112 protein-coding genes, 1 tRNA gene and 1 pseudogene (1 of these 114 cut by a window edge) are annotated in these 110,569 nt (G+C 67.0%); 67 read left to right on the forward strand and 47 right to left on the reverse strand.

Annotated elements, in window-relative coordinates; all coding sequences use genetic code 11:
- Positions 1 to 110: pseudogene (locus IL252_RS14750) on the reverse strand (IS5/IS1182 family transposase); the annotation flags it as partial.
- A gap of 87 nt (positions 111 to 197) precedes the next feature.
- Here IL252_RS14750 and IL252_RS14755 point away from each other — a divergent pair.
- Positions 198 to 386, forward strand: a complete 189-nt coding sequence (locus IL252_RS14755; RefSeq protein ID WP_208628631.1) for an antitoxin VapB family protein — start codon at positions 198 to 200, stop codon at positions 384 to 386.
- Positions 387 to 432: 46 nt separating this feature from the next.
- On the opposite strand, the gene IL252_RS14760 is transcribed toward IL252_RS14755, so the two are convergent.
- Both IL252_RS14760 and IL252_RS14765 read right to left on the reverse strand, forming a co-directional pair.
- Positions 433 to 1,008, reverse strand: a complete 576-nt coding sequence (locus tag IL252_RS14760) for a SprT-like domain-containing protein (protein WP_208628632.1) — start codon at positions 1,006 to 1,008, stop codon at positions 433 to 435.
- Between the two features lie 52 nt (positions 1,009 to 1,060).
- Entirely contained in the window at positions 1,061 to 1,828 is a 768-nt protein-coding gene (locus tag IL252_RS14765; protein WP_208628633.1) for a Nif3-like dinuclear metal center hexameric protein, read from the reverse strand.
- A gap of 178 nt (positions 1,829 to 2,006) precedes the next feature.
- Here IL252_RS14765 and IL252_RS14770 point away from each other — a divergent pair, with 178 nt between their 5' ends.
- Entirely contained in the window at positions 2,007 to 2,474 is a 468-nt protein-coding gene (locus IL252_RS14770; RefSeq protein WP_208628634.1) for a GNAT family N-acetyltransferase, read from the forward strand.
- A gap of 6 nt (positions 2,475 to 2,480) precedes the next feature.
- On the opposite strand, the gene IL252_RS14775 is transcribed toward IL252_RS14770, so the two are convergent.
- Complete coding sequence (locus IL252_RS14775) at positions 2,481 to 3,320, reverse strand: hypothetical protein (protein ID WP_208628635.1); 840 nt, start codon at positions 3,318 to 3,320, stop codon at positions 2,481 to 2,483.
- A 391-nt stretch (positions 3,321 to 3,711) separates the two neighbouring features.
- On the opposite strand from IL252_RS14775, the gene IL252_RS14780 reads away from it, so the two are divergent.
- Both IL252_RS14780 and IL252_RS14785 read left to right on the forward strand, forming a co-directional pair.
- Positions 3,712 to 4,353: a helix-turn-helix domain-containing protein gene (locus IL252_RS14780; protein ID WP_208628636.1), complete on the forward strand. Its 642-nt coding sequence runs from the start codon at positions 3,712 to 3,714 to the stop codon at positions 4,351 to 4,353.
- A gap of 117 nt (positions 4,354 to 4,470) precedes the next feature.
- Complete coding sequence (locus IL252_RS14785; RefSeq protein WP_208628637.1) at positions 4,471 to 6,060, forward strand: oleate hydratase; 1,590 nt, start codon at positions 4,471 to 4,473, stop codon at positions 6,058 to 6,060.
- Positions 6,061 to 6,101: 41 nt separating this feature from the next.
- On the opposite strand, the gene IL252_RS14790 is transcribed toward IL252_RS14785, so the two are convergent.
- The gene (locus tag IL252_RS14790; protein WP_208628638.1) at positions 6,102 to 7,817 is read right to left on the reverse strand and encodes an ATP-binding protein; all 1,716 of its coding nucleotides are present in this window, start codon (positions 7,815 to 7,817) and stop codon (positions 6,102 to 6,104) included.
- Between the two features lie 272 nt (positions 7,818 to 8,089).
- Here IL252_RS14790 and IL252_RS14795 point away from each other — a divergent pair, with 272 nt between their 5' ends.
- The 7 genes from IL252_RS14795 (at position 8,090) to IL252_RS14825 (ending at position 14,757) form a co-directional block, all read left to right on the forward strand.
- Positions 8,090 to 8,866: a basic amino acid ABC transporter substrate-binding protein gene (locus IL252_RS14795; protein ID WP_208628639.1), complete on the forward strand. Its 777-nt coding sequence runs from the start codon at positions 8,090 to 8,092 to the stop codon at positions 8,864 to 8,866.
- Between the two features lie 5 nt (positions 8,867 to 8,871).
- A complete protein-coding gene (locus IL252_RS14800) occupies positions 8,872 to 9,588 on the forward strand; it encodes an amino acid ABC transporter permease (RefSeq protein ID WP_208628640.1) in 717 nt (238 codons plus the stop codon).
- Positions 9,585 to 10,316 (forward strand): amino acid ABC transporter ATP-binding protein, encoded by a 732-nt coding sequence (locus tag IL252_RS14805; protein ID WP_208628641.1) that lies wholly within the window; start codon positions 9,585 to 9,587, stop codon positions 10,314 to 10,316. Before IL252_RS14800 ends, IL252_RS14805 begins: the two co-directional genes overlap by 4 nt.
- Positions 10,316 to 11,332, forward strand: coding sequence for an amino acid ABC transporter permease (locus IL252_RS14810; protein ID WP_208628642.1), 1,017 nt, complete (start codon positions 10,316 to 10,318; stop codon positions 11,330 to 11,332). The genes IL252_RS14805 and IL252_RS14810 overlap by 1 nt, the downstream gene beginning before the upstream one ends.
- A gap of 160 nt (positions 11,333 to 11,492) precedes the next feature.
- Positions 11,493 to 13,094 (forward strand): hypothetical protein, encoded by a 1,602-nt coding sequence (locus tag IL252_RS14815; RefSeq protein WP_208628643.1) that lies wholly within the window; start codon positions 11,493 to 11,495, stop codon positions 13,092 to 13,094.
- Positions 13,095 to 13,168: 74 nt separating this feature from the next.
- Positions 13,169 to 14,089 (forward strand): GAF domain-containing protein, encoded by a 921-nt coding sequence (locus tag IL252_RS14820; protein WP_208628644.1) that lies wholly within the window; start codon positions 13,169 to 13,171, stop codon positions 14,087 to 14,089.
- Positions 14,086 to 14,757 carry a hypothetical protein gene (locus tag IL252_RS14825; protein WP_208628645.1) on the forward strand — a complete coding sequence of 224 codons (672 nt, stop codon included), beginning with the start codon at positions 14,086 to 14,088 and terminating at the stop codon, positions 14,755 to 14,757. The genes IL252_RS14820 and IL252_RS14825 overlap by 4 nt, the downstream gene beginning before the upstream one ends.
- Here the strand turns inward: IL252_RS14825 and IL252_RS14830 are convergent, their stop codons facing one another.
- Positions 14,758 to 15,822, reverse strand: coding sequence for a Brp/Blh family beta-carotene 15,15'-dioxygenase (locus tag IL252_RS14830; RefSeq protein ID WP_208628646.1), 1,065 nt, complete (start codon positions 15,820 to 15,822; stop codon positions 14,758 to 14,760).
- Between the two features lie 101 nt (positions 15,823 to 15,923).
- On the opposite strand from IL252_RS14830, the gene IL252_RS14835 reads away from it, so the two are divergent.
- The 4 genes from IL252_RS14835 to IL252_RS14850 are packed head-to-tail and all read left to right on the forward strand — an operon-like array spanning position 15,924 to position 19,705.
- Positions 15,924 to 17,444: an NAD(P)/FAD-dependent oxidoreductase gene (locus IL252_RS14835; protein WP_208628647.1), complete on the forward strand. Its 1,521-nt coding sequence runs from the start codon at positions 15,924 to 15,926 to the stop codon at positions 17,442 to 17,444.
- A gap of 53 nt (positions 17,445 to 17,497) precedes the next feature.
- Complete coding sequence (locus IL252_RS14840) at positions 17,498 to 17,998, forward strand: DapH/DapD/GlmU-related protein (protein WP_208628648.1); 501 nt, start codon at positions 17,498 to 17,500, stop codon at positions 17,996 to 17,998.
- A gap of 43 nt (positions 17,999 to 18,041) precedes the next feature.
- The gene (locus tag IL252_RS14845) at positions 18,042 to 18,470 is read left to right on the forward strand and encodes an SHOCT domain-containing protein (RefSeq protein ID WP_208628649.1); all 429 of its coding nucleotides are present in this window, start codon (positions 18,042 to 18,044) and stop codon (positions 18,468 to 18,470) included.
- 59 nt (positions 18,471 to 18,529) lie between these two features.
- Positions 18,530 to 19,705 carry a hypothetical protein gene (locus IL252_RS14850; protein WP_208628650.1) on the forward strand — a complete coding sequence of 392 codons (1,176 nt, stop codon included), beginning with the start codon at positions 18,530 to 18,532 and terminating at the stop codon, positions 19,703 to 19,705.
- 17 nt (positions 19,706 to 19,722) lie between these two features.
- On the opposite strand, the gene IL252_RS14855 is transcribed toward IL252_RS14850, so the two are convergent.
- From IL252_RS14855 to IL252_RS14870, 4 genes are all read right to left on the reverse strand, one after another.
- A complete protein-coding gene (locus IL252_RS14855; RefSeq protein WP_208628651.1) occupies positions 19,723 to 20,349 on the reverse strand; it encodes a helix-turn-helix domain-containing protein in 627 nt (208 codons plus the stop codon).
- A gap of 45 nt (positions 20,350 to 20,394) precedes the next feature.
- Positions 20,395 to 21,489, reverse strand: coding sequence for a radical SAM protein (locus tag IL252_RS14860; protein ID WP_208628652.1), 1,095 nt, complete (start codon positions 21,487 to 21,489; stop codon positions 20,395 to 20,397).
- On the reverse strand, positions 21,486 to 21,782 hold the full coding sequence (locus IL252_RS14865; RefSeq protein ID WP_206039146.1) for a CGCGG family rSAM-modified RiPP protein: 297 nt from the start codon (positions 21,780 to 21,782) through the stop codon (positions 21,486 to 21,488). The genes IL252_RS14860 and IL252_RS14865 overlap by 4 nt, the downstream gene beginning before the upstream one ends.
- Before the next feature lie 78 nt (positions 21,783 to 21,860).
- Positions 21,861 to 22,277: an SRPBCC family protein gene (locus IL252_RS14870; RefSeq protein WP_208628653.1), complete on the reverse strand. Its 417-nt coding sequence runs from the start codon at positions 22,275 to 22,277 to the stop codon at positions 21,861 to 21,863.
- A 147-nt stretch (positions 22,278 to 22,424) separates the two neighbouring features.
- Between IL252_RS14870 and IL252_RS14875 the strand changes: the two genes are divergently transcribed.
- The gene (locus IL252_RS14875) at positions 22,425 to 23,054 is read left to right on the forward strand and encodes a helix-turn-helix domain-containing protein (protein WP_208628654.1); all 630 of its coding nucleotides are present in this window, start codon (positions 22,425 to 22,427) and stop codon (positions 23,052 to 23,054) included.
- 22 nt (positions 23,055 to 23,076) lie between these two features.
- Here IL252_RS14875 and IL252_RS14880 read toward each other — a convergent pair whose 3' ends face one another.
- Both IL252_RS14880 and IL252_RS14885 read right to left on the reverse strand, forming a co-directional pair.
- Positions 23,077 to 25,437 (reverse strand): DEAD/DEAH box helicase, encoded by a 2,361-nt coding sequence (locus IL252_RS14880; protein WP_208628655.1) that lies wholly within the window; start codon positions 25,435 to 25,437, stop codon positions 23,077 to 23,079.
- Positions 25,438 to 25,487: 50 nt separating this feature from the next.
- Positions 25,488 to 27,302, reverse strand: a complete 1,815-nt coding sequence (locus IL252_RS14885; protein ID WP_208628656.1) for a formate/nitrite transporter family protein — start codon at positions 27,300 to 27,302, stop codon at positions 25,488 to 25,490.
- Positions 27,303 to 27,389: 87 nt separating this feature from the next.
- Between IL252_RS14885 and IL252_RS14890 the strand changes: the two genes are divergently transcribed.
- Positions 27,390 to 28,091, forward strand: a complete 702-nt coding sequence (locus IL252_RS14890) for a 5-formyltetrahydrofolate cyclo-ligase (RefSeq protein ID WP_208628657.1) — start codon at positions 27,390 to 27,392, stop codon at positions 28,089 to 28,091.
- Between the two features lie 5 nt (positions 28,092 to 28,096).
- Here IL252_RS14890 and IL252_RS14895 read toward each other — a convergent pair whose 3' ends face one another.
- The gene (locus IL252_RS14895) at positions 28,097 to 28,510 is read right to left on the reverse strand and encodes a universal stress protein (RefSeq protein ID WP_208628658.1); all 414 of its coding nucleotides are present in this window, start codon (positions 28,508 to 28,510) and stop codon (positions 28,097 to 28,099) included.
- A gap of 144 nt (positions 28,511 to 28,654) precedes the next feature.
- Between IL252_RS14895 and IL252_RS14900 the strand changes: the two genes are divergently transcribed.
- Entirely contained in the window at positions 28,655 to 30,553 is a 1,899-nt protein-coding gene (locus IL252_RS14900; protein WP_208628659.1) for an ATP-binding protein, read from the forward strand.
- 12 nt (positions 30,554 to 30,565) lie between these two features.
- Here IL252_RS14900 and IL252_RS14905 read toward each other — a convergent pair whose 3' ends face one another.
- The 3 genes from IL252_RS14905 to IL252_RS14915 form a co-directional block, all read right to left on the reverse strand.
- Positions 30,566 to 31,987, reverse strand: coding sequence for an NAD(P)/FAD-dependent oxidoreductase (locus IL252_RS14905; protein WP_208628660.1), 1,422 nt, complete (start codon positions 31,985 to 31,987; stop codon positions 30,566 to 30,568).
- Positions 31,988 to 32,055: 68 nt separating this feature from the next.
- A complete protein-coding gene (locus IL252_RS14910) occupies positions 32,056 to 34,590 on the reverse strand; it encodes an RND family transporter (protein ID WP_208628661.1) in 2,535 nt (844 codons plus the stop codon).
- A 3-nt stretch (positions 34,591 to 34,593) separates the two neighbouring features.
- The gene (locus IL252_RS14915) at positions 34,594 to 36,522 is read right to left on the reverse strand and encodes a COG1361 S-layer family protein (RefSeq protein ID WP_208628662.1); all 1,929 of its coding nucleotides are present in this window, start codon (positions 36,520 to 36,522) and stop codon (positions 34,594 to 34,596) included.
- Positions 36,523 to 36,742: 220 nt separating this feature from the next.
- Here IL252_RS14915 and IL252_RS14920 point away from each other — a divergent pair, with 220 nt between their 5' ends.
- The gene (locus IL252_RS14920) at positions 36,743 to 37,372 is read left to right on the forward strand and encodes a TetR/AcrR family transcriptional regulator (RefSeq protein WP_208628663.1); all 630 of its coding nucleotides are present in this window, start codon (positions 36,743 to 36,745) and stop codon (positions 37,370 to 37,372) included.
- A gap of 52 nt (positions 37,373 to 37,424) precedes the next feature.
- Positions 37,425 to 38,132: a hypothetical protein gene (locus IL252_RS14925; RefSeq protein WP_208628664.1), complete on the forward strand. Its 708-nt coding sequence runs from the start codon at positions 37,425 to 37,427 to the stop codon at positions 38,130 to 38,132.
- On the opposite strand, the gene IL252_RS14930 is transcribed toward IL252_RS14925, so the two are convergent.
- The gene (locus tag IL252_RS14930) at positions 38,120 to 38,701 is read right to left on the reverse strand and encodes a response regulator (protein ID WP_170093725.1); all 582 of its coding nucleotides are present in this window, start codon (positions 38,699 to 38,701) and stop codon (positions 38,120 to 38,122) included. The two genes, IL252_RS14925 and IL252_RS14930, sit on opposite strands and share 13 nt — an antisense overlap.
- A gap of 172 nt (positions 38,702 to 38,873) precedes the next feature.
- Between IL252_RS14930 and IL252_RS14935 the strand changes: the two genes are divergently transcribed.
- Complete coding sequence (locus tag IL252_RS14935; RefSeq protein ID WP_153552605.1) at positions 38,874 to 39,158, forward strand: hypothetical protein; 285 nt, start codon at positions 38,874 to 38,876, stop codon at positions 39,156 to 39,158.
- On the opposite strand, the gene IL252_RS14940 is transcribed toward IL252_RS14935, so the two are convergent.
- A complete protein-coding gene (locus tag IL252_RS14940; protein ID WP_208628665.1) occupies positions 39,155 to 40,018 on the reverse strand; it encodes an NAD(+)/NADH kinase in 864 nt (287 codons plus the stop codon). The two genes, IL252_RS14935 and IL252_RS14940, sit on opposite strands and share 4 nt — an antisense overlap.
- A gap of 134 nt (positions 40,019 to 40,152) precedes the next feature.
- Between IL252_RS14940 and IL252_RS14945 the strand changes: the two genes are divergently transcribed.
- Positions 40,153 to 41,187: a KaiC domain-containing protein gene (locus IL252_RS14945; RefSeq protein ID WP_208628666.1), complete on the forward strand. Its 1,035-nt coding sequence runs from the start codon at positions 40,153 to 40,155 to the stop codon at positions 41,185 to 41,187.
- Positions 41,188 to 41,576: 389 nt separating this feature from the next.
- Here the strand turns inward: IL252_RS14945 and IL252_RS17835 are convergent, their stop codons facing one another.
- Positions 41,577 to 41,951, reverse strand: a complete 375-nt coding sequence (locus IL252_RS17835; protein WP_369334731.1) for a VOC family protein — start codon at positions 41,949 to 41,951, stop codon at positions 41,577 to 41,579.
- Between the two features lie 229 nt (positions 41,952 to 42,180).
- On the opposite strand from IL252_RS17835, the gene IL252_RS14955 reads away from it, so the two are divergent.
- Positions 42,181 to 42,627, forward strand: a complete 447-nt coding sequence (locus IL252_RS14955; protein WP_153552602.1) for a universal stress protein — start codon at positions 42,181 to 42,183, stop codon at positions 42,625 to 42,627.
- 31 nt (positions 42,628 to 42,658) lie between these two features.
- Here the strand turns inward: IL252_RS14955 and IL252_RS14960 are convergent, their stop codons facing one another.
- Complete coding sequence (locus tag IL252_RS14960; RefSeq protein WP_208628668.1) at positions 42,659 to 43,087, reverse strand: universal stress protein; 429 nt, start codon at positions 43,085 to 43,087, stop codon at positions 42,659 to 42,661.
- A gap of 92 nt (positions 43,088 to 43,179) precedes the next feature.
- Positions 43,180 to 44,994: an ATP-binding protein gene (locus IL252_RS14965; protein WP_208628669.1), complete on the reverse strand. Its 1,815-nt coding sequence runs from the start codon at positions 44,992 to 44,994 to the stop codon at positions 43,180 to 43,182.
- A 96-nt stretch (positions 44,995 to 45,090) separates the two neighbouring features.
- On the opposite strand from IL252_RS14965, the gene IL252_RS14970 reads away from it, so the two are divergent.
- From IL252_RS14970 to IL252_RS14980, 3 genes are all read left to right on the forward strand, one after another.
- Complete coding sequence (locus IL252_RS14970; RefSeq protein WP_153552599.1) at positions 45,091 to 45,438, forward strand: hypothetical protein; 348 nt, start codon at positions 45,091 to 45,093, stop codon at positions 45,436 to 45,438.
- Between the two features lie 78 nt (positions 45,439 to 45,516).
- Complete coding sequence (locus IL252_RS14975; RefSeq protein WP_208628670.1) at positions 45,517 to 47,598, forward strand: S9 family peptidase; 2,082 nt, start codon at positions 45,517 to 45,519, stop codon at positions 47,596 to 47,598.
- A gap of 284 nt (positions 47,599 to 47,882) precedes the next feature.
- The gene (locus IL252_RS14980) at positions 47,883 to 49,196 is read left to right on the forward strand and encodes a methyl-accepting chemotaxis protein (protein WP_208628671.1); all 1,314 of its coding nucleotides are present in this window, start codon (positions 47,883 to 47,885) and stop codon (positions 49,194 to 49,196) included.
- Positions 49,197 to 49,257: 61 nt separating this feature from the next.
- Here the strand turns inward: IL252_RS14980 and IL252_RS14985 are convergent, their stop codons facing one another.
- Positions 49,258 to 50,511: a DNA double-strand break repair nuclease NurA gene (locus tag IL252_RS14985; protein ID WP_208628672.1), complete on the reverse strand. Its 1,254-nt coding sequence runs from the start codon at positions 50,509 to 50,511 to the stop codon at positions 49,258 to 49,260.
- Positions 50,512 to 50,586: 75 nt separating this feature from the next.
- Positions 50,587 to 50,976, reverse strand: a complete 390-nt coding sequence (locus IL252_RS14990) for a hypothetical protein (RefSeq protein ID WP_208628673.1) — start codon at positions 50,974 to 50,976, stop codon at positions 50,587 to 50,589.
- A gap of 149 nt (positions 50,977 to 51,125) precedes the next feature.
- Between IL252_RS14990 and gatD the strand changes: the two genes are divergently transcribed.
- Both gatD and IL252_RS15000 read left to right on the forward strand, forming a co-directional pair.
- A complete protein-coding gene (gene gatD / locus IL252_RS14995; RefSeq protein ID WP_208628674.1) occupies positions 51,126 to 52,397 on the forward strand; it encodes a Glu-tRNA(Gln) amidotransferase subunit GatD in 1,272 nt (423 codons plus the stop codon).
- 30 nt (positions 52,398 to 52,427) lie between these two features.
- Positions 52,428 to 53,318, forward strand: coding sequence for a GNAT family N-acetyltransferase (locus IL252_RS15000; protein ID WP_208628675.1), 891 nt, complete (start codon positions 52,428 to 52,430; stop codon positions 53,316 to 53,318).
- Between the two features lie 4 nt (positions 53,319 to 53,322).
- Here IL252_RS15000 and IL252_RS15005 read toward each other — a convergent pair whose 3' ends face one another.
- Positions 53,323 to 53,595: a ubiquitin-like small modifier protein 1 gene (locus IL252_RS15005; protein ID WP_170093713.1), complete on the reverse strand. Its 273-nt coding sequence runs from the start codon at positions 53,593 to 53,595 to the stop codon at positions 53,323 to 53,325.
- A 155-nt stretch (positions 53,596 to 53,750) separates the two neighbouring features.
- Between IL252_RS15005 and pdxS the strand changes: the two genes are divergently transcribed.
- The 3 genes from pdxS (at position 53,751) to IL252_RS15020 (ending at position 56,574) form a co-directional block, all read left to right on the forward strand.
- Positions 53,751 to 54,656, forward strand: a complete 906-nt coding sequence (gene pdxS / locus IL252_RS15010) for a pyridoxal 5'-phosphate synthase lyase subunit PdxS (RefSeq protein WP_153552592.1) — start codon at positions 53,751 to 53,753, stop codon at positions 54,654 to 54,656.
- 96 nt (positions 54,657 to 54,752) lie between these two features.
- A complete protein-coding gene (locus tag IL252_RS15015; RefSeq protein ID WP_369334732.1) occupies positions 54,753 to 55,184 on the forward strand; it encodes a thiol-disulfide oxidoreductase DCC family protein in 432 nt (143 codons plus the stop codon).
- A 106-nt stretch (positions 55,185 to 55,290) separates the two neighbouring features.
- Positions 55,291 to 56,574 (forward strand): mechanosensitive ion channel family protein, encoded by a 1,284-nt coding sequence (locus IL252_RS15020; RefSeq protein WP_208628677.1) that lies wholly within the window; start codon positions 55,291 to 55,293, stop codon positions 56,572 to 56,574.
- A gap of 79 nt (positions 56,575 to 56,653) precedes the next feature.
- On the opposite strand, the gene IL252_RS15025 is transcribed toward IL252_RS15020, so the two are convergent.
- From IL252_RS15025 to IL252_RS15035, 3 genes are read right to left on the reverse strand one after another with little or no spacing between them, the layout of a single operon-like run.
- Positions 56,654 to 56,962 (reverse strand): hypothetical protein, encoded by a 309-nt coding sequence (locus IL252_RS15025; RefSeq protein ID WP_208628678.1) that lies wholly within the window; start codon positions 56,960 to 56,962, stop codon positions 56,654 to 56,656.
- A gap of 51 nt (positions 56,963 to 57,013) precedes the next feature.
- A complete protein-coding gene (locus tag IL252_RS15030; protein ID WP_208628679.1) occupies positions 57,014 to 57,337 on the reverse strand; it encodes a hypothetical protein in 324 nt (107 codons plus the stop codon).
- A gap of 49 nt (positions 57,338 to 57,386) precedes the next feature.
- Positions 57,387 to 58,262 (reverse strand): homoserine kinase, encoded by an 876-nt coding sequence (locus IL252_RS15035; RefSeq protein ID WP_170093708.1) that lies wholly within the window; start codon positions 58,260 to 58,262, stop codon positions 57,387 to 57,389.
- Positions 58,263 to 58,446: 184 nt separating this feature from the next.
- On the opposite strand from IL252_RS15035, the gene IL252_RS15040 reads away from it, so the two are divergent.
- Both IL252_RS15040 and IL252_RS15045 read left to right on the forward strand, forming a co-directional pair.
- Complete coding sequence (locus IL252_RS15040) at positions 58,447 to 60,666, forward strand: histidine kinase N-terminal 7TM domain-containing protein (RefSeq protein ID WP_208628680.1); 2,220 nt, start codon at positions 58,447 to 58,449, stop codon at positions 60,664 to 60,666.
- The gene (locus IL252_RS15045) at positions 60,663 to 61,976 is read left to right on the forward strand and encodes an NAD(P)/FAD-dependent oxidoreductase (RefSeq protein WP_208628681.1); all 1,314 of its coding nucleotides are present in this window, start codon (positions 60,663 to 60,665) and stop codon (positions 61,974 to 61,976) included. Before IL252_RS15040 ends, IL252_RS15045 begins: the two co-directional genes overlap by 4 nt.
- A 114-nt stretch (positions 61,977 to 62,090) precedes the next feature.
- On the opposite strand, the gene IL252_RS15050 is transcribed toward IL252_RS15045, so the two are convergent.
- On the reverse strand, positions 62,091 to 62,669 hold the full coding sequence (locus IL252_RS15050) for a DUF6149 family protein (RefSeq protein ID WP_208628682.1): 579 nt from the start codon (positions 62,667 to 62,669) through the stop codon (positions 62,091 to 62,093).
- Positions 62,670 to 62,797: 128 nt separating this feature from the next.
- Between IL252_RS15050 and IL252_RS15055 the strand changes: the two genes are divergently transcribed.
- The 7 genes from IL252_RS15055 (at position 62,798) to carB (ending at position 70,010) form a co-directional block, all read left to right on the forward strand.
- Entirely contained in the window at positions 62,798 to 64,048 is a 1,251-nt protein-coding gene (locus IL252_RS15055) for an NAD(P)/FAD-dependent oxidoreductase (protein WP_153552584.1), read from the forward strand.
- A gap of 67 nt (positions 64,049 to 64,115) precedes the next feature.
- Positions 64,116 to 64,325 carry a hypothetical protein gene (locus tag IL252_RS15060; RefSeq protein ID WP_208628683.1) on the forward strand — a complete coding sequence of 70 codons (210 nt, stop codon included), beginning with the start codon at positions 64,116 to 64,118 and terminating at the stop codon, positions 64,323 to 64,325.
- A 40-nt stretch (positions 64,326 to 64,365) separates the two neighbouring features.
- Positions 64,366 to 64,779 carry a hypothetical protein gene (locus tag IL252_RS15065; RefSeq protein ID WP_153552582.1) on the forward strand — a complete coding sequence of 138 codons (414 nt, stop codon included), beginning with the start codon at positions 64,366 to 64,368 and terminating at the stop codon, positions 64,777 to 64,779.
- A 93-nt stretch (positions 64,780 to 64,872) separates the two neighbouring features.
- Positions 64,873 to 65,295, forward strand: a complete 423-nt coding sequence (locus IL252_RS15070; protein WP_208628684.1) for a hypothetical protein — start codon at positions 64,873 to 64,875, stop codon at positions 65,293 to 65,295.
- Positions 65,296 to 65,373: 78 nt separating this feature from the next.
- Positions 65,374 to 65,910, forward strand: coding sequence for a DUF5815 family protein (locus IL252_RS15075; protein ID WP_153552581.1), 537 nt, complete (start codon positions 65,374 to 65,376; stop codon positions 65,908 to 65,910).
- A 387-nt stretch (positions 65,911 to 66,297) separates the two neighbouring features.
- Complete coding sequence (locus tag IL252_RS15080) at positions 66,298 to 66,528, forward strand: hypothetical protein (RefSeq protein ID WP_018257712.1); 231 nt, start codon at positions 66,298 to 66,300, stop codon at positions 66,526 to 66,528.
- Between the two features lie 239 nt (positions 66,529 to 66,767).
- Entirely contained in the window at positions 66,768 to 70,010 is a 3,243-nt protein-coding gene (gene carB / locus IL252_RS15085; RefSeq protein WP_208628685.1) for a carbamoyl-phosphate synthase large subunit, read from the forward strand.
- A 21-nt stretch (positions 70,011 to 70,031) separates the two neighbouring features.
- On the opposite strand, the gene glmS is transcribed toward carB, so the two are convergent.
- From glmS to IL252_RS15110, 5 genes are all read right to left on the reverse strand, one after another.
- On the reverse strand, positions 70,032 to 71,867 hold the full coding sequence (glmS, locus tag IL252_RS15090; protein WP_208628686.1) for a glutamine--fructose-6-phosphate transaminase (isomerizing): 1,836 nt from the start codon (positions 71,865 to 71,867) through the stop codon (positions 70,032 to 70,034).
- Positions 71,867 to 73,060: a sugar phosphate nucleotidyltransferase gene (locus IL252_RS15095; protein WP_208628687.1), complete on the reverse strand. Its 1,194-nt coding sequence runs from the start codon at positions 73,058 to 73,060 to the stop codon at positions 71,867 to 71,869. The genes glmS and IL252_RS15095 overlap by 1 nt, the downstream gene beginning before the upstream one ends.
- A gap of 105 nt (positions 73,061 to 73,165) precedes the next feature.
- Positions 73,166 to 74,026: a CheF family chemotaxis protein gene (locus tag IL252_RS15100; protein WP_208628688.1), complete on the reverse strand. Its 861-nt coding sequence runs from the start codon at positions 74,024 to 74,026 to the stop codon at positions 73,166 to 73,168.
- Between the two features lie 95 nt (positions 74,027 to 74,121).
- Entirely contained in the window at positions 74,122 to 74,985 is an 864-nt protein-coding gene (locus IL252_RS15105; protein ID WP_208628689.1) for a CheF family chemotaxis protein, read from the reverse strand.
- An 82-nt stretch (positions 74,986 to 75,067) separates the two neighbouring features.
- Positions 75,068 to 75,889, reverse strand: a complete 822-nt coding sequence (locus IL252_RS15110) for an undecaprenyl-diphosphate phosphatase (protein WP_208628690.1) — start codon at positions 75,887 to 75,889, stop codon at positions 75,068 to 75,070.
- A 249-nt stretch (positions 75,890 to 76,138) separates the two neighbouring features.
- Between IL252_RS15110 and IL252_RS15115 the strand changes: the two genes are divergently transcribed.
- Genes IL252_RS15115 through IL252_RS15125 form a run of 3 tightly spaced genes read left to right on the forward strand, consistent with a single transcriptional unit; the run spans position 76,139 to position 79,360 of the window.
- Complete coding sequence (locus IL252_RS15115; RefSeq protein WP_208628691.1) at positions 76,139 to 77,569, forward strand: sulfatase; 1,431 nt, start codon at positions 76,139 to 76,141, stop codon at positions 77,567 to 77,569.
- On the forward strand, positions 77,570 to 77,998 hold the full coding sequence (locus tag IL252_RS15120; protein ID WP_208628692.1) for a GtrA family protein: 429 nt from the start codon (positions 77,570 to 77,572) through the stop codon (positions 77,996 to 77,998).
- 45 nt (positions 77,999 to 78,043) lie between these two features.
- Positions 78,044 to 79,360, forward strand: a complete 1,317-nt coding sequence (locus IL252_RS15125) for a tRNA pseudouridine(54/55) synthase Pus10 (RefSeq protein ID WP_208628693.1) — start codon at positions 78,044 to 78,046, stop codon at positions 79,358 to 79,360.
- 15 nt (positions 79,361 to 79,375) lie between these two features.
- On the opposite strand, the gene IL252_RS15130 is transcribed toward IL252_RS15125, so the two are convergent.
- Complete coding sequence (locus IL252_RS15130) at positions 79,376 to 80,050, reverse strand: helix-turn-helix domain-containing protein (RefSeq protein ID WP_170093693.1); 675 nt, start codon at positions 80,048 to 80,050, stop codon at positions 79,376 to 79,378.
- A 263-nt stretch (positions 80,051 to 80,313) separates the two neighbouring features.
- Between IL252_RS15130 and IL252_RS15135 the strand changes: the two genes are divergently transcribed.
- The 4 genes from IL252_RS15135 to IL252_RS15145 all read left to right on the forward strand — a co-directional run bounded on the left by IL252_RS15135 (position 80,314) and on the right by IL252_RS15145 (position 85,704).
- Positions 80,314 to 82,950 carry an RND family transporter gene (locus tag IL252_RS15135; protein WP_208628694.1) on the forward strand — a complete coding sequence of 879 codons (2,637 nt, stop codon included), beginning with the start codon at positions 80,314 to 80,316 and terminating at the stop codon, positions 82,948 to 82,950.
- Between the two features lie 289 nt (positions 82,951 to 83,239).
- On the forward strand, positions 83,240 to 83,371 hold the full coding sequence (locus tag IL252_RS17770; protein ID WP_279634293.1) for a hypothetical protein: 132 nt from the start codon (positions 83,240 to 83,242) through the stop codon (positions 83,369 to 83,371).
- 97 nt (positions 83,372 to 83,468) lie between these two features.
- Positions 83,469 to 84,458 (forward strand): ring-cleaving dioxygenase, encoded by a 990-nt coding sequence (locus IL252_RS15140; protein ID WP_208628695.1) that lies wholly within the window; start codon positions 83,469 to 83,471, stop codon positions 84,456 to 84,458.
- A 151-nt stretch (positions 84,459 to 84,609) separates the two neighbouring features.
- Positions 84,610 to 85,704 carry an NADH:flavin oxidoreductase/NADH oxidase gene (locus tag IL252_RS15145; protein WP_208628696.1) on the forward strand — a complete coding sequence of 365 codons (1,095 nt, stop codon included), beginning with the start codon at positions 84,610 to 84,612 and terminating at the stop codon, positions 85,702 to 85,704.
- 10 nt (positions 85,705 to 85,714) lie between these two features.
- On the opposite strand, the gene IL252_RS15150 is transcribed toward IL252_RS15145, so the two are convergent.
- Complete coding sequence (locus IL252_RS15150) at positions 85,715 to 87,007, reverse strand: MFS transporter (RefSeq protein ID WP_208628697.1); 1,293 nt, start codon at positions 87,005 to 87,007, stop codon at positions 85,715 to 85,717.
- 220 nt (positions 87,008 to 87,227) lie between these two features.
- Here IL252_RS15150 and IL252_RS15155 point away from each other — a divergent pair, with 220 nt between their 5' ends.
- The 3 genes from IL252_RS15155 to IL252_RS15165 all read left to right on the forward strand — a co-directional run bounded on the left by IL252_RS15155 (position 87,228) and on the right by IL252_RS15165 (position 88,428).
- Complete coding sequence (locus IL252_RS15155) at positions 87,228 to 87,383, forward strand: hypothetical protein (RefSeq protein WP_170093688.1); 156 nt, start codon at positions 87,228 to 87,230, stop codon at positions 87,381 to 87,383.
- 142 nt (positions 87,384 to 87,525) lie between these two features.
- Positions 87,526 to 87,891 carry a hypothetical protein gene (locus tag IL252_RS15160; RefSeq protein ID WP_244257243.1) on the forward strand — a complete coding sequence of 122 codons (366 nt, stop codon included), beginning with the start codon at positions 87,526 to 87,528 and terminating at the stop codon, positions 87,889 to 87,891.
- Positions 87,892 to 88,002: 111 nt separating this feature from the next.
- Positions 88,003 to 88,428, forward strand: a complete 426-nt coding sequence (locus tag IL252_RS15165; RefSeq protein WP_208628699.1) for a hypothetical protein — start codon at positions 88,003 to 88,005, stop codon at positions 88,426 to 88,428.
- A gap of 125 nt (positions 88,429 to 88,553) precedes the next feature.
- On the opposite strand, the gene IL252_RS15170 is transcribed toward IL252_RS15165, so the two are convergent.
- On the reverse strand, positions 88,554 to 88,838 hold the full coding sequence (locus tag IL252_RS15170) for a zinc ribbon domain-containing protein (protein ID WP_153552566.1): 285 nt from the start codon (positions 88,836 to 88,838) through the stop codon (positions 88,554 to 88,556).
- Positions 88,839 to 88,980: 142 nt separating this feature from the next.
- On the opposite strand from IL252_RS15170, the gene IL252_RS15175 reads away from it, so the two are divergent.
- Genes IL252_RS15175 through IL252_RS15190 form a run of 4 tightly spaced genes read left to right on the forward strand, consistent with a single transcriptional unit; the run spans position 88,981 to position 92,370 of the window.
- A complete protein-coding gene (locus IL252_RS15175) occupies positions 88,981 to 90,060 on the forward strand; it encodes an Lrp/AsnC family transcriptional regulator (protein ID WP_208628700.1) in 1,080 nt (359 codons plus the stop codon).
- A 3-nt stretch (positions 90,061 to 90,063) separates the two neighbouring features.
- Positions 90,064 to 90,711: a bifunctional precorrin-2 dehydrogenase/sirohydrochlorin ferrochelatase gene (locus tag IL252_RS15180; RefSeq protein WP_208628701.1), complete on the forward strand. Its 648-nt coding sequence runs from the start codon at positions 90,064 to 90,066 to the stop codon at positions 90,709 to 90,711.
- Positions 90,708 to 92,051, forward strand: a complete 1,344-nt coding sequence (gene hemA, locus IL252_RS15185; RefSeq protein ID WP_208628702.1) for a glutamyl-tRNA reductase — start codon at positions 90,708 to 90,710, stop codon at positions 92,049 to 92,051. Before IL252_RS15180 ends, hemA begins: the two co-directional genes overlap by 4 nt.
- 40 nt (positions 92,052 to 92,091) lie before the next feature.
- Entirely contained in the window at positions 92,092 to 92,370 is a 279-nt protein-coding gene (locus IL252_RS15190) for a 4a-hydroxytetrahydrobiopterin dehydratase (RefSeq protein ID WP_208628703.1), read from the forward strand.
- A gap of 81 nt (positions 92,371 to 92,451) precedes the next feature.
- Here the strand turns inward: IL252_RS15190 and IL252_RS15195 are convergent, their stop codons facing one another.
- Positions 92,452 to 93,297, reverse strand: coding sequence for a US12 family protein (locus IL252_RS15195; RefSeq protein WP_208628704.1), 846 nt, complete (start codon positions 93,295 to 93,297; stop codon positions 92,452 to 92,454).
- Positions 93,298 to 93,384: 87 nt separating this feature from the next.
- Here IL252_RS15195 and lwrS point away from each other — a divergent pair, with 87 nt between their 5' ends.
- Entirely contained in the window at positions 93,385 to 93,789 is a 405-nt protein-coding gene (gene lwrS / locus IL252_RS15200) for an LWR-salt protein (RefSeq protein WP_208628705.1), read from the forward strand.
- Between the two features lie 88 nt (positions 93,790 to 93,877).
- Complete coding sequence (locus tag IL252_RS15205) at positions 93,878 to 94,513, forward strand: HAD family hydrolase (RefSeq protein WP_208628706.1); 636 nt, start codon at positions 93,878 to 93,880, stop codon at positions 94,511 to 94,513.
- Between the two features lie 48 nt (positions 94,514 to 94,561).
- On the opposite strand, the gene IL252_RS15210 is transcribed toward IL252_RS15205, so the two are convergent.
- Positions 94,562 to 95,485 (reverse strand): molybdopterin-binding protein, encoded by a 924-nt coding sequence (locus tag IL252_RS15210; protein ID WP_208628707.1) that lies wholly within the window; start codon positions 95,483 to 95,485, stop codon positions 94,562 to 94,564.
- 153 nt (positions 95,486 to 95,638) lie between these two features.
- Here IL252_RS15210 and IL252_RS15215 point away from each other — a divergent pair, with 153 nt between their 5' ends.
- From IL252_RS15215 to IL252_RS15250, 8 genes are all read left to right on the forward strand, one after another.
- Complete coding sequence (locus IL252_RS15215) at positions 95,639 to 95,995, forward strand: Hsp20/alpha crystallin family protein (RefSeq protein ID WP_153552557.1); 357 nt, start codon at positions 95,639 to 95,641, stop codon at positions 95,993 to 95,995.
- 18 nt (positions 95,996 to 96,013) lie between these two features.
- On the forward strand, positions 96,014 to 97,714 hold the full coding sequence (locus tag IL252_RS15220) for an AarF/ABC1/UbiB kinase family protein (RefSeq protein WP_170093677.1): 1,701 nt from the start codon (positions 96,014 to 96,016) through the stop codon (positions 97,712 to 97,714).
- 173 nt (positions 97,715 to 97,887) lie between these two features.
- Positions 97,888 to 98,421, forward strand: coding sequence for a DoxX family protein (locus IL252_RS15225; RefSeq protein ID WP_153552555.1), 534 nt, complete (start codon positions 97,888 to 97,890; stop codon positions 98,419 to 98,421).
- A gap of 14 nt (positions 98,422 to 98,435) precedes the next feature.
- The gene (locus IL252_RS15230) at positions 98,436 to 98,699 is read left to right on the forward strand and encodes a hypothetical protein (RefSeq protein ID WP_208628708.1); all 264 of its coding nucleotides are present in this window, start codon (positions 98,436 to 98,438) and stop codon (positions 98,697 to 98,699) included.
- A gap of 93 nt (positions 98,700 to 98,792) precedes the next feature.
- Positions 98,793 to 99,167 carry a translation initiation factor IF-5A gene (locus IL252_RS15235; RefSeq protein WP_015762562.1) on the forward strand — a complete coding sequence of 125 codons (375 nt, stop codon included), beginning with the start codon at positions 98,793 to 98,795 and terminating at the stop codon, positions 99,165 to 99,167.
- Between the two features lies 1 nt (position 99,168).
- Positions 99,169 to 99,969, forward strand: coding sequence for an arginase family protein (locus tag IL252_RS15240; RefSeq protein ID WP_208628709.1), 801 nt, complete (start codon positions 99,169 to 99,171; stop codon positions 99,967 to 99,969).
- A 159-nt stretch (positions 99,970 to 100,128) separates the two neighbouring features.
- Positions 100,129 to 100,815: a TrkA family potassium uptake protein gene (locus IL252_RS15245; RefSeq protein ID WP_208628710.1), complete on the forward strand. Its 687-nt coding sequence runs from the start codon at positions 100,129 to 100,131 to the stop codon at positions 100,813 to 100,815.
- A 1-nt stretch (position 100,816) separates the two neighbouring features.
- Entirely contained in the window at positions 100,817 to 101,047 is a 231-nt protein-coding gene (locus tag IL252_RS15250; protein ID WP_170093673.1) for an Lrp/AsnC family transcriptional regulator, read from the forward strand.
- A 209-nt stretch (positions 101,048 to 101,256) separates the two neighbouring features.
- Here IL252_RS15250 and IL252_RS15255 read toward each other — a convergent pair whose 3' ends face one another.
- On the reverse strand, positions 101,257 to 101,769 hold the full coding sequence (locus tag IL252_RS15255) for a DUF5813 family protein (protein ID WP_208628711.1): 513 nt from the start codon (positions 101,767 to 101,769) through the stop codon (positions 101,257 to 101,259).
- An 82-nt stretch (positions 101,770 to 101,851) separates the two neighbouring features.
- On the opposite strand from IL252_RS15255, the gene IL252_RS15260 reads away from it, so the two are divergent.
- The gene (locus IL252_RS15260) at positions 101,852 to 102,370 is read left to right on the forward strand and encodes a hypothetical protein (RefSeq protein WP_208628712.1); all 519 of its coding nucleotides are present in this window, start codon (positions 101,852 to 101,854) and stop codon (positions 102,368 to 102,370) included.
- A 59-nt stretch (positions 102,371 to 102,429) separates the two neighbouring features.
- Here IL252_RS15260 and IL252_RS15265 read toward each other — a convergent pair.
- The 6 genes from IL252_RS15265 to IL252_RS15290 all read right to left on the reverse strand — a co-directional run bounded on the left by IL252_RS15265 (position 102,430) and on the right by IL252_RS15290 (position 106,682).
- Positions 102,430 to 102,514: transfer RNA gene (locus IL252_RS15265), tRNA-Leu, on the reverse strand.
- 246 nt (positions 102,515 to 102,760) lie between these two features.
- The gene (locus IL252_RS15270; protein ID WP_153552631.1) at positions 102,761 to 103,102 is read right to left on the reverse strand and encodes a ferredoxin; all 342 of its coding nucleotides are present in this window, start codon (positions 103,100 to 103,102) and stop codon (positions 102,761 to 102,763) included.
- A gap of 50 nt (positions 103,103 to 103,152) precedes the next feature.
- Positions 103,153 to 104,316 carry an MFS transporter gene (locus IL252_RS15275; RefSeq protein ID WP_208628713.1) on the reverse strand — a complete coding sequence of 388 codons (1,164 nt, stop codon included), beginning with the start codon at positions 104,314 to 104,316 and terminating at the stop codon, positions 103,153 to 103,155.
- A 212-nt stretch (positions 104,317 to 104,528) separates the two neighbouring features.
- On the reverse strand, positions 104,529 to 105,068 hold the full coding sequence (locus IL252_RS15280) for a peptidylprolyl isomerase (RefSeq protein WP_208628714.1): 540 nt from the start codon (positions 105,066 to 105,068) through the stop codon (positions 104,529 to 104,531).
- Positions 105,069 to 105,135: 67 nt separating this feature from the next.
- Positions 105,136 to 105,834, reverse strand: a complete 699-nt coding sequence (locus IL252_RS15285; protein ID WP_208628733.1) for an NAD(P)-binding protein — start codon at positions 105,832 to 105,834, stop codon at positions 105,136 to 105,138.
- 254 nt (positions 105,835 to 106,088) lie between these two features.
- Entirely contained in the window at positions 106,089 to 106,682 is a 594-nt protein-coding gene (locus tag IL252_RS15290; RefSeq protein ID WP_208628715.1) for a class I SAM-dependent methyltransferase, read from the reverse strand.
- Positions 106,683 to 106,766: 84 nt separating this feature from the next.
- On the opposite strand from IL252_RS15290, the gene IL252_RS15295 reads away from it, so the two are divergent.
- Entirely contained in the window at positions 106,767 to 107,534 is a 768-nt protein-coding gene (locus IL252_RS15295; protein WP_208628716.1) for a hypothetical protein, read from the forward strand.
- Here the strand turns inward: IL252_RS15295 and IL252_RS15300 are convergent.
- Complete coding sequence (locus tag IL252_RS15300) at positions 107,524 to 108,429, reverse strand: alpha/beta fold hydrolase (RefSeq protein ID WP_208628717.1); 906 nt, start codon at positions 108,427 to 108,429, stop codon at positions 107,524 to 107,526. The genes IL252_RS15295 and IL252_RS15300 overlap by 11 nt on opposite strands.
- 26 nt (positions 108,430 to 108,455) lie before the next feature.
- Entirely contained in the window at positions 108,456 to 109,541 is a 1,086-nt protein-coding gene (locus IL252_RS15305; protein ID WP_208628718.1) for an anthranilate phosphoribosyltransferase, read from the reverse strand.
- Between the two features lie 136 nt (positions 109,542 to 109,677).
- On the opposite strand from IL252_RS15305, the gene IL252_RS15310 reads away from it, so the two are divergent.
- Positions 109,678 to 110,569 carry the 5' portion of an Lrp/AsnC family transcriptional regulator gene (locus tag IL252_RS15310; RefSeq protein WP_208628719.1) on the forward strand. Its footprint extends 146 nt past the window's final position, so 892 of the gene's 1,038 nt are visible here — the first part of the coding sequence; it begins with the start codon at positions 109,678 to 109,680; the stop codon falls past the right edge of the window.

The following is a 110,569-nucleotide window of genomic DNA, read 5'->3' on the forward strand; positions in this document are numbered from 1 at the left end:
TAGTCGGCGAATCCGCCGCCACCTTCCGGGGCGGCGGATTCGTCTCCATCACCGGTAACAACTTGAGCAACCGGAACAACTTCGCTAATGAAGCGGGAGATTTGAGTCATGATCAACTGGAGTCTCCCGCTTCAACTCCTTTGATTTAGCGACCCATCCCGACGCCGCCTAGTGATTCAACACAGCCATGTACACACATGGGCACGATTCGAGTCAGCGAAGACGTGAAGGAGCGACTCCGAGACATGAAGCGGGACGACGAGAGCTTCAACGACCTGCTGGACCGCCTCAGTCGAAGCGCGAAGGACGTGGAGGCGATCGGCGAATCACTCCCGCCGCTCGGCGAGGAGGTGATCGAGCAGATGGACAACGGAGAGAGCGGCTGAACGATTCGCCGGAGCAACGCCGGTAGCTGATCGTCCCCGACAGGGTTCACGTCGTCCGTTCGACGCGTCGGAGTCGGTCGCCACAGCAGTCCGAGCGGTAGCGGTCGTACTCGCGGACGAACGGGCAGTCTCGGTAGCGTCGGGCGACGACGGTGCCACAGGTTCGACACTGGAAGGTCCAGCGCGCGTCGGCGAACGTCCGGCAGTGGACCTCGGTGTCGAGTGTCTCGGCGCGACGCCGGAACGCCGTGCCGTGGCCGGTCGTGCCGCAGTGTTGGTACTGTTCGACGTGGATCAGTTCGTGGCGCAGCGTCGACGCCCACTCCGCCTGCGAGAACTCGCGGAACGCGTCCCAGGTCAGTGACAGCGTACAGGCGAGTGGTCTGCCGTCGGCACCGGGGACGGCGTCCCAGTCCAGGGCCTCGTCGACGGTGGCGTCGTCGATCTGGGGGTGTCTGACCGCGGCGGCACGGCGGCGGGCTCGCGTCGAGACCGTCCACTCGACGAGGTCGAGGCGCACGTCCACGAGCCACTCGCGACGGGCGTGCTTGCAGTAGGCACGGGACCACGCGATCAGGTCGTCGTGCTCGTCGATCGCGTCGAACTCGACCGGCGCGTCCATCGGCGAACAGTGGCGGCCGAGGGCGCTTGAGCGATACGGTCCGTCGTGGTCGCTACAGTCCGGTCGGGTGATCCACGTAGGTCGTGGTCAGGCCCCACTCTTCGAGCAGCGTAGCAAGGGACTGGACGCCGACGGTCTCCGTGGCGTAGTGGCCGGCGAGGACGACCGTCAGCCCCGCCTCGCGGGCCTCGTGGTAGGCTTTCTGTTTGCCTTCGCCGGTCACGAGCGCGTCCACGCCAGCCTCGGCGGCTTCGCCGATCCAGTCGCTGCCGCTTCCGGTGACGATCGCGATGTCCTCGATCTCGTCGGGGCCGAAGTCGAGCACCTGCACGGGGTGGCCGGCGGTGTCGAGTTCGTCGGCCAGCGACGATCGGAGGGCCTCGGCGGTGAAGCTGCTGGCTGCCCGTCCGCGCTGGCCGATGTACTCCGGCCCGACCTCGCCGAAGGGAGTCCGATCGTCCAGTTCGAGCAGGTCTGCGAGTCCGGCCGCATTGCCCAGTTCCGGATGGCCGTCGAGCGGGAGGTGAGAGACGTACAGCCCCATGCCGTGCTCGATCAGGGGAGCCATCCGACGGTAGTGGGTCCCGGTCAGTCGCTCCATCCCGCCCCAGACGATGCCGTGGTGTGTGACCAGGAGATCGGCCCCGGCGTCGGCGGCCGCCTCGACGGTCGCCTCGGCGGCGTCGACGGCGACGGCGACGTGCTCGATCTCGGTCGAGCGGGTCTCGACCTGGAGCCCGTTCGGGCTCGCGTCCAGATCGGCGTAGGCCGCCGTGTCGAGTCGCTCGTCCAGTCGATCCGTGAGTGTCTGCAGTTCCATAGCCGGCCCTTCGGCGGCCCCGTCCGTATGCCTTCGGGGAGTCGTTCGGGCAGTGTTTCGTTAACAGATTTTGGGTAGCAACGCCCGCATTCGCTTCACTAAAGACGACCATCGGCTGGCGTGCGATCGGTTCCCAGACCACCAGAACAGCTATCGACGAGGGGTCTGTGACCGGCGTATGGATCTCGTCGAGGCGACGCGAGACGACGCCGAACTGCTCGCCGAGTACTGGTTCCAGCTGGCCAGCGAGATGGAGCCGTACTCGGAACTGAACGAGCTGGCTCACGACGATCCGGAAGACGTCGTCGAGGGTATCACACGGCACCACATCGACGGTGACGACACCACGGCCTTCCTGCTGGAAGTCGACGGCCGAACGGTCGGCTCGGTGCTCGTCCGCGAAGGGGAACACCCCTCACGGGCACTGGACAGGTACCTCCAGATCGTCGATCTGTTCGTCGAGCAGGGCCACAGAAGTCAGGGCCACGGCACCGCGGCCATCGAGTGCGTCGAGCGACTCGCGCGCGAACGCGGCGTCGACTACCTGAAAGTCTCCTGTGAGTGGGCCAACGAGGGAGCGCGCAACTTCTACGAGGACAGCGGCTTCACCGAAAAACAGGTGACCTACACGCAACGAGTCGAGTGAGCGCGATCAGTCGCCGCTCACGAGCGTCCCGTTCTCCTCGTCGATGAGCCCGCGCTTGATCGCGGCGTCGATGATCGCGTCGAACTCCCGGTCGCTGATCTCGTAGGCGCTCGTCGCGATGTCGTGGATCTCCGCGCGTTCGACCGGGAACTCGCGGTTCTGGAGGAGTCGCATCACCTTGTTGTACTCCAGTGCCGTCAGGGACGGTCCGTCGTCCTCCTCGCCCGTGTCGCCGGCACTGTGCGTCTGCTGGGTCCGGTCGGCCTCGGCGTCGTCGCTCGCGTCCCGGCCGTCCCGTCGCGGACGGGCATCGTCGCGTCGTTCGGCGCTCTCTGTTCGGCGTTCGTCCGAAGCACGGTCCGTTCGTGTCTCGCCGTCGCGACGGCGGTCGGCACCGTGATCGTCGCCCGTGCCGTTGTGCGAGTAACTCGACCCGGTTCGCTGGGTCTGGCCGTCGGCGTCGGACTGGGACGACTCGCTGCCGTCGTCGGATCGCCCCTCGCGTGTGGGTTCCGGTTCCGGCTTCGTGTCGTTGCTCGCGTCCGTCGGCTGGCCGTCGGCCACGGCGTCGTCGGCTCCGGTCGCGGTGCCTGGCTCGTCGTCGAGGAGCGCGCCCTCGGGGTCGAGATCCGGCACGTCGTCTACGGCAGCGGTGGCGTCCCCGTCGTCGCTGGCTTCGACGACCGTCTCGACGACGTGTGCGAGCTTCTGGCGACAGCTCGGACACAGTGAGACGGCTCGCTGCTGGTCGTCGGTCGGGTCCAGCGACGCCGGCACGACCTGGTACGGCTCGATCTGGGCGTCGAGGGCGGCACCACAGAAGTAACACGAGGATAGCTGTTCCATGCTCACCCGTGTGGTACGCGCGCACATAAATGGTCGCGCCACGGAGGCAGCGGTATTCGGATGAGAGATCGAAACTGGCGAGAAAGCACCGAAAGCCCTCGCGGTGCTTGCCCTTCGGTGTCGCCACTCCAGCACTCCTGCTTAGCTGAACGCTATCGAGCAGAGACACCAAAACCAACGAACTGCTCACTCCTCATACTACCGGCTGTACATCTGTGAACGATTTCGCCACCCCGGGGTGGCGAAGATCCTCACGAAGTGACAGCCGGCAGTATCACACTGGCCCAGTTAGAGAGGGGGACTACTTCAGCTTCGACGGTCGTCGTTCGGTCGTCCGGGCGCTCGAACGGCTCACCCACAGTCTTACGGTGCCCTGCCGGGAGGCCACAGTATGGGCGTCATCTGTGAATTCGAGTTGCACTCGGCGGCGCTCCCGCTCTGTGGCGTCGCGGCGGCGGTCGAGACGACATTGACGGTCGACAACACCGTCCTGGGGACGGACGGAGAGCCGGCGCTGGTGTTCTCGACGACTGGCGTCGATCCGGACGACATCGAGGCCGCCCTCACAGCAGCAGACTCCGTGGTCGACTTCGTCGCCATCGAGTCGGCGCTCGTCGAGTCGCGGTACCGGGTCGTGCTGGATACGGCACACGTCGGGATTTACGGCGAACTCGTCGATCGCCAGACGTATCCAAGCGGTGCGCTCGTGACCCAGCACGGGTGGCAAGTCAGTGCCCACTTTGCAGACAGGAACGCGCTCGAAGCGTTCAGTGATACCTGTCGTGAGGCGGGGATCGACTTCCAGCCACGGCGGCTCTTCGAGGCCGAGGGGAGTACCGAGAGCTACGGGCTGACCGAACCACAGCGGGAGGCACTGCGGGTGGCCTATCGCATGGGCTACTTCGAGGTACCCCGCGAAACCGACCTCGCGACACTCGCGGACGAACTCGACACGACGACGTCTGCACTCTCGGAACGGCTTCGGCGCGGCCACGAGCAACTCGTCGCCGAGACGATCGCGAGCGTGGAGTAGTCGTTTTATAAAAAGCAGGAATTATCCTGCAAATCGTTACTGCCGACACCCTCGTATTCCGACACGTAACGAGCCGACGAACCACACCGTGGCCCGATCCGAACGGAGAGATCCCCAATGACCATTCACCAGCAACCTCACGTCACCGATCGCGAAGCACACTTCACCGGCAGTGGTATCGCGTCACTGGCCGGCGCAGCCTTCCTCATTAGAGACGGGAACATGCCCGGCGAGAACATCCACATCTACGAGAAACTGGACGTCGTCGGCGGGGCGATGGACGGCGCGGGCGACCCCGACGAGGGATACGTCATCCGTGGCGGCAGGATGTTCAACTTCCCCGCCTACGAGTGTACGTGGGATCTGTTCCGGACCATTCCGTCTCTCGAAGATCCCGCCCGCTCGGTCAAAGCCGAGATGAACGAGTTCAACGAGATCCACGAGTCCTACGCCGAGACGCGTCTGATGGACGGAGCGACGCGGATCGACGCCTCGAACTACGGTCTCACCGGGCGACACCGGCGCTCGCTGCTCCGACTGCTGCTGACCTCCGAAGAGCGACTCGGCGACACGCGGATCGAAGAGTGGTTCGACGACGACTTCTTCGAGACGAACTTCTGGTACGTCTGGGCGACGATCTTCGCCTTCCAGCCCTGGCACAGCGTCGCCGAAGTCCGGCGGTACATGTACCGGTTCCTCCACGAGTTCCCCCGGCTCCACACGATGGAGGGCGTCGACCGGACCAAGTACAACCAGTACGACTCGATGATCCTCCCGCTGCGACGCTGGCTCGAAAACCGGGGGGTCTCCTTCGAGTACGGCCACGAGGTGACCGACATGGACATCGTCACCTCGCGGGCGGGCCGGACGGTCACGCAGATCCACTGTGAGACCGACAGCGGGACCGAGGCGATCCCGGTCGAGCCGACCGACCTGGTGTTCGTGACCAACGGCTCGATGACCGACGGGACGTCGCTCGGCGGGATGGACGAGGCTCCGGAACTGAACGAAACCGGCGCGTCCTGGGAGCTGTGGAAGTCCATCGCAGACGGGAATCCGCAGTTCGGGAATCCGTCGGTGTTCGCGGACAACGTCACGGAGACGAAGTGGGAGTCGTTCACCGTCACGCTGCACAACACCGACCTGTTCGACCACATCGTGGAGTTCACGGACGAAGACCCCGGCAACGGGCTCGTGACCTACCTCGGGTCGAACTGGCTGCTCTCGACGGTCGTCGCCGCTCAGCCCCACTTCGCGAACCAGCCAGACGACGTGAAAATCTTCTGGGGGTACGCGCTGTTCCCCGACCGGGAGGGGAACTACGTGGAGAAGCCGATGTCCGAGTGTACCGGCCGAGAGATCCTCCAGGAGCTGTGTTACCACCTGGAGTGTGAGGACCGACTGCCGGAGCTGTTGGAGGGCGTCGAGTGCATTCCCGCGATGATGCCGTTCATCACGGCACACTTCCAGCCCCGCGAGCCCGGCGACCGACCGGCCGTCGTCCCCGACGGATCGAACAACCTCGCCTTCCTCGGCCAGTACGCCGAACTCGACAGAGACGTCGTGTTCACCGTCGAGTACTCCGTCCGGTCGGCGATGGTGGCGGTCTACGAGCTGCTGGACCTCGACGAGACGGTCCCGCCGGTGAGCAAGCACTACCGCGAGCCCAGTGTCCTGGCCGACGCCGTCGGTGCGGCTTACCGCTGACACTGTCGGCGAGACCGCTTCCGGAGCTGCGACCGGCAGTCTCACTCCGTGAAAGCGTCGTTCGCACGCTGGAGCGTCATCTCGACGTGCGTGCCACCGCCCGTATCGGTGATCGACAGCGTCCCGTCCGAGCGTTGAACGTACCAGTTCAGGACCCACAGCCCGACGCCGGAGCCGTGATTGAGCACCGTCTCTTCGCCCTCGGTGAGGAAGGCGATCTCGTTGTCTGGAATCCCCCCGCCGTCGTCTTCGATACAGAGTGTCACTGTGTCTTGTGCCACCCGAGACGTGATCCCGACGTGCAGCGGCGTCGGGTTGTGTTCGATCGCGTTCTCGACCGCGTTGGCGACGGCAGCCTCGAAGCGCTCGATCACGTCGACGGGGACGTCGTCGACCGCGACCTCGATCGTCACCTCTGCCGTGTCGTCCCTGTAGGGATCGATAGCCGTCGCGACCAGCGTCTCCAGTGAGACGACCGTCGAGTCCGGGTCGCTGTCGACGATCTGCTGGATCTCTCTGGTCTTCTCGGCGTGTCCGAGCAGCCGCTCGGTCGCGTCGATCGCAGTCTGGACGCTCTCCTCGACCGTCTCGTCGTCGGTCCGGTGTCCGACACGGTCCATGTGGCCACGGGCAACGAGGAGCTCGTTCCGGATGTTGTGTCGGAAGACGCGAGAGAATACCTGGTTGAGCATCTGCAGCTCCTGCTCGCGCTGTCTGAGGGTCTCCTCTCGTCGTTTGACCGGCGTGATGTCACGTAACACCAGCACCGCCTCCGAGCCACCGTCACGGATCCGCTCGCACGTCACCGAGAACTGCCGACACTGGCCGTCGCGGGTGAGTTCGAACGCCACGTCGCTGCTGCCCCGACGGTAGTACTCGACGAGCGACGGGTAGTCGGCGAACAGCTCCTCGATGGGGAGGCCGGCGACATCGTCTGGCGTCCCGAACAGCCGCTTGCCGGCGGGGTTGACGTCGATTACGAGGCCGTTCTCGTCGATGGCGACGACGGGGTCGGGGATCGTCTCGACGACGGTCCGGCGGCTCACGGGGACCATCATGAACAGCTGGTAGCGAAAGAGCGACACGCCCCAGAGCCCGGCCGTGACGAGAAAGGCGAGCGGCGTCAGGTCGACGTAGAGTGGGATCGCGTCGATCGTCCGAAAGAGGTGCGTCTGTAACGCGCCGGGAAAGCCGATCGCCCACCCCGTCAACACCAGCAACAGGTGCTTTCGGTGGGCTCCGTGAGCCGTCTGTAGCTCCCGGAGGAGGAGTCCGACGGGCAGGATGACCAGCGCGACGGCGAACCCAATGTGGACGATGTACCAGGGACCGAGCGCCAGCTCGCTGATTCCGGCGGGATTCGCGGGGGTTTCTGGTGCTAACACGAGGTGGTGTAACGGGTTCGTCGCCGTCAGGACGATCGTGAGCGCAGGGATCACCGCGAGGACGGCTCCGGCGATCCACGACAGGTCGACCCGGTCGCGTTCGATGTACTCTCGGACGAACAGCGGCCAGCCGAAGACGACGAGGATCTGGAAAAAATGGCGGACAGTGGTGTTTATCCACACCGGCAACAGCTGTGTCGGCCACGTGATCAGCGCGAGCATGACTGACCATCCGGCCATCCCCACGAGACAGAGCACCAGCCCGTTCGCACCGGGCCGGTCCCGCCGTCGAACGGTGTAGACGGCCAGCCCGACGATCGGCACAGCACAGATGAGCATGAAGAAGCTCATCGACTGTGCTGGGCTGGTCATACTACCGTGGTAGGTAAGGGCACAGATAAACTCGGTCCCTACGTATCCAGACCTGATACTGGCGCGCTCGGGAGAGTGTGACCGTTCGTCGGCGGCGCGGTACAGGCCGGCCTCGAACGCGGTAGCGACGGCCGGACGGCGACGCCGGCCAGTGGCGGTTCGGATCTTACGGCCTCGCCCGGCTTCGAAAAATCCCGATCCCCGCCGTCGGCATGATAGACCATCCAGAACAGGCCCGAAACGTTCAACAGTGGCTCTACCGATCAATCGGTATGGCTCGTACGTACAGTATGGATCGGCGGGCGTACATGAAGACTGTCGGGGCCCTCGGGGCCACGACAGCGATCGCCGGCTGTTCGAGTAGCGAAGAGAACACGGAGACGATCGTCCCCGGAACGAACTCCGGGTTCCCGCCGTTCGAGTACACCGAGGACGGCGAACTGGTCGGCTTCGACATCGAACTGGCCGAGACGGTCATCGACCGGGCCGGCTACGAGGTCGGCGAGTGGCAGGACATCGCCTTCGAGTCGCTGATCCCGTCGGTGCTGGACGGCGACATCGACCTGATCGCCGCCGGCATGACGATCGGCCCGGACCGCCAGGAGCAGATCGCCTTCACCGACCCCTACTGGGAGTCCAGCCAGGCCGTCCTCGTCCAGGAAGGCGGCGAGTTCCAGCCGGCGTCTGTCGAGGATCTCGAAGGCGTCCGCGTCGGTGCCCAGGGCGGCACCACGGGCGAGGGCGAAGCCGAGGCACTCGTCGAGGAGGGACTCGTCGCCGAAGACGACCTCCGGCGCTACGACAACTACACGCTGGCCGCCCAGGACCTCGAAAACGGCAACGTCGACGCCGTGATCGTCGACGAGCCCGTGGCCGGGAGCTTCGCGGGCGACCGTGCGGTCGCGATCGCGTTCGTCATCGACACCGGCGAGCAGTTCGGTATGGGGATGCGCCCCGACGACGAGCGCCTGAGCGATCTGAACGACGCGCTCGCGGAACTGCGCGACGACGGCACCTACGACGAGCTCGTCGGCGAGTGGTTCGAGTGAGATAGATGGCGGGGCTCGTGTTGCAAAGCAGCGATTGGCTCTTCGTCGCCAGCAACGCGGACTTCCTGCTGCTGGGAACGATCGTCACGGTGCTGTTGACGATCACCAGTCTCTCGCTTGGGTTCCTGGCCGGCTTCCCGATGGGAGCGATCGAGGTGTACGGGCCGGACTCGCTGCGGTCGGTGGTCGGCACCGTCGGCGTCGTCCTCCGTGGCACGCCGATCGTCGTGCTCGTCGTGTTGCTGTACTTCGGGCTCCCGATCCCACAGCTGGGTACCGTGCCGGCGCTCGACATCCAGGTGACGCCGTTTCTCGCGGCGACGCTGGCGCTGGGGCTCCGCAGCGGGGCCTACCAGAGCCAGGTGTTTCGGGGCGCGATCCAGTCGATCAGAGAGGGCCAGATGGAGGGGGCCCGCTCGATCGGTATGAGCAAGCTCCAGGCCATCCGCCACGTGATCTTCCCGCAGGCGATCCGGCGCTCGATTCCGGGCTTTCAAAACGAGTTCACGATCGTGCTGAAAGACACGAGCGTCGCCTTCGCGATCGGGCTGGCGGAGCTGCTGACCCGGGCCGAGAACCTCTATCTCCAGCCGGGCCGGGGCACCGCCGTGATGGAGGTCATCCTCACGATCACCGCGATCTACTTCGTATTGACCGTCGCGACGAACCGGACGCTCGATCGACTACACGACCGCTACGCGATCCCAGGAGGCAACGAATGAGCCTACTTCGACTCGAAGAGGTCGAGAAATCGTACGGGAACGAGGAGGTACTGCACGGCGTCGGGTTCGAGATGGACACACAGGACGTGGAGGTGATCGTCGGCCCGAGCGGGTCGGGCAAGTCCACCCTGTTGCGCTGTGTCAACCGTCTCACCGAGATCGACGGCGGGTCGATCTTCCTCGACGGCGAGGACATCCACGCGATGGACGAGAACGACCTCCGGCGACGGGTCGGGATGGTGTTTCAGGACTTCAATCTCTTCGCGCACCGTACCGCGGTGGGCAACGTCACGCTGGGGCTGACCGAGGTGCTCGATCTCCCGAGCGCCGAGGCCCACCACCGCGCGATGGAGTACCTCGATCGCGTCGGGCTGGCCGAGCAGGCAGACTCCTACCCGGCGGAGCTGTCGGGCGGCCAGAAACAGCGGGTCGGGATCGCTCGCTCGCTGGCGATGGACCCCGAACTCATCCTGTTCGACGAGCCCACCAGCGCGCTGGACCCGGAGCTCATCGGCGAGGTGCTTGGCGTGATGGACGACCTGGCCGACGAGGGGATGACGATGCTGTGTGTCACCCACGAGATGGGCTTCGCCCGCTCTGCGGCCACCACGCTCACCTTCCTCGACGACGGGCAGATCGTCGAGCGGGGGCCGCCCGAACAGCTGTTCGACGACCCCGAACACGACCGCACACGCGAGTTCCTGGGCGATCTCACAGAGATCCACTGATGAGCACGGACCAGACCCAACCCGCCGCCGTCGGCGATCTGCCGGGCCGGCGACGCCTCGCCGTCGTGACCGTCGGCGTCGTCTTCTGGACGTGGCTGTCGCTGCGCTGGGCCTACCACAACACGGTCCTCGACGCCGTCGCGACGGCGCTTGGCTTCCCAGACCTGCTCCGCTCGGAGACGGCGGTGCTCGCTCGCGAGCCGTGGCTCCCGACGGCACCGTTCGAGAACGCCGCCGAGACCCTGACCGCCGTCGGTGCCGATCTGGGGCCGCTCGGACTCCTCGCGGAGTGGCTCGCCTGGCCGTTCGAACTGACGGCCTTCGCCATCGAGGGCGGGCCGGCGATGGCCGCCGGTGCCTTCATCACGGTGTACCTGACGCTCGCGTCGATGGTGCTGGGACTGGCGATCGCCGTCCCGCTCTCCGTCGCGCGGGTCTACGGCGGGCGGATCGTCGGCACCGTCTCGCTCGCGTACACGGAGCTCATCCGCGGGACGCCGCTGCTCGCCCAACTGTTCTTGCTGTACTACGGGCTCCCCCTGGCAGCGGAGATCGAGGGGCTCGGGTTCGTCGGCGAGGGGGCCGTGCCACGGGCGGCCGTCTTCGTGGCGATCGTCGGCTTCACGATCAACTCCTCGGCCTACCAGGCCGAGTACATCCGGGGGGCGCTCCAGTCGGTCGACAGCGGACAGCTCGTGGCCGCCCGGTCGATCGGCCTCTCGAAGGCGGCGGGGATCCGCCACGTCGTCCTGCCACAGGGACTGCGCTACGCGATCCCCGGCTGGACCAACGAGTTCGTCTATCTCATCAAGTACTCCTCGCTGGCCGCGTTCATCACCGTGCCCGAACTGTTCCGGCAGGCACGGATCATCGCCGCCGATAGCTTCCGTGTCACGGACACCTACGCCGTCGTGGCAGTGCTGTATCTCGCGCTGGTGTTGACGACCGCGCTGGCGATGGATCGACTCGAAGCGGCCGTCGCGATCCCCGGCCTCGGGCCCGCCGACGAGCGGTGAGGGCGGCTGCCTCTCGCCACCTCGGGACGGCGACGGTCCCGCGCCACCTCGGGACGGCGACGGTCCCGCGCCACCTCGGGACGGCGACGGTCCCGCGACAGCACCAATCGGTGTTTCGAGCATCCAAAAGTTAAGACAGTGAAGCGTGAACGACTGCACTATGGCAAGTAGTGCAGGAGACGGCGTCGAGGATCGGTTGCTCCGCGTCTGCGAGCAACTCCAGATACCGAAAGAGACGTTACAGATCACCCAGGTCCGGCTGGGACAGCTGCGCAACAAGCCCGAGATCGACGAGGAGAACATCGACGACTTCCTGGCGGCGGCACTGGTCCTGTCGGCTCGCGAGGACGGGCTCCCGGTCGACGAGGACACGGTCGCGAGCGCGTGGTCCGAGCTGCTCGACGACCGGGAGATCACGATCACGGAGCAGCGACTCGACACCGCGAGCGTCTACCTCGACGTCGACGAGGTCCCGCCCAAGCCCCAGGCGCTCGCCGACCGCCTGGGCCTGGCCGTCGAGATGCCCGACTCGCTGGTCGACGTGGCACACCGGATTCTGCTCGACGCCTTCGAGCTGAATCCGGAGGTGATCGCGAACGGGCGCTCGCCGGGGGCGACCGCCGGGGGTGCGCTGTCGCTGGCGGCGCTGGTCAACGGCCACGACGCGGAGGACGTACAGAACGTCCTCAGCGGGGCCTCGAAGACCAGCCGCGTGGCGATCGAGAACCGCGCGGAGGCGCTCAAACGCCTGCTCGGCGATCGACTGCAAGACGAGCGCTACCAGATGAACGCCGAGACGGAGGGAGAGGTGGCCCAGCCGGTCGAAACGGCGACGGCCACCGACGGCGCTGGCGAAGCCGAGGAGCAGTCGGCTTCGGAGCCCGACGAGGTCGGCGAGCCCGAAACTCCGTCTGGGCCGACGGGGGGAGACACGGACGGCGAGACTCCCGCTACGCCGACACCGGAAGACACGGACAGCGAGTCCGAGACCCCAGAGACAGAGGCGGAGCCCGAGGTGACCGTCCAGGCGGTCGAAGACGAGATCGACGCGCTGGTCGAGGAGCTCGGCGTCGACGCGCCGACGCGCCTGCTCGCACGCGGGATGGTGGGCGACGCCGTCGGCGAGGTCGACGTGTCGAACGCGACCGAGCTGGCGGGGGCGACACTCGTCGCGGGGCTGCGGCTGAACGAGGCCGACACCGACGTCGGGGACGTGGCCGCTCGCCGGCCCGTCGAGGCCCGCGCCGTCGTGCAGACGCTGGGCGCGCTGGACGAGGCGATCGACGCGGACATCCCCAGCCCCAGCCCGGAGGAGATCGTCGCCGATCTCGTCGCCGAACTCGACCTCTCCGACGCCGTCGCCGAGGAGAGTCGGCGGACGCTCGAACGGTACGCGGCCGACGAACCCGACAGCGACTACACGGCCGCCGAGTTGGCCGCCGGCTCGGTCGTGTTCGCTGCGACGGTCAACGGGACACAGGTCGACGTAGAGCAACTGGGGGCGATCAGCGGAGCGACCCCCGCGTTCGTCACCGACGCGATGAACGACATCGTCGTCTCGCTGTGTCTGGGCCTCGTCGCCGGTGAGATCGACTACGAGGAGTGCTCGTGGACGACCGACCTGCTGGAGTCGGAGCTCTCACCGGATCTGGGCGACTCCCGGACCGGCCGGGCCATCGCCGTCGCCAAGACCTACACGGCGGGCCGGGAAGGCCGCCACGTCGACGACGCGACGCTCGACGCGGTGCTTGGCACGGAGTAGCACTCGCAGTTTTCGCTGCTGATACTTCGGCCAGTACGTACATACCGCTCGTGGCAGACGGTGTAGCCAACAGCATGCCGTCTCATCGCATCCTCTGTGTCGATCCCGACGAGGACGCCCGCGAGGACACGGTCGAACAGCTCCGGACCGAGCTCACGGAGTTCGATCCGGTCTTCGAGACCGCGGCGACCCTCGACGACGCGAAAGCAGTCGTCTCGACCGATCTGGCCGCCGTCGTCACGGAGTACGACCTGGCCGACGGCACGGGTCTGGAACTGGTCACCGCGGTCCGTGACACCGCACCCGACGCGGGGTGTATCCTCTACACCGACGCATCCCCGGACGCCATCGGCACCGACGAACTGCGCGGGACCATCACCGAGTACGTCGGCAAGGGCTCGGTGTTCGGGACCGAGCGCCTGGCCAGACTGCTCCAGACGACTGTGGAGGGCAAGTCACAGGCCTCCTACCCGCTGCCACAGAACGAGCGCGAGCGGCTGGCGGCCCTCCAGTCGTACGATCTCGACGACCGGGCACTGCTTGACTCCCTGGACCGGATCACCGACCTGGCGGCCACGCACTTCTCGGTCGATCGCGCTTCGATCAACATCATCAGCGAGCACAGCCAGGACTTTCTGGCCTGCTACGGCGGGGCCAACGAGTGGGACACGATGGACCGGCAGGACTCTATCTGTACGTTCACGATCGTCGAAGACGACGACGTGCTCGCCGTCGAGGACGTGACCGAGGACCCGCGCTTCGAGTCCCGCAGCGACACGCTCCTGGACATGGGAATTCGGGCGTATCTGGGCGCGAACCTCGTGACCAGGAGCGGGCTCGTGATCGGGCCGCTGTGTATCTACGACGACGAGCCGCGTTCGTTCTCGGCGGCCGACGAAGCGTACCTCCGCGACCTGGCGGCCGTCGCCATGGACGTGATCGAACTCCACGCTCGACTGGACGACGGCGTCGAGACGGACGGAGGAGACCCATGAGCGGCGGCTACGAGTTCGGCGACGGCGTCCCGATCGAACCGATCGAGGCGGGTTCGACCGTGCTGGTCGCCGGGCCGGCGCTGAGCCGCGCCGAGGATCTCGTCCGCTCGATGGTCGCCGACGGGACGGAGACGGGCGACGGCATGCTGTTCGTCTCGACCAACCAGAGCTGCGAGAAGCTGCTCGACAGCTGCCGTCGACTCCACCCGTCGTTCGACACCGACCGGGCGGGCGTCATCGACTGTACCGGCCAGGACCTCGCAGAGTCACAGTTTGATCTCAGGGTCCGGTCGATCTCGACCCAGAGCGACCTCACCGGCATCGGGATGCGCTTCTCGGCGCTGTACGAGTCGCTGTACGCCGACGCCGTCGACGGCCGCGTCCGGACCGGGCTGGTCAGCCTCTCGTCGCTGTCGATGTACGTCGACATGCGGGCGCTGTTCCGGTTCGTCCAGACGCTCTCTGGTCGAATCGACAGCGCCGACGGACTGGGGCTGTTCTCGATCGATCCGACGACCCACGACACGAAGACGGTCAACACGATCAGCCAGGTGGCCGACGGGCGGATCGAAGTCCGGGAACCGGAGTCGAGCGACGCCGATGGCGAGGTGCGCGTGCGCGGCCTGCGCGGTCAGCCGGACGGCTGGCAGCCGTTCACGCTGCCGTAGTCACGGGACGTACCAGATGCCCCGGTCGCGGTCCAGTAGCGAGCCAACGAGGACGTGTGGGAGCGCGACGATACTGATGAAGACGCTCCAGAACGCGACTGCACCGGGGAGTGCGGCGGTCCCGGCGAGGGGATTGGGGAACAGCCAGTAGACGACCGCGAGGACGGCGAACGTCGCCAGCGCACCGGCGATCAGGATGCCCCACGCGCGCAGCGCCACCGTCGACGCCGAGGTGCCCCCGACCAGGTCCCACTCGTCGTCTCCGACCGGTTCGGCCTCGACGGTCGCCGTCCGAGCGACCTGGCGGGCCGAGTACCAGAACGGGAAGTACAGACCGACCGCGACCAGCACGGGCACGACGGCGAAGTACGCGGCCAGCAGGACGGACTCGCCAGCGTCGACGAGCCAGGCGCGGCCGCCGCCCCGGACGTAGCCCAGTCCGACGTGCGTGCCCAGCGCGAGCGCGTAGCCGACGGCGATCACCCGCCGTGTCAGGTCGAACTGGCCGCTGTAGGCCGCAAGCGCGCCGGGTTCGACGAGCCCGACCATCAGCGAGCTGAAGCTGTGGAACGTCGTCGGGTGGAAGACGATGGGGACGAGCATGACCGCACCGCCTCGAACGGCGACCGCGAGCGCACGCTGTGGACGGGTCTGTAGGTGCTCGGTGCCACTCGTCGCCGCCAGTACGTGGAGCCCACCGAGCCCGCCTTTCGCCATCGCGACCACCAGGGCGAGCGCGAGCCCCGCGACCGGCGCGAGCAAGAAGAGTCCCACGAAGGCACCGATCGCCAGCAGGTACGCTCCGACGTACCGCCACCGGACCGTCGGCCGTCGCCGCCGGAGGTTCTCGAAGTGCTCGTACCCGCCGTGTGGGAGGTTCAGCGCGACCATCCCGACGAGGTAGACGACCATCTGGGCCCGGAGCGGGACCTCGATCCCGGCGAGGGCGAGCCCGCCGAACCCGACGACCAAGACCAGCAGCGCGGCCCGCGAGAGTCCGAGCGACGGGTGTGTGTCCGCGTCCCGGTGCAGCCGCCACGGCGAGGAAGTCTCTGTCGGGCGCATCGTCGGACGCTAGCGTCGTTCGTGGAAAAAGTGGGATACCTAACTCCCAGTGTGTGAGAACGCGAGGTGCCCTCAAAACGACGGGATCACTAGCAGCGGCCATGCGAGATCCGCTCTCGGGCGATCCGACGGTGACGGTGATCGGCGGCGGGTTCGGCGGCCTCTCGGCGGCCGCGTACCTCGGACGGGCGGGCCTGGACGTCCGACTGCTCGAACGCCACGACCGGGTCGGGGGCCACGCCGGTGTGCTCGAACGCGACGGGTTCCGGTTCGACACGGGACCGTCCTGGTACCTGATGCCAGACGTGTTCGAGCGGTTCTTCGCTCACTTCGACCGCGAGCCGGGCGACTACTACGAACTGGAGCGACTCGATCCACAGTACCGGGTGTGCTGGAAGGACGGCGACAGCGTGACGGTCCCGCCCGACCGCGACCGCGTCGAGGCGATCTTCGAGTCCTACGAGACGGGGGCCGGCGAGGCACTCGCCGCGTACCTCGACGACGCCGAGCGCAACTACGAGCTGGCGATGGATCGCGTCGTCTACGAGGGCCGTGAGCGACTCCGAGAATTCGTCGACACCGACCTGCTCCCGATGGCACCGCGCTATCGCCTGTTCGGGAACATGGACGACTACGTGAGCCGCTACGTCGAACACCCGAAGCTCCGCCAGCTCCTGGAGTACACCCTCGTCTTCCTCGGTGGCTCGCCGTACAACACCCCGGCGCTGTACTCGATCATGAGTCACGTCGACCTGAACCTGAACGTCTTCTACCCCGAGGGGGGTATCGCCAGTGTCGTCGACGCGCTGGCGGAGCTGGCCCGCGAGCACGGCGTCACCATCCGGACCGGCGTCGAGGTCCAGCACGTCGGCGGCGCGGTCGGTCAGTTCGAACTGGCGACCGACGACGGCCTCGTCGAGAGCGATCTCGTCGTCAGCAACGCCAACCCGGCCGACACCGAACGAGCGCTGCTCGACGACCGGGACCGCGCACACGAGCCCGGATACTGGGACGACCAGACCTACGCGCCGTCGGCGTTCATGCTGTATCTCGGAGTCGAGGGCGACGTGGACCCGCTCGAACACCACACGCTCGTCTTGCCGACGGACTGGTCGGACCACTTCGAGGCGATCTTCGACGAGCCGCGCTGGCCCGACGATCCGGCCTACTACCTCTCGGTGACATCGAAGACCGACGACACCGTCGCCCCCGACGGCCACCACGCGGTCGTCGCGCTCGTCCCGATCGCTCCGGGCCTCGACGACGGTCCGGACGTACGCGAGCGGTACCGCGAGCAGGTCCTCACGGATCTGGCCGAACACACCGGCGTGGATCTCCGCGACCGGATCGTCTCGGAGACGACGGCCTGCGTCAGCGAGTTCGCCGAGCGCTACGGCGACCCCGATGGGACGGCGCTGGGTCTCGCCCACACCCTGTTCCAGACCGGCCCCTTCCGACCGAGTCACCGCGGTCCGCTGGAGGGCTTCTACTACACTGGGGCCTACACGACCCCGGGGATCGGGATGCCGATGTGTCTCATCAGCGGCGAACACACCGCCTCCGCGATCTTCGAGGACTATCCGGCCCTCGGCGACGCCGAGGCCCTCGCGTCGATCGAGTGACGCTGCGGCGTCGCCGGAGGAACCGACTTGTCGACGGCGCACCTACGGCAGGTATGGACGGACGCGAAGCGAAGCGGTCGACCGTCGACGACAGCGTCGAAGTCCGCGACGTACCGGCCGCCGGCTGGTACCAGATACGGAACCCGATCCGATTCGGCCTGACGTACTACGTCTTCGAACTGTGTAAACACCTGCCGCCGATCGTCAAGAACCCGGTCTATCGTGCCTTCGGCGTCGAGATCGGGGCGGACTCCGTTCTCGCGCCGGCCGTCGTCGTCGACCCGTTCTTTCCGGAACAGATCACGATCGGCGAGGGGTCGCTGATCGGCTGGGGCACGAAACTGCTCACCCACGAGGGCTACACCGACGAGTGGCACGTCGGGCCCGTCGAGATCGGCGACGACGTGACCCTGGGTCACGGCTCCTCGACGCGGCCGGGCGTGACGATCGGCGACGGTGCGACGGTCGCCGCCCACTCGTTCGTCAACCGCGACGTAGCGCCGGGCGAGCGCGTCGGTGGGGTCCCGATCGAGCCGCTGTCCAGCGACGAGTGACGCTCTCGCCACCATTATAACCGTCTCCCGAGAACCACGACCAATGAGCGAGGAGACCCCGATCGATCGCGCCCGCGAGAACGCCACCGGGATCGTCTCCATGCTGGTGACCGGGATCTGGATGTTCGGTCTGTTCACCGGCCAGGAGTGGTGGCTCCCGGCGCTGATCGTCGGATACGCCGTGTTTATTCCACTGACCGCGACTCTGTTCGGCGACAAAGACGAACGCGAAACGTGGGCCGGTGACTTGACCGACAGTTCGTCGCGCGAGACGACGGACGAGCGAACGCGAGAGCCGGAAAGTGACGACGAGACGGCCCTGGAGGCGCTTCGCCGTCGCTACGCCGAAGGCGAACTCACCGACGAGCAGTTCGAGCGCAAGCTCGACCGGCTGCTTGAGACCGAGACGCTCGAAGACGTCGAAGAGTACCGCGAACGGGCAAGCCAGGAGCGCGAGCGAGAACTGGAGTAGTCTCTGTCCCCAAGTCGTTCGCCCGTAGCTTTAGGCCGACGGCGGGCGTCCCTTCGACGATGTCGCCACCACGGGTCTCGCGGTGGTCGCGGCGGTTCGTCGGGGCAGGCGCGGCCGCTTTTGTCGCCTGGGCAGTCCTCGCGCCCCTCGGTGTCGGACGACGGCTGGCGGTCGTCCTGTTGCTGTACGGCTTCGTCTTGCACACCGTCTTCGGGAAGTCCTACGCGCTGATCCCGTCGTACTTCGACCGGACGCTGGCGACGCCGCGAGCGCCGGCCGTCCAGTTTCCCCTGTCCGTCGTCGGCGTCGTCGCGCTGGCAGCCGGAACACGGCCGGGCGTCCCCGGCGTCGTGTCGACAGTCGGCGCGGTGGCGTGGTTCGCCGGTGTTCTCGTCTGGCTCGGCGCACTCGGGTGGACCGTCCGGGACAACCGCTCGGGCGCAGCGACCGCCACCGGCGACCACCAGTCCGACCGGCGACCGATCGATCGCGTCAGCAACGCGGCCGTCCCGCTCGTCGCTGGCTATCTGTCGGTCGGGAGCTACGCGCTGTGTGCGGGTGCGGTCGGGCTCCCAGCGCCGCTTGGCGGTGTCCCGGTGCGGATCTCTCACCTGCTGGGGGCGGGCGGGGCCACGCTGCTGGTGCTTGCTGTCGGCTTCCGACTGTTCCCGCGGTTTCTGGTCGCACACCCCCCGCGTGTGCTCGTGTTCGTCGTTCTCGGTGCCGGCAGCGTCGGCCCCGCACTCCTCGCGGCGGGGCTGGACGGCGGGTCGGTCCTGGTGGCCGGCGCTGTCGTCGAGGCGGTCGCGATCCTCGGCTTCGCGCTCGCCTACGGACTGCTGTACCGCCGCTCCGACCGCACGCGGGTCGGGCTGCGGGCCGTCCTCGCGGCCGCCGCCGCTGGCGTCGTCACGGTCGGTCTGGCGACGCACCTCGTCTTCGCCGGGCGAGCCCCCGCCGTGGTGACCCTGCACTATCAGTTCGCGCTCGTGGGCTTTCTGGGCCTGACGATCGTCGGTGCGGCCCTGCAGTTCTACCCCCCGTCGGTGGGCGTCTGGCCGGGCTCGAACGATCGGACGGCGCTGGCCAGCGTCTCGCTTCTCGCCGTCGGACTGCTGTGCCAGCTCGCGGGGCTGGTCGTGCCGGGCGCGACCGCGGTCGGACAGCTGGCCGTGCTCGGGGGGGCAGTCGGCTACGCCTACCTGCTCGCGAGTGCGTTCGTCGCCCGCGGGTGAAGAGCAGCGAAAAGGCTCTACGCCAGTACGTCGTCGAGCAGCTTGGTCTGGGCGGCCGCGAGGTGCTCGGCCAGCGTCGAGACGGAGATGTCGAGCGCCTCGGCGACCTCACCGGCGTTCGCGCCTTTCGGATAGTCGAAGTACCCCATCTCGTGGGCGGTCTCCAGCACTTCGTGCTGTCGATCGGTCAGCTGTCCGCGGTCGACGACGACGGCGTCCCCCAGCGTCCCCTCGCCGTGCTGGTGGAGCGAGCGCAGGGCCACGTCGCCGAACACGTCCCGGAGTTCCTCGACGACGGCACGCACCTGGGCCGCGTCGTCGACGTGGGCCGTGGCGATGACCTGCCCGTCCTCTGCCTGGATGTCGCTGACCGCACAGTCGAACGTCTCGACGGCGTCACAGAAACAGTCCTGGTCGGGATCGCGCCGGAAGCGATAGCGCGCCTCTGATCCGTTCTCGAAGAGCGGTTCGACGGACTCGCCCACCTCGGTCCCGGCGGGCGCGGAGAACTCTTCGACGACTGCGTCGCCCCCGGTCGAACGCGTGACGTTCGTGACCGACCCGTCGACCTGCTCGGACACGTCGGCGACGGGGCAGGCCTCGGGCGAGTCGATCGCCAGCTCGACGCGAAGTCCCTCGGACATAGCCGCTACTTGGCGTTCCCACAGTAAAACGGGAAACGCGTGTTCTCAGTCTGTGGGAACGCGTTCCTCGTGGGTCGCGGGCAGCGGGCCGTCGTACTCGTCGGGCACGAACGAGCACAGCGGATCGCTGCCCATCGGGTCGCCGGTCGCCGCGTACGCTCGCGAGCGGCTCCCGCCACAGACCCCGCGGTAGGGGCAGGCACCGCACTTTCCTTCCAGGGCACTGTCGTCCCGGAGGCGCTGAAACAGCGCTGAGTCCCGATAGAGGTCGACGACGCTCTCCGAGCGGACGTTGCCGGCCGACTCCGGGAGGAACCCCGAGGGGTACATCTCGCCGGTGTGACTGACGAAGGCAAAGCCCTGGCCCGCGCGGATGCCGGTGCGACGCTGGAGCCCGTCGTTGTCTCCCGAGTCGCCGTCGCGCTCTCGCTCGATGGTCACCCGTCGGTAGTGGGGTGCTTCCGTCGTCTTGAGGCCGAACGGCTCCGACTCGGAGACCTCGTGGAGCCACTCCATCACCCGCTCGGCCCGGTCGGGGCTAATCTGGGTCAGCACCCGGCCCCGACCGACCGGGACGAGGAAGAACACCGACCACATGACCGCACCGAGGTCGGCCACGAGTTCCCGGATCGCCGGCAGCTGGTCGACCGTCTCGGCACACACCGTCGTGTTGATCTGCAAGGGGAGCCCGGTCTCGCGGGCGGCCTCGGCGGCCGCGAGCGTCGCCTCGAAGCTCCCGGACTCGCCGCGAAAGGCGTCGTGGGAGTCGGCGTCGCCCCCGTCCAGAGAGAGGGCCATCCGGCGGAGCCCGGCGTCCTGCAGGGCTTCGATGCGCTCCGGAGTCAGCGACTCGGTGCCGCTGGGGGTCAGTGTCATCCCCAGTCCCTGCCGGGTACCGTACGCGACGAGTTCGGTCACGTCGTCGCGCACGAGCGGATCGCCCCCCGAGAGCACGACCAGCTGGCCGTCGCCGAAGTCGGCGGCCTGATCGAGCAACCGCTTGCCCTCGGCGGTCGTGAGCTCGTCGGGGTGGCGCTCGGGCTGGGCGTCGGCTCGGCAGTGCTTGCAGGTCAGGCCACAGGCCTGGGTCAGCTCCCAGATCAGCACCAGCGGCCGTTCCTCGACGTCGACGCCCCTCATTGGACCTGGACGCGGACCACGTGGCCGCCACAGCCACACTGTTCGACGTAGTCGTAGGTCACGTCCTCGCGCGCTTCGAGGGCGTCGTAGAGGTACGTCTCCGGGTGGCCGTGCTCGCCGTGCGTGACGAGGTTGACGTGGTTGCCCGAGGCGGTGTGTTCGATCGCGTCGATCGCCTGGGCCACGACGAGGTCGCGGTCGTCGCCGTGTTCTGGCTGTTCGAGGTTCACCGACCAGGAGTTCTCGTGGACGTGGTCGGTCACGGGCTCGACGTCGTCGTGTGAGACGCTCATGCGAACAGCTTGGAGCGCCACGACCGACTGCACCGTCCCGAACATGTGGGGGACACTTTCCAGGGGGCGAGAACCGGACTACGAGAGTTCCGCTTCGAGCCAGTCGAACTGCGCGTTCAGCTCGGAACTGCGCTGGCGCTTGACGACGGTCGCGTCCAGCACCTGGCCGACGATCGGCAGGTCGACGGCCTCGAACGTGGTCGTCGCCGAGATCGTCGTGCCGTCGTCGGTCTCTTCGAGGTGGTAGGCCGTGTGCATGTCCTCGAAGATCCCCTCTTCCTGTTCGTAGGCGAGCACGGCGTCGTCGTCCGCGACGATGCCGGCGATGAGTTCGACGTCGAACAGCCCCACGCGGTTCTGGATCCGGATGGTCTCGCCCTCCACGCGGACGGCGTCGAACCCGGCGGCGCTCATGAACGACTCGGTCTCTTCGACCAGCGGGAGGACCGCCTCGGGTGCGGCCGGCAGGTCCCGTGTCACCGTGACTTCTTCCATGGGTGCTGGCGCGTCGCCCGTCCGTTTAAGCCTTCTGCGGTCGCTGTGCGACAGCGCGGCGCTCTCCCCAAGAGTTTTGCACGCCACGGCCGTAACCGAACATATTCGGGACAGGGCCCGTCGCCCCGGACGAACATATTCGCACACATGCCACGAGCCGAACTGACGCTGACGATTCCAGAGGAGGTGTGGATCGGTTCACTCTCGCGGTCGTTTCCGGACGCGGAGTTTCGCATCCTGGCGGCGGTCCCCGGCGAGGAGTCGGGCGTCGGGCTCACGGAGATCACCGCCGACGAACTGGTCGCCATCCTGGGCGAGATGGACGAGACCGAGGCCGTCACCAGCCTGGAGATCCTCCAGCGCTGGGAGGACACGGCGCTGGTCCAGTTCGAGACCAGCGATCCGCTCCTGTTGTTCCCGGTCCAGGGCTCCGGAATCCCCCTGGAGATGCCGTTCACACTCAGCGACGGCGAGGCCCGCTGGGAGATCACCGCGCCCCAGGAGCGACTGTCCGCGCTGGGCCAGCAACTCGAAGAGTTCGGCATTCCGTTCCACGTCGAGCGGGTCAGCCAGCACGTCGAGACCGAGCAGTTGCTCACGGGGAGCCAACTGGAGTTGATCCAGGCCGCCGTCGAGAACGGCTACTACGACACGCCGCGGGACTGCTCGCTGACCGAACTCGCCTCGGAGGTCGGCATCGCCAAGTCGACCTGCAGCGAGACGCTCCACCGCGCCGAGGAGAAGATCGTCAAGGAGTTCGTCGAGGAACTGAGCTGATCTCTCTCTAAACTGAACGCGGTCACTCCGTCAGCTCGTCCAGCAAGTACGTCGCCAGCCCCTTGTCCAGCGGGTCGTTGGCGTTGCCACAGTGGGGCGACTGCACGCAGGCCGGGCAGCCGTCGGCACAGTCACAGGACCGCAGCATCGAGAGCGTCGTCGCCAGCAGCCCCTCGATGTCGTCGTAGGCGCTCCGGACGATGCCGACGCCGCCGGGGTGGCCGTCGTACACGAAGATCGTCGGCTCGTCGGTGTGGGGATGGAGCGGCGTCGAGAGCCCGCCGACGTCACGGCGATCACAGAGGTACTCGAAGGGGAGCATCGAAATCGCGGCGTGTTCGGCGGCGTGGATGCCGCCGGGGAAGTCGCCGGGATCGTCGGGCGCTGGCGGACGGTCGCGGCCGCAGTCGGTCGCCGGGACCGCCTCGCCCAGCATCGCCCGCTCCAGATCCGTGGGGACGGTGACGTACAGCGCCTTGGTCCTGAGAGTGGTCTCGGGGAGATCGAGACTGCGCCGGCCGATCACCTCGCCGTTCTGGCCGTCGCGGCGCTCGTAGCCGGTGATCTGCTTGCGTACGGTCACGTCCGCGAAGCGCACGGGCACGTCGGGCCGGGCGTCGAGCGTGTCCGCCCGCAGGTCGGCCTCGACGGTGATCTCTTTGTCGTGGCGCACCCGCGTGAAGTAGTCCGCCCACGTCCGGTCGAGTTCGGCGATGCCGTGATCGAGGTCGAGGTCGGTCACCTCGTAGGTCGTCCCCTGGTGGTGGTAGATCGCGCCGGGGTGTGCGTCTCGCAGCGCGTCGCCGAGGGGCAGCGTCGCGATCGTGTCCGCCCCGTGGCGCAGCTGGATCGACTGGTCGTCGACGGTCCGGAGACTCGTCTCGTGCTGGGGGCTGCCCTCGCCGCTGTACACCCAGCGGGTCCCCGCCTCGGTCGTCCGGCGCGTGAGGCGGCCGTCCCGCTCCAGGTCGGCCACCAGCGCGGGAAACGTCTCGCCGAAGTACCGGTCGTCGTCGGGTTTCAACCACGTCTCTCGGGCGGCCGAACAGGCGTGTGCAGGCATGAGCTGTTCGTTCTCCGGGTTCGTCACCGCGCGCTCGGGCGGGTGCTCGAACAGCGTGTCCGGGTTGTCGACGACGTACTGGTCGAGCTGGTCCTCCCCGCCGACCAGCACGACGAGGGCGGGATCGCGCCCGCGTCCGGCCCGCCCCGCCTGCTGGAAGGTCTGCATCCGGGTGCCGGGGTAGCCATCGAGCACGACGGCGTCGAGACCGCCCACGTCGACGCCGAGTTCCAGCGCGTTCGTGCTCCAGACGCCACGCAGCGCGCCGGACTTGAGCTCTCGCTCCAGCCGACGGCGACGGTCGTCGGTCAGTGCGGCCTGGTACGCACCGACGGCGTCCGCGAGGTCGTGGGCTCCCCGGTCGCGCAGTGCCTCGGCGCTGTCCGTCGCGTAGCGCTCTGCGGTCTGGCGCGAGCCGGTGAACACCACCGTCTGGAGGCCTCGCTGGACCAGATCGACGAACAGCCGTTTGGTCTCGACGTGACTGGACGTCCGGCGGCCGCTCCCCCAGCCGTCGCCGCTGTACTCGGGCGGGTTCCACACCAGCCAGTGGCGGGGGCCGCTGGCGCTGGCGTCGTCGTCGACGAGTCGGTACGAGAATGGGGCGGTGCCAGTCACCGTGGCGGCGTGTTCGACGGGATTGCCGATCGTCGCCGAGCAACAGAGCCACTCCGGATCGGCGTCGAACCGCGCTGCGACGCGCTGGAGGCGTCGAAACACGAGCGCGACGTGGCTGCCGAACACGCCTCGGTAGCTGTGGACCTCGTCGACCACGACGGTGTCGAGCCGCTGGAAGAACCACTTCCAGAGGCGGTGTGCGTGGGGCAAGATGCCGTAGTGGAGCATGTCCGGCGTCGTCAGGAGGACGGTGGGCTGGCGCTCGCGGATCTGCTCTTTCTCGGTCTGGGACTGGCGGCCGGTGTACTGGGCGACCGACACGCCGGAGGCAAAGCCCAGTCGCTCCGCCAGCGCCGAGAGCGTCTCCGTCTGGTCGTTGATCAGCGCGACCTGCGGGGCGACGTAGAGTGTCGTCCGGCGATCTTCGAGGGCGCGCTCGAAGGCCGGGACCGTGTAGGCGAGACTCTTGCCGCTTGCCGTCGCGGTCGAAAGCACCACGTTGTCGCCGTCACGGACGGCCTCGACGGCCTCGGCCTGGTGAGCGTAGAGCTGTTCGATGCCGTCCTCGGCCAGCGCGTCGGCCAGCCGGTCGTGTACGTCGAGGTCGGCGACGGTCGCGTCCCGTCCCGGCACCGTCCGCTGGTCGACGATCTGCCCCTCGTAGAAGGGTCGTTCGCGGAGCCACGCGATAGTCTCGTCCACGACCGCTCAGTGGGTCGCCGCCGTCTTCGGGCTGTCGTTTCCCGCGCCGATCAGTTCCCGAACAGCCGCTGGAGCAGCCCGCGCTCGGTCGCTCGCTCGGCGAGCAACACCGAGCAGTCCACGTCCGACAGCACGTCGAGGTGCAGCGAGTCGCTGCCGACCCGCGAGAGGAGGCCGTCTCTGGTCGCCCCGATGATGATGAGGCCGTGTTCCGGCGCGGCCCGCGCGATGGCACCCTCGACGTCGCCGCCGTCGTCGACGATGCGGGCTGCCGATTCGAGGTCGTTGTTCTTCGCCCACTGGGCGAGGAAATCCTCGTTTTCCGTTCGCTGGCCCGGCCCGTCGGCGACTCGCAGCAGCGAGATCGCAGAGCCGACGGTCTGGCGGAGCGCACTGGCGACCTCGCCGCTCAGCACGGAGTGTTCGTTGCCGGCGACCGGGATCAAGATCTCCTCGGGATCGAACCCGCGGTCGGCAAGCACCAGGAAGTCCGCCGGGAGCGAACTCGTCAGCTCGTCGAGCGGGCGTTCGGCCCGGCCGGCCTTCCAGAGCGCGTCCTCGTCCCAGCCCATCACGACCGTGTCCGCGCCCTTCCGGTCTGCGAGCTGGAACACCTCCTCGATGGAGCGATGCGAGACGATCGTCGAGGTCTCTGAGTCGACCTCGTAGGCCGACGCGATCTCGCGGACGCGCTCCATCTGGGCGTCGGATTCGGTGACGATCTGGTCGGTCTGGTCGCCGCCGTACCCGCCAGCCAGCCGGTCGGGCAGACGGACGATGTGGACGAACTCCACGTAGGCCGCCTCCTTGCCGGCGGCGTACGAACACGCGAGCTCGGCGAGGGTCCCCTCGGTCCGCGGGTTCGAGATCGGGACCAGGATCCGCTCGGAGCCGGACCCGTGTCCGGCCGCCCGCTCGCTCGTGTCGATCAGGGGGACGTACGACCGGCCGACGAGACCGCCGAAGATCCACTCACGCCAGGAGAGCTGTCGGTTGGCACCGTCGAAGCGGGCCGACTCCAGGCGTTCCTCGGTCGTCTGGAAGTAGTTGACGACGGTGACCAGCAGGATGCCACCGACGGTGTTGCCGAGCAACACGGGGAGCACGAACTCGACCATCCCGACGACGATCCCGAGATCCCCGACCAGCACCAGATACACCATCTCGGTAAAGGAGACCACGACGTGGTAGAGCCCGCCCAGCGGGATCGCGAGGAACGCCAGGTAGACGACGGCGATCCGCGAGATCGTGTCTCGCGAGGCGTACTCGACCCAGACGACTCCGGCGACGATCAGCCCGGCAAACGCGGCTTTCACGAACAGTTCGCCCTGGCTCGCCTTGATGCCTTTTTCGGCGATCGAGAACGCCGCGGCCGTCCCGTCGGCCGACAGCACCCCACCCCAGGCCAGCGCCATCGCGCCGATCGCGCCGCCGGTGAAGTTCCCGGCGAGCACGACGACCCAGTTGCGCAGGAGCGCCGGAACGCTGGCGATGCGTTCCAGCGTCAGCGCGACTGGCGGCAGCGTGTTCTCCGTGTACAGCTGGTAGCCGCCGATGATGATGTAGATGAACCCCAGCGGGTACAGGAGCTTGCTCAGGATCGGATCGCCGCCGGTCGAGGCCGTCAGCGACACCAGCATCAGGAACGTGATCGTGATCGCGAACCCGGCTGCGAGACCGCTGAAGTACAGCTCGCGACTGCCCGACGTGATCTCCTCGTCGGCCGCGGCGACGATGCGCTGGAACACCTCGTCGGTCGAGAACCGGTCGCGAACGACCCGCCCCACTGCCGGAGCCCCACTGCGAGACCGCTCGACGGCCTCTCTCACGCTCTCCTCGGGATCTGGTGGATCCTGCTCGTCCATCGTCGTGCTTCTCTGCCGGCCCCGAGGAAAGGGTTTGGTTTCCGGCGTGACGCCAGTGCTTTTGTGCGAGCGGCCGTCGCCCTCGACATGGACAAGCAGACGCTCCGCCAGCGCGTGTGGGACGACCTCGAAGAGAGCGGCGACGCTCGGTTTCCGTTCCCGCCCCACGGTCGCATCCCGAACTTCGCCGACGCGGACGCCGCTGCCGACCGACTGGCCGAGACGGCGGTCTGGGACGCCGCCGACGCCGTAAAGGCCAACCCCGACGCCCCGCAGCTCCCGGTCCGGCGGGCGGCGATGCGGGCCGGCAAGACCGTCTACATGGCCGTTCCGCGCTTGCGCGACGAGGAGTGCTTTCTCCGCCTCGACCCGGCGGCAGTCGACGACATCGACGACGCCACGACCGTCAGCGGCTCCAGCGAGGCGGGCGTGCAGGTCGGCCCCGACGAGATGCCCGAGATCGACCTGATCGTCTCCGGCAGCGTCGCCGTCAGCGAACGCGGCGCGCGGATCGGCAAGGGCGAGGGGTACAGCGACCTCGAATACGTCCTCCTCCGCGAACTCGATCTGGTCGACGACGAGACGCCCGTGGCGACGACGGTCCATGAGCGCCAGCTCCGAGACCACGACCTCGTCGACGAACACGACGTGGCGATGGACCTGGTGGTGACGCCCGAACGGACCATCGAGACGGCGACGCCGTACGACCGCCCGGACGGCATCGACTGGGCGGCCCTCGACGAGGACCGCATCGAGGAGATGCCGGTGCTCGAAGCCCGCCGTCCCTGACCGCGCTACACCAGCAACACGGGCCGCTCACACGCCTTGACGACCTGTGTCGTCACGGTGCCGAGCGTGCGGTCGTGGTCCCGGCCCTGATAGCCCATGACGACGAGGTCGGCCTCGATCTCGTCGGCGTAGCTCCGGATCTCCCGGCTCGGCTCGCCGTGGCAGTTGTGCAGGTGGGTGCTGATGCCGCGGTCGCGAGCGCGCTGGGCCAGGCGCTTCAACAGCGCGGTGCCGTCGTCCTCGCGCTGCCCGACGGCGAGTTCGGTCGTCGACAGCGCCGGTTCGCCGATGGTCCCGGTGTCGACGACGTGCAACAGGGCGAGCGAACTGTCCGATCGGTCGGCCAGCGCCACTGCACTGTCGAACGCTCGGTCGGCGTGGTCGCTCCCGTCGGTCGGAACGAGGATCGTCTCGTACATACGTCGTGGTACGGCAACACTAGCCAAGACGGTTGTTACCATCCCAGTTCCCGATAGCCACACCGTACGTGTCGGGAACGCAGCCAGAACGGAGCAACTACTCACGGACACCACATCTATGTCGCTGGCTCGTCAATCCCATGTATGGATCGGGCGAACAGTGTCGATCGAACACGAGCGCCGCGAGAGGACACCGTCGACGTCCTCTACGTCGATCCCGACACGGACTCGACGGTTCGAGAGTGGTTCGGCGACAGCGGACCGTTTCGCGTCACACACGTCGCCGACGCGGCGGCGGCACTCGCCCACGTGACGGACGGATCGACAGACTGTGTCGTCAGCGAACAGGACCTCCCCGACGGCAGTGGGCTGTCGCTGTTGCGATCGATACGGCGTCGGGCCCCGTCGCTCCCGTTCGTGCTGTTCACCGACGACGGCAGCGAGACGGTCGCCAGCGAGGCGATCGACGCCGACGTGACCGGCTATCTCCGGCGGACGCCACTCGAAGAACAACTCCCCGCGCTCGTCACGACCGTCACCGAGGCGGTGAGCCGCCCACACGAACAGTCGGCGATCCTCGATCGCATGACCGACGCGTTCTTCGCGCTGGACGTTGAGTGGCAGTTCACCTACCTCAACGAACGGGCGCGAGAGATCGTGTGTGACGCCGCCGACGTGGATCGGTCGATCGACGACCTCGTCGGGACCCGGCTCTGGGATCTGTTACCGGGTGCCGTCGACACGGAGTTCTACGACCAGTACACCGAAGCGATGGACGAGCAGCGGGTGACGACCTTCGAGGCCGAGTACGAGCCGCTCGGGACGTGGTTCGAGGTGCGAGCCTACCCCTCGCTCGACGGACTTTCGGTGTACTTCCAGGACGTGACGGATCGAAAGCACCGGATCGAGCGACTCCAGGAGCGCGAGCGCATCCTCAAGGAGATGTACCGCGTCGTCTCCGAGAAGACGCTCAGCTTCGAGGAGCAAGTCGACCGGCTGCTCTCGATCGGTCAGTCGGTGCTCGGAACCGACTACGGGGCGCTCTCCTCCAGAGCGGGCGACGAGTACGTCTTCGAGGTCGTCCGCGATCCGACTGGCGACACCCAGCCCGGCGACCGGGTCTCGCTCGACGAGACCAACTGCGAACGGGCGATCGTCACCGAAGAGACCCTCGTCCTCGAAGACATCGCGCGGGACGCGCCGGAACTGGCCGAACGCGCCGGATACACCGACGATGGCATCGCCTGCTATCTCGGCACGCCCGTCGTGGTCGAGGGCGAGGTGTACGGCACGTTCTGCTTCTACGACCGAGAGCCACGGGCCGAGCCGTTCTCGGACTGGGAGATCGCTCTCGTCGAACTGCTGGGCAACTGGGTGAGCTACGAGCAGGAGCGCCGCCGCCACCAGAGCGAGATCGCTCGCGAGCGAAACCGGCTCGAAGAGTTCGCAAGCGTCGTCAGCCACGATCTGCGCAACCCGCTCAGCGTCGCACTCGGACGGCTCGACGTCGCACGCGAAACCGGTGACGAGGAGCACTTCGACGCGATCGAGCGGTCGCTCCAGCGGATGGACACGCTGATCGAGGACATCCTGTCGGTGGCACGCGACGGCAGGACCGTCGCGGAACCGACGCCGGTCGACATCGGGACCGTCGCCGAAGACGCCTGGGCGGTCGTCGAAAGCGACGAGGCGACACTGCGAGTCGACGTGGAGGACCGCTTTCTCGGCGACGCGACGCGCCTCCAGCAGCTCCTGGAGAACCTCTTTCGAAACGCGGTCCAGCACGCCGGTCGAGAAGTCGTCATCACCGTCGGGCCCCTCGACGAGGGGACCGGCTTCTACGTCGCCGACGACGGCCCCGGCATCCCCGAGGACGAGCGCGACGACGTCTTCCAGTCTGCCTACACGACCACCGAGGAGGGCACCGGTTTCGGCCTCAAGATCGTCTCCGAGATCGCCGAGGCCCACGGCGGGTCCGTCACCGTCACCGACAGCGACGACGGCGGTGCGCGCTTCGAGATCCGCGACCTGACGGTCGCCTAACGTCGCAGTCTCTCACTGCTCGACGGCGTCGGCAGCGTCACGGAACAGTCCGTCGAGGTTCTCGGGCAGGGTCGGGTGGTAGGAGCGATCCGGGAGTTCGCGAACGTCCAGCCCCATCTCGACGACGATCTGCATCGTCTTCGCGAAGCTGTCGGCGTGATAGTGCAGGCCCTGCCAGCCGAGCACGGTGCCGTCGGTGCGGTCGACGACGAGCTTCGCGAGCCCCTCCGGGACGTACTTGGACTTGAAGACGCCGTCGTCGCTCGCCTGCCGGGTCGCGACGGCGATGTCGTGACCTGCCTCGCTGGCGGTCTGCTCGTTGTGACCGACGCGGGCGAACGGATAGACGCCGAGTCCGGAGAAGATCACGTGGTGGTGGACGTTCTCGTAGGGCTGGGGCGTGTTCCCGGCTTCCTGTCGGCGGATGTTCTCTGCGGCGGTAAAGCCCTGCTCCTTGGCGACGTGGAGGATCGGCTCCTTGCCGTTGACGTCGCCGACGGCGTACACGTGGTCGTGGGCTGTCGTCTGCATCGTCTCGCGGACCCACTCGCCCTCGACGGCGATCTCCGTGTTGTCCAGTCCGAGCCCCTCGACGGTCGGGCGGCGGCCGGTGAAGCAAAACAGCTGGTCGGCCTCGTAGGTCTCCCGAGTGGGACCCTCGGCCCCGTCGTCCTCGAACTCGACAGTGAGCCGGACGCCGCCGTCGTCGGTCGCTTCGAGACGCCGCTCGTGGCAGTTGGTCGGAATCTCCAGGTCCCAGTGGTCCCGGTACAGCGCCAGTGCGGCGTCCCCGAACTCGGGGTCGGCCTCGTCGATCGGTCGGTCGTCGTGCTCGACGACGGTCAGCTCCATCCCGCCGGCCTCGGCGAGGTACGGGACCATCTCCATGCCGATGTAGCCAAAGCCCATCACGATCCCGGAGTCGGGGAAGTCGGTGGCGTCGAGTACGTCGGCGCTGGTCATGAAATCGACCTCGTCGATCCCCGGAACGTCGGGGACGTTGACGCTGGAGCCGGTGGCGACGACCACGTAGTCGGCGTCGAACTCCTCGCCGCCCGCGCGGACGGTGTGGGGATCGACGAACCGGGCGGTGTCGTGGACGAAGCGCACGTCGTCGCGCTCGGCCAACTCCTCGATGCCGGCGCGGCGGTGGCCCGCCCACCCGAGGGTGTGGTCGTCCTTGCGCTCGACGGTCCGTTCGAGGTCCACTTCGGGCACGTCGCCGACCAGTCGGTCGTCGTGACGTGCCTGGAAGCGGTGGGCACCCGCCGAGAGGACTTCCTTCGAGGGCATACAGCCCCGCAGGATACAGAGTCCGCCGCCGGGCTCGCCGTCGTCGATCAGCGTCAGTTCGATACCCTGTTCCTCTGCCAGCTCGCCAGCGACGGCGGCTCCGGCGCTGCCGTAGGCTCCGATGATGACGACGTGGGTCATACCGTCACTAAACGGACGCCCACCCAAAAGCGTTCAGTAACGTGGCGCTCACCGGCGTCGCCGTCGGGCTACTCGTCGGGTTCGCCGCCGACGGTCGGGGCCTGCGTGGTCGGCTTCTGTTTCGGCCCGATCCCGAACAGCGACAGGAGACGGCGGTCCTCGTTGATCAGCGCGTCCCACAGCACCAGCGCCGGTGGGAGGACGAGCAGCGACGCCAGGAAGGCGAAGGTGATCGACAGCCCGGTCAGGACGCCGAACTGGCCCAGCGCGGGGAACAGTGCGAGCGCGAGCACGCCGATCCCCGAGACGGTGGTGAGCATGCTGCCCAGCAGCGCCCCACCGGTACCACGGACCGTCCGGTCGAGTGCCGTCCGGAGGTCGTGCTCCGCGCGCTCGTCGGCGAAGCGGTGGGTCACGTGGACCGAGTAGTCGACGCCCAGCCCGATCGTGATCGCCAGGATCGTCGCAGTGATCGCGTTGAACGGGATGGCGAGGAACCGCATCGACGCGGCCACCATCGTCACCGTCACCGCGACTGGGAGGACGTTGACGATCCCCAGCGTGGCGTACCCTTCGAACACCCGGTAGATGAGCATCAGGAAGATCGCCGAGCCGATCAGCGCGACCGCGAGGCTGGTGATCGCGGATTCGAGGATGAGGTCCGAGACGGCCTTGAACACGACGGTGTTGCCGGTCGCGGTCGCGGTCATGCGGAAGCGATCGGCGACCGTTCGGGTGTCCTCGGTGATCTCGCTCTGTTCGGCGTCGGCCTCGACCGTGTAGACGACGCGGGCGCTCCGCCGCTCCTCGGTCATGTAGTTCTCGGCGCGGTCGCCGGCCGGCGAGGCGAACAGTTCGTCGTAGATCAGTTCGAGGTTCTGGTCCGGAACGCCGTTGTCGTTCTGGTCGTTGCGATCGACGAGCCGGCGGAACTCGGGATCTTGCTGGGCGTAGCTCTGGATGACGGTGACGATCGAGGTCGACTCCGCGCGGCCGTCGCTCTCGGCGAAGGAGCTGGGCGGGTCGTCTCCGGCCCGATAGATCTCTTCGAGCGCCGTGTCCCGTTGCATCGGCCCTTCGACGTACACCGTCGTCTCACTCGATTGCGTGGTCGCGAACTTGTCTTCGAGGTAGTTCAGCTGTGCGGAGACGGTGTACTCGCCCGGCGCGAACGGTTCCGGTAGCTCTTCGAGGAACGCCGGGGTGTCCTCTGGCGGGAGGAAGTCCTCCTGGCTGAACGTCGTGTCGATGTCCTGAGCGTAGACGCCAGCGCCGGCACTGCCGACGAGCAAGACGATCAGGACGAGCGCCGGTGCGGCGTCGCCGATTGTCACCCCGACTCGCAGCACCGAGCCAAGCGCCGAATCCTCGGAGCCAAGCGGCGTCTCGCTCAGCGTCGGGATCGGGTAGCGCTCGCGGAGCCGGTCGATCTCGACTTTCGCGGCCGGGAGGAAGATCCCGAAGATGAGGAACGTAAAGACGATCCCGACCCCGGCGACGACGCCGAACTCGCGGATGGGCTGGAGCGCGCTCGTGAAGTTCGCCAGGAAGCCGATGACCGTCGTCCCGGTGACGATGAAGAACGCCACCAGCAGCTGATCGGTCGTGGTCCGCATCGACTCGTCGACGCCCCTGTCGAGGACCAGCTCCTCGCGATAGCGGTTGATGGCGTGGATCCCGAAGTCGATCCCGACCGCGAGCAACAGCGGCGGCACCGCGATCAGCAACTGGCTGAAGGGGATGTTGGCGATGCCGGTGAACCCGAACGTCCAGACGATCGCCAGCAACAGGGCGAACAGGCCCAGCGCGAGGTCGACCGGATCGCGGTAGGCGATCGAAAGGAACAGGAAGATGAAGATGACGGCGGCTGGGACGACGATCAGCAGGGAGTCGGTGATGACGCTCCCGAACTCGTCGGCGACGATCCCGCTACCGAAGACGGTGATCGAACCGCCCGCGGCGGAGTCGACCTGGAACTCCGCCTGCTTCTGGATCGCCGTCAGGGGGCTGGAGCCACCCTGCCCCGACCCCGACGAGAGTCCGGCGGGCACTTCGTGGCTGATGACGCCGATCGACGCCGAGGCGCTGGCGTCCCCGCGGTTGAAGTCCTGGCTGACGATCGAGCGGAACTGCGGGCTCGATTCGTCGGCCCGGCGCACCGCACGGTCGATCTCGGATGCGGGGGCGCGCTCGATCGCGTCGATCTGCTGGTCGAGCGTCGTCGCCGACGGATCGAGCGTCTGTGCGACGATCGCGGCGGCACTGCTCGTCGACGTGACTCGCATGTCCGGGTGGTCCTGCACCCGCTTCTGGGCTTCGAGCATCCGCAGCATGGCGGGCTTCGAGAGGACGTTGTTCTCCTTTTGAATGAGCTGCGTACTCCCGGTGTCGGTCTCGAAGGTCGGAGAGAACTCCCGGTTGATGTCTTCGAGGGCCTGTTCCTCTTCGAGGCCGGTGGCGAACTGCGAGGTCCCGGCGGACGTGGAGATGTTGCTGAGCCCGGCCCCGAAGACGAGTGTCAGGACCAGGAACGCCAGGATGACGCGCCTGGAGTCGTAGATGATCTTGTCGTCGATCCAGTCGATGTAGCGTTGGTACTCCATGTGCTATCGGAACCGAACGTAGCCGCCCACGGCAGCGACGATCAGGACGACCGCGACACCGATCAACACGAGCGGTGAACCGCCGCCGCCGGATTCTTCGACTTCGACCGGGATGTTGTACGTGTCCGAGGTGACGGTGTCACCGTCGGCCTCGTCGTACTGGAAGTCCATCGAGACGGGATAGGGCTTCGAGAGCGCACTGCCGCCCGCGCTGATCGAGAAGATGAGCTCTCGGGACTCGCCCGGTGGGAGTTCGTCCACGAACGCCTCGTCGTCGTTGGCGGAGATCGGCGAGTCCGCGAAGATCTTGGCATTGATGTCGCTGAGCGTCTGGTTCTTTGCGTTCGTGATCTCGACGACGATCTCCGTGCCCTCGCCGGCAGAGACGTTGGCACTCCGGATGGCCACGTCGAACTCGTCGCGCTCGGGCGCGACCTCGGCACGGACGTTCATCGAGTCGCCGGTGCGCTGCTCGTCGTCGTCGTTATTGTAGCGCGTCTGGAGCGTGAACTGTCGGGGGCCGCTGCGGGCGCTGTCACTGATGTCCACGTCGAAGTCGAACGACGCGGACTCGCCCGCGCCGAGGTTCCCGATCGAGTACTCCGTTTCGATCGGATCGACGTTGCGCTGCTCGCTGGCCCACACAACGACGACGTCTTCGGCGGTCCGGGGGCCGGTGTTGGTCAACTCGGCCGACAGCGTCCCGTCGTCACCGACTTCCAGGTCCGCGTCGACGCTGTCGACGGCGAAGGTCTGCTCGGCGACCGGCCGCAGCGACAGCGACACGTCCTGTCGATGGGTGGCGGAGTCGTCCGGTCGATCGTACTCGACCGTCGCGTCGACCGTGTAGTTACGCCGCTCGGCACCGTCTCCGGCCCGAGCGTCGAAGGTGAGGGTCCGTTCTTCGCCCGATTCCCACTCGTCGACGTACTGGCTGGCGCTGTTCGACTGGCCGAACGTGATGTCGGCGTTCTTCGAGGTCACCTGAACCGAGGCGTCAGTGAGCGTCTCCGACCCGTCGTTGCGAAGCGTGACGGTGTAGTCACCGCTGTCGCCGACGGGGACGCTGCTGTCGATCGAGCTGACGGTAAACTCCTGTTCTGGCTCCGGCGTCACTTCGACGGTGACCGGCTGGGTCGTGCGTGACTCGCCGTTCCCGAGTTCGTAATCCGCCGTCAGCGTGAACGGGTACGGCTCGGACTCGGCGGTTCGGGCGGCGCTCAGGCGGTAGGTGAAGGTTCGTTCCTCGTCTGGCTCCCACTGTTCGACGTATCGTTCCGCGCTCGCGGACTGACCGAGCGTCAGGTCGGCGCTGGGCGAGGCCAGCGTGAGGGTCGTGTCTCGGGCCGCCACCGAACCGTTGTTCTCGACGGTGAGTTCGACGGTTCCGGTCCCGTCGACTCGCGTCGTCGTGTCCACGTCAGTGACGTCGAGCTGGGCCGACTCCTCGATGTTCACCTGCACGTCGTAGGTCCGGGTCTCGGACTCGCGGTCTCGCGAGCCCGACGCCTCCGAGACGTAGCTGTAGTAGTCGTACTCGACGGTGACCTGCACGTCGTAGGTGCCGGGCTCGGCGTCGTCCGGAACGGAGACCGCGAAGGGGAGCGGCTCGCGCGTCGATCCTTCGGGGAGCGACCCGACGGCTCGCTCGTCTGTCTTGACTGTCAGCGGCGCGTTCCCTTTGTCGACACTGACGGTCGTTCCACGAGCGGTCGTTACCTCGCCGTTGAGTGCGGGGTTTCGCGCCGACCCCGAGTCGAGGTCGCCGCTGTTGACGAGGACGACGTCGAGGGTCGACTCCTCGCCGGGTGCGAGGGTGTCGTCGGCCACGTGAACGCTGATATCGGGACTGCCGGTGACCGCCGCGGTGGCGAGTCCCGACGTGACGAGCAATACAACGACGGCTATCGGAAGAAGGGTGCGTCCGTTCATGAGTCTCTGGCCTTCCAGACCGTTCGAGATGCCGTGTCGCGGCGGGCCGATGAGCGCCACAGAGCACAGAAGAGAGCGTGGCGGCCGGCCGACGCTCGCCGTCGAGCGCTCTCGAACGATCGTTCGGGCATTCGTGTCGAACGAACGTTCGGTAGCATATCAATCTATCGCTGTTACACTCACCGAAACCCTTACCAAGCCGACCGAATATTCGTTCGGTATGGCTCCGGAGACGCCCTTTCCGGGCGACCCCGACGACTCGCGGGAGGCGATCATGCGTGCGACGTACTGCGCGCTCAAGCAGTACGGCTACGCCGGTCTCTCGATCCAGCGGATCGCCGACGAGGCGGATCTGAGCAAGTCGACGTTCTACCACCACTACGACGACAAACACGACTTGCTGACCTCGTTCGTCGATTTCATCCTCGAAGAGTTCACCCGCGTGTTCTCGCTGGAAGCCGGCGACGACCCCGAGACGAACCTCCGAACGTTCGTCCGACTCATTCTCGATCCGACGACTGCCCAGAAAGTCTCCGAGGACTCACCCACGACGACGGTACTGGGGACCTACGTCGAGTTGCGAGCACAGGCCGTCCAGGACGAGGCGATCCGCGAGAAATTCACCGAGGTCGACCGCAGTTTCGAGCAGCAGATCGCCGATATCGTGGCGGAAGGCGTCGACGCCGGTGTCTTCAGGGACGTCGATCCCGAACAGACCGCGACGTTCGTCTCAACGCTCGTCGCCGGCCAGACGTTCCGACAGTCGACCAGAGACGACGATCCCTCGGCCGCAGTGCTGGCTGCCTTCGACGACTACGTACAGGAGTCGCTGCTCCGGACCGACGCCTGACCGCGTCGCCGATGAGACACTGTTTTACCGTCTGCCGAGTAGTGACGAAACGATGACGGGGGTAGGTGTACGCGGTCAGCGTCTGGTGGTGAGCGCCGTCGCACTCGTCTGTGTCGGCCTCGCGGCCACCGGTGTGGTCACAGAGGACATCGCCGTCGCGACACTGCTGGTCGCCGCCGGGACACGGCGGCTCCGTGGCGTCGGCGGACTCCTCGTCGGCATCGTCGTCGGCGCTCTCTCCGGGGCGGCGATCGGCTACGTCGCGGTCGCGTTCCTGGGCGTCCCGCTCGCGATGTCTGGCGCGGTGGGCCTGGGGACCGCACTCGGGGGCGGCATCGGCGTCGTGACCAACTACGCCGCGACGGGCGACGGAGAGCCAGTCGACGAGACGATGACCGTCGAACGGGAAACGCGACGGCCCACCCCGACGCCCGCGGACCTGTTCGACGACCATCCCGACCCAGTTCTGTACGTCGTCGACGACGGGCACGGGCCGGTCGTCCGCGCCGCTAATGGGGCCTACGTCGAGACGTTCGACGTGCCGGCCGACGCCGTCGCCGACGCACCGCTGGCCGAGGCAGTACTGGCCGGCGGGGACACCGACGAGATCGTCGCGGCGGTCGCCGACGGCACGGGACTGGATACGGTCGTGACCTGCGAGGCGGCCGACGGCGCGCGACCGTTCAGAGTCCGGACGGTCGGGAGCGGCGACGACGGCTATCTCGTGTACACGCCCCACGCGAGCGATCAGCCCGGATGACGGCCGATCTCTTTGAACGCCCGCTCGATGTCGTCGAACTCGCCGAGCGTGTCGTCCATCTCGTCTTTCAGCGCTTCGATGCGCTCTCGTAGCTGAGCCACGTCTTCGTTGCCGTCGAGCGTCTGTGCCGTCTTCTCGGCTTCGAGCAGCGCGAGCTTCGAGGTCGCTTCGAGGTACTGGGTCAGCTGGTCGTCGTACCGTCGCGCCGTGAGCTGCTGTTCGATCGCGGCGACGAGATCGTCTTTCTCGATCGGCTTACAGAGGTAGTCGTCGAAGGCCATGTCGATGATCTCGAAGTCCGGATCGACCGCCGTGATCATGATCACTCGGCAGTCGACGCCGCGTTCTCTGATGGTCTGGAGCACCTCGTCACCAGAGACTCCCGGCATCCGCCGGTCGAGCAACACCACGTCGATGCCGTCACCATCCCCAATGGCGTCCAGTGCCGCCTCGCCGCCGTAAGCCGTCTCGGTGTCGAACTCGTCACGCAACCGCAGCGCGTACACGTCGGCGACTTCTTTCTCGTCGTCGACGACGAGGACGGTGGCATCCTCAGTTGACTCTGACACTAGGTTCAACGTTGGTAGCCGCGTGCATATATTTGTTTGTCGTCCGCCCTGGCTCGATTCTGGCCGGCTCTGCTTGAAAAAATCCTGGACGGCCGTCGTGGAGCCGCCTCGTCCGGTGGCTCTCGCGGAACGGAAGTTTAAAGATTACCTCACGGCGAAAATCCGAACAAGGATGTTCACGCCACTGCAAGTCGTCGACAGCCTCCTGTTGAACTACAACCTCGGTGACGTGTTGCTGCTGGTGACTGTGCTCGGTGCGGTGGGGGTCTTTCTACAGCGGTCGAACAAAGCGCTCGGGCTTCACCTGCTCTCGTTTGGCCTGCTGTTCCTGATCCTGCCCGGTGGCATGTTCGAACCGGCCGCCGGCAGCCTGCTCGGGACGGTTGCGATGTACAAGTTCGTCGGACTGGGACTGCTCGTCGTCGCGCCCGTGATCTACGCCGTCGGCCGCCGTTAGGCCAACTTCCCGAGCGCGGCGAAGAAGTCGCGCTGTGGCCCGGCGATGTTGACCGACTCGCTCGCGCGAGCGACAGTCACCTGTGACGGTGGCGCGACGGCCTCTCTCACTCGGCCGTCGCTGACGACGACGCTCTCGGCACCGCTCTCGATACGCACTGTGATCTCGCTGCTGTCGTCGACGACCAGCGGTGGCATCGCTTCCTCGCCCGCCATCTCGGTGACGACGAGTCCGTCGACGGCGGGATGGACCAGCGGCCCGTCCTCGCTCAGGTTGTACGCCGTCGAGCCCGTCGGCGTCGCGACGAGCACGCCGTCCGCGCGACCGCTCGTGTACAGCGACCCGTCCACGCGAACCTCGAACCCCGCACCGCCGCCGTGACCGCGCTGTGGCCCCTGTATCACGATCTCGTTGAGGGCCGGCGGAAGCGTCCAGTCCTCACCGGTGGCCCGAAGCCGAGGCACCGTGCGCGTCCGTGCGCTCCCGGTCTCGCGGATCCGGCGGACCTCCTCGACGACGGTCTCGACCGCCTCGTCGGGGGCGACCGCGTTCAGAAAGCCGACCTCACCGAGGTTGACGCCCAGGATCGGCGTCGATCCGGCCCCCCGTGCGGCAAACAGGAAGGTGCCGTCGCCGCCGATGCTGACCACCAGATCACAGCCGTCCATCTCGTCGACGCCACGGCCCGTCGGCGTCGCCGTCTGCCCGTCCGGCCAGCGGCTCTCGTCGGCCGACAGGGCCGCCGCCGTCGTCTCGTCGAAGACGACGGTCGTCTCTCCGTCGTGCAGTCGTTCGAACAGCCGCGTCGCGAGCGCAGTCGCCCGTCGGTTCGAACGCTGGGCGACGATCCCGACCTTCATCGTCCCGGCTTTTCGGCGGCGCGTACATAAACCCGTCCACACGCCAATGTTCGCAGGTGATAACGTCGGCGGTAAGGTTAATCCGTTCGGGTAAAAACGAGCGCGTATGACGGCCATCGGGGCTCGATCACGCCATGAGTGAAGACGACGACGACTGGTTCGAGAGCGCCGTCGACGAGTCCGACGACGACGGCGAGTCAGAGCCCGCCGACAGCGACAGCGCCTTCGAAGCAGACGCCGACAGCGATAGCGCCTTCGAAGCAGACGCCGACAGCGACAGCCCTTTCGACGGGGACGACTCGTCGGAGGAAGCAGCCGGGTCCAGTCCCTTCGACGGCGGTACCGACGAGGCAAGTCCTTTCGATGACGAGGACGACGGCTCGCTGTTCGACGACGACTTCGAGTCGGCGTTCGCCTCGGCCGGCGACCCGAGCGACGACTCCGAGGGGTTCGAGGACGAGGACTTCGAGTCCGAGATCCCGCGGATCGACCTCGGCATCGACGGCCTCGACCAGATGATCCAGGGTGGCATCCCCGAACGCCACCTCATCGTCACCATCGGCTCTGCCGGGACCGGGAAGACCACCTTCGGCCTCCAGTTTCTCCACCACGGCCTCGAACAGGGCGACAACGCCGTCTTTATCACGCTCGAACAGAGCCGCGAAGCCATCGTCGCCACCGCCGAGGAACGGGGCTGGGAGTTCGAACACTACGAGGACACGGGCCAGTTGGCCATCGTCGACCTCGACCCGGTCGAGATGGCCAACAGCCTCGACAACATCCGCGGCGAACTCCCGGCGCTGATCGAGGAGTTCGACGCCGACCGGCTCGTCCTCGACTCGGTGTCCTTGCTGGAGATGATGTACGACGACCAGGCCAAGCGCCGGACTGAAGTGTTCGACTTCACTCGCTCGCTGAAAAACGCCGGTGTCACGACGATGCTCACCTCAGAGGCCAGCGAGGACAACCCCTACGCCTCCCGACACGGCATCATCGAGTACCTGACCGACGCCGTCTTCGTCCTCCAGTACGTCCGCACAGAAACCCGCGAGACCCGCCTCGCCGTCGAAATCCAGAAGATCCGCAACGCCAACCACTCCCGGGAGACCAAACCCTACGAGATCACGATGGACGGCATCAGCGTCTACCAGCAGGCGAACATTTTCTAAGTACCTTTTTACTGCGGGGGGTTCCCACAGCGAGCCGCAGGCTCGCGAGGAAACCCCCCTTGCAAAAATCTACGCTAAAAACACCCTCCGAGTCGCACCCGAGGGGTGCGCTCGGAGCGAACCGCGGCCTCTGGCCGCGGACGTTCGGCCCAGCTCCGTCAGACGATTGTCCCGTTATCGCCTACTACGGCGTTGGCCATCCGTATCGGGCCAGTCCCAGCCGGCGAACGATCCGAGTTCAGAACTCACGCAATCGTCCCCACCACGAGAATTCGCTGTGAGTGCTTCGCTGACACGTTCTCGGCTTTCGGCGTAGCTGTGACGCGTTTGCACGCTCGTAGCGGTCATCATGAAGGCGCACTGCGGGACACACAACGACGACGTGACACTCATTCCGGCCCAACGACCTCCACTTTCATGCCGTCCGGATTCTCACAGTAGAGTGCGTAATATCCGCCAGCGTAGGGATGTTGCTCGTCGTATAGAACGGCACTGTCGTCTCTTTGGCGCACAGCGTCAGTCAGTTCGTCGACCTGCTTGCGGGAACGGGCGTGGAACGCGAGGTGATTTGCCCCCGGCGCGGTACGGTCGAACGGCGGTTCGGCCTTCGCCGCTTGCTTGAGGACGATGTACGTCGCCTCTCTCCTCCAAGACCGACCGTCCTCCCACTCGCTTTCCAGTTCGTAGCCCAACTCTCCGAGCAGCCAATCCCAAAATTTCATCGACTGTTCGAGATCGGCGCTACACAACTCGACGTGGTGGATCTGTCCAGCCTGTTCGGGATCGCCGTGATTGTAGCCCGTACGTGATGGGTACGTCGACCTGACAAGAGCGTTCCCCCGTAACGAAGACGACACGCCCCGAGGCACACTCTCGCCCAGCGGCGTCGTGCTCGCTCTCGCTGGCACGGCGAGAGGAGTCGACGACTGCACCGCCGTCGTTCCCGCTACTACCTCGCCAAGAGTTAAGCGACCGCCGCGAGACCCGACGAACATGACGCTGCTCGTCCCCTTCGACGGATCGGATCTCGCACGGGCCGCCCTCGAACGTGCCGTGGAGTTCTCTGAGTACACCGGCCAAGACGTGCTCGCGCTCTCGGTGCTCCCCGACGACGCCGACTACGCGGTCGAGCGGGGCTGGATCGACGAGGGCGAATCGTACGATCCGGCGGCCGTCGCCGACCGCTTCGAGCGACAGGTGACGGAGATCGCGCCCGCGGCCACGTTCCGCGCCGAGCGGCCCGCGGACGTGAGTTCGATGGCGGACGTGACCACCGACGTGGTCCGGACGATCCGGGAAGTGTCGCACGAGATCGAGGCCTCGATCGTGTTCATCGGCAGCGAGAACGCCGGGCGGGTGTCGACGCCGGTCTGTAGCGTCGGTGCGCCAATCTCGGAAGATCCGGAGTACGACGTACACATCGTGCGCCACGCGGCGTGAACGGTGGCTCACAGCACGCCGCGAGAACGTCCTACCGCGCGACGGTCACGGGCACGTCCGCCCGTCGGACGACCGTCTCGGCGACGCTGCCCAGGACGATCCGTGAGACGCCCGAGCGGCCGTGACTCCCCATGACGATCTGGTCGATGTCGTTGTCGTCGGCGTAGTCGACGATCGCCGTGGTCGGCCGCCCGACCTCGACGGCGCGTTCGACCTCGCGGTCGCCGATGGCGGCGTCGGCGATCAGATCGTCGAACAGGTCCTGTGCGGCGCTCTGTTGCTGTTCGTACCACTCCTCTGAGAAGGACGGCATCGAAGCCTGTGCGCTGTAGCCGGCTTCGGCCGGATTGATGACGTTCAACAGGACGATCGTCGCGTCTGGAAACTCTTCGACCGCGAACTCGAAGGCGGTGTCTGCCTGCTCGGACCCGTCGACTGGGACCAGAATTCGCTTGCCCATGTCCGGGACTGTCGTGGCACGGGATTATACTCTTCGACTGCTTGCGCCGTCGGCCACTCCGTGTGCCGACACCCCCGCCGTCGCCCGTGGGCTTACTCGCGCCCGTGTTTCGTCACGCAGGTCGCGAGCCCCTGAATCTCGACCGGCTCGGAGTTGTCCGGCGAGTAGACGACCATCTGGCCTTTCTCCATGTATGGGACCTTCGACTCCAGGTTCGCGGGGATGTTCACCGCCGAGATGGCGTCCTCGTCGCCCAGGTTCAGGACGACGGTGCTGTTGATCTGCTTGAAGACGGGATCGGCGATGTCCTGGGGGTCCTGCGTGATGAGGAACAGCCCCAGGCGCTCCTTGCGGCCCTGTTTTGCGGCCTCGGTGAACTTCCCGATGACCTTCCGGGCCTGGACGTTGTCGGCGTCGGTCAGGAAGTTGTGGGCCTCGTCCATCCCGAGGATGAGCGGCGTCTCCTTGATGCGGTCGTAGCGCGGGCTGTTCGACAGCTTCTCGTCGACGAGCATCGAGGCCAGCGCCAGCACGACCGTCGTCTTCGAGCGGGAGTCGTTGATGTGGTAGGTCGGGACCACGCTGATCCCGCCGGCACGAACGAACTCCGAGACCATGTCGGTGATCGGCCGGGCGTCCTGATCGAAGACGCCGCCGAAGCCGTAGGCCCGGCGCTTGACCGCGTCGAAGGTCGCTTCGTGGACCCGCCCCGACTCGTCGAGTTCCTCCTTGAGCGCGGGGTCGTCGAGGAACGTCGTGAACTGGTCGTAGGTGCCGCCGTCGCCGTACTCCTGCTGGAAGCGATCCAGCAGGTAGTGCAGCGCGCTGTACTGGTTGTCGTTGAGCTGGCTGCCGGCGATCAGCCACGGGTTCGAGTAGACCATCGAGAACGGGATGGTGAACTCGACCTGCTCGGCGCGGTGGTGGCTGGCCGCGTAGCTGGCTCCTTCGACCGACGGCACGAACGCCGTCGTGTCCTCGTGGCCGCCGCAGGCGATCCCCTCGCGCTCGCAGCGCCGCTGGAACGCCTCCGGGAGGTCGCCGTCGTCGTGCATCTGGGCGTACTCGTCCTGTGGGTCGAACATGACCAGACACGGCGAGACCGTCCGGTCGTCGCCCTCGATGGGGTACGAGCGGTCTTGTGCGAGGTACTGCCGGAGGATGTTCTTCGAGCCGTGGGTCTTGCCCGACCCCGTCCCACCGGCAACGAGCGTGTGCCGGAAGACCAGCGGATCGCCGGCTTCGTAGTCGTCTTTCAGCCGGTAGTCGATCGTCGGCGGCTCGGCGGCCGTCTGGACCTTCTCGCCGCCGACCGAGAGATGCCCGAGGAAGACGCCGTCTTCGGGGATCTTCAGCCCGGTCTTGATCTCGCTCTTGTCGGTGGCCTGGCGGACCACCGTCTCGGGCTTCGGGACGCGGTCGGTCATCCGCCGTTTCGTCTCGTCGTCGCTCCCCGACCCGCTGTCGCCGTACAGGACTGCCACCGGCTCCAGCGTCGCCATGAACTTGAAGTCCTGTTCGTCGATGCCGCCCGAGCGCATGGCCCGCCGTGCGTGGATCTCCGTCGCGTCGTCGGCCCGGAACTCCTGTGCGTACTCCAGGGCGGAGATCCGACAGAACAGCCGCTCGCCGTCCGGATAGGGGACGATCAGGTACTTGCCGATCCGCACGTCCGAGCGGTTGCCGACGGTGACGTACGCCCGCAGGCAGGTCTCGCGCTCGTCTTCGCAGATCGCCAGCCCCTCCGAGGCCGAGAGGACGCCGATCCCGCGGTCGCGGCCGCTGGGCTCGATGTCCATCTCCTCGAAGGCCTCGTCGTCGGCGTCGTCGGCCGTGGCTCCCTCCGTCGCCGTCGACGACTCGCTGTCGTCGGCGTCGAACTCCGTGAAATCCCCGAGATCAGACATACGGGACCAATGTCGCTCCCCCGACTAACCCCTTTCCCCCGACGGGCCGGCGCAGGGAGCGAAATATCGAAGAGAGTGGAGACACAAGTTTCGGCGATGCTTCTGGTACACGGTGCGGCGGGTGGAACGGCGCTGACGGGCACGATCTACGAGGACGGCGAGGACGCCCCGGCGTTCGCCGGCAGCCCGGACGACGACGCGCCGTACGTCTGGATCTGCGACGAGTTCTACGAAGTGGACAGCGGCGGCAGCACCCAGACGATCGGTGGCGAAGAGATCCAGATCGCGTTCGAGTCCCCGATGCCCCGCGGGTTTCAGGACCGCGAGCAGGCCCTCGAAGCGGCGAAAGATCACGTCCGAACCCAGTTCGTCAGGCTCGGTATCGACGCCGACGAGGTCGAGATCACGGTGACCCGGGAGTCCGACCCAGAGCACGCGGAGTGAGAGAAACGCTCCGGCTGTGTCACGGCGATTCTCGACGGGATCCATCACTGTCTTTGGCTGTCAGTCACAGGCGATGGTATGGAGCCGATCAGCGCCGCCGACTTCCACGAGCTCGCGCAGGTTTCGACGCCACGTCTCTCGCCCGAGGGCGACCGCGTCGCCTACGTCCAGCGGACGCCCAGCGACGATACCGAGTACGAGGCCACGGTCCACGTCGCCGACACCACTGGCGGCGAGCCGCAGCGATTCACGCTCTCGGAGGGGATCGACTCGGAGCCCCGGTGGAGCCCGAGCGGGGACCGCCTCGCGTTCGTCTCGACCCGCGGGGCCGCGGACGACCGCCAGCAGCTCTGGGTGGTGCCGACCGACGGTGGCGAGGCGGCGCAGGTCACCAGCGTCGTCGGCGGCGTCGGCCAGATCGCCTGGGCACCGGACGGCGAGCGCATCGCGTTCGTCCAGCAGGTGACCGACGCCGACCGCGAGGCCGACCGCGACCTCGAAGTCGAACCCGAATTCGAGCCGGAGACGCCCGACCCGCGCGTGGTCGACCGGACGGTGTACCGGACCGCAGAGCAGTACCGCGACGGCAGACAGAGTCAAGTGTACCTCGTCACGGCAGACGGTACGGAGATCCAGCGCGTGACGACGGCCGACCGCGACCACGCGAGTCCGACCTGGGGCGACGATGACACGCTGTACGTCGCTCGCGACGCCGACGTGGCCGACCCCGACGACTCCCTGGCGACGGAGATCAGAGCGTACGACCTCGACAGCGGCGACAGCGTCTTGCGCCACGAGACGACGACCTTCCAGCCGGCGCTCGCGGCCAGCGGGCGACATGTCGCGTTCTCCTACACCGATCCGGAGCAGGGGACGATGGCACAGACAGAGTTGCACCTGCTCGACGAGACCGACACCGTCCACGACCTCACCGCAGCCCTCGACCGGACGCTCGCCGCGGATCTGAGACCGACGTGGGACCCGGACGGCGGGGCGCTGTACTTCGGGACGCCAGACGAAGGCGCGACGGCGCTCTGGCGAGTCCACGCCGCCGACCTCGCTGCGACGGACAGCCCCGAAGCGGAGCCGCGACCGCTCGCAGTCGAGCCGGAGCGGGTGCGTCGCGACGAGTGGTCGGCGATCGACGGCTTCGACGTCGGGGACGACCGCGTCGCGTACGTACAGAGTAGCTGGGACCATCCCGGCGACCTGTTCGTCGCCGACGCCGACGGCGAGACAGCGACGCGACTCACCGAGTGCAACGCCGACTACCTCGATACACACGCGGTCCAGGAGCCCGAGGAGATCCGGTTTTCAGCCGACGAGGGGAGCGAGAGCGACGCCGCGACGTGCCAGGGGTGGGTGCTGACGCCGCCGGAGTTCGACTCCGAGGCGTCGTACCCGCTGGCCGTCGAGGTCCACGGCGGCCCACACGCGATGTGGACGACCAGCGGGACGATGTGGCACGAGTTCCAGACCCTCGCGGCCAACGGCTACGTCGTCTTCTGGTCGAACCCGCGTGGCTCGGCGGGGTACGGCGAGGCACACATGCAGGCGATCGAGCGCGACTGGGGCGCTGTCACGGCCAGCGACCTGCTTGCCGGCGTCGCGACGGTCGCGGAGCGGCCCTCTGTCGACGAAGACCAGCTGTTCGTCACGGGCGGGAGCTTCGGCGGGTACATGACCGCCTGGCTGGTGAGCCAGACGGACCAGTTCGAGGCCGCGGTCTCACAGCGCGGGGTCTACGACCTGCTGGGCTTCTACGGATCGACGGACTGGGCCTACAAGCTGGTCGAGGACGACTTCGATACCACCCCCTGGGAGGAGCCCGCCTTCCTGCAAGCCCAGTCGCCGACGGGCCACGCACACGAGGTAGAGACGCCGACGCTGGTCCTCCACAGCGAAGACGATTATCGGACGCCGATCTGTTCGGCAGAGTTCTTCCACCGCATCCTGCGGAAACACGGCGTCGACACGCGCCTAGTCCGGTATCCCGACGAGGGCCACGAACTCTCCCGGAGCGGTCAGCCCGGCCACGTCGTCGATCGGATCGAGCGGATCGTCCGCTGGTTCGACGGCTACGCGGCGGACCGGTCGGTCCCGCCGGCACTCGAACGAGAGCCCGACGCCGGCCTGACCGGGAGCGTCGACGAGGAGTGAGTCCCCGGAGAGCGACCCCCCGTGATCGATGGGCAGTCGTTGGCATACCACGAGCACAGTTGTGAATCCACTCGTCCACTCTGGGTGAAACGCCGTTTCGCAACTGCCACGGACCGCACGCTCGAACCGAAGTCCCGGCGACTCGCAGCTTTCCCTCTGTCGATTTCCGACGATCCGTCCGGCAGATTGGCGGCCGATGGCGTTTGTGACGGCAATTGAGTTTATTATCGTTTCCAGTAATGGGACCCCAACAGTTACCCCAAATATTGCCTGATACAGTAGCAATGGCACAACACGCGACGATCGACGACCTGTCTCCGGAGTCTGCCGGAAGTGGCGACGACTTCTGGTTGTCCGCGTTCGAGTCACTGGTGACGGACCTTCCGGAGGGAGCCTTCGTCGTCGACACTGACGGGGTCATCACCCACTGGAACGACCAGCTCGAAGCGATGCTCGGCCTCTCCACGAGCGAAGCCGTCGGGATGGAGGCGTACGACGTGTTCGGGACTGAGGGAGAGTCAGAGACCCTAGCCGAAGAGGTCGTGCGAACCGGGACGCCGGTACGCGAGTCCGATTTCCGATCGGCCGAACGACCCGACGGTTCGATGGCACACGCTCGGGCGGTGGCGATTCCGCTGACCGGTCCCGACGGCGACACGATCGGAGCCCTAGAGTTGTTGCTCGACTTCAGTGAGATCGTCGAGCAGCGCGCTGCTCTGGAGGAACTCCAGTCAGAGATGGCAAACGACGTCGAGTCCGCGGTGACCGACCTGGAGAGATCGGCCGACGCCGTCTCCGAGCAGTCGAGCGACATCCGGAGGACGGCCGACGAACAGGCGACCGACCTCGAAGAGGTCCAGTCAGAGGTGTCGGGGTTCAGCGCGACCGTCGAAGAGATCGCTTCCAGTGCCGAGGAGGTGAGCAATCAGAGCGGTGAAGCCAGAGCACTCGCCGACGACTCCGTCGAAACGGTCTCTGACACCATCGAGCGCGCAGAGACCGCCACAGCGTCCGCCGAGCAGGTCGCCGACGACACGACACAGCTGCAGGAACACATCGAGAAGATCGACGAGTTCGTCGAGGTGATCAACGACATCGCCGACCAGACGAACATGCTGGCGCTCAACGCGAACATCGAGGCCGCTCGAAGTAGCGGTGGGAGCGACGGGTTCGCCGTCGTCGCCGACGAGATCAAAGAACTGGCCGACGAGTCGAAACAACACGCAGACGAGGTCGAGCGTATCGTCACGGAAGTCGGTGAGATGGCCCAGGACACTGCCAGCAACGTCGACGAGACGACGGCGGCGATCCAGCAGGTCCTCTCTGATCTCGAAACCGTCCTGGAGAACCAGCGATCGATCCTCTCGGCGACGACCGAGACCGACCAAGGGATCGCAGAGATCGCAGACGCGACCGACGAACAGGCGGTCAGTGCCGAAGAGATCGCCAGTATGATCGACGAAATCGCGCGGCGGGCCGCCGACGTGTCCGAGGCGATCGACGAAGTGGCGGACGCGAACGAGGCACAACACCAGAACGCACAGCAACTGGAGGAAAACGTCGAGCACGTCGAGCGACGGCTGTCAGAGATCATGTAGTTCGGGCCACCAGAGCGAGGACCGGCGAGAGCGGTCCGTGTCGGCTCGTGGTCGCTCTTCTTTAGCCAAACTCCTCGAAGTCGGCACCCCACCGCACGTCGTTGTACTCGCGCTGGCGGTCGCTGTCGAGTTGGCTCTCGATTTTCTCGCGGAGGGCCGCCTTCTCGTCGCGCCCGATCCGGGCGAGTTCGTCGGCCTTGGCGACCGACAGCGGCGGTCCCCGTTCGGCGGCCACGTCGGCGAGTACCTGCCGGGTGATCGCGTCCCGCGTCTCCGCGTCGCGGGTGACGCCGTAGGGTGCTTCGACGCGGTACAGCACGTCCTCGCGGGGATCGTAGACGACGAAGAACGTCACCTCGTAGGCGGCCGGATCGCGTTCGCGATCGATCCCCAGCGCGTCGCCGTCGGTCGAGAGCGGGCGATCGGTCCCGAGCCGCGACCGGAACCAGTTCGTACAGGTCAGTGCGTCGGTCAGGAGTTCGCCGTCGTCGTCGCGGCGGGCGAGCAGCTTCTCGAAGAAGGCGGCGTCGTTGGCCCACGGAGCCTGACCCCGTGACGTGCGGACGGCGCGGCTCAGTGCCTTCGAGCCGGTCGACTTGACGAAGCCGATCAGGGGCACGTCTCGATCGAGGAACGTCTCGACGAGGGTGACGTAGTTCTCGACGACGGCGAGTACGTCCTCCTTGACGAGCAACTCGGCGAGTTCGGGATCGTGGTCGGCCCACTGGAGGAGCCCGGTCGGGTAGATCGGGCCGTCGAGGACGAGCAGGTCGTCGACCACGTCTGCCTGTTCGAGCGCGTGCTCGCTCTCGGCGAGATACAGCGCCAGCGCGTGGACCACGTCCTGCTCGTAGCGGTCGACCCGTGGCGTCTGGAGAACCCGCTGGCGGGCGTACCCCTGGTCGTCCATCCGCCAGTCCTCGGTCAGGCTGGCCGTGGCGTCGTTCGAGTGGGCGGTCATGACGATCGTCCGGCCGCGGTGCAACTCCAGGTCGGAGGGGACGGCGCTCATCGCGGCCTGGGCCACGTCCAGTACGACGCCGTTCTTGAACGTCGTGGGGTTGATCGTCCCCGAGTCCAGCCCGTGCTGGGTGGGAAACGGCGTCGCCTGGAGCGCGGCGTCCTGCGTGTCGACCTTGCGGCGACGCTGCTCGTCGACCGGCTCCAGCACCGCCCGGCCGTCGACCACGAGCGGGTCCAGAAACTCCTGCCAGACGGTCTCGGCGAACGCCCGGTGGTCCTGCTCGTCGACCCCCTGCTCGATCTGCCCGGCGAGGCGCGCGATCCCGTCGACGTGCACCGGGTCGAGTGTCATACCCGAGCCTTTCGCCGACGAGTCATAAGAATTGTCACGGCCGGCGAGGGACACCCCAGCGACCCCGAAGTGGCGTTACTCCTCGCCTTGCTCGTCGAGCATCCGACCGATGGCCTCGGCGATCTCCTCGTAGGAGCTCATCGACAGCCCGTCGGTCGTGATCAACACGCCCGAGCGCTCCGCGGTGACTCGCAGGAGATAGCCGTTCTCGAAGGCCCGCACGGTGAACAGGTACTCGCCCAGCTCGGACTCCTGGTAGGCGTTTTCGGTCTGCTTGTACCCCTGCCACTCGTGGCCGACGAAGTCGTTGAGGTCGGCGTCCTGTTCGAGGTCCTCGCGCAGATAGAGCTGTTCGAAGTTGGCCCGCGTGAAGTAGGTCACCGATCGGAGGCTGTCGCCGGTCGCCGTCCGGGCGGTCGTGACGATGTTGTCGGCGAACGCTTTGTCGATGATCGACTGACTCATACGCCGACGGTCGCCTGCGAGACGTATAACTTCGGGGTTCGCGGCGACCGTTGGCCCCTACCGACGACGGTGCGACCCGCTCCCTGCTGGCGGTCCCGTTCGACGGTGAAACGGGAGGGTTTACGTCCCGGCGGCGGGAACGACCGGCCATGAACGCAGGCGACCGGATCCACGTCGAACGCGGAGCGCAGGCCTACGAGGGCGTCCTCCTGCCGTCGAGCACGCCCGACCAGCTCGTCGTCAAGCTCGACGGCGGGTACAACGTCGGCATCGACCGCGAGGACGCGACCGTCGAGGTCGTCGAGACCGACGTGTACGATATCGAGAGCGCACAGGACGAGAAAGGCACCTCGACCGTCGAGTTCGACGAGTCGTTGCCGACGGTGTCGCTGATCTCGACCGGCGGCACGATCGCCTCCACCGTCGACTACCGCACCGGCGCGGTGACCGCACAGTTCGACGCCGAAGACGTGTTGCGAGCGGTGCCCGACCTCGCGGGGATGGCCAACTACCGCGGGCGCGTCGTCGCCAACATCCTCTCGGAGAACATGACGCCGGCCGTCTGGCAGGACCTCGCACGGGCGATCTACGAGGAGATCGAGGCCGGTGCCGACGGCGTCGTCGTCATGCACGGCACCGACACGATGCAGTTCACCGCGAGCGCGATGGCCTTCATGCTCGATACGCCGGTGCCGATCGTCTTTACCGGCAGCCAGCGGTCGGCCGACCGCCCCTCCTCGGACAACGTGATGAACGCGGTGTCTGCGGTCGCCGCGGCAAAGAGCGACGCCGCGGAGGTCATGGTCTGTATGCACGAAAGCGAGTCCGACGACCGCTGTGCGCTCCACCGCGGGACCCGGGTCCGGAAGAACCACACCTCTCGTCGGGACGCCTTCGAGACCGTCGGTGCCGAGCCCCTCGGCACCGTCGACTACGAGGCCGTCAGCGAGAGCGATCCGGACTCGACCGACGGCGTCACGTTCCGCCGCGAGCACGCCCAGCGCGGCCAGACCGAGCTGGCACTCCACGACGAACTGGAGACGGACGTGGAGCTGGTGAAGTTCACGCCGGGCACCGACGCGAGTCGGCTGGCGGCACTCGACGACGCCGCGGGCATCGTCGTCGAGGGCACCGGGCTGGGTCACGTCGACACCGACTGGATCGAGGTCGTCGACGACCTGACTGACGACGGCACCACGGTGGTCATGACCAGTCAGTGTCTCGACGGGCGAGTGTGTGATCGGGTCTACGACACCGGCCGTGATCTGCTGGCGGCCGGCGTCGTCGAAGGCGAGGACATGCTCCCCGGGACGGCGAAGGTGAAGCTGATGTGGGCGCTGGCGAACACGTCCGACGTAGCCGACACGATGGGCGAGCCCCTGGCCGGCGAGATCCAGTCCCAGTCCCGTCCCTGGACGTAGTTTCAAGGCGCTCGGCTCGTAGGGACACGCATGAACGGGACCGTTCGACAGGCCCTCGAAGACGATTACGAGGCCGTCGCCGCCTTCACAGCCGACACGTGGGACGACCGCGAGCAGCGCGACTACATTCCGGACGTGTTCCGCGACTGGGTCGCGGGAGACGGGCCGGACCAGCGCACGGTCGTCGTCGACGTCGACGGGGACGCAGTCGGGCTCTGTCAGGCACTCATGCTCACCGATCACGAAGCGTGGGTCCAGGGGATGCGCGTCGATCCCGGCTACCGGCGGGCCGGCCTCGGACTCCGGATGATCGACGCGCTCTTCGAGTGGGCTCGGGACCGAGGCGCGACCGTCGCCCGGAACATGGTGTTCTCGTGGAACGACGCCGGACTGGGTCAGTCGATCGCCGCGGGGTTCGAGCCGGTGACGAGCTTCCGGTGGGCCGAGCCGACGCCACGGGAAGGGACCCCCGGTGAGACCGTCGACGCCGATCCCGCGGCGGCCTGGGACTACTGGACCGACAGCGACGCGCGGACGGCACTGCGGGGGCTGACCCTCGACGCAGGACACTCCTGGGCACTCTCGGAGCTGACCCGCGGGGGGCTCCGCGAGTTGGCCGACGACCAGCGCGTGTTCACGGTCAGGCGCGACGGCACCTGCGGGATGGCCTGTCGGGTCAGGACGGCAGCCGGCGCGGACGAGCAGGTCGCCGAATACGGCGTCGCCGCGTGGGACGACGCGGACGCCGCCGACGCGCTGGTCACCGCGATCCGGGACGACGCCGCGGCGATCGGTGCCGACGCCGTCCGAATCTTGCTCCCGGAGACGCCACGCCACGTCGGCCAGGCGGCGTTCGTCCGGGCCGACACCGACGACTCGCCGAGCTTCGTCACGGCCGCGGATCTGACGGGCAGAGAGTGACGCGCTATCCGCCGCTGACCGGCGGGAACAGCGCCAGCTCGTCGCCCGACGAGACGGGCGTGTCGAGCCCGTCGCCGGCCGCGAACGGATCGTCGCCGTCGTGGAGCAGCCGGATGTGGTCGACCAGCGAGCCGTCGTCGTCCAGCACTTCCGATTCGAGTGCGGGGTGGGCCGACAGCAGTGCGTCGAGGGCCTCGCCGACCGTCTCGGCGTCGTCGACCGACACCCGATCCTCGCCGGCCGTCTCGGCCAGCGTCGCGAAGAGCCGCCAGTGCATACCTGATCTGCCGACCGCGTGGGCCAAAGCCTTTGTGAACCGGACCGACGGCGGTCGATTCACAGCCGGCGCGAGCACGAGCAGGCACGCGCTGTGTAACTGTGTCCCACACAGAAGGACACGCGTTAAGTGAGTCCAATCCTAAGCAGAGCGTAATGTCCGATACCGATCTCGAAGACCTCAAGCGGGGGACGGAACTGGTCAAGCGCGGCTTCGCGAAGATGCAGAAAGGCGGCGTCATCATGGACGTCGTCAACCGCGAGCAGGCCCGCATCGCGGAGGACGTGGGTGCCGTCGCCGTGATGAACCTCGAAGCCGTGCCGGCGGACATCCGCAAGCGCGGTGGCGTCTCTCGGATGGCCGACCCCGCCTCGCTGCAGGCGATCATCGACGAGGTGTCGATCCCGGTGATGGGCAAGTCCCGGATCGGACACACCAAGGAGGCCCAGATCCTCGAGGCCGCCGGTGCGGACATGGTCGACGAGAGCGAGGTGCTCACGCCGGCCGACGACCGCTATCACATCGACAAACGCGATTTCACCGCCCCGTTCGTCTGTGGCGCGCGCAACCTCGGCGAGGCGCTGCGCCGGATCGACGAGGGCGCGGCGATGATTCGAACCAAAGGCGAGGCCGGCACCGGCGACGTGAACCAGGCCGTCCACCACCAGCGCAACATCAAGGGCGCGATCCGAGAACTCGACGGAATGAGCTACGAGGAACGCGAGAAGTGGGCCCGCGAGCACGAGGCCCCGGCCGATCTCGTCCACGAGACCGCCGAGATGGGTCGCCTCCCGGTCGTCAACTTCGCCGCCGGTGGCATCGCGACCCCCGCCGACGCCGCGCTGATGATGCACCACGGCTGTGACGGCATCTTCGTCGGTTCGGGCATCTTCGGCGCAGAGGACCCCGAAGCGATGGGCACCGCCATCGTCGAAGCGGTCAACAACTGGGACGACCCCGAGCGCCTCGCCGAGATCGCGTCGGACATCGGCGGCGGCATGAAGGGCGACGCCAACGCCGACCTGCCGGAAGAAGAGAAGATGCAGGGCCGTGGCGTCTGAGCGTTCGAACACAGCGAGCAATCTCGACCCGTGAGCGCCGACACGCCCGCAGACGACGGCTCCGACGACCTCGACGGCGGGAGCGACGAGCGCGCCGTGGCGGCTCGACTCGACGACATCGACGGGCCAGTACTCCTGTTCGACGGCGTCTGCAACCTCTGTAACGCCGCAGTCCGGTTCGTCGTGCGGTTCGACGCGGCCGGGACGTTCCGGTTCGCACCGCTCCAGTCCGAGGTCGGCCAGGCTTTGCTCGAACGCCACGACCTGTCGACAGAGACGTTCGACTCCGTCGTCCTGATCGAGGACGGCGCGGTCGCAACGAAGTCGACAGCCGCACTGCGCGTGGCCCGACGGCTCGACGGCCCGTGGCCGCTGTTGTACCCGGCGATCGCACTCCCCACCCGCGTTCGCGACGGGGTCTACGATCTGGTGGCGGAGTATCGCTATCGCGTGTTCGGGAAGAAAGACCAGTGTCCGGTCCCCGAGCCGGAGATTCGCGACCGATTTCTCCAGCGGCGACTCGACTGATACTGCCGGCTATCGCTGTTTCAAGAGATTCGCCACCCGGGGTGGCGAAATCGGTCACAGATGTACAGCCGGTAGTATGAAGCCGCTGTAGGTCCCTCGGGGAACTATGCAGACGACGACGCCGGTCGGCGACGAGACGCCGGTCCCGACCAACGGCTCCGCGTCGAACTGGCCGGTGTTTCAGGACACCGTGGCGTCCGTCTTCGGGGAGGGACAGCGGTTCCTCGAAGAACTCGCGACGACCCAGGGGCGGGCGGCCGTCACCGCCGTGCTCGTGATCGCCGCGCTGCTCGCCGTCTTCGTCGTCGTCCCCCTCCTCGTTCGCCAGATCCGCCGCGTCCTCGCGTCCCGACTGTTCGACAGCCGCGTCGCCGACGGCGTCGAGCTGGTCGGGATGTACATCCCGACGACGATCTCGGGAATCGCGTTGCGAATTCTCCAGGTGTCGGTCCTGATCGTCGGCACGCTCTCGCTGCTGGTCGTCTGGGGACTCGTCGACGTGGCCGTCGCCACCGGCGGGCTGATCCTCGCTGCGATCCCGAACCTCGTCAAAGCGACGATGACTGCCGTGTTGCTGGTGCTTGCCTACGTCGGCTCCGACCAGCTCAGAACTGTGATCGATCGGTTCAGCCAGGGTGCAGACCGGGTCACCCAGCACCAGGAAGAGGTGATGCTGCGGGTGGGCCAGGTGGTCCTGCTCGTCACCGTCGGTTCGTCGACCATGACGCTGTGGGGCATCGATCTCAGCGGTCTGCTGGTGGGGGCCGGATTCCTCGGGATCGTCGTCGGTCTGGCCGCCCGCCAGACGCTGGGTTCGCTGATCGCCGGTTTCGTCCTCATGTTCTCTCGCCCCTTCACCGTCGGCGACTGGATCGAAGTCGACGGCCAGGAGGGGATCGTCACCGACATCACGATCCTCAACACGCGACTCCAGAACTTCGACGGCGAGACGGTCGTCCTGCCCAACGACAAGGTCAACGATCGGTCCCTGACCAACCGGAGTTCAAACGGCCGGCTGCGGCTGCGGACGGAGGTGGGAATCGACTACGACGCCGACCCCGACCACGCCGAGACGGTGGCCCTCGACGCGATCGAAGCCGTCGAAATCGTCGAGGATGCGCCGGCACCGAAAGTCATCCCGAAGGCCTTCGGCGACTCCGCGATCGTGCTGGAACTGCGCTACTGGATCGAACATCCGAGCCCACCGCGGAAGTGGCGGGCCGTCTCGGGGGTCGTCAGCGGCGTCAAGGAGGCGTTCGACGACGAGGGGATCACGGTGCCGTACCCACAGCGCGAACTGTCCGCACGCGACGGGACCGCAACCCAGTTGCGCGACGGACAACTGGCCGACGGACAGCCCTCGGCGGACGCCGACGGCGAGACGGAGTGATACTGCCGGCTGTACTGTTTCAAGAGATTCGAGACACGGGACCGAGAAATTCTTCGCAGACGTACAGCCGGTAGTGTGATCAGGGCAACAGCTCCCCGCTCACGAGCCCCGCACCGGCGAGCCACGCGCCGACGAGCACGCCGAGGACGCCCACGTGGAGCAGCCACTCGACGCCGTGGGGCGCGCCGAGTGGCCCCTCGACGGCCGCGAGGGCACTGTCGACACCCGTCGCCAGCGACGGTGCCGACAGGACGACCGCGAGAGCGACGCCGACGACGAGCGGCACTCCGAGCACGCACAGCGCGGTGCCGAGCCACACGAGCCGAACCGCGATCGGTGCCGGTGACCTGGAGCCGTCCGTCCCGAACTCCGGCTGTCTACGTGCCATGTGTACACACAACACACTCTGGCCCGATAAAGGCACCCGCTATACTGAGGGCTACAGCCACTCGCGGAGCGGCGGGATCAGCCCCAGCGTCGCAGCCCCGAGGTAGAGGCCGAACAGGACGAGGAAGGCTCCGACCGCCACTGCCACCTCGGACATCGCACCGAGGAGCAACTGTCCGCCGGTAGTGACCACCACCAGCGCGACGCCGAGCAACAGCAACGTGCCGATCACGTCCAACAGTGCGTCTTTGATCGCGGCCCGGACGACCCGGTACAGCGTGTCCGGATCGAAACCCGGATCGACGCCGCCGTCGCCGCGCCGCCGCCACTCGCCCGTCGCCTCCTCGTCCGTGCCGTCGCTCGCATCGGGGACCATACTCGCACGTCGATCACGTGACACAAAAGCGAACTGGTGGAGACAGCGCCTAGAACACGGTCGCGCCAGCGCCGATTCGAGTCTGGTACACCTGGGCCTCCACGTCCTCCTCGGCGAAGCGCTCGATCATCGCCGAGCCGATCGCTCGCTGATCGCCCTCGTGACAGGCGGCGATGACGGTCGGGCCGGCACCGCTGATGGTGACCCCGGTCGCGCCCGCTTCCAGCGCGGCCGCTCGAACGTCCGCGTAGCCGTCGATCAGCTTCGCTCGGGCCGGCGTGACGATCGAGTCGTACATCCCGGCCCCCACGAGATCGGGGTCGTCCCGATGCATCCCGGTCGTGAGCCTGGCGGCGTTGCCGACGGTCTCGACGAGCTGGTCGACGCCGGCCCGCTCGGGGACGACGCGTCGCGCGTCGCGCGTCGAGACGACGATGTCGGGGAGGCAGGCCACCAGCGGGATGTCGGCGTCGACCTGCGTGACCCCCTCGTCGGTCGCGATCGTGAACCCGCCCATGATCGACGGGGCGACGTTGTCGTCGTGGGCGTCCCCGGAGACGACGGCTTCGCCCTTGGCGGCGATCGGCACGAGCGCCTCGCGGCTGTGGCCCCGGTCGTAGAGCTCGTTGAGGCCGACGGCCGCGGCAGCGGCGCTGGCGGCCGAAGAACCCAGTCCCGACGCGGGCCGGATGCCCTTGTCGATCTCGATGTGTGCCGGGGCGTCGAGCGCTTTGGCGACCGCGCCGACGGTGTTTTTCTCCGGATCTTCCGGGATGTACTCGCTCCCGGCCCCCGTCACTTCGATGGTCGTCCGCTCGGCCTTCGAGACGCGAACCACGTCCGCCGGGCGCTCGAGCGCGACGCCGAACACGTCGAACCCGCTCCCCAGGTTGGCACTCGTTGCCGGTGCCCGGACGGTCAACATGCATCCGAGTATCCCCACTGCAGGCAAAAAGGTAGCGGACCGTACGCAGGGTTCGGTCGGACAGCGCCGGTCGTAGCGATTTCCCGGTGAGCGTCACAGCGACCGACCGACGAGCGACGGCGACCGCCGGTATCAGGGCAACTGATTAGTATCGGAACGGATATTGTCGGAACGAGATAATCGAATGGCCACGTACGTGTTCTGGAGCGTCGTCGCCACGACGCTGGTCAGTGGGCTGATCTGCAGTGCAATGGCAGTGTCCGCCTGGCGCAACCACGACCAGCCGGCGGCCTCGGCGTTTGGCTGGCTGATGGTCGCTGCCGCCGCGTGGGCGTTCATGGCGACGGCCCGCCTGTTGACCGATCAGGTGGCGGGCGCGTACCTGTTCGACCGCATCGCACGGGCCGCCTCCAGCAGCACCGCCCCGCTCGTGTTGGTGTTCGTACTCTCCTACATCGGCCGCGAGGACGTTCTCACGCCGCGGTTCGTCGGCTCGCTGTGGCTCGTTCCGACCAGTTACACCGTCCTCTCGGCGACGGCTCCGTTCCACGACCTCGTACCGGGACCCGAGAGCGTGTGGGTCGGGGCGTGGGAGAACGCCACGGTGTTGACCGTCACAGAGGGGCTCCCCTCCCAGATCGACCTCCTCTATACCTACCTCCTCCTCGCGGTGGCGTTCCTCCTGCTGGCACGCTTTCTCGTCAGGTCGCGGGCCATCTACCGACTCCAGACGGCGACGGTCGTGACTGCGATCCTCGTGCCCGTCATCGTCAACGCCGCGACGCAGTTCTACCGGTTCTCGCATCCGGGCGTGGATCTGACGCCGGCCGCACTCGGTCTCACCGGGCTGGTGCTGGGCTGGGGACTGTTCCGGTACGACCTCCTCGACGTGACGCCACTGGCGAGCGACATCCTCGTCGACGAACTGCCCGACCCCGTGTTCGTCCTCGCAGAGGACGGTCGCATCCTCGATCACAACCGCGCCGCCGAAACGATGTTCGACGCCGATCCCCTCTGTGGGCGACGGCTCGCCGCCGTCGCTCCGCGGCTCGCCGAACGGCTCGACGGTAGTTCGGTCTACTCGCGCTCGGACCCCACCAGCGAGGAGGTCACGTACTTCGATCCGCAGGTCACCTCGATCGACGACCAGCACGGCATCGAGCGCGGCCGGCTCATCGTCTTGCGGGACGTGACCGGCCAGCAGCGTCGCCAGGACCGCCTGGAAGCCCTCCAGGCGGCGACCCAGCAGTTCATCACGGCCAACTCGGTCGAACGCATCGCGGAGCTGACGGTGACGTTCGCGGACCGCGTGCTCGATCAGGATGCCGCCGCGGTGTACGTCCACGAGGACGATCGACTGCGCCCGGCCGCCGCCAGCGACGCGCTCGAACGGGAGTGTACGCTGACGGAGCTGACCGTCGAGGACCCCGACCATCCAGTGTACACCGCCTACGAGTCCGAGACGATCGACAGGGCGGACGTGCGTGATTCGGGGACGACGATGCCGTTCCGGTACCTCCTGTTGGTGCCGATCGACGACCACGGCGTGCTGGCGATCGGCTCGCGCGAGCCCGGTGCGTTCGTGACCGAAGACGAGCAGTTCGCGACGATCCTCGCCCGGACGACGCAGGTCGCGTTCACACAGGTCGACCGCGAGCACGAGCTCCGACAGAGCCGACAGGCGATCGAGCGTCGCAACGAGCAGGTCGCGTTCTTCAACGGCGTGTTGCGACACACGCTGCGCAACGCCTTGCTCGTCATCGAAGGACGAGCGAACCACCTGCGAGACCACGTCGACGACGCCAGACAGCGACACCTCGACCGGATCGTCCAGTGGTGTGAAGACCTCTCGGAACTCAGCGAGGAGATCGAGGCGATCAACGACACCGTCACGGCGAGCGAGGCACAGCGCCTCGACAGGATCGATCTCGGCAGGGTGTTGTCCGATCGCGTCGACGCGCTCTCGGAGGACTTTACGGACGTGACTATCGACCTGGCCGTCGACGACGGGCTGACCGTCCTCGCCAACGATCTCATCGAGAAGGTCGTCGACAGCGTCATCTCGAACGCTATCACGCACAACGACGCACCAGCGCCCCGCGTCGAGATCTCCGCCACCGAGATCGCCGACCGCGTCCAGCTCAGGGTCGCCGACAACGGCCCCGGCATGACCGACGAGATGAAAGAGACCGTCTTCGAACGTAACGTCGGTGCCAGCCAGACCAGCCACGGCTTTGGACTGTACTTCGTCTCGGTGATGATGAACCTCTACGGCGGGACGGTCTGGATCGAGGACAACGACATCCAGGACGACGGCACGCGCCGCGGTGCCGTGGCAGTCCTCGAGTTCCAGCAGGCCGAGACACAACACACATCCCGGTCGCCCGAAAACGAGCGCACATGATCGGCGTCGTCGGCGGCGGCATCGCGGGGTTGGCGGCCGCGTACCGGCTCCAGCAACGCGGCCACGAAGTCCACGTGTTCGAGGCCACAGACCAGGTCGGCGGACTGGCCGCGGTGTACGAGACCGCCGGGGACCCCCTGGAGAAGTTCTATCACCACCTCTCGAAGTCCGAGGAGACGATCGTCGAGCTGGCCCACGAGCTGGGGCTGGGCGAGGACGTCGAGTGGCGGATCGGCGAGAACGCCTACTACGTCGACGGGGTCGTCCACCCGATGGACAAGCCCTGGGAGATCCTCGCCTTTCCCCACTGGAGCGTCTACGACAAGTTCAGGCTCGGGATGCTCACGCTCGATATCGACGTTCGCGGTGGCGTCCCGAAGTTCGACACCTACGAGCGCCTCGAAGACTTCGAGGACGTGCCAGTCAAGGAGTTCGCACGGGAGCACACGACGGAGAACGTCTACGAGACCTTCTTCGAACCGCTGCTCGAAGCGAAGTTCGGCGAGCGCGCGGCGGACGTAAGCGCGGCTTGGCTGCTCGGGCGCATCAAGTTCCGCGGGGAGCGAGACATCCTCAACGGGGAGATCCTCGGCTACCTCGACGGCGGTTTCGGCCGGCTGCTGGACGCGCTCGTCGAGGCGGTGGGCCGAGAGAACATCACGACCGGCGCACGCGTGACGGAGCTTTCGACGACGGACGGTGCCGTCGACTCGCTGACCGTCGACACCGACGAGGGAACCGAAACCCACGGGGTCGACGCCGCCGTCGTCGCCGCGATGCCGACGGTACTGGAGGCGCTGACGGGGTATCAATGTGGGATCGACTTCCAGGGGACGATCTGCTCGGTGATCAGTCTGGACGAGTCGCTGACCGACACCTACTGGCTCAACATCGCCGACGAGGCTCCGTTCGGGGCGCTCATCGAGCACACCAACTTCGTCCCGCCCGAGCGCTACGGCGGCGAACACCTCGTCTACATCGCCAAGTACGTCCAGCACACGGACGACCCCTACTGGCAACAGGACGACGAAGAGATCCGCGAGACGTGGCTGTCAGGCATCGAGGGGCTGTTTCCCGACTTCGACCGCGACAGCGTCAACTGGGTCGAGACCGCCCGGAACCCGCGGACGGCACCGATCTACGAGCGGGGCTATCTGGACATGGTCGTCCCCTACGACCTGGCCGACGAGATCGCCGAGGGCGTCTACTACGCCGGGATGGCCTCTCGGGCACAGTATCCCGAGCGGAGCCTCAACGGCGGCATCGTCGCCGGCTACGAGTGTGCCGACCGGATCACCGGGGACCGGTAGTTCGGCCGTCCGCGCTGCTTGGAGCTGTCCGCAGTCGCGGCGTCCAGCGGACGCCGTCGTCCGACCGTCGCCTGGATGGCACTGTCGGAGGGCGGTCTACGGCGACCGGCGGCGCTACTCTTCGACGCCGGGGGCCTCGCTCGGATCTACGTCTGTGGGCTCTTCCTGACCGCCGACCACGATCTCGCCGTCGTCGGTCTCGACGTACACGTCGTCGGCGAACCCGCCCTCCGCGTGAGGGTGCTCGGGGTCGTCGAGCTTTTCGGGCGTCGACGGGGCCTCGGTGATGCCGTCTTCGGGAGCGAACGTCCCGAGTGGCTCGTCGATCGTGATGTCGTAGCGCTCGAAGAACGACTCGTAGCGCTCGTAGTGGGCCGCCAGCTCGTCGGCTGGGAACTCCATCATCTCCGTCCAGCCGTGGTTGTAGAAGTCGAAGTTCGCCTGTACGTGTGTGATCTCTCTGGCCTCGGCCTCGGGGAAGCCGGCCTCCAGCGCGGCGACGTAGGTGTCCATCGTCGCGTCGAAGAAGTCGTCGAGGTGGGCGCGCCGCTCGTCGGCGCGGCTCGCGTCGGCCTTGTCCGCGAAGACGTTCGTGTGCAAGTCCACCAGCCGGTCGTTGACCGCCTCGCCGACGACTGGGAGTGTCAGCGCCTGCTTGGCCGCGAAGTGCTTGACGTTCTGGCGGAGTTTCATCACATTTCCCTTGGTCGCGACGGCCTTCAACCCCGCGATCGGGGGTAATTCTCACCCGCCGCGTCAATACTTGCCACCTGACGCGAAGATGGCAATCCACATTAAGCCCGATATCTAACGTCCCGCTTATGAGCACGTCGCACGTGATTATCGGTGACGGCATCGCGGGGTCGTCGGCTGCAGAGTCGATCCGCGAAGCCGATCCAGACGCAGACGTCACAGTCATCACGGACGAGGGAGAGGCCCTGTACAACCGGATCCTCATCAAGGAGTTCGCGAAGGGCAAGCTCCCCGAGGCACCGATCTCGATCCACGAACCCGAGTGGTACGAGGAGCGAGACATCGACCTCGAACTGAACACGCACGTCACCGAAGTCGACACCGACGCCCACGAGATTCACACCCACGAGGGCGACAGCTACGAGTACGACAAGCTGCTCGTCGCGACCGGCGGGACGCCGGCACAGCTCCCGGTCGACAACGCCGACGCCGACGGGATCCACCACTTCTGGACGTTCCAGGACGCCCGCAACATCCGCGAACATGCCGAGGAGACCGACGACGCGATCATCGTCGGTGCGGGCCTGCTCGGGATCGACCTCGCCGCGATCTGTGGCGCACAGGGGATCGACGGGACGTTCCTCATGCGTGGCAACCGCTGGTGGCGCTACGCGCTCAGCCTCGACGGCGCGGAGATCATCCACGACGCGATGCGCGGCGTCGGCGTCGAACCCGTCTTCGAGTCCGGCGTCGACCACTTCGAAGTCGACGACGACGGTCACGTCGAGGCGGCCGTCGACCCCGACGGTAACCGCTACGACGGCGACTTCGCGGGCGTCGCGATCGGTCTGGACTTCAACACCGAGTTCCTCGCCGGCTCGGGCATCGAGACCGACGACGGGATCGTCGTCGACGAGTACATGCAGACCAACGTCGAAGACGTCTACGCCGCGGGCGACATCACGCAGTTCTACGACACGATCCTCGACGAGCGCGCACAGAACGGCGCGTGGGGCTCGGCCAAAGAGCAGGGATCGGTCGCCGGTGCCAACATGGTCGCCGACGCGGCCGAAGAAGAGTTCCGCTGGGTCTCGACGTACTCGATCACCCACTTCGACTTCCCCTTCCTCTCCTTCGGTCACCCGACGCTCGGCGACGAGGACTGCGAGCGAAAGTACTCCGACACGGAGTGGCGTCGACTCACTTTCAAGGACGGCAAGCTCATCGGCGGCGTGCTCATCGGCGATCTCTCCCAGCAGTCGAAGTTCAAGAAGCTCATCCGCGAGGAACGCGAGGTCGCAGACAAGAAGGAACTGCTGCTGGAAGAAGACGTCGACATCGAGCGACTCGAAGAAGTCGCTCCCGCACAGGCCGAGTAAACCGCGAGAAGGTCTTTCTCGTCGCTCCGACCGACACTTTTTGTCCCTGAGCCAACAACAGTCGTGTATGCTCCGTGCTCTGCTCCGGTGGCTCGTCGGCGTTTCGCGTCGCGGGCGATCCGACGAGGACGACCAGCGAGATCACGCCGGATCGCTCCTCGACGCCTCGGTCAACTACGCCCACGGCCAAGCAGACGGTCGACGGGCAGTCCGAGAGATGGAGAAAGTCAACGAAGAGGCGTCGAAGCTCCGGGACGCGGACGACCGCCGGCCGTAGAACCGACGGCCTTTTTTCCGGTGACGGCCGAGATTCGGGCATGGTTGGCGGCAGCGGCGACATGACACTCGCGATCGAGCTCGCGGCGCTCAAGGAACTGGCCCACCCCGACGCCGTCTTCAACGACGCGCGCCAGTGGGCCGAGTACGTCGGCGTCATCTCCGAGAAACCCACCTACGTCGTCACGAACTTCTGTCGGAAACACCGGATCAGGCAGGACTTCTTCTCGGGCCCACGCGGGCGCGAGGAGAGCCTGGGCAACGTCAAAGAGCAGTTCGACACCGAGCGTCACGTCTTCGTCGGCACGACCGACGAGGACGCGGCGCTGGCCGAGACCGCGGACTGGGAGTACCTAACCGTCGAAGGTGCCGCAGAAGCGGCCGACTGGGAACTGGGCGATCCGGAGTCTCCCGACGCCGTCGAGTCCGAGGAGCAACGCGACGATTGGCCCTGACTGTCCGCCCGCAGCGACAGCCGTTCACGATCGATCCGGGTTGTTTCCACCGTTCACAGAAGACACTTATCGGGACCGCGGCACCACGCCCACATGGGTCTCCGTACCGCGCTCCTCGTCGTTACGGTACTACTGGCTGGTTGTGTCGGTAATCCGGGACCAGCCGGAACAGTCACCGAGACGAAGTCGAACGCCACGAACAGCACCGAGCGAACCGTCGTCTCGAACGTCAACGAGACCAAGGTCGTCGAGCGAGCACTCGATGCCGAGAAAGCGTACGTCGCTTCGAAGCTTCGGAACGCCTCCTGTGTCGAGTCGTGGGACACCTACCCGATCGTGATGGACCGTGAAGGGACAGTCGTCAATCAGACAACATCGGGGCTCTACGTCGACGTTCAGCAGCCCTACGCCTGGGGGAACGAGGACATCGAAGCCGATTCCGCCTCCAGGGCGACGTACCTCGTCACCGACAACGAGACGCAGCGAGTCTCTGGGCCCGAGATCGATCCCTGCTGACACGCCTCGACGTGGCCGTTCGTGAGGACGCCGAGTGACATCGCTCGTTTTAACCGCTCGAACGCGCTACGAACGGTAATGACAGAGTCCGGCGTGCCCGGGGACGGGGGCCAGTCTATGGAACTGCCCTGTGGGGAAGAGCGCTCCATCCACGAACTCGACATGGGCCTGCGGGAGATCGACTGTCGCTGCGGCGAGACCCACGCCGTCGTGATGGACATGCACCCCCTCTCGCGATTCGTCCCGGAGTTTCTCGTCGAGATCCTCACCGAGACCGTCGAACCGGCGGAGGACGACCGCGAGGAGTTCACTACGGCGCACCTCATGGCGATCGTGATGGAGGAGTTCCCCGAGGAGATGGCCGTCGCCGACGTGGCAGAGGACGGGGCCGTCGGCTACGCTCTGGTGTGGGTGGCCGACTTCGACTCCCGACGACTCCACGAGATCGTCGTCGAGTTGCTCGTCGAGCTGATGGAACACGCCGTCAGCCACGCCGAGGACGACGCGGTCATGGACCAGTTCGAACAGGAGATGCTGGAGTTCGACGTCAGCGAGTTCGTCGAGCAGTACCGCGCGCGGCGAGACTTCGAGTCCGAGCACGACTCGCCGGTCTGAGTCGTGGTCCGGACGAGCAATTCGGAGAGTCTCGCGAGCGAGACAACAGCAGATGTCGTCTGCTGGCACTTCGAGTCCGAGCACGACTCGCCGGTCTGATACTACCGGCTGTAAATCTGTGAACGATTTCGCCATCCCGGGGTGGCGAAGATCTTCACGAAGTTACAGCCGGCAGTATGAGTCGTGGTCGGGACGAGCAATTCGGAGAGTCTCGCGAGCGGGGCGAGCAGTCTATATAGATCTTCTCATAGAACGTAGATCGGGCGGCGATAGCGTATGACAGCTGTCTGCATCTTCCGACAGTTCGCCGTCCGGCGGTTCTGCCCAGAACGCCGTCTGACGGCTGTCTGACGGTGTTATATGGTGTGTGAAGGCGTGTGTATGCACATGCGCACACGGCACGGCGAGTTCGAGCGAATTCGATCGGTGCTCGAAGACGCCGACCCGGACGAGCCGTTGACGGCGCGCGAGATCCTGCAGGTCCTCGACGAGCACGGCGAGGAGTTCGACAGCGCCCACCGCGTCGCGACGGTACTCGGACGGCGTGCACAGACCGGTGAGGTCGAGGTCATTCGCGACCAGCCCTACCGGTACCAGTTCGCCGACCGGAACAACTGATCGGGCGGCCAGCGTTCGCCGGCTGTCGGTCTCGTGAGGCGTGCCCGGGCCAGTCCGGGATTGTAGCCGGTAGGGTAATGGGACAGTCGTTTGTCCGTCGGACGCGTTCGATCGATCGACGGTCAGGGTGGTGTCACGACCACCCATGCGACACCACCACATTACGACATTCGAAATTCGGTTTCGATCTTCGTATCCTTTCGCCGGGCTTATTACGATGTGCGGACTCCCCACGGACAATGACAGAGAGCGAAGACCGCACAATCTTGCTCATCGGGAGTGGCCCGATCCAGATCGGACAGGCAGCCGAGTTCGACTACTCCGGCGCACAGGCGTGCCGTGCCCTGCAGGAGGAGGGCGCACGGGTCGTCCTGGTGAACTCGAACCCGGCGACGATCATGACCGATCCGGAGATGGCCGACAAGGTGTATCTCGAACCGATCAACACCGAGGCGATCTCCGAGATCATCCGGAAGGAAGATCCCGACGGCGTCATCGCCGGTCTCGGCGGTCAGACCGGCCTCAACGTCACGGCCGAGTTGGCCGAGGAGGGGGTCCTCGAAGCGCACGACGTCGAGATCATGGGCACGCCGCTGGACACGATCTACGCGACGGAGGATCGTGACCTGTTCAAACAGCGCATGGAGGAGATCGGCGAACCGGTGCCGTCTTCGACGACGATCACCCTCGACGAGGGCGAGACCGTCACCGAACTGACCGAGGAGAGCCTGCGCGACCGCGTCGAGGACGCCGTCGACGAGGTCGGCGGCCTGCCGGTCATCGCACGCACGACGTACACGCTCGGTGGCTCCGGCTCGGGCGTCGTCCACGAGATGGAGGAACTCATCGAGCGCGTCCGCAAGGGGCTGCGCCTCTCTCGGAACAGCGAGGTGCTGATCACCGAGTCCATCGAGGGGTGGGTCGAACTGGAGTACGAGGTGATGCGCGACGCCGACGACTCGTGTATCATCATCTGTAACATGGAGAACATCGACCCGATGGGGATCCACACCGGCGAGTCGACGGTCGTCACGCCCTCGCAGGTCATCCCCGACGAGGGCCACCAGGCGATGCGCGACTCCGCGCTGAAGGTGATCCGCGAACTCGGGATCGAGGGGGGCTGTAACATCCAGCACGCCTGGCGCGACGACGGCACGCCCGGCGGCGAGTACCGCGTCGTGGAGGTCAACCCCCGTGTCTCCCGTTCCTCCGCGCTGGCCTCGAAGGCGACGGGCTACCCGATCGCTCGCGTGACCGCGAAGGTCGCGATGGGCAAGCGTCTCCACGAGATCGACAACGAGATCACCGGCGAGACGACGGCGGCCTTCGAGCCAGCGATCGACTACGTCGTCACGAAGGTGCCGCGCTGGCCCATCGACAAGTTCCGCGACGTGGAGTTCGAGCTGTCGACGGCGATGAAGTCGACCGGCGAGGCGATGGCCATCGGCCGGACCTTCCCCGAGTCGATGCTGAAGGCGCTGCGCTCCTCGGAGTACGACCCCGCCGTCGACTGGAGCGAGGTCGACGACGACGAACTCGAAGACGACTACCTGATCCGCCCGACGCCGGATCGGCCCTACGCCATCTTCGAGGCCTTCGCCCGCGGCTACACGGTCGACGAGATCGTCGAGCTGACCGACATCGAGCGCTGGTACGTCGAGCGCTTCCAGCAGATCGAGGAAGCCGCCGAGGCCGCACAGAACGGCGACTTCGCGACCGCGGCCGAGGCCGGCTTCACCGACCAGGAGATCACCGCGATGGCGGGCGGCGAGTTCAACGACACGCACGCCTCCTGGGTTCCGGAGGGCGACCTGAGCGAGAAGGGCGACGAACTCGAAGCGGCGACGGATGGGTCCGGAGTCACGGTCGAGGACGTCGAGAGCGAGACGGTCGATCGGGACTTCAAGCTCGTCGACACCTGTGCCGGCGAGTTCGAGGCGACGACGCCGTACTACTACTCGACGCGAGACCCCATCTCGGGGATCGACCGCAACGAGCTGCAGATCGATCCCGACGTAGAGAGCGTCGTCGTGGTCGGTGGCGGCCCGATCCGGATCGGGCAGGGCGTCGAGTTCGACTACTGTTCGGTCCACGCGGTGCGCGCGCTCGAAGAGGCCGGCATCGACGCCCACGTCGTCAACAACAACCCCGAGACCGTCTCGACGGACTACGACACCAGTGATGGCCTGTTCTTCGAGCCGGTCACGGCCGAGGAAGTCGCCGACGTGATCGAGGCGACCAACGCCGACGGCGTGATGGTCCAGTTCGGCGGCCAGACCTCCGTCGACATCGGCCACCCGCTCGAACAGGAACTCGACCGTCGCGGCCTCGACTGTGAGATCATGGGCACCGCGGTCGACGCGATGGACCTCGCGGAGGACCGGGACCGCTTCAACCAGCTGATGGACGACCTGGGCATCGCACAGGCCGAAGGCGGGACGGCGACCAGCAAGGAAGAGGCGCTGGATCTGGCCCACGACATCGGCTACCCCGTCCTGGTGCGTCCGAGCTACGTGCTCGGCGGCCGTGCGATGGACGTGGTGTACAACGACGAGGACCTCGAAACCTACATCGAGGAGGCCATCCGCGTCTCCCCGGACAACCCGATCCTCGTCGACGAGTTCCTCGCGGACGCCGTGGAACTGGACGTCGACGCTGTCGCCGACGGCGAGGACGTGCTGATCGGCGGCGTCATGGAGCACGTCGAGACCGCTGGCGTCCACTCCGGTGACTCCGCGTGTATGATCCCGCCACGCTCCCAGGAGATCAAAGACGTGATGCCCCGCATCCGCGAGGTCACGGAGGACATCGCGTCGGCCCTGGAGACTGAGGGGCTGCTCAACGTCCAGCTCGCGGTCCGCGACGGCGAGGTGTACGTGCTCGAAGCCAACCCGCGTTCCTCCCGAACCGTGCCCTTCATCGCGAAGACGACGGGCGTCCCACTGGCCAAGATCGCGGCGAAGGTCATGGCCGGGGCGACCCTCGAAGAACTCGACTACGAGGAGCAGGTCCCAGATCAGGTCTCGGTCAAGGAGGTCGTCCTGCCGTTCGACCGCCTGCCGGGCTCGGACCCGCGCCTCGGCCCGGAGATGAAGTCCACCGGCGAGGTCATGGGGACGGCCGGCTCCTTCGGCAAGGCCTACCAGAAGGCACAGATGTCCGTCGACAAACCGATCCCGCTCGACGGGACGGCGCTGGTCGACATGCCGATCATCGGCTTCGAGGACCACTTCGACGTGCTCGATTTCGACGACTTCGAGGACGTCGACGCCATCGTCGAAGCGATCCAGAACGGCGAGATCGACATGGTGCTGTCGCGTAACCGCGACGTGCTGGAAGCGTGTGTCGAGGAGACGGTCACGTACTTCTCGACGCGCGAGTCCGCCGAGGCCGCCCTCGAAGCGATCAACGCCGACGACCAGCCCCTGAACGTCCAGGACATCGCCTCGCGACCCAAGACCCAGCGCGAGTGGGGCCGCTGAGACGGGGGTTGTCCGCCGTCGCTACTCGACGGTGACGCTCTTGGCGAGGTTCCGGGGCTTGTCGATCGATCGGCCCAGCCCCTTCGCGGTGTAGTACGATACGAGCTGGAGCTGGACGTTCGCGAGCACCGCGGCAGCTTCGGGGCGGGTCTCGGGAATCTTCAGCACCTCGTCGGCGTACCGTTCCACGTCACTTTGCCCGTCCGTGACGGCGACGACGGGCGCATCGCGAGCTTCCACCTCTTTGACGTTGCCAACGGTCTTGCGGGCCTGCTCGCCGTCGCCGACGACGACCGCGAACACCGGGGTGTCGTCGGTCACCAGCGCGAGCGGACCGTGTTTGAGTTCGCCCGCGGCGAACCCCTCCGCGTGCTTGTAGGTGATCTCTTTCATCTTCAACGCGCCTTCGAGTGCCACGGGGTACTGGTGGCCGCGGCCGACGAAGAAGTACGCTCCGGCGTCCTGGTACTGCTCGGCGACCGCACTGGCGCGAGAGTCGTCCAGCAGCGCCTGCACCTGTCCCGGCAGGTCACGCAGTCCGGCGATCGTCTCGCGGGGGCGGTCGACCGGCGCGGTCCCGAGCGCCAGGAGGTTCAGCGCCGCCAGTTGCGAGGCGAAGGTCTTGGAGGCGGCGACGCCGATCTCCGGGCCGGCTCTGATGTACAGTGCGTGATCGCACTCGCGTGCCGCGGTCGAGCCGACGGTGTTGGTCACGGCCAGCGTGCGTGCGCCGCGGTGGCGGGCCTCTCGCAGCGCCGAGAGGGTGTCTGCGGTCTCGCCGCTCTGAGTGACTCCGACCACGAGCGCGTCGCCGATCGGCGGCGGTGCGGTCGCGTACTCACTGGCGAGAAAGGTCTGGGCGGGGATGCCGGCCTGTCGGTACAGCTGTGCGCCGTACAGCGCGGCGTGATAGGAGGTCCCGCAGGCGACGAACTGGACGCCGGTCGGCGAGAGGTCGCCGAGATCCTCGATGTCGACGGCGGCACCGAGCTCGTCGACGCGACCCCGGAGACACTGGCGGAGTGCGCGGGGCTGTTCGTGGATCTCCTTGAGCATGAAGTGATCGTAGCCGCTCTTGCCGGTCTCTTCGGCGTCCCAGGCGACGGTGTCGATCTCCTTCTCGACGGGGGTCCCGTCGCCGTCGGTGACGGTCCAGCCCTCGGCGTCGAGACGTGCGAACTCGCCGTCGGCGAGGTAGACGACCCGGTCGGTGTAGTCCCGAAACGCGGGCACGTCGCTGGCGAGGTAGGTCGCTCGCGTCGTCCCGCCGGTGGCCGCCGACGCCCCGTGTGGCTCGCTCCCCTCGTCGAGGCCGAGCACCAGCGGCGAGTCGTTGCGTGCGACGAAGACCGCCTCCGTACCGGCGACGACTGCGGCGACGGCGTAGCTCCCCTCCAGGCGGTCGACGGCCCGCCGCAGTGCCGCCATCGGCTCCGCGCCGTCTGCCAGCGCGTCCTCGACGAGGTGTGGGATCACTTCCGTGTCGGTGTCGGAGGCGAACTCGTGGCCGTCGGCGACCAGTTCGTCCCGGAGCGACTGGTAGTTCTCGATGATCCCGTTGTGGACGACCGCCACGTCGCCGGTGCAGTCCCCGTGTGGGTGTGCGTTGGCGTCGGTCGGCGGACCGTGCGTCGACCAGCGCGTGTGTCCGATCCCGACCGCGCCGTCGATCGTCGTCTCGTCGAGCAGCGCACGCAACTCGTCGATCTCGCCGGACCGTTTGGCGACCGAAACCGTGTCGTCGGCAAGCGCCATCCCGGCCGAATCGTAGCCGCGGTACTCCAGCTTCGAGAGCCCGTGGACCAGTACGTCGAGGGTCTCGTCGGCCCGGCCGACACAGCCGATGATCCCGCACATCAGCGGACCACCTCGGCGTCCTCGGCGACGTGGCCGAAGGCGTGAACGCCCGCGTGGAGGGTCGCCGACGGGCCGACCAGCGTCCCGGGCGACACCGAGACGTTCCCTCGCGTCGTCACGCGGTCGGCGAACACCGCACCGAGCGTCCGGTCTTCGAACACTTCGGTCCCGATCTGTACGTCCGCGGGACCGCCGGGGACGACCGTCTCGACGCCGAGTGTCACGTCCTGTCCGGCGACCGTATCGACCAGCGTCGCGCCCGCGTCGACGCGCGTGTCCGCGTCGAGCACCGACTGCTGGACCGTCGCGTTCGCGCCGACAGTGACGTTCGCTCCCAGCGCCGCGTCCGGTCCGAGCACCGTCCCCGCCGCGACCTCGCAGTCGGGACCGACCACGACCGGTGCTTGCAGCGTCGCGTCCGCGTGGACGTGCGCGGAGTCGGCGACCCAGACACTGTCTCGACGGTTCGACTCCGTGACCCGTCCGCGAGCCAGCACTTCGCGGGCGACCGTCAGCAGGTCCCAGGGATACGTCGCGTCGACCCACAGCCCGTCGGTCGTCACCGCGCGGACCCGATCGGAGTCGATCAGGCGCGCGATCGTGTCGGTCAGTGCCAGCTCCCCTTCGGCCCGTGGCGTGGCCTCGATCTCGTCGAAGATCGACTCGGGGAACGCGTAGATGCCGCCGTTGATCAGACGGTACTCGTCGGTCTCGGGCTTCTCGACGATCGAGTGGAGATCGCCGTCCCGCAGGTCGACGGCCCCGTAGTGGCTGGCGTCCTGACGCTCCAAGACCGCCAGTGCCGGCGTCTCTGGGTCGGTCTCGAAGTGGTCGATCACGGAGCCGACCGTCTCGCCGTCGATGACGCGATCGCCGTTGACCACGAGGACGGGACCGGACACCGCGTCGCGGGCCTGCAGGAGAGCGTGGCCGCTGCCCAGCTGTTTGCCCTGTGTGACGTAGCTCAGCGGGACGCCCCGGTACGACGGGCCGAAGTGGTCTTGCACGCGATCACGCTTGTAGCCGACGACGACGACGATCCGGTCGAGACCGGCCTCGACGAGGGCGTCGAAGACGTATTCGAGAATCGGGCGGTTCCCCGCGGGTAACATCGGCTTGGGACGGTTGCGCGTCAGCGGGCGCAGTCGCGTTCCCTCACCGGCCGCCAGGACGACGGCGGTTCGTACGCTCATACGAAACTAATCATTCAGCGGACGTTTGAACGTTTTGCCCCCCCTAACGAGGGGGCGCACAGTGGAGACGACCGTAGGAAGAGCCTACTCGCAGTTCTCGGCCGATTACTGCTCGCTGATGTTCTCCCCGGCGACGCGCCGTCCCTTCGTCGTCAACTGGACTTCGGTGCGCTCGCGAACCACGCTGATCACGTCGAGTTCGATCAGCCGGTCGAAGATCTCCTCGCTTTGCTCGACGTCGATCCCGACGAAGCTGGGGATGTCGAACGGGGAGACCCCCGAGTGCAGCGCCATGATGACCCGCCGCTCCGTACTGGAGAGGTCGAGATCGGCCTGGTTTCGCTCGGCGCTCTCTTCGAGCATCACCTGCAGGACGGTCGCGTGGAACTCCTCGCCCGCGAGGTGGGTCTCGACGCTGATCCCGTCGTCGGTGTGTTCGACCTCGATGACGGTCCGTTCTTCGCCCGACACCGTCTTGTCCTCGATGGTCAGCCCACCGATGTCCGCCCGTTCGACCTCGACGGCCTGTCCGTCTGCCAGTGCGAGTTGCAGGGCCTCGTCGGTGACTTTCATCCGGCCTTTCGTCCACTCGGTGTTCTGGACGACGCCGCCCTCGACGGCCGGGTGCTGGACGAGGATGATCTCGCCGTTCAGCGACGCCCGGTACAGATCCGTCTCGAAGGCCTCGTGCTCGCCGGCCGAAACCAGCAGTACGTCCTCGCCGACGTGGAGCGCGACGTAGTTCGAGACGCCGGCACTGGCCTGGTTGACGTCGTGTCGATCCGCGATCCGGTCGATCGACTGCAGAGAGATCTGTCGTTTCCCGTCCGAGATCAGGACCAGTCGCTGCGTCGTGAGCACGATCCGACAGGCCGTCCAGGACGCGTCGCTGAGTTCGCGTCCCTCCTGGACCGCCTGCATGAACTGCCCGCGCGTGTCCGCGATCTTCTTCTCGGTGTCACTCATGCTGGTCCGGGGTCGTTACGGGCACGTTGCCCACTCTGGGGAATATAACTTCCGCCCCAGTTTTTGGACGGGAGAATTGGCCCCGTCCGTGTGGTTTACTGCTCGTTCATCGCCTCGCTGGCCATGTTGCGACCCTGGGCGTTGAGGCTGACCTCGGTCCGGGTGCGCACCTCGTCGACCGCACCCACGTCCAGGAGCTTCTGGTAGATCTCCTCGACCTCGTCGACGGGGATCCCGACGAAGTCCGACATCTCGAAGGGCGAGACCCCGGAGTAAAGCGCCATCAACACCTGGCTCTCGATCTCGTCGAGTTCGTAGTCGCCCTCTCGCTCTTCGATGACGCGCTCGAACAGCGACTGCAGAGCCGTCGTGTGGTGGTCCATCCCCGAGAAGTACGTTTCGACGCTGCGGTCGTCCTCGTCGGTGTGCTCGACCTCCAGAACGGTCCGCGTCTCTCCCATGACCGCCTGTTCGCTCGTCTCGACGGTCCCCACGTCGTCGACTGCGAACGTCGTCTCTTCGCCGCCGGGAAACGCCAGCGTGATCACGTCGTCGTCGAGCTGGAATCTGGTCTTGCGCCAGGTCGCTTCGTCCTGAATCACGCCGCCGACGACGGCGGGGTGTTTCGTCAGGATGACCGTCGCGTGGAGGGTCGCACGGCAGTACTCCAGTTCGAAGTCGGAGACGTCGGCAGCGTCGACCAGCACGACGTTGTCGCCGATACGCATCGGCGTCGCCCCCGCTGGATCGACCGACGCGGGCAGCTCCTCCTCGCCCACCACCTCGATGTTGCTGTGGGGCAGGGCCTGCTTGCCGGAGCTGTTGGCCAACACGAGGCGCTTGTCGGTCATGACGAGCCGACAGGAGCGCCACTGTGGGTCATCGACCGGCGTGCCGCTCTTGACGGCGTACATGTAGTCGCCCGCAGTGTCGACCAGCTTCTGTTCTTCGCTGCTCATCTCCTCGCTCGTCACGAACGTTGCGTTTTCCGGTATATAAGTCCTTCAGGCCGACACCCTCTCTCGTCGCTGGTCGTGGCCGTCAGACCAGCAGTAGGCCACCGCCCAGCATCGCGAGTCCGCCGAAGCCGACACAGACGGCCCAGAAGGGGACGCGCCGGACGAGACTGACGAGCGCCCCGACCGTGAGGTAGCCGGCGACGGCACTCACCGCCAGCGCGACCGCGGCGGCCGCCGGTGAGACGACCGGGACGCCGTCTCTGAGGACGACGATCGCGTTCGCGCCGAGGGCCGCCGGGATCGACAGCAGGAACGAGAGCCGGAGCGAGGACTCGCCCTCGTGACCGCGCAACAGCAACGCGCTGACGGTCGTCCCCGACCGAGAGATTCCCGGAAGGATCGCGATGCCCTGCAGCCCGCCCACCAGCACGGCGTCGAGCCAGTCGGGCGTCTCGCTCGTGCCCAGCGACACCCAGGCGGCGAACCGCTGGAGCAGTCCCGTCAGGACCAGCAGGCCCCCGACGAGGACGACGAACGCGCCGCCGGTCAGCTCCGAGACGACGGCCTCCAGGACCAGCAGAGCCGGCAGCCCGGTCACGCCCGTCGCCAGCGTCGCGAGGGCGAGAAAGGAGAGGTCCGCCGTGTCGTCCTCGAACGCGGTCCGGGGCGACCACTCCCGTAGCGAAGCGAGCACCGTCCCGACTTCCGTCCGATAGTACGCCAGCGCCGAGCACGCGGTGCCGGCGTGGACGAACAGTGCGAGCTGCGTCGCCACGGTCGGCGACGACCCGGTGAGCGCGGTGACGAGGATCGCCACGCTCCCCTCACTGGAGACGGGCAACCATTCGAGGACGCCCTGTGCCAGCCCGACCAGCGCGGCGACGACGGCGTCGTCGACGTTCATACCACATCCGCCGCCCTCGGGATAATGAACGCACCGATCCACGGTGATCGGCGCGCCCGTCCGCCCGTTTCCGCCCCGTTGCCGACGGCAAAGTGACGATACCGAGACAGGTGGTGCGGCGGACCGGAACGGTAAAGTCCGTTTCCACGTGTTACTAGACAGAACGAGTCCGTCGACCGCCGTCGCTCGTCTCTTCGCTCGCTCGCAGCGGGCCACTGCGGCCGTCGGCGGTCGCGACACGTCTCACCTATGCACTCCGAAACCGGCGTCTCGAACGTCGTCCTCGTCACGGTCGACTCGCTCCGTGCGGACGCCATCGGTCCGTACGACAGCGATCGCCACACACCCGTCATGGACGAACTCGCCCAGCGGGGAACGGTCTTCGAGCGCGCCTTCGCCAACGGAAACTGGACGCCCTTCTCGTTTCCCTCGATACTGGCGTCCTCGCCGGTGTTCGCCGACGACGGCCGGATCGGTGTCACGGGGGTCGAGACGCTCGCGGAGACGCTCTCGGACGCGGGCTTCCACACCGGCGGTTTCAACGCCGCCAACGGATTCCTGACCGAACACTGGGGGTACGACGACGGCTTCGACGAGTTCGACTCCTTCGTCGCCAGCGTGGGCTCCAGCATCTACAGCCGCTATCTCGCGACCCATCCGACCGTAGAGGCCTGGCTCCAGCTTGCGACCTCGCCGTTTCGCCGCGCCCGCTCGTGGCTCTCGTCGGCAGAGAGCCACCGTCCGTTCCTCGACACCTCGCGGATGTTCGACATCGAACAGGGGGCAACCTCGTTCCTCGAATCGGCCTCGGAGCCGTTCTTCCTGTGGATCCACTACATGGACGCCCACACGCCGTACGTCCCGGCCCCGCGATACATCCGGGAGGTGTCTGCCGACCGCTTCGGGACCCACCGGATGGTCCTGGCTCACCTCCACGCCGGGCTGGGCTGGGAGGTCGGGGACCGGACGCTTGGCAACCTCAGGACGCTCTATCAGAGCGCCGTCCGACAGGTCGACGACAGCGTCGGTCGCGTGTTAGACGCCCTGTCAGAACACGGCCACGACGACGACACCGCGGTCGTGCTGGCCGGCGACCACGGCGAGGAGTTCCAGGACCACGGCCACCTTGCTCACTACCCGAAGCTGTACGACGAACTGATCCACGTGCCGCTGATCGTCGACGTGCCGGGCGCAGAGAGCCGGCGCGTCGAGAGACAGGTCGCCCTCGACTCGCTCCCGCCGACGGTGGCCGACCTCGCGGGGGTCTCCCCGCCAGCGGAGTGGCGCGGGGACTCGCTGGCCCCCGCCGTCTTGGAGGGCGAGGCACCGGCCGACGAGCCGGTCGTCTCGGTCACGGTCCGGGGCGAGGAAGTCACCGACCAGCCCATCCCGCGCTCGCTCGACGACGGCGACCTCCTCGTCAGCGTCCGCGACCGCGACTGGAGTTACATCGAGAACGTCGACACCGGCGACCGGGAGCTGTACCACCGGCCGTCAGATCCCGGTCAACAGGCGGATCGCTCCGACGGCCCCGACGCCGAGGCCAGAGCCGTAATCGAAGCGTTCGAACCGCTCGTCGACGCCCACGCAGACCTGCTGCACGCGGCAGAGCAGAGCGAGGCCGACGACGAGATGGACGAGGACCTGGACGCCAGACTGGAGGCGCTGGGCTACAAGTAGATGGTCCGGAATCTGCTTCGCAACCTCCATAGCGGTCCGCTCGCCCTACAGCTGCGGCGGTTCGTCGTCGTCGGCGGCATCGCGTTCGCGCTCCAGCAGGCGTTGCTGGCGTTGTTCGTCGAGGGCGGGCGCCTGAACGACCTCGTCGCGCTCACGATCGCTATCGAGATCACGATCGTCTTCCAGTACGTGCTCAACAACGCCTGGACGTTCGAGGCGACACAGAACACCGGGCGGCGCGAGTTCCTCGTCGGCCTGTTGAAGACGAACCTCGTCCGTGGCTCTGCGATCCCGATCCAGCTCGGCATCTTCTACGCCCTCTCGGAGTGGGCCAGCATGTACTATCTGCTGGCAAACGTGTTCGCCGTCCTCGTCAGCGGCGTCTACCGGTACGTCCTCGACGCCCGCTGGACGTGGGGCCAGGCGTAGTGAGGGTTCGAAACTGAATTACGCCGTCGTGACGACTCACCGGCAATGACACTCCTCGACGACGTTCGGGCCGCCGTCGCGACCGGCCCGCTCTGTGACTCCTGTCTGGGCCGGCTGTTCGCCGAGCGCAGTTTCGGCCTGACGAACACGGAGCGCGGTCGGGCGTTGCGGACGACGATCGCCCTCGACGACGACGAGCCCTACGACCCGCCCGAAGAGTGCTGGGTCTGTGAGGGCGAGACCGCGCGGTTCGACGAACTGGCCGAGCGGGCCGCAGCCGCGGTCCAGGGCTACGAGTTCGCCACCTACCAGCTGGGCACTCGGGTGCCGCCGCTGTTCGAGGAGAACGACGCGTTGCTCCGCGAGGACGTGGGACTGGACGGCAGCGAGCCCGACGCCGACCACGACGACCGCGAGGCCTTCGCTGGCGAACAGCTCAAGACGGAGTTCAACCGCGAGGTCGGCCGCCGCGTCGGCGACCTGACCGGCGGAGCAGTGGACTTCGAGCGCCCGGACGTACAGCTGACCATCGACCTCGCGACCGACGAGATCGACGTGCAGGTCAACTCCGCGTTCGTCTACGGACGCTACCGGAAGCTCGAACGGGACATCCCCCAGACGAAGTGGCCCTGCAACGAGTGTGGCGCGACCGGCCTCAAGCGCGGCGCGGAGTGTTCGGGCTGTGACGGCACCGGCTATCGGTACCCCGAGAGCGTCGAGCAACTGTCCGCGCCGGTCGTCCTCGACGCGATGGACGGCGAGGAGGCGGTCTTTCACGGAGCCGGCCGCGAGGACGTGGACGCCCTGATGCTCGGGGGTGGTCGTCCCTTCGTCATCGAGATCAAAGAGCCCCGCCGCCGGGATGTCGACACCGACGACCTCGAAGTGGAGATCAACGACTTCGCCGACGGCAAGGTCGAGGTCGAGGGGCTCCGGCTGGCGACCCACGACATGGTCGCCCGCGTCAAGGAACACGAGGCTTCCAAGACCTACCGCATGGACGTAGAGTTCGAAGCGCCGATCGACGAGACGACGCTCGACGACGCTATGGCGACGCTCGACGGCGCGACGATCGAACAGCGCACGCCCCAGCGCGTCGACCACCGTCGTGCCGACATCACTCGGACCCGCGACGTGTACGACATTGCGGGCGCACTCGACGACGCCCGCCACGCCGACATCGAGGTCCACGGGGCCGGCGGGCTCTACGTGAAGGAGCTGATCTCCGGCGACGAGGGGCGCACCCAGCCCAACCTCGCCGACGAGGTCGGCACCGGTGCGGTCGTGACGGCACTGGACGTGCTCGACGTGGAAGGCGAAGACGAGCCCTTCGAACAGCCCGAGTTCTTCGTCGAGGACTGAGCCGCCCCGCCCGCGTTACTCTCTCGGCCCGAGGTCGTCGGTCGCCGCACGGACCAGTTTGGCTTCTGCTTTCTGGAGGTGGTCGCTCGCTGTCGCTGGCGCACAGTCGAGTTTCTCGGCGACGTCTGCGTGCGTGCCGCCACGGGGCTGCTCGTAGTAGCCGATGTCGAGTGCCGCCTGTACCGCCGCTCGTTGCCGCTCGCTGAGCGTCGCCGTCGGGTCGTCTCGCCCGCCTCGAAAGCGGCCGATCTCGTCGACCCGAACGTCGATCGCGTCCGGAGCGTCGGCCATCGCGTCTTGGATCGTCTCGGCCTGTCCGACGACGGTCCCGACCATCTCCCCGTCGCGATACACCATCGGCGTCCGGACGACGAGGCCACGTTCGGTGCTGGCCTCGTGAATCGCGTCGAACAGCGGCGTCTCGGTTGCCCGCATGACGACGAGAGCATATGACCGGTCGCCCGCACCGTCCGAGCAATCGACGGACTCGATCCCCGGAGTCGCCGTCGCCCCCTCGACGAACGCCGTCGGGTCGCCGTCGATCGCGATGAGGAGCGTCTCGTCGCCCTCGGGTGTCGTATTCACCTCGATCACGCGGGCCTCCTCGATGGCCTCGGAGTTGGCGAGCAGCGTGAAGAACGCTGGTGCCCGTTCGGGATCGACGTGGGCGGTGACTCGCAGATGCTTCATCTATCGGTTCCTTCCGGTCGCTCGGCATAAAATTACAGTATCGACGGCGACCTGTCCCCCTCTTGAATCCCACTGGTATCCCCCACAGAATCGTCTTCCCCCGTGGCGGACTCGCGGATACCAATGCGAGCGACGGAACACGAACCGACGGCACTGACCGGCAGATCATCGCGAGAAAGGCACACCAGACTACTGGCACCAGTCCAGGGGACGGGGGCATCGCTGTCCGACCGTCACCGAAGGACGACGGAGCGTGACCAGTGATGTCGTGGATCGATCGTCCCGCCGCGGTGGTCACCGAACACAGCATCGCGGTCGTCCTCGTCGTGCTCGTCGTGACGGGGGCATTCGGTGCCGGACTCGGGCAGATCGAACAGTCTTCGTCGGTCAGTAGCCTCTCTGGCGAGTCCGACGTGGCGGAGGCGTACGACGACGCCAGAACGAACTTCTCGACACGCGAGGCGAACACGACCACCTCGCTGATCGCCGTTCACAACGAGAGCGACAACGCGCTCTCCAGGGCATCGCTCGTCCGGACCCTCCGGTACCAGCGTGCGCTCGAACGCAACGAGACGCTCGCGCCGACCCTCACGGCGGACGAGGCGACAGTCAGTATCGCCAACCTCGTCGCACGTGCCGCCATTGGGGCCGAAGAACGCGAGGAGCTGTGTAACTGTACGATCACCGGCTGGTCGGATTCGCCTAGAACCGACGGCAACGTGACAGCTGGCGCGGGCGGCGAGGCGAGTTCGCCAACGCTAGACGAGCAGATCGCACAGCTAGCGTCGATGGATCAGCGCGAGGTCGCGGCGGTGGTCGAGCACGTCCTCGATCCCGAGGTGACCTCGCAGACGAGTAGGGCTGCCTACCAGCTGCTCCCTCGGGGGTACGAGCCGGGATCGACGACTGCTGACAGCCACCTGATCGTCGTGACCCAGGAGACCGACGGCGAGGTACGCGCGGCGGCGGCGATCTCCGAGGAAGTTTCTGCCGGGCAACAGGCCGCACGCGCGATCGCGACCGACCAGCCCGGTTCCGAGTCGTACTACATCTACAGCCGCGGGCTGGTGAGTCCCCAGCAGAACGCCGCGATGTCCGACAGTCTCGGTATTCTCGGGCCGATGGCACTCCTGTTCGTCCTCCTCTCGCTGTCGATCGCCTATCGCGACCCGATCGACGTGGTCCTGGGGCTGATCGGAGTCGGAGTCGTTCTCGTCTGGACGATGGGGTCGCTCGGGTGGCTCGGGATCGCGTTCAACCAGACGATGGTGGCGGTCCCGATCCTGCTGATCGGCCTATCGGTCGACTACGCGTTGCACGTCGTCATGCGGTACCGCGAGGAGCGTGGCGAGCGCGACGACGGTGTCCGGAGCGCGATGCGACGATCGCTCGTCGGCGTCGGCCCCGCGCTCGTGCTGGTGACGCTGACGACTGCCATCGGGTTCCTGGCGAACCTCACGAGCCCGCTGGGCGACATCCGGTCGTTCGGGATCGTTACCGCGATCGGTATCGTCGCGACCCTGGCCGTGTTCGGGCTCTTCGTCCCCGCGGCCAAGACCGTGACGTCGTCGCTGCTGGCCCGCTTTGGCTTCACCGACACCCCTGCTGTACTGGGGTCGACCGGGTTCGTCCGCCGGGTCCTCGGAACCGGGGCCGCCGCCGCCCGACGCGCGCCGTTCGTGGTCGTCGCCATCGCGTTGCTCGTCGGTGCCGGCGGGGCCTACGGTGCCACACAGGTCGACGTCGCGACGCCACAGACCGCGTTCATGGCCGACGACCCACCCGCGTGGACCGAGGAACTACCGGCGTCGATGCAGCCCAGCGAGTTCTACCTGAAGGACAATCGTGCGTTCGTCTACGCGAACTTCCAGGCACCGGACAAACAGGGCTTCGTCCTCGTCGAAGGCGCAGTCGATTCACCGACGGTCCTGGAAGGAGTCGCCGCCGCGAACGAGACGGCGGCCGAGTACGACGCGGTGTTCGCCGGGCCGGGCGGGACGCCCGAGATCGTGACGCCACTGTCGGCGATGCGCCAGGCAGCCAGGCAAAACGAGACGTTCAACGCGACGTTCCACGGGGCGGACACGGACGGTGACGGGATTCCCGACCGAGACGTGGCCACTGTCTACGACGCTTTCCACGACACGGCCCCCGACCTGGCGACGCGCACCGTCCACCGGACCGAGGATGGGCGCTACACTGCTATCAGGATCCGGATTGCCACCGAAGGGAACCGGGACCGCGACGCAGCAGTCGCACCGCTGTTGGCAGTCAGTACCGGGTTCGACGACGTCAACGGCGTGGACGCGATCGCGACCGGCCAGCCGGTCATCTCGAAGAACCTCAACGACGGCCTGGCGACAACGATGGTCGAAAGCCTAACGCTGACACTCGTCGTCGTCCTGGCGTTGCTGGCGATCGTCTTCCGGCTCCGGGAGGGGAGCGCCTCGCTGGGGGTACTGACGCTCGCACCGGTCGTGCTGAGCGTCACCTGGCTGCTCGGGACGATGGCGGCACTCGACATTCCGATCGGCCTCATCACCGCGATGGTCGGTAGTCTCTCTGTCGGGTTGGGTGTCGACTACGCGATCCACGTCAGCGAACGTTTCGCCGAGGAACGGGCCGCCGACCACACGACCGAACGGGCCCTGCAGCGCACGGTCACTGGGACCGGGAGTGCACTGCTCAGCAGTGCAGTGACGACTGCCGCCGGGTTCGGCGTCCTGTCGTTCTCGCTGCTGCCCGCGCTCCAACAGTTCGGATTCATCCTCGCGACTGGGATCGTCTACTCGTTCCTGGCCTGCATCTACGTCCAGCCGAGCCTGCTGGCGCTGTGGGACGAGTACGTCCCAACGTGGAGCGAGACGACCGAGCCGTCCGTGTCACCCGGTGACGACTGATACGGACGGTTGTAGCGATGTACCGTTGAGCGTCTCCCCCGTCCCAACGCGCACCGGTACGCAACGACAACCGTCCGTATGAGACTGTTGGCTGTAACGTCGTGAAGATATTCGCCACTTCGGGGCGGCGAAATCGGTCACAGACGGACGGCGACAGTATGCGCGGACACTCACTGTCGCGGCTCTGGGTGCTGGCTCAGCGGCCCATTACACTTTCACCCTCATTTGTAAATTCTGAAATAAAGTGGTGATAGAAGGAAATAAATATCGGGAAATATATCATATCTGTATGGAACACGCAGAACACGGTAGCGAGACGGCCGGGACGGATCTCACAGAGAGCGACACCAGCCGAGGACCGCTGGGACGAGCCTGGCACGCCTACATGGGCATCGTTCGCTTCTTCTGTCCGGACGCGTGAGGTCGCTCTGACCGCGGCCGCAATCTCACGCCGACGTACCGGCCGGTAACACTGGTGTCAGCACGCACTCAAGTAGTTCCGACGCGTACTCGGAGACATGGCAGACGTATCGCCGACACCCGGCATCCACCACGTGACCTGCATCGCGGGCGATCCGCAGCGAAACCTCGATTTCTGGGTCGAGACGCTCGGGCTCCGCCTCGTCAAGCGATCGGTCAACCAGGACGACCCCGAGACGTACCACTTCTTCTTCGCCGACGCCGAGGGGACGCCCGGCACGAGTATGACCTTCTTCCCCTGGGAGAACCTCCGCCAGGGGAAGGTCGGCTCCGGGCAGGTCTCCCGGACGGCGTTTCGGGTCCCCGAGGGAAGCCTCGACTACTGGGAGGATCGCTTCGAGGAGTACGGCGTCGACTACGACGACCGCGTCGAGCGTTTCGGCGAGACGGTCCTCCCCTTCCGGGACCCGGACGGGCTCCCGGTCGAACTCGTCGCCGTCGAGATCCCCGACGACGACCCGACGGTCCCCTGGACCGAGTTCGTCCCCGAGTCGGCGGCGATCCGGGGCTTTCACTCGGTGACGCTGTGGGTCGCCGATCCCCAGCCGACGATGGAACTACTGGAGACGATGGGACTGGAACGAAGCGACACCGAAGCGGCCCAGGGCGACGCGCCGGGCGACGAGCGGACCCGGTTCGAGGCGGCGGGGGCCGTCGGCCGGTACGTCGACGTGTTGCCGACGATCGAGGGCGGTCGGCAGGGCCACGGAACGGTCCACCACGTCGCCTTCCAGACGCCCACCGACGCGGACCAGGAGGCGATGCGCCAGGCCGTCCAGTCGGCCGGACTGCGCCCGACGGCCCAGATCGACCGCCACTGGTTCCGCTCGGTGTACTTCCGGGAACACGCGGGGATCCTGTTCGAGCTGGCGACCAGCGGACCGGGGTACACCGACGACGAACCGCTGGACGATCTGGGCGGCCGGCTCGTCCTGCCCGGTGAGTTCGAGGACCGCCGCGAGGCGATCGAGGCCGCGTTGACCGACGTGACGGTCCCCCGTGGCGAGTCCGCCGCGGCGGAAGACTGATACGACCGGCTGTAACTCTGTGAACGATTTCGCCACCTTGGGGATGGCGAAGCTCGTCACGAAGTGACAGCCGGCAGTATGAGACTGTCGGCTGTCGTTTACGCTGTCGTATATCGCAAACTGTTTTCTCCCGCCCGACCAAGCGCGGACGATGACAGCAGACCTCTTGACGCCCCTGGAGCTACGGGAGACGGAACTTCCGAATCGGCTGATGGTTTCGCCGATGTGTCAGTACTCCGTCGAAGACCGGGACGGGATCGCGACGCCGTGGCACCTCGTCCACCTCGGGTCGCGGGCCGTCGGCGGCGCAGGGCTCGTGATGGCCGAAGCCACGGCCGTCGAGCCCCGCGGTCGGATCACGCCCGAGGACCTCGGTCTCTGGAGCGACGAACACGCCGCGGCGCTCCAAGAGACGACGGCGTTCGTCCGCTCGCAGGGCGCGGTGCCGGGCATCCAGCTGGCCCACGCCGGGCGCAAAGCCTCGAAGAGCCGTCCCTGGGAGGGCAGCGAGCCCCTCTCGCCCGACGAGGGGGGCTGGGAGGTCGTCGGCCCGACCGATCGACCGTGGCCCCACGACGACCCGCCAGCGACCAGGCGGCTGTCCGTCGACGAGATCGAGGGGATCGTCGACTCGTTCCGCGCGGCCGCCGAGCGGGCCCGTGACGCGGGGTTCCTCGTCGCGGAGGTCCACGCGGCCCACGGCTACCTCCTCCACGAGTTCCTCTCGCCGGTCACCAACGACCGAACCGACGAGTACGGCGGGAGCTTCGAGGACCGCGCTCGCATCGTCCGCGAGGTGACGCGAGCGGTCAGGTCGGTCTGGCCCGACGACCGCCCAGTGTTCGTCCGGCTCTCCGGGACGGACTGGCTCCCCGACCGCGAGTCGTGGACCGTAGAGCAGTCGGCGCGGCTGGCCGACGCGCTGGCCGAGGACGGCGCGGACCTGATCGACGTCTCCAGTGGCGGCATCGTCCCCGAGTCGGCTCCCGACTGGGTGGGGCCGAACTTCCAGCTCTCGCTGGCCGAACACGTCCGCGAGAACAGTTCCGGCGTCGCCGTCGGGACCGTCGGCGGGATCACGACGGCCCAGCAGGCCGACGCGATCGTCCGCAACGACCGAGCCGATCTGGCCATCGTCGGCCGAGAGTTCCTCCGGAACCCCTACTTCGGTCTCCACGCCGCTCGCGAACTCGGTGCTGGCGACCGCAACGAACCGCCGGCACAGTACCAGCGGGCGTTCCAGTAGCGAGGCCGCTCTAGTCGCCGGGGGTCGCCACCGGGGTCTGGGCTCGCCGCGCCCGGACGCTCATCCCGACGAAGACGACCGTCGCGAAGCCGAGGAATCCCGCGGCGGCGAGAAACGCGGCTTCGGGCGAGACGAGTTCTTTGATCGCGCCGATCAGGACCGGGCCGGTCACCTGCCCGACCTTCCAGGAGATCGAGCGCAGGGAGAAACTGGAGGCGACGGCGTCGTAGGCCTCGGCCTCCTCGACGAACAGCGCCATGCTCGCCGGCAGGCGAAGGCTGTCGGCGAGCCCCAGGACCGAGAACGCGCCAAAGAGGGCGAAGAAGGCCCCGCCAAGCGCCTGGGTCCCGCCGAAGGCCGTGAACTCGATCGGCGTCACGGTCCCCTCGAAGTAGGCCGCCAGCGGAATCAGCGCGGTCCCGACGCCGTACAGCCCGGCACCGACGGCGACGAAGTAGTGGTGGCGACCGAGTCGGTCGGTCAGGTCACCGACGTACCCCTGTGTGATCGCCTTCGTCAGCTTCCCGCCGGCCATGATCCACCCGATGGCGAACGCGGAGATGCCGAAGCTCGTCCGGGCGTAGATCGGGAGGAAGATGATGACGGCCATCTTCCCGACGCTGAAGGTAAAGCGAAAGACGACGAGCGCGCGCAGCATCCGCCGGCCCAGCAGCTTACGGAAGGTCTCGACGCCGCCGGCATCGTCGGGATCTTTCCGACCGCCGGGGTTGTCCCGGAGGTACAGCAACACGAGCGCGAAGGCCACGAGCGTGACCCCGGCGAGGACGGCGTAGGTGAGCGTAAAGCCGTAGGCAAAGAGGAGGTACCCGCCCACGAGGTCGCCCGCCAGCGACGAGATCGAGCCGAACTGGTTGTACGCGCCGAGCCACTGGCCCCGCTCGCCGTCGGGGCTGATCTCGCCGACGATCGTCGAGCCGGTGATCCACAGGAGCGACGCGCCCAGTCCCTGGACCATCCGGATCAGGACGATGTGGATCGCGTTCTCGACGAAGACGAACCCCGCGAACACGACGAGGTTGAGGAGAAAGCCAACGAGCAGGTACCGCTTCGAGTCGCCCAGGTCGATGCGTCGACCCAGCGGCAGGACGACGAGCAACTGGACGAGCGCGAAACCGGTCCCGAACAGCCCCTCGACGGTCCCGGTCGTACCGAACAGGTCGGCGTACAGTGCGAGGGCGATGATGATCGTCGAGTACGCCTGGCTCCTCGCGAACGCGGTCCCGGCGAGCGCGGCGAACTCCCGGTCGCGCAACAGCCCGATCGAACCGCCGACGTCGACCACTACGGAATCACCGTATTTCGACTGAGGACGGTTCTCGGCGAAAAGTCACTCGGTACCGGAACTTCGGTTTCGGGACCGAGGCAGCTAATTGTACGAGCGGTGCTGGAAACGAATGTGGAGCTATCGCACGACGGCAGTGCGGTCGGCGTCCCTGCCGTGTCGGCGACCGTCGGTCGGACAGAGGTCAACTACTATGACGGTGGCCGGCGAACCGTCGAGTATGGACCTGACCCAGTACTACGACGAGGCCGAACCGGTGGCGATGCTGGCGATCGGATTCGTCCTGTTTGTCATCCCCGAACCGGCGACCTCGACGCTCGGCGTCGGTCTGATGTTGCTGGGCGGAGCGTGGTGGTTCTACGAGTGGCAGCGGTGACTCGTTGACACGGAGCGTCGTCGCTTCCGGTGAGCGTCTCTTCGTGGCGGCGTTCTCCGAGCCATCGAGACAGCACCCTGACGATATTCCGGATGGACCCCCTGATTTGAAGGGGTGTGGACTGCCATCAATTATCATGGGCATGGACGACGAGGCAGCTCTCGTGTCGGACCTCGAATCGATCGTCGGCGACGCGCTGCGAGTCGTCGCCAGGTACGACGAGGACGGCTACGAACTGCTGTACGTCCGGGAAGACCTCACAGAGCACACGCAGGCCGTTTCCGACGCAATCTACGAGAACCTCATCCTCGAAGGCATCGCCAAGGAGTATCTGGAGGATCTCTTCGGGGCTGGAGAGCTCTACTGTACGATCCACGAGTTCGAGGAGCTTCGCGCCCACCACTTCGTGACTGGCCAGTTCGAGGGCTTCTTCGTCGGGGCCGACACCGGGGGGAGGATCGAGAGCAGGGCGATCAAGGAGGCGGTCCACGATTACGTCGACGGCTGACCGTGGCGTCGACCTCCTGTCGGTTCGACGGCGAGTCGCCGGCCCAGCCACGCGGTGGGAACGCGGCGTCGTTCCGGGACGTGTATACGACACCCGGTCGACACCGCCGGTATGAGCGACGATCACACGCTCGTTCGTCCCGGTCTGCCGTCGACGGTCTGTCGAATCTGTGAGGGCCCGCTCGGTCGCGACGACCAGTGGGTCCTCCAGAGCTACGGCGACAGACGGACGGCCAGCCTCGACCCGCCGGTCGTCGGCGTCTGCCCGAGCTGTCGTCCCGCCGTCGCCGAACTGCTCGACGGCTGGGCGTCGGTTCCCGAGCCGCCGGTCGACGCCGACTCCATCGCCGCCGGCTACGCGCGCGTCGCCGAGGACTGTAGCTTCTGTCGCGATCCCCTCTCGGAGCCGCCCGTCGGCGTCGAGTGGTACCGCGCCGGCACCGATCACGCGACGCCGCCGGTCGACCGACACCACTACGCGCTCTGTGGCCACTGTACCGGCGTCTTCGAGACGTTCCTGCACACTCTCGGAGAGTAGCAGCGTCGCCGCGGGCTACTGGCGGCCGTCGCGGTGAACTGTCCGACCTCGGCTGTCGCTTCCGGTACCGACAGCGGTGGACGAGGGGACTTGCCGCCCGGTGGCGACGGTTCTCACCGACAGCGTCACTCCAGGCTCGCCTGACAGGTGTGACAGTACGTGTAGTCCTCCCCGTTGGCCGCGCCACAGTGGGGGCAGGTCGTCGTCGCCTCGTCGCTGGCCTCGAAGTAGGCGTTCAGCTGCCCGCGGTCCCGGAGCGGACTGGCCTGTCCCTCGCGGTACTCCTCGATCAGCTCGTCCATCGCGATGTAGTCCAGAAACCGGAACATGAGGACGAACGAGAGCGGCACGGCGACGAGGACGAACAGGAAGGTCAGCAGCCTGATCGCCAGTTCGGCCGTCGAGATCATCGTCCCATTTACGTCGGCGAGACTGAAAGTTCGTTCGCCGCCGGTGCTCTCCGGCCCCGTCGCTGGCGGCGGTGAGACGCGTTCAGTCTCGCCAATTGCTCCTCCCGCGGGGCTTATACCGACCGAGTTCCGAGCTACGGACATGAGTGAGGAGCTGGGGTCCGTCGACCGCGCGATCGCCAACGCCTTCCAGGGAGGATTCCCGGTCGTCAAGCGCCCCTTCGACCCCGCCGCGGCGGCGCTGCGCGATCGGGGCATCGACGTGACCGAGGCCGAACTGGTCGAACGGATCGACCGCATGGACGAGGCGGGGACGCTGACTCGCTTCGGTGCGCTGATCGACGCCGAGGCGATCGGCGGGATGGCGACGCTGGTGGCGATGCACGCCCCCGAGGACCGCTTCGACGAGGTGGCCGAGCAGGTCAACGACTTCCGCGAGGTCGCGCACAACTACCGCCGGGAGCACCCCCATCTGAACATGTGGTTCGTCCTCTCGGTCGCCGACGAGGATCGGATCCCGGAGGTGCTCGCCGAGATCGAGGACGCGACCCGCCAGGAGACCTACAACCTCCCGAAACAACAGGAGTTCCGCGTCGAAGCGAAGTTCCCCGTCGAGGGGCCCCTCGAAGGCGACAGCGTCGACCTGTCCGATCTGGGGCCGGACGTGACGCCGACCGATCGCGACGGGCTGACTCCAGACGAACTCGATCTGGTGTTAGCGATTCAGGGCGGGCTCCCGGTGACCGAGACGCCCTATGCCGACGTGGCCGACGCGATCGACAAAGAGACCGAATGGGTCGTCGAGACGATCAAGCGCTTCGAGCGCGAGGGGAAGGTCCGCCGGGTCGGTGTCGTGCCGAACCACTACGCGCTCGGGTATTCGGAGAACGGGATGACCGTCTGGAACGTCCCCGACGACGTGATCGAGGAAGTCGGTCCCGCCGTCGCCAGCTTCGACTTCGTCACTCACTGCTACGAGCGCCCGCGCCACGACGGCGTCTGGGAGTACAACGTCTTCGCGATGACCCACGGCCGCAGCGAGGCCGAGAGCGACCGGCGCGTCGAGCAAGTGCGGGACCGGATGGCGGAGTACTGGGACGTGTCCGGCGAGGACTGGGACACGCTGTTCTCGACGGAGATCCTCAAGAAGACCGGCATCCGGATGGACGAGCGCGCCGAGGCGAACGTGATCGAACCCTCCGAGGAGCCGACGAGGGACTGAGCGATGCTCCCGCTCATGCACGACTTCACCGACGAGACGGTCCTGGTCTTCGGCGGCGGCCCGGTCGGTGCGCGCAAGGCCCGGCGGTTCGACCGCGAGGCGGACGTGATCGTCGTCAGTCCCGACTTCGCCGACAGCGAGTTCGGCGACGCCGAGCGTGTCAGAGCGGCCCCCGACGCCGCGGCCGCCGCTGACTGGATCGAGCGGACCGGGCCGGCCCTCGTCGTGGCAGCGACCGACGACGAAGCGCTCAACGAGGCCATCGCCGACGGCGCACGCGATCAGGGCGCACTCGTCAACCGTACGGACGTGGACGGCGACCGTAAAGTGGGCAGCGTCGTCGTCCCCGCGACGGTCCGAGACGGGCCGGTCACCGTCGCCGTCGCGACCGGTGGGACCAGCCCCGCGCTGTCGAAACACCTGCGCGAGCGCTTCGAAACGGAGTTCGCTGGCGTCGGCGAGCTGGCCGCGGTGACCGGCGACCTTCGCACCGAGCTGAAAGCGCGTGGCGTCCCGCCGACCGAGCGCCGCGACGCGATCAGAGCCGCCGTCAGATCTCGCCGCGTTTGGAAGGCTTTAGATAGCCCGGGGAGTAACACTAGGCAAGTAGTTACTGACGTGATCGACGAGTACACTGGTGATCTATCGTGAAAGCAGGCACGGGCGTCATCTCTGGCGTGAGCGTCGCCCACGAGCACGCCACCGTCGAGGACCGAGAGACCGCGGCGACGGAGAGCCAACGCCACGCGGTCGAGTCGCTCCTGACGGATCCGGCGGTCGAAGAAGCGTTCGCACTCCAGACGTGCAACCGCATCGAGGGGTACGTCGTCACCGAAGCGGGAACCGACGACGCCCTCTCGTTGTTCACCGAGTCGGTCGACGACGACGCGGTGGTCCGGATGGGCCACGAGGAGAGCCTGCGCCACCTCCTCCGCGTCGCGGCCGGCCTCGAATCGATCGTCCTCGGCGAGGACCAGATTCTCGGCCAGGTCCGACGAGCCTACCAGGACGCCCGCGCCGTCGGCGGCATCGGATCGGTGCTCGAAGACGGTATCACGAAGGCGATCCACGTCGGCGAGCGGGCCCGGACCGAGACGGCGATCAACGAAGGCTCGGTCTCGATCGCCTCTGCGGCCGTCGGGCTCGCGACCGACGAGTGTACGCTCAACGGCGAGACCGGACTGGTCGTCGGTGCCGGCGAGATGGGGACGCGCGCGGCCAAGTCCCTCGCGCCGACGGTCGACCGGCTCGTGGTCGCCAACCGCACCGTCCCCAACGCCGAGTACGTCGCCGAGACGGTCGACGTGGCGGCGACGGCGGTGTCGCTGGACGCCGTCGAGTCGCTGCTCTCGGAGGCCCGCGTCGTCGTCAGTGCGACGGGGAGCCCGGAGCCACAGCTCGACACCGAGACGCTGGCGACCGCGGGCGAGACGTTCGTCGTCGACATCGCCCAGCCGCGCGACGTGCCCACGGACGCCGACACGCTCTCGAACGTCACCGTCTGTGACATGGACACGCTGGAGTCGCTGACCGAGGAGACGCGCGACCAGCGTCGCACGGCCGCGACCGCCGTCGAGACGATGGTCGACGAGGAGTTCGACCGCCTGCTCAACCAGTACAAGCGAAAGCGGGCCGATCAGGTCATCTCGGCGATGTACGAGAGCGCCGACCACGTGAAGGCCAGCGAGCTCCAGACCGCCTTCTCGAAGCTCGATCTCGACGACGACCAGCAAGCCGTCGTCGAGTCGATGGCCGACGCGATCGTCTCCCAGCTGCTCGCGGCACCGACCCAGAGCCTGCGCGAGGCCGCCCAGGAGGACGACTGGTCGACGATCAACACCGCGCTCCAGCTGTTCGACCCCGACTTCGGGCCGGACACCACCGCCGGTGGCCCGCCGGCCTTCTCCGAGGGGATGTCCGTCGAGGACATCCCGGAAGGGATGCGCGAGGAGATCCCCGCGTCGATGCTGGACCAGCTGAGCGACGACTAAGGGGCCAACTGTTTTGCCGATTCCGCCCGTCGGACTTGACATGGCTGACCTGCTCAGCGACGACGAGATCGCGACACAGCTACCCGACGACTGGGATCGCGAGGGCGACGAGATCGTCCGGACCTACGAGTTCGACGCCTACCTCGACGGCGTCGGCTTCGCGGCGGCTGCCGGTGGTCTCGCACAGGAGGCGTTTCACCACCCGGAGATGACGATCGGCTGGCGCGAGGTCGAGGTGCGCTTGACGACCCACGACGCGGGCGGCATCACGGCAAACGACATCGAGCTGGCCGAGCGATTCGAAGAGATCCACGAGTGAGACTCCGTCGGGGGTGTCACGCCCGCTGAACGCGTCGGCCGTCGACTGGCGTCAGACGGATCGTCGTCGCCGTTTGCCCGGTCAGTCGATGCGGTCGTCGTCCGGCTCGACGACGAGAAACAGCGTCGGCTCCGAGCGCGTCGGCTCGCAGTCTCCCCGGCGTTCGACGGCGAAGCGGCGATCCCCGGTCTGGTTCGTTGCGAAGTCGAACGACACCGTGAGTTCGTGGACGCGCGTCGACTGGCCCCCGAGGCGGTTCGGCGTGTCGTAGCTCGCCGGCTCGTAGTCGACGTTCACGCGACTGCGTTCCCCCTGCTCGACGCCGGCGAGACAGCCACGGATCGAGGGGAGATCGACCGGCCGAGTGAACCACGAGGGGTTCGTGGCGGTGAGCGTGCCGACGCGAGCCGTCCCGCGAACTCGGTCGGTGTCGCTCCCGACGCCTGACAGCGCCACCGTCGTGGTGTCGTTCGTCTCGACGGTGTAGGTCACGTCGCCGCCGAGTGCGTCGGCCGTCACCAGCGAGGCACTGACGACCAGCAGCGCGATCACCACGCCGATCGTCGTCCGACGGCCGAGAGCGATACCGGCCTCCCTGACGCCGTAGCCCAGGCCGACGAACAGCACGGCCGAGCCGGCCAAGAGGAAGAACACGACCGTCTCGCCCGGCTCGTACCGGGAGACGACGTAGCCCAGAAAGACCACGTACGAGAGCCCCGAGATCGTGAACGCGACGGTTCCGAGCAGATCCCGTTCCCGGGACAGTCCGGCCAGCAGGAAGCCGACGAACGCGACGAGCAACAGCGCCGCAGTCACCGTGATCGAGAGTCCGAACACCACATCACGGGCGAAGTACACCAGCGCGCCGAGTGCGAACGCGACGCCCAGTCCGTACAGGAGTTTGCCGCTGTCGAGCGTGAGGTTCATGGAGGACGCTTCGGGGTTCAGCCCGAACTGTGTTATACTTTGCCGGCCGTGCGAACCGTTTTGCCGACGGTGGCCGTCTACGTGAGTATGTCACAGCAGCCAGCCGGAGGCGACGACGGCTCGGCCCGCTACGTCTTCAGAGCCACCATCCGCCTGGAACCGGACCGCCCGGATCTGACGGCCGAGCCGTCGACCGTCGAGACGGTACTGTACAGGGAGGCGGCCCAGCCCGGCGACGACGGGTGGCTGTTCTTCCGGGACAACTGCTGGCGCGGGGAGCTAAACGATCCCGCGTTCTTCCGGACGGAGACCGAGGACGCGCTCGGCGTCCCGGTCGACGACGTGCGCTTTCAGGAGCTCCAGACCGACGAGGCCTATCTCGTGGCACTGAAAGCGGCGATCGCGGACGACCTGGCGCTTTTCAACGCCGAGTCCGTCACGGAAGTGCTCCGGAAGTACCTGGGGAGTTCGATCAGGGTCGAGTCGGAGTAGCCGACGGCTACGGTGTCGTAGCCGGTCTCTGAACGGTTCGACGGCCCAGAAGCTATTTACTCGTTGCGACCGTACGAACGTAGTCGCGATGGCCCGCACCGACTACGACTTCTGGCTGTTCGATCTCGACGGGACTATCGTCGACATCGAGCCGTCGTACCCACCGACGGTCGTGTCGGCGGTCGGCGACCGACTTGGCGTCTCCTTCACCGAGCGGGAGGCGGAGATCCTCTGGTACGGCCTCGGCGGCGTCCGGGAACGCGTCCTGCGCAGGCGCGGTGTCGACCCCGAACGGTTCTGGGAGACGTTCCACGAGGTCGAGCAGCCCGGCGACCGTGCGGGTGCGACGTACCTCTACGACGACGCCGAGTCGTTCATCTGCGAGATCGACGCGCCGGTCGGCGTGGTCACGCACTGCCAGTCGCACCTCACGGATCCCGTGCTGGATCGACTCGACATCCGTGACTGGTTCGACACGGTCGTGTGCTGTTCTGACGAGACCGGCTGGAAGCCCGATCCCACGCCCGTCGAGATGGCGATGACGGACCTCGGCGTCGCCCACGACGGCCACGAGGGGGTCCTGGCCGGGGACGACCCCGACGACATCGGTGCCGCCTGGAACGCCGGGCTCGACGCGATCCACGTCGAGCGCTACGATCCCGCAGAGCGCGGCCAGTGTGTCCTCGGTGATCGCCGCGTCACCGGATTCGGCGAGATGAGGTGAGCTCGTGCGGATTCTCGTCGATCCAGTAACGATCGACGAGAATCCGTCTCAGGCGTGTTCCCAGTCGATCACGCCGACCGAGGCTTCGGCGGCCAGTCCGTCGTCGCTCTCTTCGACAGTGACCCAGCCGTCGGCCCGGCTCACGTCCCGAATCGTGGGCTCGCCGTCGCCAAGCGGCGTCGCCACGTGATCGGCCAGTTCGACCGGAACCAGAGTCCTGACGCCGGGCGCGCTCTCGACTGGCTCCGACAGCGCGGCGTGGTGGTGTGCGTGAGCGGGCAGCGGTGCGCCCGAGAGTTCGGCGACGAGCGGACGGAGCAACTGGACGGCGGCGACGAGACAGTCGACCGGTGACTCCGGTACGAGCAGGACCGGCCGCTCCTCGACGGTGGCGACGGCGACCGTCTGGCCCGGATCGCTGGCGACGCCGTCGACGTGGATCGATCCGAGGTCCGCAACGACTTCGTGGACGAGATCGTCCGCCGTCACGCCGGTCACGACCAGCGCGTCGCGGGTCAGATCCCGCTGGATCGCCGCCCGGAGCGCGTGGCGGTCCTCGCCGACGGTGTCGCGGTAGGTCACCTTCCCGCCCCAGCGGTCGACGTGCTGGGAGAGCGTGAACGCCGTCGTCTCGACGCGCTCGCCCGCGCCAGCCTCGCGCTGGACGAGCTCGTCGCCGGTCGGGACGACGCCGACAGTCGGGCGCTGGACGGCAAGTACGTCGTCGATGCCGGCCACTTTCAGGAGTCCGAGGTCCGTCGAGCGCAGGCGGTGGCCCGGAGCAAAGAGCCGGTCGTCGACCGCGATCCCGTCGGCGGGACTGCTCTCGCGGGCCACCAGTTCCTCGGCGAGCACGCGCCCCTCCGCGACCGACAGCGGGACGGTGTCGGTGCGTTCGACGGGCTCGACGAGCGTCGTGAGCGTGTCGCGGGCGTCGGCGATCGCCGTCAGGTCGTCTGTGGCGTCGGTCATGTCTCTCTGTTCGACGCTGTGAACAAAAGTCCGGCCGTGTCCGTCCCGTCAGCGACGACCAGTACCGCACAGACCGGCCGGCGAGGAGCCGTCCCGACACCGTTTCTGGCCGCGACCGCGGCCTTTTTCGCCCACCATTCCCAACCCCCGTGTATGTCAGCGCTCCGTGACGCCCTGGGGGATCTCCCCGCCTCGGTGTTCGCCGACGTGCTCGAATCGGACGACGCCTACCTGCTGGTCGTCGACCTTCCAGGCGTCACTGCCGACACGCTCGACGTCAGCGTCGACGGAGGGACCATCGTGATCGAGGCCCAGCGCGCGAAAGACGTGGGCTCGGAGTTCCGCTACGTCGAGGAGGACCGCTCGCTCTTTCTGGACGCAGAGCTCCCGCTTCCGCCGGACGCGACGGGGACGGGTGCCGAGGGGACGATCGACCGCGGCGTCTTCGAACTCAGGCTGCCGAAGGCCGGTGTCGGGACCGAGACGACGATCCCCGTCGAGGACGCCTGATCACGGGGTGGCACACCGGTGAATCTCCGCGCCTACTGGCGGTTCGTCGTCGTCGTTCGTCACTTCCTCCCGCTGGGGCTGTCCTACGCACGGGACCGGAACCGGTTTCTCCTCTTCGGGCGCTCCAGAGACGTCACTCCCGAACAGCGCCGTCGCCGCGCAGGCCGGCTGCTGGACTCGCTGCTGACGCTGGGGCCGACGTTCATCAAACTGGGACAGCTGTTGTCGACGCGGCCGGACATCCTCCCACCCGAATACATCGACGAGTTCGCCCAGCTGCAAGATCGGGTGCCGCCAGCGCCGTGGGACGAGGCCCGGACCGTCCTCGAAGACGAGCTCGGTCCCGTCGACGAGGCCTTCGACGACTTCGAGGACGAGGCCATCAGCGGGGCCAGTCTCGGACAGGTGTACCGCGCCGAGGTCGACGGCGACGCCGTCGCGGTGAAGATTCGACGCCCCGGCATCGAGGACCTCGTCGAGGCCGACCTGCGGGCGATCCGCTGGTCGCTCCCGATCCTGATGTACTTCGTCGGCGAGACGCGCTCGTTCTCCCTGGAGACGCTGGCCGACGAGTTCTCGAAGACGATCCGCGAGGAGATGGACTACGGCCGGGAAGCGGAGATGCTCACCGAGATCCGCGGCAACTTCGCCGACAACGACCGCATCCGCATCCCCGGCGTCGTCGAGACCCACTCGACGAACCGGGTGTTGACCATGGAGTACCTCCCCGGAACGAAGATCAACGACGTGGAGGAACTCGACGAGCTGTCGGTCGACCGGACCGAACTCGCCGAGACGCTCCAGCGCAGCTACCTCCAGATGATCATCGACGACGGCGTCTTCCACGCCGACCCGCATCCGGGGAACCTCGCCGTGCAGTCCGACGGGACGCTCGTGTTCTACGACTTCGGGATGTCCGGGCGGGTCGACCCCTTCGTGCAGGACCGGATCGTCGACTTCTACGCGGCCGTCGCGAGCCAGGACATCGACGCCATCCTCGACGCGCTGATCGAGATGGGGACGCTGAGCCCCGAGGCCGACCGGCAGGTGATGGGCGAGGTGATGGAGCTGGCCATCGCCGACGCCCGCGGCGAGGACCTCGAACAGTACCGGGTCCAGCAGATCATCCAGCAGGTCGAAGACACGATCTACGAGTTCCCGCTCCGACTCCCGGCGAATCTCGCACTCGTGTTGCGCGTCGCCACGGTCGTCGAGGGGGTGTGCGTGACGCTGGACCCGGACTTCGACTTCATCACGGTCGCGACGGAGTACCTCCGGGAGGAGGGCCACATCGCTGCCGGCGCGAAGCAGTACGCCCGGGACCGGGCCGACGAGGTCCGGGACGCTGCCGAGTCGATGGTCCGGGTGCCGCCGAAACTGGAGTCCGCGCTCGACCGGATCGAACGCGAGGACCTGCACGTCCGGGCCGACATCGAGGACTCGGACGGCGTCCTCGAACGGATGACCCGCCGGCTGATTCTCGGCATGATCCTCGCCAGTGGGACCCTCTCGACGGCGCTGCTGTACGCCGCCTCGACGGTCGAAGCGACGGCGATCGCGGGCGTCGGGACGCTTGCGGTCGCTGGGGTCACGTACCTGTCGTTCCGCCGGTCGAAGGGACTGCGTGCGACTCCCCAGTTCACCCGACAGAGCATGCGCCAGCGCGAGGCGGCCGACGACGCCGGCTACGCGTCGAGCTACGGACCGGACGACGAGTGATTGTCGTTCGTACTACTCGACGGACCTGTCGGTCGCTCAGAGGGGTCGTCTTCCCATCAGTTCGAGCCCAGAAATCCGATACCGAACCCACGACAGGCCCCTTCTCTGATTCGTCCGTTCCGGCCCGAGCGTTTAATACCTAGCGTTTTGAGACGTTCACCGGAGTGATAGCTGTGCCAGAACAGATAGACACACGACTGTTGGGACGAGAGGTAACGTTCGGCGTATCGGGACCGTGGCTGGCCTACTGGCTCGTGATCATGCGGCTCGTGGTCGGCTGGTGGCTCCTCCACGCGGGGCTGGACAAGTTCGCCAGCTGGCCCTTCGACGCGAGCTGGTTCATCGGCGGTGCTGCGGCCGGGACGAGCATCGGACCGTTCGTCACGCTGTTCAGTGACGGGATCCTGCTGTCGTTCACGAACGTGATGATCCCGCTGGGCCAGACGCTGATCGGCCTGGGGCTGATCCTGGGTGCGCTCACCCGGCTGGCCGCTTTCTTCGGGGCGTTTCTGATGCTGTTTTTCTACTTCATCAACGGCGAGACGGGCGGCTGGTCCCACGGACTGGTCACCGGTGACCTCCTGGGACTCCTGTTGTTCGCCATGATCGCGACCCTGGGTGCCGGGCGCGTGCTCGGCGTCGACGCGTACCTGGCGCGGACCGCGTTCGTTCGAGACCACCCGAAGCTTCGGTACCTGATCGGCTAAGGAGGTGAGTACAGATGGAACAACTCAACGCAGCTGACAAGATCGCAGCGTACCTGGGCGGTGGCCTCGTCGTCTTCGGCGTCGTCGTCATCGGCCTGCTGGAAATGCTCTTCGGAAGCGGACACCCTGTCGACGGAGAGGGCCAGATCGTCCACGAGGCGCTCGTCCCGCTGGAAGTGCGGTCGTACATCATCCTCCTCGGACTGATCGTCTGGGGAGTTTACGCGGTGTATCGTGTCGTCGCGACGACACCGGAGCCGGTACCAGCCGAGCCGTGAGATCACGGTGCGTCCGTTCTGATCCCCGTCGTCCGTAATTTTTCCCGCCGCCATTCCAAACCGTTTATACTCGCACATGGATAATCCGGGCGTATGCCACGACAACAGACCGAAGTTCGCGAACTCGACGAGGGCAGCTACGTGATGATGGAAGAGACGCCCTGCAAGATCACCGCCTACAGCACGGCCAAGCCGGGCAAGCACGGCAGTGCCAAGGCCCGTATCGACGGGAAAGGCGTCTTCGACGGCAAGAAGCGCTCGCTCTCTCAGCCCGTCGACGCGAAGATCTGGGTGCCGATCATCCAGCGAAAGCAGGGACAGGTCGTCTCCGTCACGGGCGACGACGCCCAGGTGATGGACCTGGAGACCTACGACACGTTCACGATGCGCATCCCCGAGGACGAGGATCTCAACCCCGACGACGAGATCGAGTACCTGGAGTACGAGGAACAGCGCAAGATCGTCTAAGATGTTCCCTGGCGCGGCCACAGACCCCGACGCGGCCGACTACGTCGTCGTCGGTGCGCCACTCGACGCCTCGACGACGTTCGAGCCCGGGACGCGCTTCGGGCCGCGCCGCGTCCGCCACTACGCCGAGTCGTTCGAGGACTACGATCGGCGGACCGACCAGCGGTTCACCGACCTCGCGGTCGCCGACCACGGCGACATCGGTCCGACCGACGACGTGGCCGACTATCTGGCCTTTCTCCGCGGGACCGTCCGGGACTACGCCGACGACGGGGCGATACCGCTCCTGATCGGCGGGGAACACACCGCCTCCGTCGCCGGGGTTCGGGCGCTCGACCCGGACGTGTTTTGCTGTCTCGACGCCCACCTCGACCTCCGCGAGGAGTACGCCGGCAATCCGCTGAGCCACGCGACCGTCACCCGCCACGCGCTGGACGTCGCCGACCGGGCGATCGTGCTGGGTGCCCGCAGCGGCTGTCGAAGCGAGTGGGAGCGTGCGAGCGAGGCCGACGTGACCGTCGTCGAGCCCGACGCGGTCGCGGACTGGGAGCCCGACTTCGAGGACGAGCGGGTGTACTGCTCGCTCGACATCGACGCCGCCGATCCGGGCTTTGCGCCCGGCACCGGGACCAAAGAGCCGTTCGGGCTGACCCCGCGTGTGCTACGCGACGTGGTTCGGGCGGTCGCGCCCCACGCCGTCGGCTTCGACGTGGTGGAGGTCAACGACCGCGACGACGGGCAAGCCGCGGTGCTCGCCGGGAAGCTGCTGCGTTCGTTCGTGTTCGCGCACGCGGACAGCTGATCGGTCTCCGTGGCAGCGCTCAGATAGGCAGGGCGTGGCGACACCGAAAGGCGGCACTGCGAGGGGGTTCGGTCGTTTCTCACAGTTTCGATCTCTCATCTGGACACCGCGTCTCGACCACGGGGTACCTTTATCCACCCCCAACTCGTAAGCATTACCATGCGATTCGTTATCGTGGGTGCCGGTCGCGTCGGACTCCGGACCGCTCGCGTGCTCGACGACGGCGGGCACGACGTGGTCCTCGTGGAGAACGACCCCACGAAAGTAGCGCGTGCCCGCGACGAGGGACACGACGTAATCGAGGGCGACGGTGCGGTCGAGACGATCCTCGACGACGCCGACCTCGACCGTGCAGACGCACTCGGCGCGCTGACCGGCGACCTCAACGACAACTTCGTAGCCTGTATGATCGCCAAACAGTTCGACTGCCGGACCGTGATGCGCATCGACGAGGACTACCGCGAGGAGATCTACCGCAAGTACGCTGGCGACGTGGACGAAGTGATCTACCCCGAGCGCCTGGGGGCGATCGCCGCCAAGAACGCCCTGCTGGGCGGGAACATCCGTGCCGTCGCCGACATCGATCAGAACCTCCAGCTCGTGGAGTTCACCATCACCGAGCAGTCGCCGATGCGGGGCTACTCCATCAGCGAACTCGAACTGCCGGCCAACGCCCGACTGCTCGCGTTCGGCAAGCGCGACGAGCCCCTGGACCTGCCCGGCGAGGACGAGACACTCGATCTCGGCGACCACCTCGTCGTCCTCGCGGACTTCGACGTGCTCGGAGACGTGCGCAGCATCGTCGTCGGCGAGACCGGACGCGCGGCCGCCATGGGGGGTGCCTGAGATGGTCGTCGCCTACGTGATGGTCAAGGTGTACACCGGCGACGCCGACCGGCTCAAAGGAGAAATCGAAGCCATCGACGGCGTCGCGGCCGCTCACATCGTCGCCGGGGACGTAGACTTCATCGCGAAGGTCGTCGTCGAGACGCCCGCCGAGGTCAAAGACATCGCCGCCAAACAGATCCAGGAGATCGAGGGCGTCGAGGACACGCAGACCTACATCGCGATGGACTAGACGACCACCGTTTTGAACTTCGGGTTCGGCTGCGGCGAACCGCTCGTGCAAAACCGTCCTCAGAGATCGAAGCGTTCCGATGGGCTCACAAGAGCGCCGCTCTCGCGAACGTGGGTCAAGAGGCTGGACTCGCCAACGGCGAGTCCGGGGAACCGGGCGACCGGCCGGGGTGGACCTGAACCGTCGCCACGCCCGGAGTGAAACTGAATCTACAGCGGCGTCCCGCCGGCACCGCCCTCGCCGTTGGTCTGGGCCTGGTTGACGAGGTCGGCGACCGCACCCTCGTACTCGTAGCCGGGGACGACCCCCTCAACGTACGTCCCCTCGACGTACTCGACGAACGTCTTGGCGACCCGTGGGGCGGTGTCGGCGTTGCCCAGTTCGAACCCGTATGTGACGACGACGTTCTCGCCGTCGCGTTCGACCGCAAACGTATCCAGTTCGACGCTCGTCCGGGTGGCTTTGGGAGCGTCTTCGAGGCGGCGTTCCAGCGTCTCGAACCAGCCGTCTGCGACGGCGTCGCCGACCGACTCGACGGTCGCGGCGGACAGTGTCGGAGCCCGGACGGTGACGGTGTAGGCGACGCGCCACTCCGGCGCGTCGTCCACGACGACGGTGCCCTCGAAGGCAGTCGTCGTCACGCGATAGCCGTCGTCGGTCGACTCGAACGCACTGTTTCCCTCGAAGGCTCTGGCTGCACTCTCGGGCGAATCGTCGCTCATTGCACGTCCGTAGGCCGCTTGCGGGCAAAAGCCCGTCGCCACGCCATCACAGTCAAGTGGTGACGACGACTCCATCGAACCGATGCCGCTCACGCCCTTCCATCTCGGTCCGGCGCTACTCGCTGGTGTCGTCCTGTATCGATTCCTCGATCTGCCGACAGTGCTGGCTGGCAGTGTCGTCGTCGACGTTCGGGCCACACTGGTCGTGTTCGGCCCCCTCGACGGGCCGATCCACGGTGTCCTGACGACGTTCGTCGGAGCGACCGCCGTCGCTCTGACGCTCACCGTCGTCGTGTTCGCGATACCGGACGGCGTCCAGTCGCTGCTCGATACCGGGCGGCTAGCCCCGACTACCGGCCTCGGCCCGGTGCTGGCGGGTGCATTCGTCGGGACTTGGTCCCACGTCGTCCTCGACTCGCTGCTGTACGCAGACGCCCGGCCGCTCTTTCCGCTCGCGGGAAATCCGCTGCTACGGGAGGGCGTCGTCTTCGTTCCGGTCTACGGCGGTTGTCTGGTCGCCGGGCTGTTCGGACTCGCTGGATACGTGTTTCGGCGACGGCAGACGGACGGGACCCGACCAATCAAGTGCGGGTCGCCGTGACCGACCCGCCGCTGTCGACTCCCTGGCGGCCGCGCTCGGAGTGTAACGATCCGGGAGAATGCGAGGGATGGGATTCGAACCCACGGACCCCTACGGGAGCGGGTCTTAAGCCCACCGCCTTTGGCCAGGCTCGGCTACCCTCGCGCGTTCTGGACTACCGACGGCCGGTGGGTTGGGGCTTTCGGTCTCTGGGCCGCGACCGTCGGCGGTCGAGACCCGTCGATCGAGACCGTCGAGCGACCACGCGCGACTGATCCTGCCGGCTGTCACTGTTGCAAGATATTTGCGACCACGGGGTCCCAAATTCGTTACAGACGGACAGCCGGCAGTACGATCACTCTGTTTCACGCCGAGTGCCACCGACACCGGGAGGACGAGCACAGTCGATGATCACCAGTCGACCGACAGCGTCCCGTCGCCCTCGGGGTCGGGAGCGATCTCCTCGTCGGTCCGGCGGTCGACCACGTGGATGACGCCCACGTCTTTCTTGGCCGGACACACCTCGGCGGCACGGATCTCGTCGTCGACCTCGTCCTCGCCGACGAAGTACACCTTCGGTGCGGCGATCCCGGTGTCGAGGTTCAGGTCCCAGTTGTGCGAGACCTCGGCGCACTTGCCCGCGCCGATGCACTTGTTGGCCTCGAAGATGATCTTGTAGGGCTTGTCCTCGACCGGCGGCGCGTCGGTCCCACCCATCTGGCTCGGGTCGACCGGAGCGTCTTCGTCTGCCATATCGGACGAACGCGGGCTGGACAGTTAAGCCCGACTCTTCCCGCAGGACGCTACTGCCCGACGCCGGCCGCGTTGCCGAGTCGGCGCAGCGTCGACCCGTGAAAGCCCAGGCTCAACAGGAGGGCGGCGGCCGCAAGCGCCGACAGCACGAAGTACATCGACTGGACGCCGACGAGGTCCATCACGTTCCCGGCACCCAGTTGTCCCAGCGCGCGCCCGGTCCCGATCCCGAACGCCGAGAGCACTGCCTGTCCCGTCGAGGTCAGTTCGTCGGGCGAGAAGCGGTGGGCGAACTCGACGACGGCGAGGTTGTACAGCGCCAGTCCGACGCCGAGCACGAGCTGGACCGCCATGATCGCCGTCGGCGTTCCCACGGCGGCGTAGACGAGGTAACAGCCCGCAAAGAGGGCGGCACCGAGCGAGAGCTGCGTGCGGTTGGCGAGCCCGATCTTGGCCATCGAGAGGAAGATGACGGCCTCGCCGACGGTCTTGACCATCCAGGCGGTGCCGGTGAGGCTGTCCGGCGCGCCGATCGCCCGGACGTACACCGAGAAGTAGGCGCTGCCCGAGGAACTGGCCCCGCCCAGCAGCACTGCGACGCCGAGCAAGAGCAGAAATCGTCGGTTGCTGAGGAGCTTGACGGCCTCGCGTCGGAGATCCGGCGTCAGGTCGGCGTCGGCGTCGGGCACGCTGCGGACGATCAAGACGAGCACGACCATCCCGACCGCGTAGATGTAGAAGACGATCTCCGTCGCGAACCGCGAGAGCAGCCACCCGATGACGAGGCTCCCCAGCCCGAACGCGATCGAGCCAAAGGCACGGACCTGTCCGTAATCGACGCCCCGAGAGAGGATCATCGCGTTGGTGATCGGGACGATCGGTGATCGCACCGTCGAGAGCAGCGCCGTCGCGAGCACGAGCAAGAGGAAGGGGTCGGGGACGCGCCCGGCTAGCGGGAAGGCGAGAATGGCCACGCTCGACACGCCGGCCGCGATCAACAGGACCGGCTTGGAGGCCGCGAAGCGATCGGCCACTCCGCCCCAGATCGGCTGGGCGATCATCCCGCCGACGACGAGCAGCGCACCCAACAGCCCCATCTGCCCCCCAGTCAGTCCGAGCTCCTCGAAGTAGGCGTTCCGAAAGACGATGAAGCCGTTCGAGGAGGCGAAGAAGACGAAATACAGCAACTGATAGCCGCGCTTGTCCCCGAGCATGGGCAACACTCTCGATTCCTCCTACTTCAAGCCACGGATACGGTACTACAGCAGTTGTTAATCGTGGAGGGCGGCCGGCGGCAGCGACCCGGTAGCGCCCTTCAGTCTCCCGCTGTCGAACGACGCGGGACGAACAGTCGCCGTTGGTCTCTCGTCAGCGTCGACAGCGCGAGACGCGTCGGACGGTTCTGCACAGACGACAGCTGGCAGTATCAGTCGTGGATCTCGACGCCGTCGATCGTGATCGGCGTCGTCGGTCCGTCGTGCATGTCCGTGTCGGCGTTGCCGATCGCTTCGACGACGTCCATGCCGTCCGCGACCTCGCCGAAGACGGCGTGCTTGTCGTCGAGGTGTGGCTGGGCGTCGAGGGTGATGAAGAACTGCGAGCCGTTCGTGTTCGGACCGCTGTTGGCCATCGAGAGCTTGCCGGCCTCGTCGTGGCGCAGTTCGTCGTGGAACTCGTCGTCGAACTGGTAGCCGGGGCCGCCCCGTCCGGTGCCGGTCGGATCGCCGGTCTGGATCATGAAGTCCTCGATGACGCGGTGGAACTCGACGCCCTCGTACAGCGAGTCGCCGCGAATCTCGCCGCTCTCGGGGTCTTCCCACGTCGTCGTGTCCGGGGCCGGCTCGGCGTCGGCCGCCGGATCGTGCTCGGCCAGTCCGAGGAAGTTCTCGACGGTACGGGGTGCGCGCTCGTCGTACAGTTCCAGTTCGATGTCGCCCTTCGAGGTCTCCAGCGTGACGCGTGTCATACGTCCGACGAGGGCGGGTAGGCTGAAAAACCCTCGTTGTTCGATCGAGCGACTGCGCCCCGGTCGGTCACAGCCTCGCCGTCACCTGCTCGCCGCTGACGACTTCCGGTACGATCACCTCGTCGGCACCCGCACGACGGGCCAGCGCTTCGTCCATCCGACTGCCGGCCCGGACCACCAGCTCGACGGTGGGTGCGAGCTGACTCGCGGCGATGGCGATCTGGACGTTCGCGCTCGTGTCGTCGATAGCGCCGATCACGGTCCGGGACCGTTCGACGCCAGCGTCGGTCAGCGTCTCGTCCTGTCGGGCGTCGCCGCTGACTGCGAGGTGCCCGTCGTCGATCGCTCGTTCGAACTGTTCGTCTGCCTGTTCGACGACGACGACGTCGCGGTCGCGCTCTTGCAACCCCGCGGCGACGGTCTGTCCGAAGGTCCCGTAGCCACAGACGACGACGTGGTCGTCGAGTTCCTCGATCGTCTGTTCGATTTGCATCTGTCGAAGTTCCTCCTGAATCTGGCCGCCGAACGTCGCCGACAGCAGCGTCTCGCCGATCCACAGTCCCGCCACCACGAGTCCGGAGAGCACGACGATGGCGTACGCTTTGACCAGTCGGACCGGGCCGTCGTGGGACTGGAAGTGCAACTCGATGCTGGTCGGATCGAGGAGCCAGAACAGTGCGTCGACGACGCCGACGCCCGCGAGGACGCTGAACCCTACGACGCCCGCGACGACGACGGCGACGAACCCGAAGACCGGCCGGATCATCCGACGCAAGAGCGCCCGTCGCAGGACACCTCTGAGGAGCGTTCCGAGCACCGTCAACACCGCACCTCCGGACTGGGCTGTGGTGGATCGATACGACGCGGTACGACTATCATGTGGGTATGTGACACACCCTATCTCGGACGAACGAATGGTTATTGATACCACTTCTCATTAAACAGTATGGAGACATTAAATCCGAGTCTCGACATCGGGACGGGTACCGGGCCAGTAGCACGGGCAGGCGACGTGGCCCGCTACAGCGACGCCACGACGAACTCGGTGCTGGAGCCGAGCGGATCGTCTGCGCTCGTCGTTCGGAGGTCGTCGAAACCCGCGTCCCGAAGCTGTTCTCGTGTCCGCTCTCGCCCCGGTGCTGCGAAGAACATCTCGCCGCCCATCCAGCCGCGCCGAACCGTCTCGAAGCGGCCACCGGACAGCGTCATCAGGACGCTGCCGCCCGGCTCCAGTACCCGAGCGAACTCCCGGTAGACTGTCGGCTGTTCGTCGCGTGGGACGTGAAAGACCGCGTAGTAGGCCGTAATTCCGTCGACTGCGTCGTCGGCGACCGGCAGCGCGGTCATGTCCCCCTGCAGGAGGCGGGCCCCGGGAACCGTCTCGGCTGCGAGTTCGAGTCCACGTCTTGAGAAGTCCAGTCCCAGGCTACCGGCTGGCAGGTTCGCCAGCGTCCGGGCACCGTCGCCACAGCCCGCGTCGAGGACGAGCGGGTCGGGCGGCAACTCGTCGAGGAACTCCCCGATCAGTGCCGCGTCGGAACCGCCAGGATCACGCTGGCGAGCGTACGTCTCGGCGACTTCCTCCCATGCCGCGCGGACGTCGTTACGATCCATACCACCGCTTGGGGCTCGTCCCCAAAGAGTGCTCCCCGACCAGTCAGATCCGACGGTATTTCCGCCCGGCGGCCAAGAAGTCGTATGGTCGATACGGCCACGGACGCACACACGGCAGCCGTCGACGCGGTCGCGGGCCGGCGCTACGAGCGTGCCGGCGACGAGTACACGCGAGCAGCACGAGCGAGACTCGCTCGTCCCCACGAGGGACACCATCCCTTCGAGGCCGACGAGAACGGCTGGATCGGCGTGGGACTACGATACCTCGCGACCGCCGCGGTCGCCTACCGCGTCGCTGGAGCCGACGAACGGGCGACCCACCGCTGTGTCGAGGGTGTCGCTGTCTCCCGGGACCTCGAACACGTCCTCGAACACCCGATACAGCGGGCCTGCCTCGCCGAGTTCGTCGCCGACTACCGGGTCGTGGGCGACGTGGGAGACGCACAGGCGGCGTACGCTGACGCGGTCGACGCCTACGAGGTGGTCGACGTGGAGTCGCCACAGCGGTGGGCGACGACACCGCTTTTCGAGGCCGCGGCGGCGACGATCAAACAGGTCGCTCGCGGGCTCGACGACGGGGAAATCGCGATCACGTGGGAGGATCTCCACGGGGCCGATCCGAACGAGCCCGGCCCGTTTCTCGCTCACCGAGCGCAGTTCAAGCGCCAGCGCTTCCGGTCGCTGGTGGCACGTGCCGTCGACGACGGCACTCTCGCCGCGAGCCGCGGCACGACGGAGTACAACAACGCGAACTTCAGGTGTCCGGAGTGTGGCTCGACGGACGTAAACTGGGTCGCCGACCGCACGCTCTGCATGCGGTGTTCGACACCGATGGAGCGCTCTAGTCGGTGAAGAAGTCGACGAGAGCCTCGTTGACCCGCTCCGGCGCGTCGAACTGGACCCAGTGGCTCGCGTCGGGAATTCGCTCGACTGCGATGTCCGACGCCCACTCGTCGAGTCCCTCGGTCAGTTCGAGATCGAGCGCGAAGTCTTGCTCACCCCACAGCAGCAGCGTCGGCACGTCGACGCTGCGGTCGGGCTCCTCGCCGCCGGTCAGCATCGACCGCGCTCGCTGGCGGCCGAGCGCCCGGTAGTAGTTGACCGCCGCCGTCAGCGCGCCCGGCGTCGCGAGCGCGGACTTGTAGCGCTCGACGTCCGCGTCGGTGAACGCGTCGGGCCGGACTGTATCGCCCAGAATCGACTCGACGGCGGCGTAGTCGTTCAGTCGGAACCCCAACTCGGGGAGGACGGGCAACTGGAAGTAGAAGACGTACCAGGACTTCGCGATCTGGGTGGGCGAGGAGCGAAGCAGCCGCTCGTATCTGGTCGGGTGGGGCGCGTTCAGAACGGCCAGCCGATCGACGACATCGGGACGGTCGCTGCCGACGTGCCAGGCGATCAGGCCGCCCCAGTCGTGGCCGACGACGTGGGCTCGCTCGCGGCCGCAGTGCTCGATCAGCCCGGCGACGTCGGCGACCAGTTCGTCGACTCGATAGTCGCCGACGTTCGGTGGCTTCTCCGAGCGGTTGTAGCCGCGCAGATCGGGCGCGACGACCCGGTAGCCGGCGTCGGCCAGCGACGGGAGCTGATTGTGCCAGGAGTACCAGAACTCCGGGAAGCCGTGGAGCAAGACCACGAGGTCGCCGTCGGCGGGGCCGGCGGTCACGTAGTGCAGGCCGATCCCGTTGACCGTCGCGCGTTCGTGTGTCACCGCCTGCTCGTCGAACGTGGGTGTCTGAGATGTCATCTGAGAGCGTCGGTCTGGCGGTGTCGTCAGTACGAACGGAGGTCTTCGAGGACCGCGGCGGCGCTGCCGTCGCCGATGGCGGCGCGGGCTTCGGCCAGGCCGTCGTCGAGACTCGACACGTCCTCGCGTGCGTAGATTCGCAGTGCGGCGTTGAGTTCGACGGCGTCGGCGAAGGCGTCCTCGCGGTCGCCGGCGACGACTTCCTCGGTGATCGTCGCCGAGTCGCCGGCCACGTCCTCGACTTCGAGGTCCTCGCCCTGGATGTCCATCCCGTACTCGGAGGTGCGGATCTCGTAGTCGAGGATGCCGTCCTCGTCGGCCTCGGCGTCGTCGGAGGGCCACTCGGCGACGACGGTCGCGCCGGGGCGGATGTCGTCGTACCCCTCCATCCCCTGGAAGAACAGCGCGCGGTCGGCGGGGTTGCGCTGGGACTTCGTGAGCGTCTTGACCATCCGCTTGGCGAACGCGAGGTGGTAGAAGCTCCCGAGGTGGACGCTCGCGTCGGCCGGATTCGCCAGCGTCTCGACGGTGTTGACGTAGGTCCGCACGCCCATCATGTCCCGCCGGTCGAAGAGGTCGTCGACGCCGGGGTTGAACTCGGGCTGGTAGTAGAAGCCAAAGCCCACGTCGTCGACCAGATCGGCGCTCTCGCCGGGCGAGAGGTCCGTCGTCGCGCCGAGTTCGTCCAGCACGTGCTTGTAGGCGTCGAGCTTCTGGGTCGGCACGCGATCGCCCGAGTGGACGACGACGGGCGTGCCAGCGGCGGCGGCGACGACCCCGGCAGCGACGCCGAGGATGGCGGAGGTGTGCTTACCGTCGTAGTTGGCCCCGCAGTCGACGGGGTCGGCACTGGGTGCCTCGACCTCGACGCTCTCCTCGCGCATCACGTCGACGAAGGCCGCCAGCTCCTCGGGCGTGTTTCGCTTCCAGCGATTCGCCAGCCAGAACGCGCCCAGCGTCGTCTCGTCGGGCTCGCCGTCGAGGATCCGCTGGAACGCCTCGCGGGCCTGTTCGCGGGTCATGTCTTCGGCGGACTTGTGCCCGGAGCCGACGACCTCGGTCATCAGACGCTTGAGCGGCCACTCCCCGTACTCGCTGGTCGCTTGTGACATGCGAACAGGTTCGGCCGCGACCGGCTAAAGCCCCCCGGTTTCCCACCGAGATTGCCGGTCGAGTACCCACAAATCTGGGGGATAGGGTGGAGAGACAGTCGAAAAGGATACACCACCACACTCCCTAGCCGTGGTGATGAGTCTCCAGTCGGGCGACTGGCGCGAGCGCATCGACGACGTGGACGCCACGCTCATCGACGGCTTCCAGAGCGGGTTCCCCGTCGAGGAGCGTCCCTTCGAAACCGTCGGCGAGGAGCTGGGGATCGACGCCGACGACGCACTCGAACGCGTCCGACGACTGCTCGACGCGGGCGTCTTCCGCCGGTTCGGCCCGGTGTTGAACCCCCCCGTCATCGGGTCGTCGGCGCTGGCGGCCATCTCGGCACCCGACGAGCGCTTCGACGAGTGTGCCGAGATCGTCAACGGCTACGACCAGGTCAACCACAACTACGCCCGCGACCACGAGTGGAACATGTGGTTCGTCGTCACCGCCAGCACCCGCGAGCGCCGCGACGAGATCCTCGCGGAGATCGAGTCCCGGACCGACTGCTCGGTGCTCGTACTCCCGATGTTGACCGACTACTACATCGACCTGGAGTTTCCCGTCGTCAACACGGACCGCTTCGCCCGCGAGAGCCTGCAGTCGACCGACGTGAGCGCGACCCGGATCAGCGAGTCGGCGGCCGCAGACCTGACGCCACTGGCCCGCCGGCTCCTGCTCGCGATCCAGGAGGGGATGCCGCTATCTGCGACGCCGTACCGGGAGCTGGCCGCGAGCGTCGACGCGCCGGTCGAGGACGTGCTGGCGACGATCGAGCGCCTGCGCGAGGACGGCTGTATCAAACGAATCGGCTGTGTCGTCAACCACGTCGCGACCGGCTTCGACAGCAACTGCATGGTCGTCTGGGACGTGCCCGACGGCGAACTCGACGAGCGCGGGCGGACAGTCGGTGAACTGCCATACGTGACGCTGTGTTACCACCGCCCGCGGCGACCGGAACAGGACTGGCCGTACAACCTCTTCACGA

Source organism: Halomicrobium sp. IBSBa, assembly GCF_017612575.1.
GTDB lineage: Archaea > Halobacteriota > Halobacteria > Halobacteriales > Haloarculaceae > Halomicrobium.

Coding starts and splice junctions, on each gene's coding strand:
- IL252_RS14920 (WP_208628663.1), top strand. CDS start 36,743: ATGGCTCCGGAGACGCCCTTTCCGGGCGACCCCGACGACTCGCGGGAG.
- IL252_RS14840 (WP_208628648.1), top strand. CDS start 17,498: ATGGACGGACGCGAAGCGAAGCGGTCGACCGTCGACGACAGCGTCGAA.
- IL252_RS15100 (WP_208628688.1), bottom strand. CDS start 74,026: ATGAGTGACACCGAGAAGAAGATCGCGGACACGCGCGGGCAGTTCATG.
- IL252_RS14790 (WP_208628638.1), bottom strand. CDS start 7,817: ATGACCAGCCCAGCACAGTCGATGAGCTTCTTCATGCTCATCTGTGCT.
- IL252_RS14940 (WP_208628665.1), bottom strand. CDS start 40,018: ATGAAGGTCGGGATCGTCGCCCAGCGTTCGAACCGACGGGCGACTGCG.
- IL252_RS15125 (WP_208628693.1), top strand. CDS start 78,044: ATGACACTCCTCGACGACGTTCGGGCCGCCGTCGCGACCGGCCCGCTC.
- IL252_RS15070 (WP_208628684.1), top strand. CDS start 64,873: ATGGGTCTCCGTACCGCGCTCCTCGTCGTTACGGTACTACTGGCTGGT.
- IL252_RS15055 (WP_153552584.1), top strand. CDS start 62,798: ATGAGCACGTCGCACGTGATTATCGGTGACGGCATCGCGGGGTCGTCG.
- IL252_RS14865 (WP_206039146.1), bottom strand. CDS start 21,782: ATGAGCGTCTCACACGACGACGTCGAGCCCGTGACCGACCACGTCCAC.
- IL252_RS14755 (WP_208628631.1), top strand. CDS start 198: ATGGGCACGATTCGAGTCAGCGAAGACGTGAAGGAGCGACTCCGAGAC.
- IL252_RS14780 (WP_208628636.1), top strand. CDS start 3,712: ATGGGCGTCATCTGTGAATTCGAGTTGCACTCGGCGGCGCTCCCGCTC.
- IL252_RS14955 (WP_153552602.1), top strand. CDS start 42,181: ATGACGCTGCTCGTCCCCTTCGACGGATCGGATCTCGCACGGGCCGCC.
- IL252_RS14895 (WP_208628658.1), bottom strand. CDS start 28,510: ATGTACGAGACGATCCTCGTTCCGACCGACGGGAGCGACCACGCCGAC.
- IL252_RS14845 (WP_208628649.1), top strand. CDS start 18,042: ATGAGCGAGGAGACCCCGATCGATCGCGCCCGCGAGAACGCCACCGGG.
- IL252_RS15270 (WP_153552631.1), bottom strand. CDS start 103,102: ATGGCAGACGAAGACGCTCCGGTCGACCCGAGCCAGATGGGTGGGACC.
- IL252_RS14870 (WP_208628653.1), bottom strand. CDS start 22,277: ATGGAAGAAGTCACGGTGACACGGGACCTGCCGGCCGCACCCGAGGCG.
- IL252_RS17770 (WP_279634293.1), top strand. CDS start 83,240: ATGGAACACGCAGAACACGGTAGCGAGACGGCCGGGACGGATCTCACA.
- IL252_RS15255 (WP_208628711.1), bottom strand. CDS start 101,769: ATGAGCGACGATTCGCCCGAGAGTGCAGCCAGAGCCTTCGAGGGAAAC.
- IL252_RS15155 (WP_170093688.1), top strand. CDS start 87,228: ATGGACCTGACCCAGTACTACGACGAGGCCGAACCGGTGGCGATGCTG.
- IL252_RS15145 (WP_208628696.1), top strand. CDS start 84,610: ATGACAGCAGACCTCTTGACGCCCCTGGAGCTACGGGAGACGGAACTT.
- IL252_RS15025 (WP_208628678.1), bottom strand. CDS start 56,962: ATGGCACGTAGACAGCCGGAGTTCGGGACGGACGGCTCCAGGTCACCG.
- IL252_RS14905 (WP_208628660.1), bottom strand. CDS start 31,987: ATGACCCACGTCGTCATCATCGGAGCCTACGGCAGCGCCGGAGCCGCC.
- IL252_RS15250 (WP_170093673.1), top strand. CDS start 100,817: ATGGTCGTCGCCTACGTGATGGTCAAGGTGTACACCGGCGACGCCGAC.
- IL252_RS15120 (WP_208628692.1), top strand. CDS start 77,570: ATGGTCCGGAATCTGCTTCGCAACCTCCATAGCGGTCCGCTCGCCCTA.
- IL252_RS15175 (WP_208628700.1), top strand. CDS start 88,981: ATGAGTGAGGAGCTGGGGTCCGTCGACCGCGCGATCGCCAACGCCTTC.
- IL252_RS14760 (WP_208628632.1), bottom strand. CDS start 1,008: ATGGACGCGCCGGTCGAGTTCGACGCGATCGACGAGCACGACGACCTG.
- lwrS (WP_208628705.1), top strand. CDS start 93,385: ATGTCACAGCAGCCAGCCGGAGGCGACGACGGCTCGGCCCGCTACGTC.
- IL252_RS15245 (WP_208628710.1), top strand. CDS start 100,129: ATGCGATTCGTTATCGTGGGTGCCGGTCGCGTCGGACTCCGGACCGCT.
- IL252_RS15215 (WP_153552557.1), top strand. CDS start 95,639: ATGTCAGCGCTCCGTGACGCCCTGGGGGATCTCCCCGCCTCGGTGTTC.
- carB (WP_208628685.1), top strand. CDS start 66,768: ATGACAGAGAGCGAAGACCGCACAATCTTGCTCATCGGGAGTGGCCCG.
- IL252_RS14805 (WP_208628641.1), top strand. CDS start 9,585: ATGAGCCTACTTCGACTCGAAGAGGTCGAGAAATCGTACGGGAACGAG.
- IL252_RS14765 (WP_208628633.1), bottom strand. CDS start 1,828: ATGGAACTGCAGACACTCACGGATCGACTGGACGAGCGACTCGACACG.
- IL252_RS15295 (WP_208628716.1), top strand. CDS start 106,767: ATGGTCGATACGGCCACGGACGCACACACGGCAGCCGTCGACGCGGTC.
- IL252_RS14925 (WP_208628664.1), top strand. CDS start 37,425: ATGACGGGGGTAGGTGTACGCGGTCAGCGTCTGGTGGTGAGCGCCGTC.
- IL252_RS15050 (WP_208628682.1), bottom strand. CDS start 62,669: ATGAAACTCCGCCAGAACGTCAAGCACTTCGCGGCCAAGCAGGCGCTG.
- IL252_RS14975 (WP_208628670.1), top strand. CDS start 45,517: ATGGAGCCGATCAGCGCCGCCGACTTCCACGAGCTCGCGCAGGTTTCG.
- IL252_RS14830 (WP_208628646.1), bottom strand. CDS start 15,822: ATGCGCCCGACAGAGACTTCCTCGCCGTGGCGGCTGCACCGGGACGCG.
- IL252_RS15195 (WP_208628704.1), bottom strand. CDS start 93,297: ATGAACCTCACGCTCGACAGCGGCAAACTCCTGTACGGACTGGGCGTC.
- IL252_RS15065 (WP_153552582.1), top strand. CDS start 64,366: ATGGTTGGCGGCAGCGGCGACATGACACTCGCGATCGAGCTCGCGGCG.
- IL252_RS15300 (WP_208628717.1), bottom strand. CDS start 108,429: ATGACATCTCAGACACCCACGTTCGACGAGCAGGCGGTGACACACGAA.
- IL252_RS15130 (WP_170093693.1), bottom strand. CDS start 80,050: ATGAAGCATCTGCGAGTCACCGCCCACGTCGATCCCGAACGGGCACCA.
- IL252_RS15030 (WP_208628679.1), bottom strand. CDS start 57,337: ATGGTCCCCGATGCGAGCGACGGCACGGACGAGGAGGCGACGGGCGAG.
- IL252_RS15260 (WP_208628712.1), top strand. CDS start 101,852: ATGCCGCTCACGCCCTTCCATCTCGGTCCGGCGCTACTCGCTGGTGTC.
- IL252_RS14970 (WP_153552599.1), top strand. CDS start 45,091: ATGCTTCTGGTACACGGTGCGGCGGGTGGAACGGCGCTGACGGGCACG.
- IL252_RS15135 (WP_208628694.1), top strand. CDS start 80,314: ATGTCGTGGATCGATCGTCCCGCCGCGGTGGTCACCGAACACAGCATC.
- IL252_RS15275 (WP_208628713.1), bottom strand. CDS start 104,316: ATGCTCGGGGACAAGCGCGGCTATCAGTTGCTGTATTTCGTCTTCTTC.
- IL252_RS14960 (WP_208628668.1), bottom strand. CDS start 43,087: ATGGGCAAGCGAATTCTGGTCCCAGTCGACGGGTCCGAGCAGGCAGAC.
- IL252_RS15290 (WP_208628715.1), bottom strand. CDS start 106,682: ATGGATCGTAACGACGTCCGCGCGGCATGGGAGGAAGTCGCCGAGACG.
- IL252_RS14855 (WP_208628651.1), bottom strand. CDS start 20,349: ATGTCCGAGGGACTTCGCGTCGAGCTGGCGATCGACTCGCCCGAGGCC.
- IL252_RS15190 (WP_208628703.1), top strand. CDS start 92,092: ATGGCTGACCTGCTCAGCGACGACGAGATCGCGACACAGCTACCCGAC.
- IL252_RS15140 (WP_208628695.1), top strand. CDS start 83,469: ATGGCAGACGTATCGCCGACACCCGGCATCCACCACGTGACCTGCATC.
- IL252_RS15035 (WP_170093708.1), bottom strand. CDS start 58,262: ATGTTGACCGTCCGGGCACCGGCAACGAGTGCCAACCTGGGGAGCGGG.
- IL252_RS15045 (WP_208628681.1), top strand. CDS start 60,663: ATGATCGGCGTCGTCGGCGGCGGCATCGCGGGGTTGGCGGCCGCGTAC.
- IL252_RS14965 (WP_208628669.1), bottom strand. CDS start 44,994: ATGTCTGATCTCGGGGATTTCACGGAGTTCGACGCCGACGACAGCGAG.
- IL252_RS14860 (WP_208628652.1), bottom strand. CDS start 21,489: ATGAGGGGCGTCGACGTCGAGGAACGGCCGCTGGTGCTGATCTGGGAG.
- IL252_RS14945 (WP_208628666.1), top strand. CDS start 40,153: ATGAGTGAAGACGACGACGACTGGTTCGAGAGCGCCGTCGACGAGTCC.
- IL252_RS15165 (WP_208628699.1), top strand. CDS start 88,003: ATGAGCGACGATCACACGCTCGTTCGTCCCGGTCTGCCGTCGACGGTC.
- IL252_RS14800 (WP_208628640.1), top strand. CDS start 8,872: ATGGCGGGGCTCGTGTTGCAAAGCAGCGATTGGCTCTTCGTCGCCAGC.
- IL252_RS15075 (WP_153552581.1), top strand. CDS start 65,374: ATGACAGAGTCCGGCGTGCCCGGGGACGGGGGCCAGTCTATGGAACTG.
- IL252_RS14810 (WP_208628642.1), top strand. CDS start 10,316: ATGAGCACGGACCAGACCCAACCCGCCGCCGTCGGCGATCTGCCGGGC.
- IL252_RS15160 (WP_244257243.1), top strand. CDS start 87,526: ATGGACGACGAGGCAGCTCTCGTGTCGGACCTCGAATCGATCGTCGGC.
- IL252_RS14935 (WP_153552605.1), top strand. CDS start 38,874: ATGTTCACGCCACTGCAAGTCGTCGACAGCCTCCTGTTGAACTACAAC.
- IL252_RS14770 (WP_208628634.1), top strand. CDS start 2,007: ATGGATCTCGTCGAGGCGACGCGAGACGACGCCGAACTGCTCGCCGAG.
- IL252_RS15205 (WP_208628706.1), top strand. CDS start 93,878: ATGGCCCGCACCGACTACGACTTCTGGCTGTTCGATCTCGACGGGACT.
- IL252_RS14850 (WP_208628650.1), top strand. CDS start 18,530: ATGTCGCCACCACGGGTCTCGCGGTGGTCGCGGCGGTTCGTCGGGGCA.
- IL252_RS14815 (WP_208628643.1), top strand. CDS start 11,493: ATGGCAAGTAGTGCAGGAGACGGCGTCGAGGATCGGTTGCTCCGCGTC.
- IL252_RS15235 (WP_015762562.1), top strand. CDS start 98,793: ATGCCACGACAACAGACCGAAGTTCGCGAACTCGACGAGGGCAGCTAC.
- pdxS (WP_153552592.1), top strand. CDS start 53,751: ATGTCCGATACCGATCTCGAAGACCTCAAGCGGGGGACGGAACTGGTC.
- IL252_RS14890 (WP_208628657.1), top strand. CDS start 27,390: ATGGACAAGCAGACGCTCCGCCAGCGCGTGTGGGACGACCTCGAAGAG.
- IL252_RS15005 (WP_170093713.1), bottom strand. CDS start 53,595: ATGCACTGGCGGCTCTTCGCGACGCTGGCCGAGACGGCCGGCGAGGAT.
- IL252_RS15110 (WP_208628690.1), bottom strand. CDS start 75,889: ATGAACGTCGACGACGCCGTCGTCGCCGCGCTGGTCGGGCTGGCACAG.
- IL252_RS14910 (WP_208628661.1), bottom strand. CDS start 34,590: ATGGAGTACCAACGCTACATCGACTGGATCGACGACAAGATCATCTAC.
- IL252_RS15020 (WP_208628677.1), top strand. CDS start 55,291: ATGCAGACGACGACGCCGGTCGGCGACGAGACGCCGGTCCCGACCAAC.
- IL252_RS15240 (WP_208628709.1), top strand. CDS start 99,169: ATGTTCCCTGGCGCGGCCACAGACCCCGACGCGGCCGACTACGTCGTC.
- IL252_RS15060 (WP_208628683.1), top strand. CDS start 64,116: ATGCTCCGTGCTCTGCTCCGGTGGCTCGTCGGCGTTTCGCGTCGCGGG.
- IL252_RS14885 (WP_208628656.1), bottom strand. CDS start 27,302: ATGGACGAGCAGGATCCACCAGATCCCGAGGAGAGCGTGAGAGAGGCC.
- IL252_RS15095 (WP_208628687.1), bottom strand. CDS start 73,060: ATGAGCGTACGAACCGCCGTCGTCCTGGCGGCCGGTGAGGGAACGCGA.
- IL252_RS15040 (WP_208628680.1), top strand. CDS start 58,447: ATGGCCACGTACGTGTTCTGGAGCGTCGTCGCCACGACGCTGGTCAGT.
- IL252_RS15105 (WP_208628689.1), bottom strand. CDS start 74,985: ATGAGCAGCGAAGAACAGAAGCTGGTCGACACTGCGGGCGACTACATG.
- IL252_RS15230 (WP_208628708.1), top strand. CDS start 98,436: ATGGAACAACTCAACGCAGCTGACAAGATCGCAGCGTACCTGGGCGGT.
- IL252_RS15000 (WP_208628675.1), top strand. CDS start 52,428: ATGAACGGGACCGTTCGACAGGCCCTCGAAGACGATTACGAGGCCGTC.
- IL252_RS14825 (WP_208628645.1), top strand. CDS start 14,086: ATGAGCGGCGGCTACGAGTTCGGCGACGGCGTCCCGATCGAACCGATC.
- IL252_RS14875 (WP_208628654.1), top strand. CDS start 22,425: ATGCCACGAGCCGAACTGACGCTGACGATTCCAGAGGAGGTGTGGATC.
- IL252_RS14785 (WP_208628637.1), top strand. CDS start 4,471: ATGACCATTCACCAGCAACCTCACGTCACCGATCGCGAAGCACACTTC.
- IL252_RS14820 (WP_208628644.1), top strand. CDS start 13,169: ATGCCGTCTCATCGCATCCTCTGTGTCGATCCCGACGAGGACGCCCGC.
- IL252_RS14775 (WP_208628635.1), bottom strand. CDS start 3,320: ATGGAACAGCTATCCTCGTGTTACTTCTGTGGTGCCGCCCTCGACGCC.
- gatD (WP_208628674.1), top strand. CDS start 51,126: ATGAACGCAGGCGACCGGATCCACGTCGAACGCGGAGCGCAGGCCTAC.
- IL252_RS15280 (WP_208628714.1), bottom strand. CDS start 105,068: ATGACACGCGTCACGCTGGAGACCTCGAAGGGCGACATCGAACTGGAA.
- IL252_RS15180 (WP_208628701.1), top strand. CDS start 90,064: ATGCTCCCGCTCATGCACGACTTCACCGACGAGACGGTCCTGGTCTTC.
- IL252_RS14980 (WP_208628671.1), top strand. CDS start 47,883: ATGGCACAACACGCGACGATCGACGACCTGTCTCCGGAGTCTGCCGGA.
- IL252_RS15115 (WP_208628691.1), top strand. CDS start 76,139: ATGCACTCCGAAACCGGCGTCTCGAACGTCGTCCTCGTCACGGTCGAC.
- IL252_RS14900 (WP_208628659.1), top strand. CDS start 28,655: ATGGATCGGGCGAACAGTGTCGATCGAACACGAGCGCCGCGAGAGGAC.
- IL252_RS15305 (WP_208628718.1), bottom strand. CDS start 109,541: ATGTCACAAGCGACCAGCGAGTACGGGGAGTGGCCGCTCAAGCGTCTG.
- IL252_RS14990 (WP_208628673.1), bottom strand. CDS start 50,976: ATGAGTCAGTCGATCATCGACAAAGCGTTCGCCGACAACATCGTCACG.
- IL252_RS14985 (WP_208628672.1), bottom strand. CDS start 50,511: ATGACACTCGACCCGGTGCACGTCGACGGGATCGCGCGCCTCGCCGGG.
- IL252_RS15170 (WP_153552566.1), bottom strand. CDS start 88,838: ATGATCTCGACGGCCGAACTGGCGATCAGGCTGCTGACCTTCCTGTTC.
- IL252_RS15285 (WP_208628733.1), bottom strand. CDS start 105,834: ATGATCCGGCCGGTCTTCGGGTTCGTCGCCGTCGTCGTCGCGGGCGTC.
- IL252_RS15210 (WP_208628707.1), bottom strand. CDS start 95,485: ATGACCGACGCCACAGACGACCTGACGGCGATCGCCGACGCCCGCGAC.
- IL252_RS14795 (WP_208628639.1), top strand. CDS start 8,090: ATGGCTCGTACGTACAGTATGGATCGGCGGGCGTACATGAAGACTGTC.
- IL252_RS14915 (WP_208628662.1), bottom strand. CDS start 36,522: ATGAACGGACGCACCCTTCTTCCGATAGCCGTCGTTGTATTGCTCGTC.
- IL252_RS15080 (WP_018257712.1), top strand. CDS start 66,298: ATGCGCACACGGCACGGCGAGTTCGAGCGAATTCGATCGGTGCTCGAA.
- glmS (WP_208628686.1), bottom strand. CDS start 71,867: ATGTGCGGGATCATCGGCTGTGTCGGCCGGGCCGACGAGACCCTCGAC.
- IL252_RS14835 (WP_208628647.1), top strand. CDS start 15,924: ATGCGAGATCCGCTCTCGGGCGATCCGACGGTGACGGTGATCGGCGGC.